Origin of the sequence: Bradyrhizobium sp. IC3195, assembly GCF_020193585.1 — a bacterium.
GTDB lineage: Bacteria > Pseudomonadota > Alphaproteobacteria > Rhizobiales > Xanthobacteraceae > Bradyrhizobium > Bradyrhizobium yuanmingense.
This window is the reverse complement of record NZ_JADYVG010000012.1, coordinates 111,665-222,238: the sequence shown is the minus strand read 5'-3', so window position 1 is coordinate 222,238 and position 110,574 is coordinate 111,665. Positions and strand designations below refer to the sequence as shown.

Genomic DNA, 110,574 nt, shown 5'->3' with positions numbered 1-110,574 from the left:
TGGACGCGGGGTCTTCTGATCCGCCGCAACATCGCCGACGGCAGCTTGGCCTTCTTCTCCACATGGTGCCCCAAAGGCACGTCCATGCAGAAGCTGGTGTCGGTGGAAGGCCATCGCTGGGCCATCGAGGACAGCTTCGAAACCGCCAAGAACGAGCTCGGCCTTGATCACAACGAAACCCGCTCCTGGCATGGCTGGCATCGCCATGTCGCACTCGTCATGCTTGCCTTCGCCATGATGGCCGTCATCCGTCATCGGGCCAACACCGGGTCGTTGCTTAAAAAAACACGACCGCGGCCTCGACCGAAGCATCGTTCTTGATCCGCTGGTCGATCCAGGAAATCCGGCGCCTCGCCATGAAGCTTGCCCAGCGGCGCATCCCGCACGCCCATATCCTCGCATGGTCGTCTTGGCGTAGGGCCCATCAGGCCAACGCGCGCAAAGCCCATCTCAGGAAAAAATTGCAACTGTAATGCTAGCGCAAAGGGTACAGTGAGCGACGAAAAGCCGTAGCCAATGGCTCCATTTACAAAGGCAGCAAAACACGTCGTTGCGGCCAGAAACCAGATAGCAGCATCAAACTCAGGCATTTCCTTAATTTTCCCACTCCAGAAGGTCGGGTCACACGTCGGGGGAGCCAGCGCGGCCATTGGTCATCGGGTTGCGGCAGATGCTGAACATTCCCTTAGCAGCTCCGCCCTTCTTCACAATGGCAGCGGCCGTTTTTGCGTTCAGCAGTTGCTCTTGTTCTCGACTTCGATCGTGCAACGTCAAGCTGTGCTGCACTTCCCGATACCCGGCAACGATCATTCAGCCAAAACGCGTCGGCTTGTTTCTCGGCTTGTCGATCAATGGTCCTGGTATCGAAAGCCGTAAGTGCGTCGGCCATGGATACGGGCCGTTCCCACGGAATTGAACGCGTGTCGACCCCTAAGCGGTTCAGCGCCATCATTTTTCGGCTAGCAACGCAACGCGGTTAGACGGAACCAAACAATTCTCCTTCAAGAGCCCTTGGATAAATAGCAACGCACCTTTTGTCAGCGAGGATCAATTCCCTTCTCCCCCGGCGATGTCGAGCTTGGGCATTCCGCTGCCTTGAAATGTACGGTGAAATTCACCTTAGCGGAGCAGCCGGGGATCACCGATGTGTTCTTCCGAGCCCGCGATAGCCGCCAAGCTCGGCACCACGGGCGTGAAGATCTCAATGCGTAACGGAGCGTGAAGCGATCGCAGGCTCCCTCGCTTGACACTGAGCGAACCTGGATTGAATTTATCGTCATTGCTTGGCCAGCTGGGGATCAGCAGCGCCGGTGAGGCCGAACTCGGCGGTGTTCTTCGCGCGGCCGGAGCTCGCGTCGGCGCGGTGGTCCGACGCGAACACGACATAGACCGCCGGCAGCACGAAAAGCGTGAACAGCGTGCCGACAGTCATGCCAGCGACGAGCACGAGCCCAATCGAGAAGCGGCTCGCGGCGCCAGCTCCCGTTGCAGTCAACAAGGGTATGAAGCCCGTGACCATTGCCGCCGTAGTCATCAAGATTGGACGCAGTCGGACGCGCGCCGCCATCTCTATAGCCGAGCGACGGTCAAGTCTCTCCTTGAGCTGCAGCTCATTGGCGAACCCAACCATCAGGATGCCGTGCTTGGAAATCAACCCCACCAGTGTCAACAGTCCGACCTGGGTGTAGATGTTCATAGTTGCCCAGCCAAAAAATGGCGGGATCAAGGCGCCCACGATTGCCATCGGTACGCTGATCATGATGATGAAGGGATCGCGCAGGCTTTCGAACTGCGCCGCAAGCACCAAAAAGATGATGATGATTGCAAAAGCAAAGGTAATCGCCAGTTGGTTACCCTCGTGCACATATTGGCGGGCGTCGGCGAGAAAGTCGTGGCTGAAGCCAGCCGGAAGTTTGTTTGCCTCGGCTTCTAGGAAGTCCACAGCCTGACCGATCGTGACGCCGGGCATCGGCACGGCCTGAAAGGTCGCGCAGTTGAGCTGATTGTAGTGGGTGAGCGCGTTCGGATCGGTCGCAGTCTCGATGGAGACCACAGTAGACAGCGGGAGCATCGCTCCCGTCGCAGTCTTCACATAATAGCTCCCGATTGCTTGCGGCGCCAGGCGTTCCCCACGTGGCACCTGCGGGATCACCTGGTAGGAGCGACCCTGCAAATTGAAGCGATTGACGTAGTTACCGCCAAGTAAGGTGGCGAGCGCGCTCCCGATGGTCTGCATGGTGATGCCAAGCTCGTTGGCCTTGGATCGATCAACCTTGATTCGTACCACCGGCTGGTTGAACTCGAGGTCGGAGTCGCTCACCATGAACAGACCGCTCTTGCGCGCGGCATCCTTCAGCTTCGACATCTGCTCGTAGACGGATTGGAAGCCAAGCGTCGAATTGATCACCATCTGCACTGGTAGGCCATCAGTGCCGCCGGGAAGTGGCGGCAAGCTAAAGGCAAACGCGTTAATCCCTTCGATTTTCGACAGCTCCGCTTGGAGAAGGGACTTTAGGACGGTCGATGATCGCTTGCGCTCGTCCCATGGCTTGAGCAACATGCCGGCCATGCCACTCTGCTGGCCGCTAACGCCATTGAGCACGAAACTCAAATCAGTTTCGGAAAATTTCCGTAACGCCTTCTCAAGCTTGGTACCATAGTAGTCGAGGTAGTCGATATTGGCGTATTTTGGCGCCTTGATTAGAGCGAATACTATACCTTGATCCTCCTCGGGTGCCAGTTCCTTGGAAATATTCATATAGAGAAAGCCGACGAGGCCCAACATGGTCAGCGCAAACAGCCCGGTAATCGGACGATAGTCGAGCGAGCGGTCGAGCTTGCGGCCGTACCATCGTGTCATGGCGCCGAACCCGCGGCTCACAAATCTTGCGACCCGCCCCTCCTCAGCGCGCTGCAGGAAGAGCGAGCACATCATCGGCGACAGCGTCAATGCGATCACGCCCGACACGATCACCGCTCCGGCTAGCGTAAACGCGAACTCGCGGAACAGGGCACCGGTGAGGCCGCCGAGAAATCCGATTGGGGCATATACCGCAGCCAAGGTAATCGTCATGGACACAACGGGGCCGACGATCTCTCGCGCGCCCCTCGTAGCCGCTTGGACAGGCGGCGCACCTTCTTCTAAATGGCGATGAATATTCTCCACCACCACGATCGCGTCGTCGACCACGAGACCGATCGCGAGAACCATGGCAAGAAGGGTCAGGAGATTCAATGAAAACCCGAGCGCCAGCATCATGCTGCAGACACCAACGAGCGACAAAGGAATGGTGACTACAGGAATGATGACCGACCGCAGAGAGGCCAGGAATAGGAAGATCACCGCCACCACGACAACGACGGCCTCAATGAGCGTCTTCTCTACTTCATCGATCGACGATTGAATGAATTTGGTGGAGTCGTAGGCCACTTTCATCTTCAGTGACGGCGGCAAGTTACGCTCCATGTCTGGAAACAGAGCCCGAACGCCTCGCACTATGTTTAGCGGATTGCCTTGCGGGCTGGCCCGAACGCCGATAAAGACCGCGTGCTCGCCGTTCATGGTGACGCTAATGTCTCTGGTCTGGGCGGCAAGCTCGACTACGGCAATGTCCTCCATGCGCACAAAGCCGCCGTCATTGGCTTTGACGATCATGCGCTTGAAGTCATCGACACTCCGCAGATCCGTGTTTGCAGTAACATCGGAGATAGTGAAATTGCCCTTGGTCTGGCCGGCCGCAGCCTGGAAGTTGTTAGCGGCGATTGCAGCCGAAACTTCAGCCGGCGAGACGCCGTGCCCTGCCATTTTCGCAGGATCGAGCCATAGCCGCATCGCAAAACTCTGACCGCCCAGGATGTCCGCCGCTGCGACGCCATCCACGGTTGCCATAACGGGTTGCACGACGCGCGAGAGGTAGTCGGAGATCGCGCTTGCCGTCAATTCCTCGCTGGAGAACGCGATATACATGACAGCGGTGGTTTGACCGGTCGATTTGGTGATGACCGGATCGTTTGATTCCTTTGGGATCAAATATTTGACTGAGTTGACCTTGGAGAGCACCTCGGTGAGCGCCTCGTTGGGATCAAAATTCAGCTTGATGTAGACTTGGATCGTCGAGGTACCGAGCACCGATGAGGAGCTGATGTAGTCGACGCCCTCGGCGGAAGCGACGGCCTGCTCGAGGGGAGTCGTGATGAACCCCTGGATCATGTCGGCGGAGGCGCCAGGATAGGAAGTAGTAATATTGACGACCGTATTAGATAGCTTGGGATATTGCCGGATCGGCAGTACGGTCGCCGCCCGAAAGCCGATCAGCAAGATCAGGAGGCTAACGACAATAGACAATACCGGACGTTTGATGAAGAGCTCGGTAAATGCCATCTCGACTCGCATTTCCAGAGGGGGATGCAAATACGCCAGCAAATTGCGGTACAGCAATGATCATTAATGCGGCGACTGCGCTAAAGCCCGTAATATGAGGGAAGCGTTATCGGCTACTCTAAGGAATCACACGTTGCTGAGCATAGCGTGCCCGATCCTCCGCTTCTTCATCTTCGTCGCTTGAATGAAGGTTGGTTGCGCTGTTCTGATCGCTCATCGCGATCTCGAATAGTGGGCACCTTCTTAAGGCACAGCCCCCCAAGTCTTTTTGCGTGCAACCGGCTAACGGTCAGACTCAAGATGTTCGTCCTCACACCTGATTGGAACGCAACGACTTCTAGCAAGGCGTCACTTCGGGCTTCGCGCCGCCCCGTCGATCGAATGATCCGGGTTCGAGATCTAAAGTACAAACGACCCGACGGGTGCTCAACTCTACAAAGGTAAGTGGGAAATATAGAATGGGCTGCAAAACACTATACCAAGGTTTGTCGAAACGCTCGCTGGTCGCAGCCCCGCGAAGTGTGACCTTGCCAGAGGCAAAATTCTCGGGCCTACAATATTCCGCAAGCCCCCCTCTCGCATCGCTAACTCGCTGAACAACTTTGCTCGGAGTTCGCCCTTGGCACCAATCGACACGTCTGTCGGAACAGTTGGCTTGAGCACTTCTTCCAGCTCAACATGCTGCGTAATGTTGGCTACGCAGTGCGCTATGGAGTTGGCAACGCCAGTATTACCTTGTCGGTCAGCCGAGTCGATCCAACGTAGGCTGCTGCACAAAGCGCCGCGGGGCGTCGCAGTGGACTGTCGGCGGCACCGTCCACAAGTTCCAGATACTGGAGTCGGTCAACTGTCTCTAAATGCCCCTTGGCGATCGCAATTGGCCTTTCTCCCGAGCGGAATTCATCGAGCGCGGCGGAGAGTCCACGATTGAACGCAAGGGCCCGCTGACGTTCTTCCTTGCCGAGATACTGGTTGCGACTGCTCATCGCGAGCCCATCCTGCTCGGCAGCGGTCGGTACGGTGACGATCTCGATTGGGAGATTGAGATCAACCGCGCCATGCGACGCACGACTGCGCATTGGCTGAAAATCCTTCTGGCCAAAAAAAACAGCACGTCGGGCTGCACCATGTTCAACAACTGACATACGACAGTAGCGACACCGCGAAAATGTCCACGCCTGAAGCCTCCGCACAGCTTTGGCGAGGTCGCCCGGTTCAATGTAAGGTCTCGAAATGACTCGGATAAACTTCCTGTGCATCCGGCGCAAAGTGGAAGGCAACACCGGCGTCGCGGCACAGTCCCTCATCCTGCAAGAAGTCGGGCGTGTAGGTGCTGAGATCCTCGTTCAGTCCGAACTGAGTGGGGTCGACGAAGATGCTGACGTTCGATCGCCGGGCTCAATCAAGCCAGCCCGGCGCCGGCCCGACTGAGCGCATAGCCGCGCGACAAAATGCGCGCGCTCATCATCCTCGTATGCCGGCGGGCCCGGAAGTCGAGGTCGCCCTCTTCTACTGAATGAAAGGGGTGGCCTCAGTTAGTGGCCTTACTTTGCCAAAACCAGGATCGCAGTCGAGCGCGGCCTCAACGTCAGAGGGCGACTCTTCGCTTAAACCATTTCCTTGGTAGGCCAATGTAGTAGCCACGCCTCCGAAGTTCCGGCTCGGACCTGTGGAGCGTTTCGCAAATGGATTCCACAGGCGCGCCTGCATCAACAAGCTCGCGCAACAGTTCATCTTCCCGTCTGGTCCAGCGAGGAGAGCGGAGAGCCGCCTTCAATTTAGCCTCTTAGCCCTGAATTCATGCGGTTCTAGAGAAGAACTGTCCGCCAGCCCCGGCGAGCCTGTTCCGTGCCGAGCGCATTGCCAAGCTTGGCCTGCGATCTCCGCGTTCGTGTTCTGGATTGCGCAGTACAGTCCCAATCAGGATGACAAAACTCATCTGAACAGATTTAAGTGTGATCAACTGTATGGCCTCCGATAGCGTCGCCTCGGCTCTCCCAATGATCGTGTCCTCCTCAACAATGCCGGTGGAGGAATTCCTTCGAAAGCTATACGTTGGCATAGCCGAGCTGGTCCTATGCCAACGAAATTTTGGAGCCACTAGGACTCACCCAGACCGTGACGGACAACCTGTGAGATGGGCGTGCGGCCCTGGAGTGAACCTGCGTGCGATAGCCTATCGCTAGGATCGCCCGCCACGGCCGGAACCGGCAGTACCAAACGCATGCAGTGGACCGGGCGCCTTGGTCGCAGCCAAGACCGGCTCGACCAGCATGGCGCGCGCATAACTGCGGCCGATCTTGCTGATGCGGCCGTGAGGGGCAGCTCCCAGTCCCGACAGCCGCACCCGCGTGTTGAGCCCGAAATCGCTCACCAGCTTCTGCGGGCTGTTGAACCGGCTGATCCTGCAGCGCAGTCCGCGTGATACAATGCGGCCTGCATGTGTCGTGTGTATCGGGCTGCCCGCACCGTGCTTCCGGTGCCTCGGCTTGGACTCCTAGCTGTCGATGCACGCATGTAGCTTCCGGAGCAGCGCGGACGTGCCTCGACGCCTCGAGTGAGTGAGAACCCCACGCTGTCCCTGCTACACGCGCTAGCTGAGGGCGCGGCATCGGCTTCAGCACAAACTCCGAAAAGGCGGCTCGCGCCTAAAAACTCTCGGTTCCAAATGACCCGACGAGAGCTGCGGGCGACACGACAACTACGCATTCGCACTCTTGGCGCAACCGGGCGAGTCGGAGGCGACCAGCCCTAAGTTCTCGGCTCATCGTGTCTGGCAGGAGGTGCGAATGCGACGGGTGATTGGCATTGATGTCCACCGAACCGGGGGAACTGGTGCTGGGTTCAAAACACGATCGACAGCGGAATTGGCTTGCAGCCTTGGAGCCAGTTTAAGGCCGTTTTCCCAATGCTGTTTGCGGATCGTGAGGATGCGTAGTCTAAGCAGGGCCAAATCGATATCTTTGGGCCCGGCGACCTCTCGAACTGATGAGGTCGCCCGTAGCGCCGGCCATGCGGCGTCATTTGCTGTCGCGATCCCGAGGAATGCGTCGGCAACCAGCGAGATATTTGGTGGCGGCGTGAAAGTAGCGTTGTCGCCCAGGTATCATCCATCATCACGAAGCACCCGACTGGTGCGCCAGCACACGAGCGAGCAGTTCCTAGCGCCTGATGGCCGACCATGGCATCGTTTGCAGCATGAGCCGTTCCGGGAAGTGTGGGACGATGCGGCCACGGAGAGCTTCTTCTCTTCTCAAGACCGAACGGACGGCAGGAAAGATCTACAGAACCAGAGACGAGGCACGCGCCGATGGGTTCAGCTAAACTGAAAGATTTTGCAACAATACCCTCAGGGACTCGACCACGCCTATGTCAGCCCGGTTGAGTTCGGACGCAAGACGGGTTTAGCTGAACCCCGTGTCCATTAAACCGGAAAGCTCAGGCGCTTGCTGGACGCGTAAGACCACCGATTTCTCGGGTTCGGAGCTTGCCGGAATGGTGGGCGGGTTGCGAATCGGCGATCGGCAGGCTTCGAGCACTAAGTCGACCGCTGCCCTATCCAGCCCCCAGGCCCCGGGCAGCGTAGGATGGCCGGCGGCGGATGACGTCCACCGGCCATCTGCTCGGACGAGTTGCCCAAGTTCTCTACGAGGAGATTTGTGGTTCATCGTAGCCATCAGAAGCGAAGATGAACCACAAGTCCAAACCGGGCGAAGCGACGGCAGAACAAGTATCGCCTGCGGGTGCGTGATCGCCTCGTAGTCCGACAACTGAACTTCTCCCGCACCGTGTCGATCACCTTGAATTGACCCTGAGATCTCTTCCAGAGTCGAGGTCACCCTTCGCTTATTGCATGGAGGCCCGGTCTTTGCGTGCACCGAAATGTTCCGTGACGAAGACGTGGAAGACGGGCACAAAGAACACAGCGAGGAGCGTTGCTGAAATCATGCCACCGAATACCCCGGTCCCGATGGCGCGCTGGGTTTCGGCGCTAGCGCCGCGGGCAAGCATCAATGGGACCACACCGAGTGGAAAGGCCAGTGAGGTCATTTGGATCGGACGCAATCGAAGCCTGGCTGCTCCGACGACGGCGTTCGTAAGCCCACGCCCTGACTGCGAAGGTTCTTGGCGAATTCGACGATCAGGATCGAGTTCTTGGCCGAAAAACCTATTATAGTAGTAAAGCCGATGGTGAAGAAGACGTCATTTTCGAGCCCGCGCAGATGGGCCGCGAGAACGGAACCGATTATTCCAAGCGACACGACAAGCGTCACCGAGAACGGAATTGACCAGCTCCCGTAAAGCGCAGCCAGCACCAGAAAGACGACCAACATGGAGAGCAAGCAGGATTGGCGCCTGCGAGGCAGATTGCTTTCGTGCAGAGACTGTCCAATCCACTCGACTGTGAAACCTGGGGACAGTTTGAGGCTAGTCTTTCCATTTCCATCATCGCGTCGCCGCTGGCTATCCCGGGTGCAGCCCTTGCCGGCAATGCGCATGGCCGGGTAGCCGTTGGAGCGCACGAACTGGAGGGGACTGGTTTCCATGACCGGTGTGACGAGTTCTGACAAGGACACCGTAGCGCCCGCATTGTTGCTGACGTAAAGCTTGAGCACGTCGTCAACCTGCATGCGGCTCGTCGCATCGCACACGCCGCGCCCCGTATCACCACGGTTGTAGTGCCGGCTTGTCTGCATCCTCGCCAGATATGCTCGGGGCCCGTTTCTACGTGGCTGAGGTGAGCGCCCGTAGTTGCCCAAGCTTGGCGCGGGCAATCGTGTATGTACATGTGCCCATCTCGTGCGGCCATTACCACACCGATAGTGCGCCTTTACGCCGTGGGCCAGCCACCAATCCTGGTAGGCGTCCCATGATCGCTCTTGGCGCTACAATTCCGCAGCCCGTGGGAGCTTGAGACACTCCCGCGAAGGCGAGGGTGGTTAGCGTTGTTATGGCAAGGTTGGCCACTGAAGTTAGTGGGCGTGGTAGGGACAGCGCTTTTTCGGACCAGCACAAGCGCCGAGTCACGTCGGGCTAACTTCACCGGCAGCGTGGGCGCGGCAGGGACAGCGTCGAGTTCTCTTGAGTGAAGGCGCCGAGTCGCACCTGCGTTGCCGTCAATATCAAAGGGGTTAACCCGGTAGTTAGCTATGAAATGGAGGTATGAAACATACGCCGGTCTAGCCGAGATCATTATCGTGCCGGGAGGATGCGCTCTCCTGTTTGATGGTCAGGTTTTAGGCCAGTATATCTCGCCAGTCATCGCAGCAGAAGAGTTAGCGAACGGGAGATGTCATTGGCCGTGGGCTGGAGATCCTACAAAGATGGGTATCCCGCGAGACTTATCTGAGTGGCAAAGCATCCCGTAGCACCACGTCGGCTATGAGCAGCAGTGGTGAAACGCGATCGAGCTCTCACCCAGATTAGCTCGCTACGCGATCTGACGCGATGGGTTCGGATGGACTGTGATCGGTGTTGTGACCGGGCAGGCCGCATGCCAGGGCAACGTCACCTTCACGAGGCTTTTGATGAAGGACGCTGCCGACTTGGCCGACGCGCTGTCTTGGATCTCTACTTTGACAAGCATCGTCGATCGCGCAAGTTATGGCAGGGGCAGACTGCGCCTGTCCTCCAGCCCGCCTTGATCCCCGAAATAGCTGTGGGACGATCTGAAGAGTATCTGTTCGTCGATAGGAACCCGCGCTCGAGTACCGCAACAGTTCACCGTATTCCTCCACGATAAGGCGTTAGGTCCGGGTTGATTCGAGTCGCAATGGACGAGGACGGCACAGTAGAGCTTCGAGCATGCGAATCCTCAACTCGACCAACGCTCGGCTCGTTAAACAGTGCCAACGTTCGCTCGATTAAGTCCGCATGGGGAAGCGCGTCGCAGTCCAGTCGAGTGGCACAAGCGTCGGCGAACCACATGGCGCTAAGACACTATGGCAGCCACTCCCAGAAGAGCGCGCCAATACCATTTTGTCGGATTGAGCAACGAAACGACGGTAAGGCGGAGCCCGATTCTGAAAGCGGCGTCTGCAAAACGAAATCGGCGTCAAGTACGGCGACAAAGGCCGTGGAAAGCCGCAAAGAGTCGTGAGGGCAGCAGCATCAGAGCCCGTAGCGCGTAAGAAACCGACGGAATTGTGCGATCGGGACGCCGGTGAAGATAACGCGTCCAGTACTCCCAATCGCGCAGCCGAGATCTGGCTCTCCTGCGAGAGCTGAAACAATCACGGTGACATTAAAGCGCTGGAGGTGCTGCGCACTTCGACCCAGCGAAGGAGCATCATTGTAGGGCTCCCGATGAAGACTCCGTCGCGGGCTCACGCAAGTTCGGCCTCGAGGTAATTAACTCGATCCGAGAACTCGATCAGCGGCTGGCCGAGCTTAATGTCGAGAGCGAGCAAGTGAAAGCGCGCATCGTCCACCTCGACCGGCAAATCGTGCCGAGCCTGTTCGTCTCTGATCTTCGCTACGCTCAACGCCGGCGTTGTTGGCATGCCTGGAATATACCGATGGCCAATACACGCGGCGTGGCTAGGATCTCGTCAAGATCGTCGACCGCAATACGCTGAGCGTCACCGCGGGCGTCGCCGAATCCGTGTATGATAGTCTTTCGGTCGGCGCCGCCGTCCAGTTTCGGCTGTTTGGGGACGATCGCATTTGTACGAGGTCCGTGCCAAAACGCTGCCGTCAGATGACGCCGTCGTTCTAAACTGGTTCAACATCTTCGATGCTTCATTGAACGATTTTGACCAGGTTTGCGCACGACATCCAGGTGGCACGTCACTACGCCAAAAGGAGTCTTGGAGTTGGCAAGATTCTTCAGAAGATCGACCGTAAATTTTAATGCGCCCTGCAAGGGAAGCGCTCCTGCATCGCCGTTCCGATATCAAATGATAAGCAACGCGTGCTTCAGAAAATACGGCATCTCAATTGATTAGTCTGACCTCGGCGGCTCTGTACTTTGAGCGGCGTTTGTTGAAGCGACGATCGAAAGACACGCGCGTCCCCGGCACCAGATCAGCCCCTGTGCAGTCGCAAAGGTCCGAAATGTGAACGAACAAATCCATGCCGTCGCAGCTGTCGGGTCTGATGAAGCCCCAGCCCTTCTCAACACTGTAGGAGACTGCTGTTCCAGTCTGCATCTCTGATCTAACGTGTGTTCGAGGCTATGGCATGGCCGCTTAGGCGCCGGAGTCGCAAGCCACAGCAAATCGGCGGGGCGGACCAGACGCTCGCGACGCCGAGCCCGCCCCTAACATCGCCGTATCTGGAGCAATACGTGATGGTACCCCTAACCAAGCAAGGGCCGTGCCGAATTGAGAATTGGAGGTTCAGCAGGGACTTCGTAGCGGGCTGCAGGGTCAAGTTGTCGACATTCGTTTGAGAGCTGACGTCCGTCGTCAGACAACTCCTTGAACCAACTGTAACACATCGAGGCAGCGATGCCTTATCGGTGGCAGTCCGAGGCAGCTCGCAATACTGAAGTCGCTTGAGAAGCCGCTTTCTTGAGAGTGAACCAAATCAATGTCCATCGTTCATGGCAGCCGCTCGTCTTGTTAGTTCTTGTGCATGGTGGAATCTGCGCGAAGTTGATGGATGCTAGCGAGGGCAACGATGCGCGTATTCGAGACAACGCAAATTGGCCGGCCCAGGGTATCCGAAGGGCCTGGGAGATTCCAGGCCGAAACGCGACGCATCGAAACGTGAAGGCGCCAGCTTTGAAGTGACAGGGCTTCGTAGGTGCGAGCTCAAATGTTTGAGTATTTTCCTGAAAGCGCAGGTATGATCATCATCATTGGCTGGGAATTTCTTGTTCGAAGCCGCCCTCCGTCTCAGCCAGCTTCCGGAACGTGCGGAGGTCGACACGTCCGCCTGAGGGAGTATCAATATAGTCTATGTCTACTCCCGATCTCTCAAGACACTCCGCCTTACACAGGGCTTCTCTTGCGCTCAAACTTTGAACCGAAAAATGCCTCCGGCTAAACCCCGTTCGATGACACCTAATACTGTAGGACACGGATCCCCCTGCGTTGAGAGCGACAGTATAACCAACTTCCCGCGACAGTGCGACCGGCCATTCTTGGTAGGTCCTTGCGGGCGCGTTTGCGCAATCACCGCGGCTCCTGAGCTTCAAACCGACTTTCTGAAGCAGAACTGTGAGATCCTCTCCAATCAAAGTGCCAGACGTCCGTCGAACTTCATCTGAAGTGAGTCAGAGCCAGTACGCTGGATGGCTACGGCTATCGTCTCAAAGTCCGTCGGACCGGCAGCCGAACGAGAAATGTTGCGATACAGTTGCGCTACGATCCAGGGAATGAGGCAGGAATATTCGCATCACTCCAGTTGACTTCAGCGATTCCCTGCCTGCCAAGGGACGTCGTAGTGAGGTGAAGAACATGGAAGTCCTGCCGCACTGAGCCGAACGCGGGAATGCTGTTCAAACTGCCACCTCATCCCTTTCGATCGGATCAAAGTGGCATAGCGCCCCGTCGGGCCAATCCCGAACCGCTGCACCTAAGGAAATAGCTATGTTGCCATCAGGCGATCCTTGTTGGCCTCCAGAGCGAATCTCAAAGGGGATTGATGCTGTGCGGCAAGGTCGGCGTGAAGGCGCTTACCGAAAGCGTGGCCCGCGCTTGTCATTTGCGCCCCCTCGCATTGCAAGCCCCAAGTGCGCCTCGCCCGCATAAAAGCGGCCCCAGCCAATCGGCGACAGCCGGGGCCGTTGTGCTCTGGCACGGCGGGGGCTATCGGCCAGGGCGCATCAACAATCCAATCCCTTCGCCACAAGTTCGTAAACGATAGCTGCGCCATGAGGCGGCGCTACTTTTGAAGCGCCTACGATCCATTGCCACCTTGATCTCGAAGGTCGCCGCGCAGACCGCTGTACCGCCAATTGCCGATACAGGATCATTTCGATCCATACGTGTACTAACACTGGACGAAGGCGGTTAATCCGGCCCCAGCCGTGAATCAGGACAGGCCGAGGCGGCCTTACTCTCGATGCTGGGGGTTGTGGTCGTGCCAATCCGCCATCTGTTTGTACTCGCGGGCCATCTGCTCGAGCTCGCGCTTCGCTTTCGGATTGCCGGTTAGGGCGGCCTGGTGCCGGCCGAGCAGTTCAAGCGAGCGGTGCGAATAATTCGGCGGGAGATCGGTCTGGCATTCGGCAGAATACCACGCCCTCTCGGGGGCGGTCAGCCGTGTTACAAAGCGAACACTTCTCAGAAGGCCGGGCGAGAAGACCGCAGTCGCGGCCTCAAGACAGCTCCTGGGGCCTGTGCCGCGACGTTCCGCACGATGGGCGCTGCGGCTTGACCTAGCACATCGCGCGCTAACCCGGTGAGGATCTTAGCCGATCGTTAGCAAGAATCTGCAGTTTGCTCTTGGGACGAGCCGTGAGGACATGCACGGCCTTGTGCTCAGGCTCGGGGTCGAGGGTCCGCCAGCCAGCCCCGGAGGGCCTTCCCTCACGCCCCTAACTTTCGATTCACATGTATGGAGTCGGAACCGGTGCACGCCGTAGCGTTGGTGAAACCGGGGCTGGCTGTATTTCACTTAAACCAGGGCTCTCCCTCGCGTCGCGCGCTTACTTCGTTGTCGCGCTGCCGGACCGGGGGGAAGCTTCCTGCATTGCGCAAGGAGCTAACGTCGGCTGGTGGACGCAGGCGCGGAGATCGGCACGCGGCAGATCCCCGGCGTGGACGGCCCCTATCGCTTTTTTGAAAGCAGCTCGCGAAGGGCGGCCGCGTCGAGCATCTGCTCGGCCAGAAGCTTCTTCAGCTTCGCGCTCTCCTCTCCCAGCGCCTCAGGCGCTTGGTCTCAGAGACATCCATGCCGCCGAATTTAGCCTTTCAATTGTAGATCGTCGCTTCGGAGATCCCATGCCTGCGAGCCAGGTCAGCCGTTTCGCCCAAGCCTCATCCTCCTTTAATACCGCGATAATCTGCTCTTCCTGAACCTTGCTCGCCTCATCTGTCCGTCCCTCTTCGGGCCGGACTCTAACTCCTTCGCCTTCTGGAACAAATACTTAGTGGCGGGTCACGTCCAGGACAAATCCGAAAACTTCACGTCAAAAGAGGAAGCGGAGCACCTCTACGGGAGCTACCGAAACTGGCGGTTTTCTAGCTTCTTGACTTGGGTTTTATCTGGACGACAGCCAACGGAGACCCTCTATGTACATACCATCCCACTTTCGAGATGACGACCTCAAGAGCATTCAAGCGACAATCCGCTGCGCCCGATTGGCCAACCTGATCACAGCGACATCAGATGGGCCACTTGCGACGCCTCTTCCGCTCTTCCTCGATGAGAGCGAAGGCAAACACGGCGCTTTACGGGCACCTGGCGAAGGGCAATCCGCAATGGCGCACGGCCCCGATTGGAGAAGCTCTGGCGATCTTTAGTGGCGCAGAGGCTTATGTGACACCATCCTGGTATCCAAGCAAGCGTCAAACTGAACACGTGGTGCCTGCATGGAATTACATCGCGGTCCACGCCCATGGACCGATTGAGTTCTTCGAGGATCCTAAACGCCTGCTTGAGATCGTGACGCGTCTGACGAATATCCATGAGACGTCACGTGCGACGCCCTGGGCCGTCAGCGATGCGCCCGCGGATTTCATTGCCGTCCAGTTGCGTGAAATCGTCGGCGTGCGCATCCCGATCACCATGGTCGAAGGCAAGCGCAAGATGAGCCAGAACCGCCCTGCGCCCGATCGCGTTGGTGTCGCCACCGGCCTAGCGGCGAGCAAACTGGCACAGGACCTGGAAGTTGCAGCTCTTATCCTGGCTCAGGACTGAGACGATAATGTGCATGACCGTGGCCAACAGCGCCGATGGACATTACATCTGCAGCTCTCACACGCTCCAGCGGCATTAGTAGAGATTAACCCGGGCATACAATTACCTCGCGACATTTATTAACCGAACAGTCAGCTCGGGCTTACCGCGCTGTAGACACTTGTCTGTATTCTGACAGAGGCACAATCTCGTGTCAGGTCCAGTACAGCGCGAATATCGAAAGTCCATTCGGCCTTGTGGCTTGCCAGCGCCGCCTGGGTTGGCGCCTCCTGCTGTCGGCTTCGGCTTTCACGGTTCGACATTAGAAGGGGGAGGTCGGTGATCGAGTTTTTTCGTCACTCGGTCCAACCATCGGCTCAGTTCGATGACTCGCGCCGAATACCACGATTCGTTCAGTGCCCATTGGCGGTACATGGTCGTCTTTCGCCTGGCACGATGCTTGCTGAAGATCATTCGCTCCGAGAGGCGAGAGAGAGAAACTGCAAGGGCTTACAAAAGCAACATGAGCACAACGGCTTTGATCGGTGGCGTCATTCCGAGCACCGATGTGGTGAAACGAGCAGCGCGCATCGGCGCCGAAATCAAAAATATCAAGCTATCAGGCGATTTACCGGATCACGCGATCGCTGCGATCAACAGCTTATTGCTCAAGCACAAGGTGATCTTCTTCCGTAATCAAGGACATCTCAATGACGCCGAGCAGGAGCGCTTTGCCGCTCGTCTCGGAAAGTTAGTGCCGCATCCGATGCTTGGTGCCACCAAGGGGATGGCGTCGCTCCTCGAACTGGACTCCACTCGCGGCGGCGGTCGCGCAGACGTTTGGCATACGGATGGGACCTTCGCCGACGCCTATCCCAAGATTTTGGTCCTGCGGGCCGTTGTAATGCCAAGGTTCGGAGGCGACACCGTGTGGTCGAACACAGCTGCCGCTTATCTTGATCTGCCGCCGCCTCTACAACGCCTTGCCGACGGCCTATGGGCCGTTCACAGTAACGTTTTCGATTACGCCGGGATCGCGCGTGTCCGCGAGGTCGACAAGAAGCACTTTGACGAGGTGTTCACCAGAACGGCTTTTGAGACCGAGCATCCCGCTGTACGCGTCCACCCCGAGACAGGCGAGCGGACGCTAGTGCTCGGCGCCTTGGTGAAGCACTTTGTTGGGGTCGGCAAATACGACGGACAAAAGTTGTTCGATCTGTTCCAATCTCACATCACCGCGCCCGAAAACACTGTGCGCTGGAACTGGCTAGAGGGCGATATTGCAATATGGGATAACCGCGCAACGCAGCATTACGCGGTCAACGATTACGGGGACCAGCATCGCGTCGTACGGCGGGCCACGGTCGAGGGTGACGTGCCTGTCAGCGTCGATGGCCGGAGCAGTGTAACGCGCTTCAAGGCGACCGAATAACTGCAGTTGGCCCAGCGCCTCGCGTCTGAAAACCGAGAAAACCTGATAATCGGAGTTGTATCCGGCGCGAACACACCTTTCCGACAAGATATCTCGGCTCTTGGCGCCAGCTCGGCAGCGCCTAGAATTAGCATCGACCAACAGTTTCGGAAACCTTGAGCATCACTGTCCTTCGCCAGCGGCCGGTACGTGGCCTTCACGTTTCAGTTTAGAAAATCCTCGATCCGTGGCCATAAAGCGCGCTAACATGGGAGCGATGAGCTTAGTCGGATCGACCACTTGGCCACCCTGACGCGTAAGCGCTTCCGCATATGCAATGAGATCACGATGCACGGCCGCAGGCAGCTCGGTACTCACTTTGACCGGCTTGTCGTCTGGAAGCTCTCCAATTTTGAGTTTTGGCATGTTGTCACCCTCTATAGGGCGTAAGTATGAGGTCACGATTGACAAGAACACGAACCGGGAAGCCAGGTCGTACAGCCAGAGTGGGCTGGATGTTGAGGCTGCGGCGAACGACCTGCTGTCCGGTCTGATTCAGTGAGTCTGAGGCGCCGTGCCGCAATGCCTGGATGATCGCGCTGTCGTTGCTGTTGGTGTCCGAGCCGGCCCCCAGTTCGGTCCCGACCGCCAGAAACGTCGATAGTGCCGCAGCCTTGAACAGCTCACCCCAGTGATTGTCGACCTGGTCTTCGAGGCCTGCATACCCGGCAGCGTCAGCGCCAGGCCGCCGCTCGAGAACGATGGAACGTCCGTTCGGCATAATCAGCCGGGTCCAGACGAGCAGGACACGGGACTGGCCGAAAGTGACCTGGCTATCGTAGATGCCGATCAGACGCGCTCCCTGAGGGACAAGCAGAGAGCGGCCGGTCGGCGTGTCATAGACATTCTCGGTCACCTGCGCCGTGATCTGGCCCGGCAGGTCCGACCGGATTCCGGTGATCAGGGCTCCCGGAATAACCGTCCCAGCCTGCACGATATACGGTGAAGCCGGCTTGGTGACGCGATCAGGGCTTACCGTGCGACGGTCCACAGAAGCGTTCACGAAGGCAAGCTTGCGGTCCTGACCGTTTTGCGCATTTCCGTCGTCGCCGGTGCTCGTCGCGCTCGCAGGCACGACGCGCTCGTTTCCAACCGCCGCAGCGGCGGGGGGACGCACTTCTCGTCCATTCGCCGAAGCGAATAGATGGCTGATGCGGGCTGCTTCGGTCTCTTGATCCCGGCGCTGCTGTTCTGGATCAGCGCCGATCGTCGGCAACTGGCCTTGGGCCGCAAGGATCGGCCGACCGAGGTCCCCGGGAAGGGGCGGACCCAGTTGCGGGATTGGCTGGCGCGGAATGCCAGTGTAGTCCTTCGGCAGCGCCGTAATACCGTCAGCGACATTGTGATGGTCGGTACTGTAAAGCTCATCGGCCGCCTGGTCTCGAGGGCGATTCTTCTGCAGCGACCACAGCACGGCTCCACCGATGACAAGCAGGGCGACCGCGCTCCCTCCCGCCAGTACTTTCCGTGACAACCGTGTCACGCGCGGGTGCTCCGCTCTCAAGCGGAAGCCCCTGGACTGATCCTCTTGTGTCTCAGGCGGAGCCGCTTGCTCCTGATCGTTCATATTCCGAGTGTTCATGACGACGGTTTCCCATCGGTCCTGACAATACGGACCTTCTGCTGGTGCTCGCCGCCAAGCCGCAGTTCGGCGGCAGCAAACAGCCGATCGACGATCAATACGTTGCCGTAAGCGCGATAATTGACGAGTTCAGTCTTGCCGTCTGGACCGATGACGAAAAGCGGAGGCATCTCGCCCTGCACGATCCCCGCCGGGAATTCGACATAGACCTTGCGGCCATCGTCATATGCGGCGAGCGGCCGCCAGGGAGGACTGTCCCCTTCGATGGCATAGCGGAAGGTGCGCTGCGCCGGGTCCGGAAGAACAGGCTGCGCGACCGAACGCGATCGTTCCCGTGCAGTTTCTGGATAGTACCAAGCAACAGACGGCATGTATGGCCGTTCGCGGGAGCGGAGCTCAATCAAGTAGGTGCGCCGGTCCGTATTGACCACCAAGTTGGTCTCAATCGAAGCTCGGGTCGGCTTGACCAGGATATGGACCCGCCGTGTGTCGCCGCTCCCGCTTTCGGTATCGCCCACGACCCAGCGTACGGTATCTCCGGCCGCGATCGGTCCTGATCCCGTCAACTGCTCTCCCTCCTCGAGCGCGATATCCGTGATCTGCCCCGGTGCGGCGTAAATCTGATAGAGCGCCCCGGGACTGTAGGCGTAGATTTGCGCTGCGTTGAAATAGCCCCGCTTGCGCGGTTCGACCCGGGCTGCGCTGTTTGCCGTCTCTACGCGGCTCACCGGCTCAGCGTCTTCTTTCGCGCCTGACTTGCCGCCGAGAGCAGGCTTCCAGAGAGGTGGAACGTGAAGCGGTCGCGATCTGTCGTCGAGAGCCACTGGCGCCGCCGGCAGCGGAGGAACATCAGCGTCATAGCTGATCTCCGGCGGAATGTAGGTCGCGCAGCCTCCGAGCGCGGACGAACAAAGCAGGAAAGCGGATAGAAATGCACGCTTCGAGCTCACGAACTCGGGCCAAGCCGAGCCGAGCCTGCTTTGCTGGAGGGAACGCTTCGAATGAACGTCAAATGGCATCTTGGTCACTGGCTCAACTCCTTTGACCAGTTGATGGCGCGGACGTAGACGCCAAGGGGGTTCTTGCGCAGGCGTTCGGCATCGCGGGGTGTCTCGATCACGATCGAGAGAATTGCGGTCCAACGCTCAGTCGCGCTCAACGAGCCGTTGTCGTAGATGCGCTGGGTCCAGGCGACTCGAAAGCTCTCCGAAGACGCGCGAATGACGCTTGAGACGTCCACTGAGATTTGTGCCTTGCCCAGCTTGGCAAAGGGGTCATTGTTGCGCGCATAGTCGTTCAGTGCAGCCGCGCCACGATCCGTCGTAAAATCATAGGCCCGGAGCCAATTCTGGCGCAGAACGATACTGTCTGCCGGCAAACCTCTGACGTCCTCGATGAAGCGCGCCAGATGGTAGGCTATCTGAGCGTCAGTAGGTTGATAGTCGATGTTGGCCGGCGCAACCCTTGCTTGACCGAGATGATCGACCTCAACTACCCAGGGCGTGATCGAGCCTTGGCTCGATTGCCAGACAAGGCTGCCAGCGAGACCGGCAGACAACATCAAACAGCCGAACGCCATCAGGCGCCAGTTCTTAGCTTGCACGCGCGCTGATCCAATGCGTTCGTCCCAAACCTGAGCGGCCTTTTGATAAGGCGTAATCGGCTCGGGCATGCGCCCGTAGTGAACTGTTGGTCGTTTGAACATCGATGGGTGCCCCTGATATCGAGTGATCGGTTTCAAGTGTGCGATAGAAGGATTTGAGGCGCTGCTGTGCGGCGGAGGTGTAGTGGTGCGTCTCAGCGTTCTCCTTCGGACAAATCGACGGAAGAGCCGCTGCCACCATGATCGCCCGAGCGGACGGCGTGGCCAGCAGCCGAGGCACCGTGCTGAATGATCTGAGCACGCTTCATGCGGCGAGCCCAATCAGGCTGCCCGTCGGCCGGAGCGCTCGCGCCCTGGTCGCCCGCTTGGCTACCTCCGAAGGTAGCCGCTGCCCGGCGCAATGGACTCCACGCAGCCGAAGCGCCAGCCTCCGCGACGCCGGCAAGGCCGCCGCTTCGATAGGCGGCTGTTGCTCCGCTTATGACAGCGCCGCCACCGCGCGCGGCGCCTGCAACCGCACCGCCAGCGAGACCGGCACCGCCAGCGGCAAGTCCCGCGCCAGCTGCAACAATGCCGCCAGCAGCAAGGCCTGTTCCAATCGCGGCGCCGGCGCCAAGTTGAGGTCCGCCCGACACTAGGCCGTTTGCGATACCCGGACCGAAGATGCCGAGGCCCAGCAAGGAAAGCGCCGCGAGCACCAGTGTCATCGCGTCTTCGATGGTCGGCTGTGCACCGCCGAAACCTGCGGTGAACTGCGAGAACAGGGTGGAGCCGATGCCGACGATGACGGCCAGGACCAGGATCTTGATGCCGGAAGATATGACGTTGCCCAGAACGCGCTCCGCCGCGAAGGCAGTCTTGCCAAACAAGCCAAAGGGAATGAGCACGAAGCCGGCCAGCGTCGTGAGCTTGAATTCGATCAGGGTGACAAAGAGCTGGATCGCCAGAATGAAGAAGGCGAGCAGCACCACAATCCAGGCGAATAGGAGAACGACGATCTGGACGAAATTCTCGAAGAAGCTGATGTAGCCCATCAGGTTGGAGATCGAATCAAGCAATGGTCGACCGGCATCGAGGCCGACTTGGGCGATCTTTCCCGGTCGCAGGAAATCTGCCGCGGAGAGGCTTGCGCCCGATGCTTTCAGTCCAAGACCGGCGAAACTCTCGAAGACGGTGCGCGCCAAGCTGTTCCAGTTGCCGATCAGGTAGGCAAAGACGCCTACGAAGAGCGTTTTCTTGACGAGGCGCGCGATGATGTCCTCGTCCGTTCCCCAACTCCAGAACAACGCTGCGAGCGTAATGTCAACCGCAGCAAGGGTCGTTGCGAGATATCCGACCTCGCTCCCCAGCAGCCCGAAGCCGTTATCGATATAACGCGTGAACGTTTCAAGGAACTGGTCAATGATCCCCGTACCAGTCATGGCTTGCTCGCCTCAGGCATCGCCGGTCCCGGATAACCTTGCGGCATCCGGCTCTGATCCTTTCGGGTGGACGCCAAGCCTGCGGTGGAATCGTCTTGGCCAGGATCTGCGGGAACGTTCTTCCTGCCCAAGAAGCGGCGCCGGTTTTCGGCCCAAATCTGCTGGCAATGCCGATAACCTGCTGTTTCCTCAGCAGTGACGCTGCGGCAGCGTGCGAGATCAGGGTTGGCTGCATCTGTCGTCCGCTCCGTCTTCGGCAGCGCGGGCGACTCGTCACTACCGCGAAGCTGAATCGTGCAGGCTGTGACCACCAAAACGCCGATTGTCGTCAGCAGCGACAACGCCTTGAATGCCCGAATGTCCGTCATCAGTGGAACATCTGCACGCTGGATGATTGATAACCCTGCCCTGGCGTAAGAAACCGTCGAAGCTGCTCGCGGCCCTGGTCCTGGGCCGAGGCGCGTTGCGCTGCTTCAAGGCTTTGCGCCCTGCCCTGCGCCGTCACGACAGCGGTGAGGTCGGCGAGCTGCTGCGCGTTAAGCGCGAGAATCTGGTTACCAGCTTGTGTTGCCTGCAGAGCGCCGCTTGCGCCCTGGCTAGACATGACGAGCGCGGAGGTCTGGACACGGTTGGTGTCGAGATTGCCAACGATGCCGGCCTGGACGCGAAGCGCGTCTTGCGTTGCGGCATAGGAATTCTGCCAACGCGATTGAGCATTGGAGATCAGTAACTGGTTCGATTGGCTGCTGGTCGCTGGCGCGTAGCTGGTCGAGAACGCGCGATCGATCTGATCGACGTCGTAGGCGATCCGCTGGGCCTGGGCCAGCAATTGCTGGGTCCGCTGGATCGAGGATTGCAGTTGGCGCAGGGATGAATACGGCAGGTTTGCCAGATTCTTTGCCTGATTGATCAGCATCTGCGCCTCGTTCTGCAACGAGGTGATCTGGTTGTTGATCTGCTGCAGCTCACGGGCGGCAGTCAGGACGCTCTGGACGTAGTTGTTGGGATCGAAGACGATCCACTGCGCCCGCGCGGGCACCCTGAGGTCGAGCATCAGCGCGACCATGCCAGCGGCCGCCAATAGGCCAAGACGCCTCATACCGATTTCTCCAGATTGACGAGATTGGGGATCAGGTCGAGGGCCCAGGCGACGCCACGGTGCTGTAGCCAGGCCGGCACGAAGCCGTCAGGTCCATGTTCGGCGAGGAGTTGCGAGATGGCTGCCTGGTCTGTCTTGGAAGAGGCTGCGGTAAAGGCCAGAGCGACCTCGCCAAGGCCAAGTTCGAACATCCGGTTGCCGCGGCGAGATTGGCAGTAGTAGTCGCGCTTGGGCGTAGCGCGGCTCAGAAGCTCGATCTGGCGGTCATTGAGGCCAAAGCGGCGATAGATCGCTGTGATTTGCGGCTCGATCGCCCGCTCGTTCGGCAGCAACAGCCGCGTTGGGCAGCTTTCGATGATCGCCGGCGCGATTGCGGACCCGTCAATATCCGAAAGCGATTGGGTCGCAAAGATAACGGACGCATTCTTCTTGCGAAGCGTCTTCAGCCATTCCCGGAGCTGGCCGGCAAAATCTTCGTCATCGAGGGCAAGCCAGCCTTCATCGACAATAAGTAGTGTAGGCCGACCGTCGAGGCGGTCCCCGATGCGATGGAAGAGATACGCCAGCACGGTCGGCGCAGCACTCGTTCCGATCAAGCCTTCGGTCTCAAACGCCTGGACCGACGCCTCGCCGAGATCTTCGAATTCGGCATCGAGCAAGCGCCCGGAAGGTCCGCCCAGGCAGTATGGTTGCAGGGCGCGCTTCAGGGAGTTCAATTGAAGAAGGACTGACAGGCCCGTGAGGGTGCGTTCCTCCCTCGGCGCCGAAGCGAGAGATGTTAGCGCCGACCACAGATGATCCTTGACCTCAGGGGTGATCTCGATCTTTTCCCGTGCCAGGATCGCGCCGATCCATTCCGTCGCCCACCCTCGCTCGGAAGGATCGTCGATCCAGGCCAAAGGTTGCAGCGCGACTGGGTTTTCGTCCCCGTCAGACAATGCACCGCCGAGATCATGCCAGTCGCCACCCATGGCGATCGCGGCCGCCCGGATCGAACCGCCGAAATCGAAGGCAAAGACCTGCGAATTCGGGTAACGACGGAACTGTAGCGCCATCAGGGCAAGCAGGACCGACTTGCCGGCTCCAGTCGGTCCCACTACTAGCGTATGGCCGACATCGCCGACGTGGAGCGAGAATCGGAAGGGCGTCGATCCCTCGGTCTTGCCGAACAGAAGCGGCGGACCCTTGAAGTGCAGATCCCTCGCCTCGCCGGCCCAAACAGCCGACATCGGAATCATATGGGCGAGGTTGAGGGTCGAAATCGGAGGCTGCCGCACATTGGCGTAGACGTGCCCGGGCAGACTGCCGAGCCAGGCTTCGACGGCGTTCACGGTCTCGATTATGCAGGTGAAATCGCGGCCCTGTATGACCTTCTCGACCAGCCTCAGCTTTTCATCGGCAGTGTTGGGATCGCGGTCCCAGACAGTGATGGTCGCCGTAACAAAGGCTTGTCCGATCTGATCCGACCCCAGTTCCTGCAACGCTGCGTCGGCATCAAGCGCCTTGTTGTGGGCGTCGGTATCGAGCAGCGTCGACGCCTCGTTCGTCATGACCTCCTTGAGAATGGCGCCAATCGACTTTCGTTTGGCAAACCACTGCCGCCGAATCTTGGTCAGCAGTTTGGTGGCGTCGGTCTTGTCGAGCATGATTGCGCGCGTCGACCAACGATACGAGAATGCCAGACGATTCAGATCGTCCAGGATACCCGGGGTCGTCGCACCCGGAAAGCCGACAATCGTCAAGACCCGAATATTGGCTGAGCCCAACATCGGCTCTAGCCCGCCGGTCAGCGGCTGGTCGGACAACAGCGCGTCGATGTACATCGGAATTTCAGGCACGCGAACGCGGTGACGCTTGGTCGAGATCGTCGAGTGCAGGTAGGTCAGCGTGTCCTGATCATCGAGCCACGCGCATTCCGGCATAAATCCTTCAACGAGCTGCAGCACACGGTTGGTTTGGTCGATAAATCCGCGGAGCACCTCGCGGGCGTCTGCTCCCACAGTCCGATCGCGTCCCTCATAGAGCAGGCGCTCTGCCCTGGCGGCTCCCTCTTCGGGTGGCAGATAGAGGAAGGTCAAGAAGTAGCTGGACTCGTAGTGGGCACTCGCCTCTTCGAACTGAGCCCTTCGTTCCGCATCGACCAGCGCTGACGCGATGTCGGGAAAGACGTTAGGCGGGTACGCCCCCGCAAAGTGACGCTGCGCCTCAACGAACACGGCGCAGCCCGATCCCAGGCGACGCACGGCGTTGTTCAGACGGCTGGCGACGGCTACAAGCTCAGCCGGCACCGCGCTGTCGAGGTCAGGCCCCCGGAACTTTGCTGTCCGTTGGAACGAGCCGTCCTTGTTCAGGATGATTCCCTCGTCGACGAGGGCTGCCCAGGGCAGGAAGTCGGCGAGGCGCGCGCTGGAATGACGATATTCGGCAAGGTTCAACATGACCGATAACTCAAAGATTGAGATGACTGGGAATGCGCAGATGTCGGCGCACCACATCGACGAATGCGGGGTCGCGCTTGGCGGCCCAGACGGCGGCCATGTGGCCGATGAACCAGAGGACAAGTCCCGCGATCCACAGCCGAAGTCCGAGCCCAAGGGCTGCCGCAAGCGTGCCGTTCACGATTGCAACTGATCGCGGCGCGCCGCCCATCAGGATTGGCTCAGTGAGCGCGCGGTGAACGGGCACGGCAAAGCCTGTGAGGGGTTCATCCATCAGATAACCACGCCGCCGCCGAAGGAGAAGAACGAAAGGAAGAAGCTCGAGGCGGCAAACGCGATCGACAGACCGAACACGATCTGAATCAACCTGCGGAAACCACCCGACGAGTCCCCAAACGCGAGCGTGAGACCGGTCACCACGATGATGATGACGGCGATGATCTTGGCGACCGGTCCCTCGACCGACTGCAAGATCTGGTTGAGTGGCTGCTCCCAGGGCATGTTCGAGCCAGCCGCCCATGCTGGCTGAACTGCCAAGACCACCGTGCCGAAGGCGGCCAACGATGCACCTCGAAGAAAGCGAAATTGCTGACGCATGTCAGTCTCCTGCTGATGAAAGGTCGTAGTCGCCGGCGGCCCCTAGCCCGGTGACGAGGGCAAGCTCGGCGAGGCGACGGCCGGCGCCGCGCCCTGCCAGCACGGCGATAACGTTGATGGTCTCGGCGATCAGGGCCCGCGGAACCGTGATGACGGCTTCCTGGATGAGCTGCTCGAGCCGCCGCAGTGCGCCGAGCGCGGTGCCCGCATGAATAGTGCCGATGCCACCGGGATGACCGGTGCCCCAGGCCTTGAGCAGATCGAGTGCTTCCGCACCGCGCACCTCGCCAACCGGAATACGATCAGGACGCAGTCGCAGCGAGGACCGAACGAGATCGGATAGCGTAGCCACGCCATCTTTGGTCCGCAGCGCCACGAGATTGGGCGCTTTGCATTGGAGTTCGCGCGTGTCTTCGATCAGAACGACCCGATCGGCGCTCTTTGCTACCTCGGCCAAGAGGGCATTCGTCAGCGTTGTCTTGCCGGTCGATGTCCCACCGGCGACGAGGATGTTCTTCCTTGCGTCGACCGCGCCTCTCAGGATCTTGGCCTGCTCCGAGGTCATGATCCCCCTGGCGACGTAGTCGTCAAGCGTAAACACGGCGGCGGCGGGCTTGCGGATAGCAAAGGCCGGTGCTGCAACGACCGGAGGCAAGAGACCTTCGAAGCGCTCGCCGGTCCCTGGCAATTCGGCCGAGACCCGTGGCGAACCGGCATGCACCTCGGCACCCACGTGATGCGCTACCAGGCGAACAATGCGTTCGCCATCCGCCGCGGACAGAGTTTCGCCTGTGTCGATCAGACCATCCGACAACCGATCGATCCACAGCCGCCCATCTGGGTTGAGCATCACCTCGACGATCGCTTCGTCTTCGAGGTAGCCGGCAATCGCGGAGCCAAGCGCGCTACGCAGCATTCGCGCACCGCGTGAGCTCGCTTCGGATTGAATGGAATGGATTGCCACTGTTCGCCCCCACCGAATGAGAGCGTCCTCAGACTCCCTCATATGGGGAGGATTAGAAAAGGCACCAATGGACTTGGCGCAACAAGCGCTTTCGGTGATCGTAGGCTGGCGTAGAAAAAGAAAGACTGAGAAACCGATATTTGACGGCTACTTAATCTTATCCGCTCGCCGCGAATTGCTGCTCACCACTCCGCATCATCATCCGCTGGCAGGAGGATGACCGAGTCCTCATAGAGCCGAACTGTCTCGACAGCGTAGGAAACATCGGTCGGCTCGAAGAAGACGATTGAACTTATCCATGAAGCGACGGATCGGCGCCAAGGCAGCGCGAACCAGACCAACGCTGCGATCTGCAGTGCTATGTAGAGACCGAACGCGACTTGATAAGCTTGGACGGGCCTACGGCCATCATTCGCAGACCATTGCTCCAGGATAAGACCTGTCGCGTATTGTGCCAGAAAGGCCCAACCAAAGTGCAAAACGTTCAAGGCGCCGTTCGCACGACCGGCAAGCTCCGGCGGAAAGTAATCCAGTATCACCGCGAAGCTCACCACGGTTGCCGTTCCGACAATTGCGACAACGGACCAGGGCAAGACGGATGGCAGAGGCGCTCGCAAGATCAAAGCAAACTCAGCTGCGATAAATAGCGCTGCAACCAGCGCCAATACTGTTTCCGCCCCAATTCCCCTTCGTTTGATGCAATGGACCGTCATACCGAATAACCAAGCGCCACCGCTAAGTACGATCGACATCATGAAAAGCTGTCTGACGAGACTTGCGCGATCAAGCCCCTCCACGTCGGCCAGCCATAGCGATGCCCACAATCCCTGCAGGGACCAGGCCGATCCAATGCAAGTCGCCGACAACGGGGCCATTCGCCAAAAGCGGCAATCGCCGAAAACGGAGCTAAGGGTCGCGGGGGTTGACGCCATAGACGAGACAATGCCTCGTTCGGGTACCACGACATAGATGAGAGCGGCCGTCACACCGGTAGCCGCCGCCAAGACCTCAAAGAGTTGCCGCCAGCCCATCCAAGCCAGCAGATGTTCGACGGGAGCCGTAGCGGTCACCGCTCCTAGCGAGCCCAGCATGACCATATAGCCGTTCAGCAAGGCAACGCGTTCCCTGGGGAACCAAAGGATCATGGATTTCAGTCCAGCCGTCAGCGCCGCCGCGAGGCCGAGCCCGATCATTGCACGTGCGATCAAAAGTGACAGGAAGCCGGTCGATACCGCAAACAGCCAAGCGCCCACTGCTGCGAGCAAGAGCAAAACACTCTGTACGCGGCGAGGACCAAAGCGGTCCAACGATATGCCGACGGGGATCTGGGCCGCCGCGAAAACAAGGAAATAGACCGACGTAAGCAACCCGAGGTCGGCAGTCCCAAGCCCGGTATCCGAGCTGAGACGACTGGCGATCAAAGCGTTGATCGTACGATACAGATACGAAAGATAGTATCCGACCGCAAACGGGAGAAATACGCGCGCGGTGAGGCGCCATGCCCCGGAAATCTGCATGCTGGCCCCTCTTGCTGTCAGCTGGTGCAAGCCGATAGCGTGACCAGCTTTTCGTTAGTTCAGCTAAATCACTGCGGGCGTAAGTTAGCGAACAAAAAGAAGGGAACGGCGAAACGGTCTTTCTCCATGATTCAATTAAGCTTCTTCGACCGGTTCCTGACGGCGAATATCTTCCGGAATCTCGCGCAGAAAGCTTTGCCCCTTTTGCAAACGGCGCCCTAGCGCCTCGACAAATCCTTCAAAGCGCTCCCTTCCCTTTACTTGCGCGGCCGCCTGCGCGTCGTTGGGCAACGGTGGCGTGATCGTCAGCCAGAAACGGATGAAGAGAGCCAAGGTCTCAGCCGCCAAACCAACGTCACGCTCGAGCCTCTGCATCTGACGCGACAACCGATCCAGGCGCCGGGTAAACGCCGCCTCCCGTCTGTCCGCGCCGTCCGGTGACAAAAATGAAGCGACAGCCGCTTCTACGATCGCGGACCGGGAAAGCTTCTTGCGATCGGCGAGTTCCGAGATCTGTTTCAGAAGCTCTGGCGGAAAATAGACGTTCATCCGGTCGCGCATACTGCTCAGAGCTCCATACCGTCATTAGGGTCCATGGCGACTTGACGGGCGACACCACGGAGCTGTTGGCGTATAACCCGGGACTGCCGGACCGTGTCCTCGTCATCATCAAGAACGGCGGCGAATTCCTCTGCCGGCGTTGGTTCGGTCGTCTCCTTGGCGATCGCGATGTGATCGGGGAGTTCGGGCTCACGACGGAGCCCGCTGTTTGCTGTGTCTTCCTCGGCCTCCGCAGCTTTGGCAGTTGGACCTCCAGTTGGTTTCAGCACTTGGAGCGCTGACCATCCGTCCGTTCGCGATGATCGGCCGGCTGTCCCAGGATCGGGCGGCGGCAGAACCCGCTCGGTGAATCGCCGATCCTCGTAGTAGCGGACCTTGTTCGCCCGGATCGGCGCCGTCCCTGCCACCATGACGATCTCGTCTGCCGGCGGAAGCTGCATGACTTCGCCTGGGGTCAGCAGCGGCCTCGCAGTTTCCTGCCGTGAGACCATCAGGTGCCCAAGCCATGGGTTCAACCTGTGCCCGGCGTAGTTCTTCATCGCGCGCATCTCGGTCGCCGTGCCTAGCGCGTCGGAGACCCGCTTGGCGGTCCGCTCATCATTAGTCGCGAAGCTGACCCGGACGTGGCAGTTATCGAGGATCGCGTTGTTAGGCCCGTAGGCCTTCTCAATTTGATTGAGCGACTGCGCAATCAAGAAACTCTTGATGCCGTATCCTGCCATGAAGGCGAGCGCGGACTCGAAAAAATCAAGCCGACCGAGTGCCGGGAACTCGTCGAGCATCATCAGGACTCGATGCCGGCGGTCGCGGGCGTGCAAATCTTCGGTCAGGCGCCGGCCGATCTGGTTCAGCACCAGGCGGATCAGCGGCTTGGTCCGCGAGATATCGGAGGGCGGCACCACGAGATAAAGCGTCGTGGGACGGCTATCTGCGATCAGATCGGCAATCCGCCAATCGCAGCGGCGGGTTGCTTGGGCCACGACAGGATCGCGGTACAGCCCGAGAAACGACATCGCGGTGGATAGGACGCCAGAACGTTCATTCTCCGACTTGTTGAGCAGCTCGCGCGCGGTCGAGGCGACCACTGGATGCGCACCCTGCTCGCCAAGGTGCGTCGTGGTCATCATGGCCTTCAACGTTGCCTCGATCGGCCGCTTCGGGTCGGACAGAAAGGAGGCGACGCCGGCTAGGGTCTTGTCCACCTCCGCGTAGAGAACATGGAGGATGGCGCCGACCAGGAGCGAATGGCTCGTCTTCTCCCAATGGTTCCGCTTGTCGAGCGATCCTTCGGGGTCGACGAGAACGTCGGCCACGTTCTGGACATCGCGAACTTCCCATTCGCCGCGCCGGACCTCGAGCAGCGGATTGTAGGCTGAGGACTTTGGGTTGGTGGGGTCGAACAGTAGGACGCGGCCATGTCGCGAGCGAAAGCCGGCCGTCAGTTGCCAGTTCTCACCTTTGATGTCGTGCACGATGGCCGAGCCCGGCCAGGCCAGCAACGAGGGAACGACTAGGCCAACACCCTTACCGGACCGAGTGGGCGCAAAACACAAGACGTGCTCCGGTCCGTCGTGGCGGAGGTAGTGCCGGTCGAGCTTGCCGAGCACCACACCATCCTGACCGAGAAGTCCGGCCGCTCGAACCTCCTCCAGACCAGCCCAGCGCGCCGAACCATAGGTCTCGACATTCTTGGCTTCACGCGCGCGCCACACCGACATGCCGATCGCCACCGCGATCGAAACAAAGGTTCCCGACGCCGCGATGAAGGCACCCTCGAGAAAGATTTGTGGCGCGTAGGCATCGTAAACGAACCACCACCAGAAGAACACTGGCGGGTAGTAAATCTTGAAGCCCCACAGTTCGAACCAGGGCCGCCCAAGCTCCGGTTGCCAGGCGAGCCGCCAGGCCGTCCACTCGGTTGCTCCCCAGATGGCCAGCAAGACGATCAGGCCGACAACGATCACCTGTCCCCAGAGGATTTTGGTTCCGGACATCCCGAACGCCCTTCCGCAACTGAATTGGAGAGACTGCTAGAGGCCAAGGTCGCGCTTCCGACCAAAACCCCATTCGATGCCACCGCCGTCCTTCACGACGCCGGTGACGTGTTGGCCGAGTTTCTTTTCGAGTTCGCGCGACCAAGGCACGAGCTGGAAGCCGAGCCCGTTATCGATCATGGCGAAGCGTCCTGAGCTGAGCGTCAGCCGCTGGCGATATGTGCCCGCCACATGCTCCCCGGGGTCACGCTTCATGTAAGGGAGGCGCGTGTCGGCCGAGACTTTTGCGGCCACCTCATCCAGTTCACGCCGGCGCAAAGTGTTCAAGAGGTCGCGCTGCAATATGATGCGTTGGCCCTGCCGCCGCGCCAGGCCTTCCTGGATCAGATGCTCGGTACGGGCTTCCATGGCGTCGCGTGTCTCGCGGCCGAAGCCGCCCATGGCGAGCGGCATGGCCTTGCGTTCGACGAGCCTGTGGTCGAGCCAAGTTGCCCCTCTTGCCTTGACCTGACCACCAAGATCGAGATCGGAACGGGTCGCGAGCACCACGGTGGGGTGCGGATCGCCGGGTGGACCGAAACTCCGGACTTCGACGATGCCGCCGACGGGCGGTGCATATTCGAACGCCTCGAGCCCTCGGAAGCGCACGTGGTGCGCGCGTCCATCTGTTCCGTCGATCAGGGCGAAGGCCTCGCCGGTCAGCTCGTCATGCAGTCCACGGTCGACCAGCCGTCCGACGATCTGGGATGTCGGCTCGCCGCCCTCGATGACGAAGTCGGCAATACCGCGCGCCTCCGCACGCTCGGCAAAGGCGCGGTGCATGGTCTTGATGATGTCACCGCGCATCCCGAGATCGCGCAAGCTACGTTCGGCTTCAAGGCCGACCATCCATTCGCCTGGTGCGGTGGGTGCGGCAAGGCCCATCTTCTCCAGGTGTTGAAGGCGACCGACCATCAGGCGCCTGATCTCGGGATCGGACTTGCCGGGATTCTCTGGGCGAAGATCAATGTACCCGGTCTCATCTGCTGCAAGCCGGATCTCCCGGTCGAGCCGCGTCCACCGTTCCGCCGTGACTTCCCTCTCCAGCGTATTGCGGATCTCGTGCTCGGGTTTTGGTCCCAGTTCGATGGCGACCAGTTCCTCGGCGCGTGAGCGCAGGCCCTGGCTGATGTAGTCGCGGGAGATCACGAGGTCCGCCCCTTCCTCATCTATTCCGCGAACGAGAAGATGGACGTGAGGGTTGTCGGTGTTCCAATGATCGACAGCCACCCAGTCGAGCCGCGTGGAGAGATCGGTCTCCATTTGCCTGGCGAGATCGCGGGCAAAGGCCTTCAGGTCGGTCATGTCGCCGGCATCCTCCGGCGAGACGATGAACCTGAAATGATGCCGGTCGTCCTTGCACCGTTCGGCGAAAGCCGCGCTATCGGCGCGGTCGCTGCTGGCATCGAACATCTCGGCCCGCTCACCACTCCGGGTCACGCCTTCGCGCTTCAGATATGAGAGGTGGGCGGTCAGTGGCGCGGAGCGGAAGGCTCGCCCTTTGTGACGAACCACGCGGGCCTTCACCACGACGCGCCGCGTCGGGCTAAACAATCTGGCGCGGCTAAAGGCGAGGCGCCCGCGGCCAAAGGTCGAGCGCCCATGGGCTGCAGAACGCCTGCCGACGACGGCGTGAGCCGAGGTGTGTCCTGCTTTCTTCGCCGCCCGCAGCACCTGGTTGATGAAGCTCTTCGGCTTAGGCGAGCGTGTGCTGCGGATGCGCCCCGGCCGAACACGCAGATCACTGTCGCCCACGCTCACGGCCGGGCCTCCAAACGATCAAAAGCACGCATAGTGCCGAAAACGCCTTTGATTGCATTCGCCAAAATGCAACGCGCGGCACGCGCGCCGACCGACCGGCACGCCAGAACCCAAGCCATGCCAATGGCTTGCGGTTCGACCGGCGAGCCCCTTTTATCTCGCCGTCCTGCCGTCGTGGTCTCCCGGTCGTCGGTTCCCGAAAGAGCCGCCGCGACTTGGCAGCCACCTCGCGAAGCACCCGCTGCTTCCGAGCGCTTGCGATAGCGATCGTTACCCGAAGGGCCGAGACACCCGAAGGGTGGCTCGGTGAGGAGCGAAGCGACGAGTAGAGCGCGGGCCGAAGGCATCGCCCACACGCCATCAGCTTGCGAACCCGCACACTTGGTCATTGCGATGCTCCCGAATCCGATCGAGGGACGAACACGCCAATAGGTCGGGGGACCATGCGCGAAACATCGGGCGCCGAAATTGCGGTCATGACACCGCTCGATGGCACAAGCGCCAGCAACCGATCGCGCGTCTTCATGAGATCGGGTCGAGTAACGAATAGCGTCGCAGCTGCTGATGACTGTGCGCTGGACGTCAACCCCGGCGGCAGTTCGATGGCAAGCAAATTTGCAAGCTTTGCGACGTATGCTCGCGTCTCCTCTGGCAGAGACCCGCCTGCGAGATGCTCTTCATAGCGAGATGGTCCCGCATTGTACGCGGCGAACACGCCAGGCGAGCCATACCGATCGAACAGTTCACGCAAGTACGCCGTGCCGGCCAGAATGTTGTCGTGCGGGTCGTAGGGGTCGTTCCCGAGATTGTAGCGCTCGCGAAGTTCCGCCCAAGTCGTCGGCATGATTTGCATCAGGCCCATTGCGCCTTTTGGCGATCTGGCGTGCACGTCACCAGCACTCTCGATGCTTTGGACTGATCGGATCCAGTTCGGCGCGATCGCAAAGCGTTGTGAGGCTTCATTGATGAAATCGGCAAATGAGTGAGCGGTCTGACTGATCGTCGGCTGGGCGGCTGATCCGCTCTGGGCCAAAGCAGCACTGTCACCCGCGGTCAGAAGAAGCATCAGGGGCACGACAGCGCAAACACGCGTGCCCAACCGACCAAAGGACGCGGTCGGGCTCGCGCCAGCCTTGCAGACATCGATCGAGACGACGGAATGATCCCACAATCGATCGAGCAAGGGAATGGCAAGGAGAACACCTCGAATACGCATGATTACTCCTCCACGTCCACACCGGCATCGCACGGCCGATCACGCTAGACGCCGGAAGAAATCCAAAATACCGGCCATCAAGAGAGTCGTCCGACTGCCAGTTCATCAGAAACAGCTCGCCGTCGCTAACGACGCGGCAGCCCTGCCATTTCGGCAGCGGCCTGCCCCGTCTGTCGTGATCCTTCGCCTCGCCCACCGCGACGTCGTCGACCGAAATCGCGAGGCCGGTTCTGCAAACACTTTGCCCCGGAAGGGCGAGCACGCGCTTCAGCATGGGGACGCCAATGGGTAAATAGCCGTTTAGGTCGAGGAAGGTCGCGAGCGGCTCCGGCGGCTGCACGGCGACTAATTCAGTAACTTGGAATTGGTCTGCCGGTCGGAGGCGGTAGAGACCGATTGGCACGCTTGCGGATGCGTTCCAGATGTAAAGCGGAAGCGGCTCCAGGACGATCGTCGCGATGAGCGCAGCAGCGACACCAAACGTGGTGGTCAGCGTCTTCATGCGGCCCGTCATCGCATGATCCTCTGACGGTGAAGCCAAGCCTGGTGGCGCGCTTTCGTATACGGGCGCGGGTTTTCGTTAACCGACAGGCGGTTATGAACGTGATGCCAATGATCGGGCGCGACATCAGCAGGATCGATGCCGAGTGCCTCAACGGCATCGATCATTTGCAGCACTCGTTCGACCTTCGGCCAGCCGGACAGACGCAGCAAAATCTCTCCGCCGGGCTTCACATACGGCACGGTCGAGCAGCGCTGTCCCGGAGCGACTGCGCGCAAGATGTCGATCCGCGAAATGATTGCCCCAAAGTCGTTGGAGGTCCATCGGGCGAAAGCAAAGATGCTGCCCGGCGCAAATGACAGGACGCGCCGATGGCGCTCAAGCTCCCTTTCCTTGACGACACGACCGAACCGAATCCGGTTTTCGATACGCTGGTCGAGCCACAGCACTTCTACTTCGGTAAGATCACTCATACCGCCGCTCCCCTACGCTCGACCTCGGAGCCGTTCGCTTCGACGGCCGGGAAGTGCGTGTACGGCTTGTGAAGGCCAGCAGGGCGAACGGGCCGGCTTTGCCGGCCACCTCCCAAGCGCTTTGCGGCCTGGTCCGTTAGAAGAAATCCGAAGGATTTCTGGTTAGTAAAGTTAGAGCGGCCGGAAAGCGCAGAGAAACAAGCCTTTAAGGTCGATTCCGGTCCCCGATAGCACGAGGATCGGGTCCCCGATAGCACGAGCATTGCGGTCCTCGATAGCACGAACTGATTCACAGGTTGTCCTCCGAATTTGGAATGAGACCGCGCCGGCGCAAGCGTGCCGTCAGGGGATCAACAGGCGTTGGCGCGAAGTTCAGCCGCTCGATGCCGTTCAGATCCCGTGTGAGCACGAGCTGATAACCGGGCAATGTCTGGCGCTGGACGATCTGACGTACGTCGTAAGCAAAGTGCTTGAGCGGCGAGAGGATGCCGGACTTGGCATGGAGGTGTGCAAGGTCAAAGCTCCAGCCATCGTCCTGCCGACCGCCGTGCTTGCGCACAAGACGATAAAGCCACCGCTCAAGTCCGCCGGTGAGCTCGAAATAGGCGCGGTCGATCGTCAGCACGAGCGCGTCGTCGATGACGCCGGCATAGAACCAATCCGGCAGGATCAGCTCGAGCCCGAATGGGCGGCCATTTGCATCCGCCGTCTCCTTCCACTCGTTTATCCAGGAGAAGCGATGCCGTCGTCGTTCCATCGGCTGGCGGATCGACGTCAGCACCGTCGTTGACTGAAGTCTGTCGAGGCCCGCCTTCAGACGGTGATAGTCGCGTGCGCTGGTGCCGCGGCCAACGAACGTTAGAATCTCGTATGGCGTTGCAGCCATCAGACGCGACGTCTTCAGGCCCGCATCCCGGGCTTCGACGATCTGAGACGCGGCCCAGATCAGAACGTCTGCATCCCAAATGGTCGCCATGCCGTGTTCCGGAACAGCTTCGACACGAATTGAGATCGCACCTGCGCGGAAATCGATCGGCACAATCCGCTTCGTTTTTGCGAGCGAGAAGAACGGATAGGCCATCAGATCCTGCGCATCTCGCGGCGCGAGATCGCCGGGCAGCGCCCGAAAGAGCTCAAGCTGGCCGCGCTCGGAATGGTGTTTGCGCCGCATGGTCACTGCTCTCACGCGGCTATCAGCGACGTTCCTGACCTGCATAGGGACGCAGGGCCGGATGCTTCTTGGCGGGCAGCACGGTCCCCTTGCCGGGATCGGATGTCGAGGTCTTGGCGCCGCGGTCGGCCCACGCTTTCAGGTCATCGACGGCGTAGACGACACGTCCGCCAATCTTCCGATATGTTGGTCCGGTGCCGTACGTGCGGTGCTTCTCCAGCGTGCGACCGGAGAGGCCGAGGTAACGCGCGGCCTCCGGGGTACGCAGGAAGCGCGGGGGTAGACCGGCCATCGGATCGGGCATTTGGGGATTCCAGGATGACAGCGCACCACGGATGGCGGCGCTAGCGTGTGTGCGGCCATCATGGAGGAGCAGGTTCTCGGAGGGGGATGCCGAATATGGAGGGAGCGGTTTTCGGCACGCCTTGGGAACGACGCTACCCATCCCTGCGCCCGGGCCGCAGAATTTTTTGCGGTGACCACCGCGCATCAACGCGAGGCCGGCTTGCACCAGGCGGATCGTTCGATTACGCAGATCGTGGGTCTTCTAAGCGCGATCGGGGACGCGGTTCTTGCCGGACAGGCGCCGAGTAAGAGTCGCCCTTGCTCAGTCACCCATTTGGCACGAGCAAGATGACTCTGATATGCGCGCCGCGCACGGTCCGGCTCTCGGTCGGACCACTTGAGCCACTTCGCCCCAGTCCGCCCCCTCACCGTCGGCCGTGCAGAAGGCGAACGTACGTGACGACATGCTGTTCGTTATAGGCCGTCAACGTCGGCTCGTTCGGCGCACTGTCAGCTACGTCTGGATCTGGGGCTCGCTCCTGCATCATACCCGCTTTTAGAACGCCTATAAGCTACGCCATGGTCTCCGATGCGCGTTGGAATCCAGGATAGCCCTTGGGTAGACACACGGCCGAGCTCGGTCGCGCACGTAGCGTCGTCACATCGATAGCATGTTCGGACACGAATAGAAACGATCGTTGCTAGAACGATCGTTCCGGTCAGTTTCCCATATCGCCATGGATCTCAAGAGATCATGGCTGTGACTCTGCGTCGGAAACGCCATGATCTACAAATGACGCAGGAGGAGCTGGCCGAGCGTGCGGGTCTAATCGCCGTTATGTCGGCGCCATCGGCGACGCATCAGCAAGCGATACCGTGCTCGGGCAGATTGCTGAAGCATTAGGGGGCGAGCCGGAAGACCCGCTCAAAAGGGCTGCGCGGCTTAGCAAATCGTAATCCGCACCTCAGCCCGGGCGCGAAGTGCCCCGTCCGGCGAACCGGGCGGGGCTTGATTGAGCGAGCTTACTCACCGTTCTTACGCGGCCGCGACCAGAGGAGCGTGTAGCCTTCGCCGCTTTCGTCCTCGAAGAGGTTCGCATAGATCGGAGCGTTGAACGAGGGGTCGTCGAGCTTGAGTGAGAGGTAGTCGCGGCCTTCCTCGGAACGCTTCGACCAGGCTGCGCCGATCTCCGCGCGCCCCACATAGATGCGGTGGCTGGGGGCGTTGTCGTTGGACCGGTTGGTCTCGGCGACGATGCGGACGCCCTTGGCTTGCAGGCTCAGGGTGACAATCTCGCCCTGGAAATCGTTGCCGACCTTCTTGAAAGAACCGATGTTAGCCATGTCACTTCTCCTGTTGTGTTTCGAGCCCGCGACCACCGCGGCCTCGATGGCGATCTAGGGGCGAAGACGATCGGCGACGCACCCGCCCGCGGGCCGGAGCGCAGCGGAGGACGCCGTTGTGGCGACTTTCTTGACTCGCGAGGAATGGGCGAAGCCCAGGGGAAGAAAGTCGCATCAACGGCGTTGCGGCTCAGACGATCGAGGCGAAGCCGGTCTTCGGCCAGATCAAGCCATCCATGAGGCCACGTGCGTCGGCGTGCTGAACCGCAATCTCAGGAGAAGACATGACTCATATCGGCTTTGCTGAACAAGAGGTCGGAACCATTCAGCGCAGAAAGAGAAACAATTTTCTGCAAAGGGCGGTATCGTCTCCCACGAATGGATCGGCGCAACACCGCTCCGCCGCGGCTGCGTGGGCCAGACCCGAACGCCGGCGGCTTGATCGAGAGCTCCGAGGCGGACTGCCTCTACCGCGCTCGATCGCTCCCGTTCAGCGCGCCGATCTATGCGAACCTGTTCGACGATGAAGGAGGTAAATGGTCATCTCTCAGGCCTTCCGGCCGTAAGAACTGGTTAGGACGGACTCTCCACCACCCTACCCGGCTCGAACGGGCGGGTCTCCGCCGGAACGATCAAGCGCGTCCATGACGTAACGCCAATGCAAACCGCGCCCAGGCAAGCGGAGACTTCACGCCAAACCAACGAAGGCACCCCAATCTGGGACAGGGCGAACACCACATGATAGCCGGCAACGGCGGCGGGAATAGCAAATGCTGTCGCGATCGCGATGCGCAAAGCCAAGGACCGGGTAATTGCGACGGCGACTTGGCCGAGGACGAGCGTCAGCGCACCGCCGGCCGTCGCGATAAGTACCGCACCAATGAGGCCGGCGCCGCTCCGAAACGTAGTCATTCCGATACTGAGAGCGACGAAAAACGGCAGTGCATACACAGCGAGCGCAAAGATCGCCCAGCAGAACAAGCCGATGCCGAGTGTGTTGATGGCAAGCCCAAGGGCAAGCATGGTGGTGGCTCCATGTGCATAGATGTACCAGTCGCGCCTTCCACCACCACCACGGCGCAACTCTGAACATGAGACCGAAAGGAGGCGGAGTTGCGGCGCATGCCCCCGCTCCAACTGTTTGGAGGCGAGAAGACGGCTTATGTGCCGCCGAACCTCCAGACCGGGATGCCGAGGCGCTTTGCTTTGTCCGCCAGGTTGTCCTGGATTCCTGTGCCCGGGAAGTGCATGACGCCAATCGGCAGGAGTTCGAGCATGGCGTCGTTGCGTTTGAATGGGGCTGCCTTGGCGTACTTGGTCCAGTCAGGCTTGAATGCGATCTGAGGCACCTTGTGATTAGTCGCCCATTTGGAGGCGATAAGCTCCGCACCTTTCGGCGAGCCGCCATGGAGCAGGACCATGTCGGGATGCTTGGCGTAAACCTTGTCGAGGCGGTCCCAGATGAGGTGGTAGTCATTAAAGTCTAGCCCGCCGGTGAGTGCGATCTTCGGTCCTTCCGGCAACAAGACCTCGGTTTCAGCGCGACGTTTTGCTGCGATGAAGTCGCGGGAGTCGATCATTGCTGCGGTCAGCGTGCGATGATTCACCAGTGATCCCGATCGAGGGCGCCAGGAGGATCCGGTGTGAGTCTCAAAGCGTTCGATGGCCTGATCGCGGAAGAGTTCCAGGCAGTTGCGGCGCTCGATCAAAGTGATGCCCTCAGCCGTCAAGCGCTCGAGTTCGACTGATCGGACCTCAGAGCCATTCTGCTCGCGCTGGCTCTTCTGCTGCGCCTGCTCGTTATCGTCTAGATGGCGTTCGATGCGGTCGACGGCTCGATGGAACAGGTTGACGGTCGACCACAGCAGATCGCCCAGGTCCGGCTCGAGCCGCGTGTCGCTCAACGTCGCGACCAGGGCGTCGAACACATCGGCGACGGCGCCAGCGATCATCTTGCCCTCGGGGAGCGGTCGTGGGTCAGGCTGGTCGTCGAAGGGACGGTAGCCGAAGAGCTGTAGTTCGGTCAGCACGTGGTCAGTTGGAGAAGAGGCGTGCGGCGGTTCGATATCGTCGTTGTCGGTCATTGGAGTGATCCTTTTCCGGATCGGCCGCGCCCATCGCGGCCTTCGTGGCGATCACTCAGACGGCGGGCGGAACGGGCCAGAACCCGCAAGGGCCGAAGCGGCAGCGGAGGATGGCGGAGGCCGGCTATTTTGCTTCGCGATGCAAAGCGCGCCGGTCTAATGGCTGATGTCTTCTCATCGCCAGCGCGCGGCGGAAAATAGCCGGGCGTAGCCATTGCCGGCCCGGTCCGCTTGCCGTCCGATCGCCCTCTAGAAGGCCGAGGTCGCGTCCTCTTCCGGCAATGGCCTTGGAACGACCGAGCTATCAACGTCGATCGAAGCACCGGCCTATTCTGCGGCTACTGTCGACGAATGCAGGAAGCGGACGACGTCCTCTGGTGCGAGTTGAAGCCGTAACTCTGCTCGGAGGGCCTCGAGACCGAAGATGTGCAGGTCTTCGTTGAAATCCCCCAGCCGGGGCGACAGGGTGATCGCTTCAACGCCGGCTTCTTGCGCGCGCTGGGTGAGAGCAGCCTGCACGGCATCTCCGGCGGCATCGGCGTCGCGGGCGATATAGAGCCGACGCAGGCCAGACGGCAGCAACATGGCTGACAGGTGACTGGCCGAGAGCGCCGCGGCCATAGGCATGGTCGGCAGCACGTAACGCAATGAAAGCATGGTCTCAATCCCCTCGCCCGCGGCGAGCACGTCGTCCACCACGCCGAAGCGGACGGCGTTGCCGAGCAGGTCGCCCATGGCCCGTCGTGGCGTGTCGATCGGAGCCTTGCCGAGACGAATGCGATCAAAGCCGTGTGGATCGAGCCAGGTTCGGTGCGCTCCCGTGATCCGCCCCTCAAGGTCCGTGACGCGGGCAATCATCGCCGGCCAGGTTTCGGTCGGCGAGTGCTCGTCCGGCCGATAGTAGCAACGAGCGTGGAAGCGAAGGCTGCCCCCATGGTAGATGCGGGCTATTCCACGACGCTGCAGATACGTCTCGACCACGGTACCTTCGATCGGGCTAGAGATCGCAAAGAGCCGGCGGGCGGCTTCCTGCGATCCGGCCGGTGCAAGCGAACGAACGGGTTTCGGAGCAGCTTGCTGCTCGAGACGCGGCAGCTTTAGGAAGCGCCTCGCCTCCTCGGCAACCTCGCGGAAGTCGCGCAAACCTCGGCATTCGCGGATGATGTCGAGGAGGTCGCCATGTTCGCCGGTTGCAGCGTCAGTCCATTTGCCGGCTGGGCCCTTCGGCGATTCCTGGAGCCGCACGAACATCGAGCGGCCCGGCGTGTTGTGGACATCACCGACCACCCAGTACCGCCCCGCCCGCTTGCCATTGGAGAGATAGTATCGGCACACTGCCTCGGCCTCGCGCGCGAGACGGCGTGCCAGTTCGCAAGGCGCGGGGGACATCACGCGGCTTCCCGCTCACTGACTCGCGCGACCGGATATGTGTCGAGCACCTTTGTCAGGATTTCTATGCCGCTTTCGTCCGTAGGCACGAACATCCGCAGCTTCCAGGAGATGATCTCTCCAAAGAGGCCGTAAGCACGGAGGCGATCGCGCATCGTGTCGTTGAATCCCGACAGCTCGATGCGGCAAGCGCCCATCACCGGGACGCGGCGAAGCTGGAGCCCCTCCGCGAGGTCGAGGACGGTACGTCCCTCCATCATCGCGGCAAACGCAGCATCCGGCGTCAGCGTGGGCGCGTCCGCCGCGAAGGCGTTTGCGACCCACGCCGCAGAAACCTTGCGGCCGATGATGCGCTCGCCCGCATCGGTCTGGAGCCGATAGACGCGGGTCGATTCGTTCGGCAAGCATTTCCAGATGGGCAACAGCAAGCCGGCCACTACGTGGATCGTGCTTTCCGTGAACTCAGGCACCTCGGCGAGCTCCGCCAGCCAGGCCGCGGCAAAACGTTCGCGATCCGCTTCGACCCAATGGCTCTCCGCCATCATGTTCAGTCGGACTTGGTGCTGCTCCATAGGGCGGATCAGGCGGACGCGGCGCTCGATGTCGCCGTCGTCGAGCATGATGCTCGCGGCCGGAACCTGCACGGCGGCCCTTCCTGAGCGCTCGTTGATCAGCAGGACGGCAGGATTGGAAAGACGAGTAAGGGCGTCATCCAAACCAACGGGATGGTTACGCTGGCGCTGGATGACGCTGAGCAGCCGCGTCTCGGCACCTGTGCGCGGATGGACATAGATCGTCCGCCGGCCGCTGACGACAAAGCTTTCGGCGCGGAGCGTTTCCAATCCGACATCGTACGTGCCCGATGCGACCGCGCCCTCGATCCGGGCGGTCAAGAGCTGCTCGAAAGCAGTGAACAGGACATTTTGCAGGTCGATGGTGAGCGCCAACAACCTGTTCAGGAACGTGATCGGCGGCAGGTCATCCCTGAGCCCATTGGCATCTGTCAGCTTCAGGCCGGTTGCATCCTCGAACTTCTCGAGCGAACAGCCGTCGACTTTGCCACGCACCAGCAGCATGTAGAGTTGACGCAAAGCATCGCGCCCGTACTGACTTTCGAGATTGTCCTCGGGCCGGAAGAGGCCCTGTCCTCCGGTCTGGCGCTGGCCGCGCGTAATGGCCCCCAATGTGTCGAGCCGGCGCGCGATGGTGCTGAGGAAGCGCTTTTCGGCCTTCACGTCGGTCGCGATGGGCCGAAACAGCGGGGGCTGCGCCTGATTGGTCCGGTTTGTGCGGCCGAGCCCCTGGATCGCAGCATCCGCCTTCCAGCCGGGCTCAAGCAAATAGTGGGCCCGCAAGCGGCGATTCCGGGCCGACAGCTCGGCGTGGTAGCTCCTCCCCGTGCCGCCCGCGTCGGAGAACACGAGGATTCGCTTGACGTCGTCCATGAAGGCCGATGTCTCAGCGAGATTGGCCGAACCGGCTCGGTTTTCGACCACTAACCGGTCGCCCTTACGAATGATACGGCGCGAGCGGCCGGTCACTTGGGCGACCATGTCGGTGCCGAAGCGCTGGACGATTTGATCCAACGCGCCGGGTACCGGGGGCAACGAGGCGAGTTTCTCGATGAGGCGGCCGCGTCGTGCGACGGCTTCCCGGCTCTCGACTGGCTGGCCATCGCGATAGACAGGCCGAGAGCAGAGATTGCCCTCCGAGCCGGTGAAGGGCTCGTAGAGCTGGACCGGGAAGGAATGGGCGAGATAGTCGAGCACATATTCGCGCGGAGTGATGTCGACCTGGACGTCGCCCCAGTCTTCGGTCGGGATCTCGGCGAGCCGGCGCTCCATTAGCGCTTCGCCTGTTGAAACAATCTGGATGACGGCGGCATGGCCGGCGTCGAGATCGCGATCGATCGACCGGATGAGCGACGGCGTTTTCATCGAGGTCAGCAGATGACCGAAGAAGCGCTGTTTGGCGCTCTCGAAGGCGGATCGAGCCGCGGATTTTGCCTGCCCGTTCAGCGTTCCGGTCTCGCCGGTGATGTTGGCGGCCCGCATCGCCGCATCGAGGTTGTTATGGATGATGCTGAACGCATCGGCATAGGCGTCGTAGATGCGAACCTGCTCCGGTGTAAGCTGGTGCTCGACGAGTTCGTACTCGACGCCCTCATAGGACAATGAGCGGGCGGCGTAGAGACCGAGCGCCTTGAGGTCGCGCGCCAGAACCTCCATCGCCGCGACCCCACCCTGCTCGATTGCCTCAACGAACTCGGCACGTGTGGCGAATGGGAAGTCGGCACCGCCCCAAAGGCCGAGGCGTTGGGCATAAGCGAGGTTGTGGACCGTGGTGGCGCCCGTCGCCGACACATAAACCACCCGAGCATTGGGCAAAGCGTGCTGGAGCCTCAGGCCTGCGCGCCCCTGCTGAGAGGCCGCCTGATCGCCGCGCTCGCCCTTGCCACCGGCCGCATTCTGCATGGCATGGCTCTCGTCGAAGACGATCACTCCGTCGAAGTCGGAGCCCAACGATTCAACGATCTGACTTACGCGCGAAAGCTTCTCGCCACGCTCGTCGGTGCGTAGCGTGGCGTAGGTGGCAAAAAGGATGCCTTCCGAAAGCCGGATCGGTGTGCCCTGGCGAAACCGGGACAGAGGCGTAACGAGCAGTCGCTCCATGCCGAGTGCGGACCAGTCGCGCTGCGCATCCTCGATCAGCTTGTCGGATTTGCTGATCCAGACCGCCCGGCGGCGGCCATTGAGCCAATTGTCGAGCAGGATGCCGGCGACCTGCCGCCCCTTGCCCGCGCCGGTGCCATCGCCCAAGAACCAGCCGCGGCGAAAGCGGACGGCATTCTCAGCGTCGTCGCGCGCGGCCGCCACAACATCAAAGGTCGCATCGACGGTCCAGGAGCCCGCAAGGAATTCGGAATGCGCCTCGCCAGCATAAATGATGCTCTCGACCTGGGCGTCCGATAGAACTCCATCTGCCACCAGACTTGAAGGCAGATGCGGACGGTAGGACGGCTTCGGCGGCGCAACGGACGCCATCGCCGCGGACTGCACGAGTTTCGTCGGATGTGAGCACGATCCGGGAATACGGATGGACTGTAATCCGTACTCCTCATATAGCGCATCGGTGAGGCGGGCGCCTTCCGGCGGCGACCATTCGACGGTCTCGTACGTGAACTCGACGCGATTTGGCGCTGCGCTTTCCGAAGTGGACGACAGACATGATACGGAAGCGCCCGCCGATCGGGGCATTGCAGGGCGGCTAACGATGTCGGCCACGACCGGCGCGGCGACGGGTAGCCTCGGAGGCACGTACTGGGTCACCCAATTGAGCAAGATGGCAACATCGCCGGCCATGCCCTGCGATGCAGGAAAAGCCTTCGGATCGGCAGCGGGCCACTTGTCGATTACGAGCAGCCTCGTGTCCGTCTGAGTGCCGTGCTTGGCATAGACGGCGCCGTCGATCGCGGCAGAGAACACGACCCGTCCGCGCTCCTGGAGGCGAACAAAGGCCTCTAGCCACGCCGGGTTATCCGGCGCAAGGCCTGCGCCAACGATGGCGACGAGGCGTCCACCATCGCAAAGGCGCGCGAGCGCCGAAGCGATATGCCGGAAAGCGGCGTCTGCCATCCGTCGATCGACATTCGCCACCGCGGAGAACGGCGGGTTCATCAGAACCACGCTCGGCACAACGTTCGCGTCGAGGTGATCATCGATCTGCGCGGCGTCGAACCGCGTGACCTCAACGTTGACAAACAAATGATCGAGCAGCGCCGCGCGACCTTCAGCCAATTCGTTCAACATCAGAGAGCCGCCGGCGAGCTCGGCGAAGATCGCGAGCAATCCGGTCCCCGCGGATGGCTCCAGAACGCGGTCGGCAGGCGTAATGCCGGCTGCGACGCATGCGGCCAGCCCAAGCGGGATCGGCGTCGAGAATTGCTGGAACGCCTGACTGTCTTCGGAACGCCGCGTATGGGTCGGCAGACAGCTCGCGATTCTCGCGAGCATTGGCAGCATGGCAGCCGTCGAGCCAGCCTTGGCGCGCATGGCCGGACCGAACTTGCGAAGAAATAGAACTGTTGCCGCCTCGCAGACGTCATAGGCGGTCTTCCAGCTCCAGACGCCGGCCGCGTCTGAGGCGCCGAAGGCTGCCTCCATGGCGCTACGCAGGACGGCGGCATCGATGCGACGGCCGCGTTCGAGCTCGGTCAGGAGCTGTCGCGCGGCCCTGATGGCGGCGGAGGTGAGATTTGCGGCGGCACGCATCGAGAGCGGCGCGGCGGCAGCGCCGCCGGCGAGAGATTCGGTCATGGCAGGATTTCTCGGGAGAGCAGGAACAGGTCGAACCGCGCGGCGCTCCCCTTAAGACCACGGCAATTCAAACCTTCCCGGCCCTGCTCTCCCTCTCAGCGCTCGCCCATAAAATGGGGACCGGCGTTACACACCGGCTCCAGGCAACTGCGGGATGGCCCGAGCCATCCCGCTCTGTGTCACTCAGCCGCGTCGAGCTGTTGCGGGTCATCGTCGCCGGCGTTCTCCCGATGCTCATCGTCGGCGAGAAATTCGGGTAGCGGGCCTGCTTCAACCTCCGGCTCCACTGACGCCGCATGAGGATCGACGAGACGCAGCGGTTCCGGCAACCAGCCCGAACCATCGAGAAGACGTTCGGCCTCTTTGGCCATGTCGGCCTTCTTCAAGTGGGCGATCAGCTGCGCGGAAGATTCTCCCCTTGCTTCTCGCACGGCTTCCAGAATGCGAGGCTTGATGACCCCGCCAAGATAGTTGTCGACGGTGGGTCGCCAGCCGGCCTGCACCATGTCCAGCCCGACCGCGCGCGCCAGCACATTGGCCTGGTCGAGACGCGCGCGAACACTATGGGCGGAGACACGGCCCTGATCGTAGTGGTTGGCTGGCTCGTAGAGAGCGTTGACCGCAAATGACGCACAGTGAGCGAACAGGGACGCCTGAGCGGCACCGTCGAGAGCTGTGAGCGCATCCCACAGGTCCTTCTCGCCTTTCGGCAACCGTGCTTTCCAGGACTCAGGCGGCGCCTCGACGGTCTTCGCGGACGCGCTCTCCCTCAGGCCGGGGGCTTGAGCGGGGAAGGTCGGCGTGCGAAGTCCGATCTCAAGGGGACTCCCCGTCGACGAGAACCCGTAGAAGGCAGTCAGCACGAAATTGTGCAGCACCGCCTGGAACGCGATCGCCGGATTTTCCGCCAGCGCATCGCGCAATGCCAGTGTACGATGTGCGGTCAACTCGGTGATCAGCCGATCCGGCAAAGGTTTGGCCGCGTCCTCATCATCTTCTTCAGTGTCAGCAGCGCTACTTGCGACCGCGATGACGTGCGCTGAATGGAGCTACCCTCCTTCCCCTCGACCGGCTGCGCATCGGTGCCCTGCCTGACGTCAGAATCGATCGCGGACATGTCGTCCTCCGACCGAACATAGCCCCGATCCACCGACAGGCGCCCTTCGGAATCGATGCTGACGAAGACGCCAGCGCGGACGATCTCGGCCGGCTCGTAGATCATCGATCGGTGTTCGAATGCGAGCAGTGCCGCTTCGATCTTGCCGAGCCGCTGGTCGACCTCATCGGGCTGTTCGTCGGCATCCTGATAATCCGATTCAAGCTTGGTATGCTCGCCGTTGGGTGCGTCGATGGTGGCCTGCTCCTCCGGGGTGAGATCCATAGGTTTGCCCTCGAGTTCGCGGAGGCCGTTGGTATGGCCGTAGGGGAAATCGACCGCCACTGAGATCCAGTTCCAACCCTCGGTTGCGATGCTTTCCGCCTCGAGCTTCAGCTTGTCGGTAACAAGACGGTCCAACAAGGCAAGGTCCTGCAAATATCCGCCATCGTCATGCTCGAACAGATCACGCAAAACGCCGCCGCCTGCCTGTTCGTAAGCCTCGAGGCCCACGAACCGAGGGCGGCGATCGGACGCACGGACCGTTAGTTCGGTCAGCAAGCGCCGGATCTGGTATGGCTCGTCGTAACCCGAACGACTGACCTGCTCCCAGACTTGCTCCTGGCGAACATGATCGGCTGTCACCGAGAACGCCATCAGTTGCTCGAGCGTCATACCGTCATGGGCATAGATCTCGTGCAGCTTGCTCGAAACCGAGGCCAGTCGAAGCCGCGGCTTCACGACGGCCGGCGTCACAAAATGCCACGCAGCGGTCTTCCTCGCTCATGCCACCTTGCTGGAGGCGCTGGAACGCGCGGAACTGATCGAGGGGGTGGAGGCCGACTCGCTCGTCATTCTCCGCAAGCGAGTCATCTTCCGCGATACCCTGGTCCCGAACAACGCACGGAACCGCTTGCGTCTCCGCCATGCGCTTTTGTTTCACAAGCAGTTCGAGGGCGCGATAGCGCCTGCCGCCTGCAGGCACTTCGAACATGCCCGTCTCGTTCCTTTCGGCATCAACGACGGCAAGGACGTTGAGGCTCTGCAGGAGCGTGCGCGCCGCGATGCTTTCGGCGAGTTGCTCGATCGAAATGCCCACCTTCACATGGCGAACATTGGATTGGCTCAGCACCAGCTTGTTGAACGGAATGTCGCGTGAGGGCGACAGGGTGATCTTCTGGACGGCCTTCGTGCTGTCGAGTCTCCACGACGGGCAGCCGCGAGCCTCTCTCTCGGCCTTCAACCCGTCGCGAAAACGACCCTGCCCTCTCACTCGCTTACCCGCGGTGGCCGAGGAGACCCTCACGCTGCCTCCTGTTCCGCTCTCTCCGTCGTCATGTCGCCAACCTCCTCCGGCAAGAACCCAAGGAGATAATCCGCAACCTTGCTGGCTTGCGAGGCAGCTCGCACAATAGCACGATTGTCCTCTCGCAGCACCTCAAGCCAGGAGCCGATATAATCGGCATGTCGCACCGTCGGCACGATGCCGAGCGAGGCGCATCCGAATGCGGATGATATCTCCGCGATCAATTCCTCAAAGGCATACTTCTTGCTTCCGTAGCTTCCCGACAAATCGCGATTCAGACGCGATGTATGGCCGCTAGCATGCGCCAGCTCGTGAAAGGCCGTCCGATGCCAGTTGATCGGCTCGAAATAGGCTTGTGGTGGCGGTACCTGCACATAATCTTCTGCCGGCATGTAGAAGGCGCGGTTGCCGCCAATGCGGAAGTCGATCCCGGTCGCCTTGATCAGGTATTCAATCTTTGGCTCGATCAGGCCAGGCGGCGGAGGTGGCGTCGTTGCGATCTCCGAAGGCAAGCCCTCGCACTGATCGATATTGAAGACCGTGAACCGCTTGAGGAACGGGATGGCCTGCGCTTCGTCACCTGTTTCGCTGGCGCGCCGCTTTTCGTCGGCCGGCACAAAGCGGTCGGCATAGACGACGCTCGTGCCGCGCTCGCCCTTGCGGACGTGACCGCCGAGCGAGAGCGCCTGACGGAAGGTGAGCCAGCTCTGACTGGTGAATGCGTGTTCGGTGGCAGCCCCCCAAAGGATTAGGACGTTGATGCCGCTGTATTGACGGCCAGTGGCGGCGCTTTTCGGCATGGCCAATGACGCCGCCGCCGCCGCCGAACCCCAAGGCTGCACCCACGGGACGCGGCCGGCTTCAAGCTCGCCGATAATTTTGTTGGTGATTTTGTCATAAAGGCTGGTTCGGTCCTCGCCGGCGCGTGCCCGAAGATAGTGTCTGGACATAACGGATCTCCGCGACGGGCGCCGCGAGCCTCTCTCGCAGCTTGTAACCCGTCACGGCAAAACCCGGCCGGCACTCTCACTTTAGCCTTCTTCAGGCGAAATCGAGGCCGCGCGATTCGCGAGAGCTCCTCACCCACACAAATGACAGAATGCGAAATCTGAGACGCGCTCCGTCTTTCGTTCCATTCTTCGGGATGGCCTCGAGGTGCTTTAGGGCCGCAGGCCCCACAGGCGTGCGCCAAGGGCGCATCGCCTTGACACAAAAGGCACCCGGAGAGCGTGAGCATAGCGACCCGAAGGGCACGCGGGTCCGAGTGCAGCGACGAGACCGGTTCAATAGCGGCACCCGGGAACGGGGCAGTGATAGCGATCGCCGTAGGCGAGCCGCTTTCCCGAGTGCCCCCGGCGAGGAACTCCCCAGGCCTTGCGCGAGGGATCGAAGCCGGATGGCCGAGACGCAAAGCGGCTCGGTTCACGAGAGCCCGGTGCGGCGGAAGCCGCACGCGCAAAGCGGAAAAATCCGCTAGCCTGAAGATCTAGATTTCCTCGCGCGCAGGCGTCTGCGCGTCATAGATCCTGATTTGAAGCATGGGAAAACGTTTCTTTAGTTCTTCTCCACCTGCCCTGGCGCCGTCTCTGGTTGCAAATTCGGCTTTGAGTCGGCCATCCACTTCGAGTGCGTAACCAGAGGCCGGCGGTTCACGGGTAGCTGCAACCATTTCATTCCCATTGCGTAGTGAGGGGCTTAAATGATGGGTAACGTGAGTCGCCAAACCGCGCTAGTTCCACTCCCCGAGCGCGGTGATCGGCGCACCATGTGGATTGACGCTTCGCCGTGCCCAATGGGCACTGGAGATCAAGGCGCGCTGAGCCCCGGCCGTCCTTGAATACGGCGACGGTGCGGGTATCGGTGGACGTACCCTCCCTACCGAAAGGGCGAGGGCATCCTTGTTGCGCCACATGCGTGGGTTGGAAAAGTAGCGGACAGGCGCGCACCGTGCACTCTCGCACTAGTCAGCTTCTCGAAAGCCAACCGTCCTAGAATTCGAAGCCGATCTTTAAGGGCCAACCGAAGAGGGTTTGTTCTCATAGGAGCAAGGGAGAGCATAATGGATTCCAATCGGATAAACGGTGCCGGCTTGCCAGAGTTCCCAACGGGGTACGCCCGCTCACAGGAGGATCATGAGCTTTTCAGACAAGCTGTAAACGACGTCGGGCGGCCGCTCGCCGCTGTACCGGCAAAGCCCCCGATTTGGAGTTCGAGCGCTCCATACGGGAACTTTGCACGCGATGGCTACTCCTGGAACAACGATGTGTGGGGCAGTGGTGCCGGGCCTCAGACCATTTCAGTGTATGGACCGAACCGGTGGAGCGTGTGGTCGAACCAGCCTCGAACTGGTGGCATCAAGAGCTATCCGCATGAGGCCGTCCATATCGGGAAGCCGCTCAGTGCAATCAACACCTTGAGCTCGACCTTCAATCAGGACGTTCCTAACAGCGGCGCTTGGGACACCGCCTATGATATTTGGGACAGTTCAAACCAGCATGAGATCATGATCTGGACAAACTACACCGGAAACTCGGACGGTAGCGGCAACGTTAAGCCGATTTCTTATCATTATCGGCAGGATCCCTCCGGGGCGGCGATCCCGGTCTACACTAACGTCGAGGTGGGAGGGACGACCTGGAACGTGTTTCAAGGGAACAATGGTCACAACGTCATCTCGCTGGTGCCCACTTCGAAGAGCAATAGCGGGACAGTGGACATCAAGGGCATCCTAGAGTGGATCAAGTCGAAAGGCTACTTCGGCGACATAAACGTCGGTAGCGTCCAATACGGCGTCGAGATCACCTCGTCCCCAGGCGGAATGGACTTCAAGTTCAATAACTGGACCGTGACGTCAAAGTGAAGATCCAGTTCTGTTCGCCTCGGTCCCGACGCCGCCGGGCCGACGATCGGGATTTAAATTCCATGCGCATGGGCTGCGGAGACTGAAGCAATGCCTAGCAATGCGCTTGACAAGCTGCCCCAGCTCCTAACTGCCGCGTTAAAAGACTTCTTCGTCGAACATCGAAGCCCGTAAATCGGGGCGCCCGGTAGCGGCACTCGGGAAAGGGGCTCGCCTCTCGGCGATCGCCATCACTGCCCCGTTCCGCCTTCGGCGCGCGCCACCCGTGGGGGGCCGGCGTTCCCCTCATCGCATAGAACGAGAGGATCCATCCTCCCTTCAGCGTGTCGCCGACGGTCACCTTTGCAGCAGGTGACGCCATGCGATCAATCCGCGGCGACGCCTGAGGCTTCGGCCTCCGGCTCCCATTGCGCAATGTCGGAGGCGATGACTTGACCTATTATCGTTTCGCAGAAATCGGGGCCGACTTATTACATTTGAGACGAACGCGTCAGAGCCGCCGATCCGAGTATGAGGCATGGAGCATTGCTAAACTGCGGTGAAGTTTTACCAGGAAGACCTGAACGCGCCGGCGCCGGGCGAACGGGATCGTATCTGTGAGGGACAAACGCCATGGCAAAGGGTAAGGGCGAGAATTGCACAAACTAAGCGCCTCAGTTCGCGCGCGACGGATAGCTCGCAATCTTGCAAGTGAGCTGCCAAGTTCGACCGTGTTGGTCTCGGCTAATTGCTGCGCTCGCTGCTTAGCCGCCTCCTCACCAGCGCAGCCTTACGCAGTGCACTATATTCCCGTCGGGCTGCGCTGCGTGCATGTCTTTGGTGGAGGTCGTCATCGGTCATGCTTATCTGATCGCGACCAGCGGCCGGCGTATTGCCTAGTTGCAACGTTCCTGCATGGACATCGCTCGGATCTTATTCCCCGCCAGTTGCGCTCGACGATAGCTATAATCAATTTTTCAGTGGCGATCAGAGCCAGCTCCATTTTTTCCTTAACAATAGTCGACGTATCTCGACCGATACTGTCGAGGTGGTTCAGGGCCATCGCTTTGAAATTCGTCACGTGCATAGTCTACAATAGTATCCAGGTGGGCGACGATTTCAGGCCGTTGCTCGGTCGGTTTTGGTCCGTCAAGCAACGTTAGCGCTCGAATAAAGGACTGCTCAATAGGGATCATATCAGGTTTCCTTTGGACTGTGGTTGGAAGCAGTGATTCCAGCTCGCACCGTTGGTGAAGATTCAGCGGAAAGGCGGGGACTTCAAGCGGCTTACCGCTCCGAAAAACGGCCAGCGCAGGGGTGATTCGGCGCTCGCGCCCCCGAAAGCACTGTCCCTACCACCAGCCGTCGCCCTCGGAGTTAGCAAGGCTGGCCACCTCGGCCCCCGAGAGGCTGAACTCCCAAAGGGTGCTGCCAATTATCGCGGAGAAGGACTGCAAGGCACCTACCAGGATTGGTCGGCCGATCTCGTGTGGTCCGCGATTAGCCGGCTGGTGGGGTATGGGTCGTGGCCATGTGTCCACTCGATTCTAAATTGGTGGTTCTCCCTTTGAACGAGAACCTAAGCGTCGTGCCCTGCCTTTCCGTTCGCTTGGACGGCATCGACCGCGGCGCGGATTGCCTCCTTCTGAGTAGCGTATGGGTCGGCTATCGTCGCTCGCATTCATTTTGGCCGCGCCGTGGAATCATACGTGGTGGCTGGCTCACGCAATCTTTGCTGGCGCTCTGCAGGCCGGTCGCCGACAGACGGCAGCCTCGCGAGCTGAGGAAGAAGGCCTGGCCTTTTTGGGAAAACACAGTATCGCCTTCAACCGCCAGACCGGGACACCGCATCAAGTACGTGAAGGTCGACGCCGACACCGACAACGAGGTACCGAACGAAGACATCGTCGGGGCTACGAGCTCGAGAAGGGTCAGTACATCTAGGTCTCGAAAGAGGAGCTCGAGGAGATCGCGCTCGAATCGACACGTACCATCGAGATCGACGAGTTCGTCGACCGGCCCGACATCGATCCCCGCTACCTGATCCGCCCCTACTGCCAGCGCCCGGACGGCAAGGTCGGCCACGACGCCTTGGCCGTGATCCGCGAGACCATTCGAGAGATGGACAAGGTCGCCATCGGCCGGGTGGTGCTGACCGACCGCGAGCATATCATTGCGCTCGAGCCGATGGACAAAGGCCTTGTCGGCACTCTGCTGCGCTACCCTATGGCGTGCGCAGCGAGCTGGAATGCTTCGACGAGATCCGTCAAGGACTTGCCCCTCTGCAGGGCGGCGGCCACGAATTCGGGCTCCCAGAGCGCTAGCACAACCGCTCATTAGGTTGGCGGCATGACCCAGCTTGAGCCGGATCCCATCGCTGCCATTTTCGCGCGGATCGAGGGCGACGCCTATGCCGAGTTCTTGTCCGACGTCAGCGAAAACGGCGTGCGCGAAGCAGTCGGCGTGTTCAAGAGAAATATCCTCGACGGCCGCAATCGCTATCGCGCCGCCGTCGAGACCGGCGCCGATTGCCCGACGCGCAACTATTACGGTGACGATCCGCTGGGATACGTCATCAGCCTGAATTTGAAGCGTCGACACCGACAACGATCCGAGATCGAGATGTTGCTCTCTCTCGGAGAGATTTAATCGCGTTAGGGCTTCTTCTCGAATTCGAGCGCGCCCACGTCCCGTTCGGCAGCCCAATTTTCAACCCTCTGGTCTACGTCATCCTCCGCATGAGCTGAATCTGCCACGTCATAGACTGTGAGCACTCCGTCCCACTGCGTCCGCCGAGAGCCAGCGCGCGATGTGTGCGGCGCGGGCAGCCGAACAGTTCAGGCAGCGACAGGGGACGGCCGCGCAGAGCAAGGCGGCGGTGGGACGGTGGGACGGCGAGGTGGAAATCAGACGCCTCCACGCGGATACGTCCCTGTCATATGATGGTCGTGCTGAAATGGTCGAGCAGCTTCGGGCAGGCGCAACGATCACCGCGTTTCCAACTCCTATGGTCGCCACCTGGCGATAGCTTCTTCGTCAGCTTACCGACAGGTAAGTGCTTCAGAGGTTACAACGTATCGGGTGGACTAAGTCTACACAGTCCTGGCAAGGGAGTATGGAATGGATCCTTTTGAGGCAGGACAGATTCTGCGCGCCGATGGGATCTCTTCAGACGAACAAAAGGGGGCAGGAGCGGAGATCCACCCTGATTCGCTCCAATATCTCGAGCTCAGCGACAATCAATTGACGAGTCTGCCGGAGGGCTTCCCCGCTATGCTCCATACTTTCGCCGTTAGGGGCAACCAGCTAACCAGCTTACCTGAGGCGCTCCCGCCCGGGCTCGTGCTCCTCCTCGCTAACCATAGCCAGCTAACCAGCCTACCCGAGAACCTACTGACGCATTTGAGCATGTCTGGAGATCCGCTGCCGGAGCAGGTGCTGACGAACCTGCATACAGGCTCGATTTCGTGACCACCGCGGGGTACCACCGATTCGGCCCGCAACGCGCGGCGAGCATCAGAACAGCGAGGCAGCCATGGTAAAACCGTTCCCGTCGAAGATCCATATCGGCAACCATATGCTGCATCCGGAAACCCTGATGCTGACCTATGGCTATGATCCGCAATTGTCGGAAGGCGCCATCAAGCCGCCGGTGTTCCTGACCTCGACCTTCGTATTCAAGACCGCCGAAGACGGCCAGGACTTCTTCGATTACGTCGCCGGCCGGCGTGAGCCGCCAGAAGGCATGGGCGCGGGCCTGGTCTATTCGCGCTTCAACCACCCCAACAGCGAGATCGTCGAGGACAGGCTCGCGGTCTACGAGCGCACCGAGAGCTGTGCGCTGTTCTCCTCGGGCATGGCGGCGATCGCGACCACGATCCTCGCCTTCGTCCGGCCCGGCGACGTCATCCTGCACTCCCAGCCGCTCTATGGCGGCACGGAAACGCTGCTGACGAACACGCTGGCGCGCCTGTCGATCGGCGCGGTCGGCTTTGCCGACGGCATCGATGAGGCCTCCGTCAGGCAGGCCGCGGAGGAGGCGACGGGGAGGGGGCGGGTTTCGATGATCCTGATCGAGACCCCGGCCAATCCGACCAACGGCCTCGTCGACATCGCGATGATCCGCCGCATCGCCGATTCCGTCGGCAAGGCCCAGGGACACACGCCGATCATCGCCTGCGACAACACGCTGCTCGGCCCGGTGTTTCAGCGGCCGATCGAGCACGGCGCGGACCTGTCGCTGTATTCGCTGACGAAGTATGTCGGCGGCCACTCCGACCTGATCGCGGGCGCCGCACTCGGATCGAAGGCGATCATGAAGGGCATCAAGGCGCTGCGCGGCGCCATCGGCACCCAGCTCGATCCGCATTCGTGCTGGATGATCAACCGCTCATTGGAGACGCTGAGCCTGCGCATGGAAAAGGCCGATGCGAATGCGCGCCTGGTCGCGAGCTATCTGCGCGACCACCCCAAGGTCGCCAGGGTTCATTATCTCGGCCATCACGAGCAGGCCTCGCCCTCGGGGCGGGTGTTCGCGAGACAATGCCTGGGCGCGGGATCGACCTTCTCGTTCGACATCGTCGGCGGGAAGGAGGCGGCGGTGAAATTCCTCAATGCGCTGCAAATCCTCAAGCTGGCGGTGAGCCTCGGCGGCACCGAGTCGCTCGCGAGCCTGCCCGCGACCATGACCCATTCCGGCGTTCCCGCCGACATCCGCCAAAAGATCGGCGTGCTCGATTCCACCATCCGGCTGTCGATCGGGATCGAGAACCCGTCGGATCTGATCGCGGACCTCGCCCAGGCGCTGAATGCGGCTTGAGCGGGGGGATCAAAGCGGATTGGACGCGCGCGGCATGCCGACATGATCGCCGCGGCAGCCTCGCTACTCTGCGCAATAGCCCTTGCTGGATGCGTTCAGCAGGGAATCGCCGGCAGGCCCGTCATCTCACTCGGCTTCGAGCCATTTGGAGACGGCGCGACCCGTGGGCCAACGACGAAACCAACTCCCAATTGCCGCCTGATCCCGTGCCCGACCGCGATCACCGTGCTCCTGCTTTGCATCTGGTTGGAGCAGTTCAGCCTCGACTCAGTTATGGTCCTCTGCTTCCTTGCAATCACGATGGTTTCGGCCGGCGTCGCCGCCCCCCTCAGCCTTCGCCGGCTCGAGCGCCATTGGAGCGTCTTCAGCCGCTTCGCGCACCGTGCGCCAGACGTTCTCCGCCGCCAGATCGTGCTTGTCGGCCTCTACAGGGGTTGATCGGGTTGGCACTAACTGATGATCTGACCGGCACCCGCGTCCGTCCTACGGAAGGCGGTTGCTGGAACCTATCGGAGATCGCCTTCGCGGTAGCGTGCAGTTGCAGGTCGAGATCAGGCGCGGCTACTACATTGGCTTACCGAGGAAATGGTTTAAGCGAACGGAAGCCGTATGACGCTGAAGCGGGCCTCGGCAACCGGCAGTTATGCACGAACATCGTGCAATCAGCGCAACAGCAATGATACGCTCAAACGGCACCCGCAGGATCACCATTCCTGCACGAAGCCGACGACTACGAATAGCGCAATAGGAGCGCTGCTCTGCTCGCTGCACACTCTTTCGACGCTTGGCAACCGTTATGACAGGCGAATAGGACAGGCGAACCGTCAAATTTTAGCCGGCTTCTTCATCGATCTCGCGGCCGCATTGGTCTGCGGTTGCACGCGTTTCCCAGTAGCCGTCCGGATTGTCAAGTGTCGGAACAGGGTGTTTTCCTGTAAGAACACCGGCTGAGGGATTTCATACTTAAACTGTCTTTTCACTAAATTCCGGTGGCGAGGCCGCGGGACTGCATCGTCTCGCGGCCCCATTGATTTCCGCTGTTGACGTCCGGGCGAGTTCCTCCACCGAATTCCGACTCTTTACTCCAGAAGGGATGAGCGCTTCGATCGCCCGTTGGCATTATCGGGCCGTCGGCAATTCCTCGCTGGACAGCATTCCGGAATATGTTGTCGTGGAGTGCACACGACTGGTGCCAACCTGATCGACAGCAGCGACAGCGATCGTACGAAAACGCGCTCCGCATCGAAACGAGCCGCAAGACCCGCGACTTGTTGCAGGCGCCCTGTTGCTGCACGGACGGGATACCTGCGTGACGCAGCGCGCGGATGTTCTCCGCGAGCTTGGCGAAGCCTTCCCCGAACATGAGGCGGCAGGCTGTCCGCCCATTCTATTCCACGACTAGGAGACAGACGCGGAAGGACCGCAAGTACGTATTAATGCACGTCATTCCGGCTGAAAATGCCCCGTCGGCTACGGCCGCCGCCTGTGCACGAGCGGAACCCAGTCCGGGCTTCGGCGGCCACAAAGCCGGCGAGAGGTGGACTTGCATTGCGCGAAAGGTCATCCCGTGTACTTGGTGCGCTTCCAGCGTGAGACAGAGCAGGACCAGCATCCCTCGTGTGTTACCCACGCGGAAGCGGCCATCGTTCGGAAAGTCATGCGCCGCCATCCGCACGCCCTCTCGCGGCCGTCATCGGCAGTCGCCAAAGTGGCTGGGCGGCCCCCCTACTCGCCCCGACAAATCTCGGCTGGCCTGAGAATCCGCTAGCGATGTGAAGGTTGAGTTCACATGATAGAGTAGAACAAGCAGGAGGATTGCAGCAATACACGAAGTCAAAGGCATTCCGTTGATGCGCCGCTTTACCACCGGGGCGACGAGCAGGGCAGCGCGTTTCTTAACTGCCAAGCCATAAATATCATGTTCAGCATCACAAGGGACGCGACTCGTCCACTGCCAGAGGAGCTAGGGCTCGGACTCAATTGATCCAATAGGCAACGATGGCGGCGAGATGGACGGCAGCCAAGAAGTTCCTGGCTAGTTTGTCGTAGCGAGTTGCGACACGCCTGAAATCCTTGAGGCGGCAGAAACAGCGCTCGATGACGTTGCGCCCCTTGTAGGCGCGTTTGCTGAAGCTGTGGAGAGTAACCCTGTTGGATTTGTTTGGAATGACGGGCTTGGCACCACGATCGACGATTTCGGCTCGAAAGCCGTCGCCGTCGTACCCTTTGTCGCCAATGAGGGCAGACATGGGTGGCGCGAGTTCCAAAAGGGCTGGCGCTGCGGCAATATCAGCGTCCTGGCCTGGAGTGAGATGAAATGCGCAAGGTCGGCAGTCAGGGTCGCTCAGCGCGTGGATTTTCGTGGTCCGCCCGCCGCGCGAGCGGCCGATCGCTTGTTCATGCTCCCCCCTTTTCCGCCGCTCGCCGAGCGATGCGCTTTGATCGTGGTGGAGTCGATGGACAAAGTCACGCCGTCTTTGCCGCAGCGGGCGAGCGCTTCAAAGATCGCCCGCCAATGTCCGCGCTTGGCCCAGCGATTGAAACGATTGTAGATCGTCGTGTACGGACCATAGTCGGGCGGGCAATCGCGCCAGCGTGTGCCGCACTGAAGCATGTGAATGATACCGCTGATGACGCGTCGATCGTCGTCGCGCACCGGTCCGGTCTGGTTCGTTGGCAGATGCGGCTCTATCAGAGTCCATTGCTTGTCGTTGAGCCAGAACAGTCCTTTGCGCATCGAAGTCCCCCGCGTGGAATCAACCCGCTGCGAGGGAATCAGAGTTCGCTAATTAGGTACAGACCTTAGTACCTGCAGCAAACCCGGCGATCGGTATTGTGGGCGTAGCGTGCTATGGCTTAAGCACAGTCGGACCGTACTTGGAGCACTACTCAGGAATCCAAGTTCGTGATCCTGGCGGGCAGACCGGCTACTACATACCATACATCTATGTGACAACGAATGATGCAGCGCTCGCTTCGGGGGTCCTTGGTGCTCCAAAACAAGCTGGCGCACATCAGGCGCGGCCATGCTTCAGCACCAGCCGGCCGGCGATCTGCTCCGGCGAATGTCCCGTCGCAAGGCTTTTGCCCACGCATTTGCGCAGGTCTGACTGGCGCGCCAGCTTGAAGCGACAAATCGCTCGGCCGAAGCTTGTGAGCCCCGTCGCGGCTAGATCCACCTGCGCCGGTGTGGTGATCGGCCATCGTCTTGTGGACTTCCGTCTGGCAGTGCCACCTCTTAAAGGACGGGCATTTGCATCGTCCGAATAGGCAGACGGGCTTCCGGCTGGCGCGGATGCATGCATGGGAGAGCCACGGCAAAATCTAGCTGCCTTGCGCAGCGCCTGGTCCGTGCGCTCAGCCTAGCGCTGAGCCGACGGGGAGTGGCTGGCCTTGACTTTAAGCCGCCTGGAAGTGCAATTGTGGAACGGCCGCAACCAGCTTCCTCGTATAGGATTGCCGAGGCCGTAAAAATACATCGTCTGCTCCGCCGACTTCGACGGCCACGCCATGATTCATGACAAGAACACGGTCGCTCAGGTGGTGCACCACGCCGAGATCATGCGAGATGAATAGATAGCTGACGCCCAAATGAGCCTTGAGATCGCCAAGCAGATCGAGAATTTGCGCCTGAATGGATACATCAAGTGCCGCGACCGGCTCGTCACACACGATGATCCTGGGGCGCGGAGCAATCGCGCGGGCGATCGCAACCCGCTGACGTTGACCGCCCGACAGTTCGAGTGGGCGCCTTGTCCTGAAGCTCGGTGACAGCCCCACAAGATCGAGCAACTCGCTGGCCTCGGATTGTCGACTGGCTCTGTCGAGGGGATCTCCGCGGCGTCTTGCCAAGGCATCATCAATGACGCGCTCGATGGTCCAGCGTGGATCGAATGAACTTAGTGGATCCTGGTAGATGACCGAGATATCCGATCGCCTTCGGCGCCGCTCTTTCTCAGTCGCAGAAGTCCACGGCGCACCTCCGAGTGTCACGTCGCCTTCATCAGGCATTTCGAGCGCGAGCGCCATTCGTGCCACGGTCGTCTTCCCAGACCCTGACTCTCCGACGATGCCAAGCGTCTCTCCATGGCCGAGGTGAAACGAGACGTCATTCACAACAGTACGCAGCTCGCCATCCGGCCCACGAAAGCGCTTGACGAGCCGTTCCGCCTCAAGCACGGGCCTACCAGGCTGTGCGATATCCGGTTTGGCCAGCGCTCTGACCTCTTCACCTTCAGCCGAGACGAAGCGCGGCGCCTTAGAGGACGAAAGACGGCTTCCGCGTGACCGGACGGATGGGATCGCCTTGAGAAGACCCCGCGTATATTCATGTCTCGGATCGCCAAAAATCTGTTCTAATGAGCCATGCTCGACGATTTCGCCGTGTCGCATGACAATAACTTCGTCGGCCATCTGCGATACGACGGCGAGATTGTGGCTGATGAGGATCATAGCCTTGCCGCGCTCGCGGGTTTCGCTGAGCAGATCCAGGATTTGAGCCTGGATCGTAACGTCCAGCGCCGTCGTGGGCTCATCTGCGATCAAAAGAGCTGGATCGAGAGCAATTGCCGTCGCAATCAAGGCTCGTTGCCGTTGTCCTCCTGACAGCTCATGTGGAAGCTGCCGCGCCTTGACGGCCGGCTCGGGCACGCCCACGAGCTTCAGAAGCTCAACCACCCGTTCGGTCAAGTCTGCGCGTGCCCTGATTGCACGGTGAACACTCAGCGCTTCACCGATCTCCTTGCCAACCGGTCTTAGCGGATCGAGCGACACAAGCGCGTCCTGTAAGACGAAACCGATGCGCTTGCCGCGCAAGGCTCTCCATTCCTTGTCACCTAGGCCATCGATATTCTTGTCCTGAAAAGCCAGGCGGTCAGCCTGGACATGAGAACGCGCCCCGGTAAGACCAACCAACGTCCGGGCCGTAACGCTCTTGCCTGACCCCGATTCACCGACGATCGCGACACACCGGCCTTCCTCAACCGCGAAAGAGACCCCCTTTACAACATCTCGTCGCGAATGCGCCGGCCCGAAGGAAACGTTGAGGTTTTGTACCCCGAGCAACGGGTTGCTAGCCGCGGGCGATGTGGCATTTTGCCGGAAGGAGGCTGCGGGATAGGTCACGTTCATAGAAGCTCAATCCTTCCTTCCAGGCGTTGCTGCACGTACTGGCCGACAACAGTAACTGAGAGTGCGAAGGCAGCGATGGCAATACCGGGCATGACCTCGAGCCACCAGGCATAGATCACGTAGTTACGCCCGGCATTGAGCAGCGCGCCCCATTCCGATGAGGGGGGCGCAACTCCCAAGCCTAGAAAGGAAAGGCCGGATGCCCAAATGATGGCTTGCCCGACACCGAGCGTGAACATTGTCGCAAGTGGGCTGATTGCGTTGGGGAGAATATGCTTGAACAGGATGCGTCTCGGCGAGTGGCCTAGCGCCTTTGCCGCCTCAACATAACCGGTCGCTTTAACGCTCAGAACCTGCACCCTCACCATCCGCGCATATCCGGGCGATGTTCCAAGGCCGACTGCGATGACCAGCGTCGGGACCGAGGTGCCCAACAACGAAACGAAGAGAAGCGCAAGAAACAGAGTGGGGAGAGCGAACAAGGCGTCGAACAGCCGGCTGAGCACATTGTCGATCCAGCCGCCAGACAGGCCCGCCGTCACGCCGAGTGCAAGCGCGAGGGCAAGGCTGAGCGCAGTCGCACCTAGCCCAATCGAGAGAGACTGACGTGTCCCCGCCACGATGCGGGAATAGAGATCCCGTCCGGACTGGTCCGTCCCCAGCCAATGCGTCAAGGAAGGGGCCTTGAGAGGTGACGTCAGGCTCAGCACTAAAGGATCATGCGTCTGAAGCAGTTTCGGCTCAATCGCCGCGATGAGGAAGAACGCCATAAAGAAAGCCGCGACATAGACCCGAACCGGAAACCTACGGGCGCCCGTCAGCACTCTTGCAGTTATGAACGCTTTTGCATGTCCGGCGGAGCTAGTGGCGAAACTCATGCCTCTTTCATCCTGGGATCGACGAGCTGCACCGTGAAATCCACGATCAAGCTGGTAGCGACAAACAGCGCTGCTGAAACCAGAACCACCCCCGAGACGACCGGGACATCCCGTGTGGACGTTGCTGCAACAAGGACGCCGCCCAGCCCCTGGCGGCCGAAGACCGCTTCGATCAATACCGCGCCGGAGAGCAGCTTCCCTATGATCCAGCCGGAAAGCGTGATCCCCGGCAAGGCAGCATGGCGCAGAGCGTGACGCAAACGGACACTGAAATCTCCCGTGCCGCGCATTCTCGATGATGTGATGAAAGGCTGATCAAGAACCCGCGTGAATTCACTCAGGACCGCTTGACCAAGGAAACCGTAGATTTCCAGGGCCAGGGCCATCGTCGGCAGAACGAGGCCCATGAGCGTGTTGCCGCCGACGACAGGAAAAAAGCGAAGCTGGATCGCGAAAACGACCAGCAGGATTGTCCCCAGCCAATAGGGCGGCAGTGTTGCGAGGAAGACCTGAAAGCCGCCTAGCGCCTTGGACCATATGTTGTCACGCCTGGCAAAAAGAACGGTTGTCGTGATGGTGATGATCCAAGCAGTCAACATCGCGGCAAAGGCGAGTGCAATCGTCGGTCCGATCTGGCGCGCAATCAGGTCCGTGACAGGTTGATATTGAACGTAAGACTGCCCAAGATCTCCGTGCATCACATCCCTTATATACTTTCCGTATTGCACGATGACGGGTTGATCGAAGCCATATCTGGCGTTGATGGCGAGCAGCTGGTCCCGAGGAATCTCTCCCACGTTTCCGGTATTTGCATTGAAGATGATCTGGGCGCGTTCTCCGGGCATCAGAAACTGCACAAAGAAGGTGAACGTTGCCGCAGCCCAGACCACAATCAGGCCGGACAAGAGCCGCCGCGCCAGCCAAAAGCTTCGATTGCCTATCGTCTTCACCGCATTCATTTCTTGCCGGTGAAATATGCGTCCGAGAAAACGGGCTCGCCCACCGACCCGCTGTCGAGCCAGATGTCCTTCACATTATCGGCCAAAGCGAGGGTGACATCCAAAACCGTGTAACTCAGGGACGGCGCGTTCTCGACGATCCGCCGTTCGGCCTGCTGATAAAGCGCGATGCGCTGCGCCTTGTCAGCGGCCTGTTCGGCCTTCTGGATGATGTCCCACAGCGGCAGATCCTGATAGCGGGATGGATTGAAGGGATTGCGCACACCATTCAGGTCGGGCTTGTACGAGATGCGATAGATCTCGGCGCCGGGCGCAACCCAATATAGGGGAACGATCTCGTAGTCATTTGGACCAAGATTCTTTCCTGCCCAGAAATCAGCCTGGTTGGTCGGCTGGAGCCGCACATCGAACCCTGCAGCCTTCGCTTGCTGCTGGATGATCTGCAGGACCTGATCGCCATCCGGAGGCGAAAAGGCGTTGGTGTAGGTGATGCGTATGATCAGCGGCTTGCCGTTCTTGCTGCGGATGCCGTTTGCATCGCGCTCCGTCCAGCCGGCCTCATCGAGCAGCTTGTTCGCCTTCTCGAGGTCATAGGAATAGGATTTTGAGAGGTCGCTGACATATTCCGGGGAACTTTGGCTCAAAGCGAAATTGCCCTCATAGGGCAGCGAGCCGAGAAACGCCGCTTGCACGGCAGCACGCCGGTCGGAGGCGTAAGCAAAAGCCTGCCTGACACGCACGTCGTCGAACGGCGGTCTCTCCGAGTACAATGCAAGCCGAAGCGGCGTTCCGCCCGTGAGGTGACGCACGACCTTGAACCGGGAATTGGCGTCCTGCCAATTGACGGCCGGGATATGATAGACAACGTCGGATTCGCCGGTCAGAAGCGAGCCGTAGCGTATCGTGGGGTCAGCAAGAAAACGCCACTCAATTCCTTCGACATAGGCCGGGCCTTGATGCTTGGCAGTGGCCGGCGCCGAACTATAGTTTGGGTTTCGACGGAATATGACGTTCTTGCCGCGGTTCCATTTCTCCACGATGAACGGACCCGAACCGACCGGGCTTTCGCAGTTCACGGCCTTGCCACGCTTCAGCCCCGTCGGCGATAGGATACCTTGCGAGGACTGCGCAAAGACATTCAGCAGCGGCTCGAATGGCGTCTTCAAGGTGATCTTGAGCGTCAGCGGCCCGGTCGCCGCCGCGGATTCGAAGACGCCCTTGAGATAAGGGCCGGCTGTGGGGTTCTCCAGCTCCGGATTGTCGCTCAGCCATCCATTGATGTTATCGACGACCGCCTGGGCGTCCAGAGACGTCCCGTCCGTGAACTTGACGTCGGGCTTGATCTGGAATGTGTAAGTTCTGCGGTCATCCGAAATGGTCCATGCGGTCGCAAGCCAAGGCAGGATCCTGCCGTCTTCAGCCCTGGCGACCAGATTGTCACTGAACTGACGCTGAAGGTACCATTGCTGCACCCAACCACCATAAAGGCATGGCGGCTCCTGGAAGTGTCCATACCGGATAATCCCGCCGGATCGCGGCTTGCCAGCCGACGCGTCTTCCGCCTGCACGGCATCCGCTTTCGAAAGGCCAGACATCGTGATGGCGATGATTGCGGCGCGAGACGTCAGACGACGGTTCAGAATTTTGAGAAGAAACGTCGAACGAACGGCAGCCGGCTTAGACATGATAAGCTCCGATTGTGATAAAGGAGAAGCACTCAGGCGGCGGAGACCTGGTCGGTGGGCTCGCCCTGCAGTGGAATGCCAAGATGCTCGCGCAGCGTTTCGCCGCGATAGTCCGAACGGAACAAGCCGCGCCGCTGCAGGACGGGAACAACATGGTCGACGAACGCAGGCGTGCCGTCGGACAGAACATCCGGTATGACGTTGAACCCGTCCACCGCGCCAGCCCGGAACCACTCTTCGAAGGAAGCGGCAATCTGCTCCGGCGATCCGACCAGCACCCGGTGACCGTAAGCAGGCGCCTCGACGATGATCTGGCGGACCGTTTTGCCGGAGCGCACGAGCGCTTCCACAGTGCGATACTGGCCGATGGAAAAAGCCGCGTCCGCATGTCGCGGCAGTAAGTTGGGGTCGATTGGTTCGTCGATCTTCAGCCTTTCGGCAGGAATACCGAAACGACCGGACAGCGCATCAAGGGCAACGTCAAAGTTGATAAGTTCGTCAAGCTCTGCCTTGCGCTTGATGGCTTCCTCTTCCGTTCCGCCAACGAACGTGACGACGCCCGGCAGGACAAGGGGCGCCCTTCGTCCATGTTGAGAAGCAAACGACCTGAGGCGATCGGCCTCGCGCAAGGCGATTTCCAAATTGCCTGTCGATGAGAACACGGCATCGGCGCTTCGCGCCGCAAACTGAAGCCCTTGATCCGATCCGCCGGCTTGGAAAATAACCGGCCGCCCCTGTCTTGAGCCCGGATGTGTCAGGGGCCCACTGATGTCGAAAAACTCGCCGGCATGCCTCGTCGTCCGCAGCCTGCTCGGATCACCAAACCGCCCGGACGCTTGGTCCAGAATAAGGGCGCCTTCTCCCCAGCTATGCCAAAGGGTTCGCACGGCCTCCACGAATTCTTCAGCGCGGCGATAACGGTCATCACGGGATTGCTCGTAGCCGCCGAAGCTCCTCGTCGTATAGACATTGGATGTCGTAACTGCGTTCCAGGCCGCGCGGCCGCCACTGACAACGTCAAGCGACTGGAATCGGCGCGCGAGGTTATAAGGCTCGTTGTACGTGGTGGATGCCGAGCCGATCAGACCGACGAATCTTGTTTCTCGTGCGATGCTGGCAAGCGTAATCGTCGGCTCGATGCCATTGAGGGGCGGGGTTTTGTCGATTGCCGGATTGAGCGCTGGCGTGTCGGCGAGGAAAACCGCGTCGAGCTTTCCACGCTCGGCGAGCTTTGCGGCTCGCACGTAATGCTCAATATCGTAGAATGCCCCAGGAGGATTTCCGGGCCACCGCCACGCTGCTGCATGTCCCCCAGCGCCATGCAGGTTCAGGCCAAGGTGAAGCTCACGTTCAAGCGGCGACGTCATCACGCGATATATCCGCCACGGGTAATGGTAAGCCGGAAGCTCAAAAACGTCATCGCACTCTTCTCAATCTTCGGTAGCCATGAGCGCGTCATGGCGCTTCAACATTGTTGAGGAGCCGACCAGCGTCAACCACGCAGGAAAAATAAGAATGCCTGTTTCGCTTCGTGCCGCCGGATAATTGATTTTTGTTGGGGATGCATCACCGCGCGGAATGATAAACTCCGTAACTGAGAAGTCCCATCTTTCTGGTTTGCAGTCGCATAGGTTGGAGCGACGCAGTCCAACCTGTGCCCCGTGCAAAACGATTGTATCTCAGGCGCATGCCTCCCGGAACTGAAGGGCGCGATCGTGTCGCAATCAAGCGTACGCGTTTTGATGTTCAGGACGGAAGCCGCTCAGAATTGCTGCTCGCCCTGGCCTGGCAAGATGATGGCGCCTCGTGCTGTGAAGTTTCTAGATCACCAAAAACCGAGCCATCATCGGGGCAAAGAGTTGCAAGAGATCACCGATCAGCTGTCCGTATCGATCGGTTCTGCTCGTTAACGTTTTGGGCGTGCGCCGGGGCGCATCGCCTTGAGAGAAGTGGCACCCGCAGGAGCGTGAGCATAGTGACGCTTACGCGGGACCAAGTGGAGCGACGAGACCGGTTAATAGGGCCCCAAGTGGCGATGGCTTGGGTCTTGATCCGGTCGCACTCCTTCTCCGAAAAAGAGGTCGCCGGCCCGCTGCGCCATGCGAACAAAGTGTGCTGTCGGCTCGCCTTCCATCAACCCATTGCGAGAGAACTGGCAGCCCCTATGGCGAAGTTGCCTGCTTGCATATTGCTGTACAATCGGCCGGTTCCATCGTCGGAGCCATCGTATCGACTGTAATACTGCTAAAACATAATCTGGTGATTGGGCTTTCTGAATGTCCGATCCGTCGAAATAGCCTGTTGGAAAAAATATAAAATCGATAGCGAGAGATCCGAAGACTTCCCAGCCCTCTTCGAATGCCTTTGAAGCCTAATCAGTTCTGGTCGTTTTCCGGGGGGGGGGCGTGGAAGGGACGCAATGAGCGGGTTAGGTTTTCAAAAGGCTGCTTGAAACGTAACTGGGGTCTTGGTACTCGAACAATTGGATCCTTCCGACCGAAGTAAGTTGCTGGCCGAGAAAGACCGAAAGTGCGAACGGCCCATAGAAGAACAGCCTGGTCGTGCGGAGCTGACGGACCTTCAGCAGCTTGCCAAGCTCTTCCCGGACGGCCATTGCCATAGCGACGGCGTCGCCATCGCCGCCGATGGACTGCGCTCCCTGGCTCGGCGGTGCCATGAATACGAACGCATTAGGCGTCTGACCGGTGGACTCAACGTACCGCATGACATCCATGCGGCCATCGCCACGAATGTTCAAGCCAAGAACGAGATCGGCACCACTTGGGTCGGCCTCGGTGATTTCCGTCTGCAGGACGTAACCGGGCGTCGGCGTCGCGTCCGAGCGCCAAAAATCCTTTGCGGGCGGCTGCGGGATTTCGAACGCCCAGCTGCCCACCGCCGGGAAGGTTGCGCCGAGAGCGATGCCGGTTGAGAGGGCACATTTTCCGCGGAACCGTATGGTACGCACGGCGCCCGCTGCCATAATCTGTTTCCTCAAGGCATCGAGTTGCGGGACAAGTTCATTTGTCCAGGCATTGGGCGAAGGCACTTTGCGCGACCCGCGGTCAAAGAGAGGCGTCCAATCCAACTCGTAGTCCGCTGGCGGTGTGAATGCTTCCTTCGTCCAGTTGTGGACCCAGAGCGTAACGCTGGCTTCTGCGGACAAGTCAGTGAGAACCGCAGAACGCAACAAAGTCTCGAGCGACGACTTGTCCAGGACGACGCCTTTGCTGGCGCCAATCTTGCGCAGCAAAGCATCGTAAGCGGGCAGAACCATCGCTCGAATCTTACTTGCGAATTCAGGGTGGTCGAGGATCCTGCCGATGAAGTGATCAAGCGCCTTCTCATCGTGCGCCAGATAGCCATAGCCGACGTCGATGTAAACTTTCGCGTGGATGAAGGCGATGTCCTCGTCGCTCAGACCCACGTTCCGCATGCGCTCGTCGACGCCGTGCTGAGTCTGCGCGAGTGCCGAAGGCTCGTCGTCATAGAAAGGCTTGGCGTTCCGGAGGCGAGAAAGTCCCGTTTCAACAGGCCGCATCTGCGGCGAAAGACTTGGGCACGCCAGCCGGAATTCCTGATAGACGCCCGGCATATCCGCCTCAAAACCACGAAACGTCGCGATGACCTCCTTGAATTCGGCGGGCGCGACGTCGTGGTCCTTGGTCTGAATGTGCTTTCGGCGCGACTTTCCGTTTTCAAGATAACGGATGTCGATGTCGCCCGTACCTTCCGTGAAGAGCTGGTGAAAGGTGCCATCCTGTAGCCACATCGGCAGGTGGCACACCGTATAGCGGGTCTGGAAATCAAAGCCCTTACCAGCATTAATCCCGCCCATCGCCTCGGGCGAGAGGAGCGATCCCTTATCATCCGGCGATCCAGAGGTGGTTTTGCCCATTCGCCACTCCGCCTATTACTTGTCGCCGCGCAATCTCGATACCATCGCATCAGCCATTATTAACTCCGAGCCGATTGTGCGTCATGCAATCTCACGAGATCGGGAACTTAGGACCAAACAATGCTCGCCAAGCCTTTAGCGAGTCGCCCTGGCGTCCTTTGCGACTCAGATCAATAGCAAATGCAGCATCCCGTTCGGCTGCACGCAGGAGCGTACGTGCGCGCTCCTTTCGGGCCTGGTCCATGCCGTCGCTAATCGGCGGCCCCAGCCCTGCCGGATCCGGCCATGTGTCGAAGATGCGGTCGGCGAGCGTCGCGAAGAAGCCTTGAATCTCGCGGTCGAAGCTCCCACCGAAACCGCCGTGAAGCACTTCGAGGGCCATCACCTCGATCAAGAAAGACGGCTTAACCGGCTTCTCCCCGTGCTTGGGGTTGTTGTTCCAATACTTTACCATGCGAACGAGGCCCTTCCACTCGCTGGAATAGGCTTGATGAGCCGCTGTGGCTTTTTCAGCATGGGTCTTTGGGTTGGTCTTGATCCACCTGCCGAGATCGTTATCCGGAATCTCGTAATCGCTACCGGCCTCAAAGGCGGGCACGGCGTCCACGCTCATAATCCGGTAGTCGGTGTTGTCCTCCGCGTCAACATGCACACCGAAGTCGATATTGATCGAACGGCCTTGCTTCTTTGCGGCTTTATCCCCGTATTTCGTGACAAGCGCGTCGTGGAAGTCGGCGAGCACGACTGAAGGCGACTTGGAACGATAGTCGTGCTTATTCGGGTTAAGCACAAAGAAAATGTCGACGTCCTTGAGCGGCTTAGTCTTGGTCCAGCGCGCGTAGGAACCCGTTAGGAAGTCGCTGCTGATGGAAAACTTCGTGTCCAGGTAGTTGCGGACTTCCTTTTCACGAGAGGACGCATTGTCCTGTTCGCGCTGGTTCAGCTCCAGCTTGCTCTTGAACTTGCGAAACGCTTCGTTGGTCGTGAGCATCAGGCCCTCCTCAAATACGACGTGCTGCCGCTAAGGCCGCTATGCTCGACGGTCGTCCCCACACTTTGGCGAATCATGCCTTCGGTAGACCGCACGGTCCCCTTGCCCCAGCCGGCGATGTCGTGCCGGCCCGGCTTGTTTTGTAGCCATAGCTCGTACTTCGCTTCGCTCGGAGCCAGCCCAGCTTTGCGAATTGCGTATTTGAGTGCTTCCGCGTCAGTCCAGAAGCTCCCATCGCCGCCGGTCCAGCTATAGGAAATCTCGATCTTCCATTGGAACAGGAGTTGGCCATTCTTGGGGTTATAGATGTCAAGCATCACGCTTTGAAGATCACCCGACTGCAGCCAGCCATTGACCCCGCGCATATACAAGTCCCAGTCCTCAACAAAGGCGGCCGGGTCGAGCCCGCTAAGGCGAATGATGTCTTTGAGGCTTTTGAGGATATTTTCGGCCACATAAGTGACCGAGTGCGTGTAGGAGTAAACGGATACGGCGACTGCGGTCATGATTCGAGCAATCCCTTGAGGTCAGGCACAAGCGAGACCTGTGCGGTCACCGCCGCCGGCTCGTCTTGGTCAGCGGCTACGCTGGCGTTGAGTTCACGCGCGGTGATACGCGAGCTATGCTTTTTGAGCGCGCGCTGCACCCAGTCGAGTTCGTCGGGATCGCACGGCAAGGAAACCGCCCAATCGCCCTTCAGGGCATCGTAGCCGAGCGCGGCTTCGTTCGCGTCCGAACCATCCACGGCATCATCATCGAAAAGGCAGTAAACGCGTGTGCGTGGCCCGTCGCAGGTCGCGACGATCGCGTGATCTTTCGGCGACCGATCCGAGATGATACTGGCAGCGATGCCCACAACATCCAGCAATTCCTTGCGTGCGGGGTGCGTGGCGCCAGGCGCCAACAGGTCGACGACCGCATGCCAGGTTTTGGTAGAATCGCGCGCCGGTGTGCTGACAAAGGTGCGGCGGGAAACGGTACTCATGGGTCAGCACTCCGCGGCCGCGCGGCTCGCCTTCGCGGCTTTGGCAGCCGCGAGGATTTGCGCGAGCGTCAGGTTCCCGGGCGCGGTAGCCGTTTCAAGGTTCGTGGCAATGGCGCTACCCACCATCTTGCGGATCGCCCGGCCATCCAGGCCGACGCATGCCGCTGCGCAGTCCGCAAATTCCGGCGCGTTCACCAGCTTGCCGATCGCGGGGTAAACGGCGCCGAGGCCGATGAGACAATCCTTCAGGATGTCGGCACAGGCTTCCTTGTTTGGCAGCGGGATTTCGAGGATCAAGTCGCAGCGGGAGGTAAACGCGCTATCTACCGCACGCGGGAAGTTGCTCGTTGCGACAAACAGGAGGTTCGGATAGCGCTCGGCAAGCGCATCGAGTTGAACTAGCACCGCATCGGTGGCACGGTGCACGTCGACGGGGTTGGCATCCATGCTCAACTTGGCGCGATCGGCGGCCAGGGTCTCGACTTCATCCAGGAGCACAACAACAGGCCCGCCGGCAGCAGCTTCGGCGATGGCTTGCGCGAACAACTCGGTCACGGCCCGCTGGCTCTTCCCCAGCGATGAGCTCGCGAGCTGGTGCGGCTCGACCTCCATCAGCCGGAATTTGTCGTCGGGGAACGCTTTGGCCACCCGATGCGCAAGGCCGCGCGCCAGCGAGGTCTTGCCCGTGCCGGGCGGCCCCACCAACAGAATCACCCCATGCAGCGGGAGCACGTTGCGGCTGACTTTGCTCCGCATCGAGAAATTCAGGACGGCCTGAGCCAACAGCTTCTGCTTGACCGCCGGATCAAGGATGATCGAGGTCCAAAGCGCGCCGAGGCCGTCGTCTGGGAGAGGAAGTATGCGCTGGATACCCTTGGGCAGCTCGATTTCAGCGGCGAGAATTTTCAACTGGGCCGTCACATTTGCCTCCGGTTGCGGTTGCGGGTTCTCGCAAGCGAGAGGGCCCAGTTGGGAGTCGCCAACCCGTCGAGGGTCAGCCCAAGGCTCGTATTGACGCATAATTCGAACAACCCGCTCCCAACAAATCTGCTGGGAACCATAAATCGCGAGTTCTCGATTCGCAAGGCTTGCCAACAGATTTGCTGGCATGTATTCTCCGTGCAGTGTGCACCGAACCGTGGGAGCGCATAAAATGCCCGCCAGTTCAGTCACTTAGATGCCATCGACGTACAGATTCAATCCCGGCTTCCAATCGGACGACGAGTCCGTTCAGAACTTCATTGTACGCAAGGCAGACCTCGCTCAAGTCCTCGGGCCGCTTCGGGAAGGCGCGACAATCCCGCCTCGCGTGATGATCGTGGCGCCGCGCGGCGCCGGCAAAACCACCCTGTGCCGCCGCGTGTTGGCAGAAGTAAATCGGGATCCGGCTCTTCGCGCGCGCTGGCATCCAGTCTTCTTTGGCGAAGAGAGCTACGCCATTACAACACCGGGCGAGTTCTTTCTCGAATGCCTTTTTCACCTTCAGGATCGATCGGATGATCGGACCATAAAGGATGCCTACGAGCAGGCTCTGTCTCCCCAAAGCGAGAAGGATCTGATCGATATTGCACTAAAGACATTGCGTGCTTTTTCTAAGCGCGTTGGAAAGCGCCTTTTGATCATCGTCGAAAACTTCCAAACTATCCTTGATGATCAAATTGGCTCCGGCGCGAAAGATTTGCTGAAACGTCTCTCCGACGCAGATTGTTTTGGTGTTCTCGCAACTTCGGTTTCCCAACTTGTTACGGAAGAAAACGTCGCCCTACCGAGAGATTTCCTGCGACTGGATTTGAAGCCTCTCTCGCGCGAAGAGTGCCGCGCGCTTTGGAATGCACTTACTCGGCAAGACATAAAAACAGAGCGCATTCGCCCGCTGGAAATCCTAACTGGCGGCAGCCCGCGCCTGCTTCACATTCTTGCGGATTTTATGCGATCGCCTTCGCTTCATAATTTGATGGAGAACTTAAATTTCCTTATCGACCAGAATACCGAATATTTCAAAAGCCAGCTTGATAGCCTCCCTCCAACCGAGCGAAAGATTTTTGCGGCGCTATTAGAAGCGTGGGACCCAGCCACTGCAAAACAAGTTTCTGATGCCGCTCGCGTGACGACGAATACGGCATCGGCGATGCTCTCACGTCTGACAGAGCGTGGCGCCGTCATTAAGAGCCCTGGATACGGCAAAACGGCGCTCTATTCAGCCTCCGAGCGTCTCTTCAACATCTATTACCTCATGCGGCGCCGAAGCCACCCCTCCAGCCGCGTGCGTGCGCTCGTGTCATTTATGACGGATTACTACGATCGAGATGAGCTCATCGACACGGCCACTACCCTCGCCCGCGAAGCTTGTTCGGTTGGTCCTGACAGCCGAATGGACTACCACGCTTTTTATGATGCCATCCTTGCACGCGCACCGGTTTTAGTCCGCACGAGTATTCTAGAGCGAACGCCTCCCGATTTTCTAACTTCTTTTACTGCACATCAAAAAGCGACGGCGGAAAGCGCCCGGGCGAATGCAGCGTTGCCCGCAACTGAATACAGGGGCGTCGACAACGCCCTGCAGGCACTCTTAGGCAGAGCTCAACAATCCACGGATGACGGCGACCTTGAGAGGGCCATTGAGCTTTACTCCGAAGCCACTCAACTCCGTCCAGAGGCTGTTGCGCCCTGGATGAAGCTTGCTGTTCTCTACATAAGCGAAGATCGAGCAGAGGAAGCGATTAAAGCATCTCAGGAAGTCATCCGGCTGCGCCCCAAGAATCCGTGGGGGCCCACGATCAAAGGCATGGCTCACGTTATCGCCGGCGAGACGGATTTGGCTGAAGCTTCTTTTGCGATGGCTCTCGATATTGAACCTGAGTATGGCATGGCCATTGCGGAGCTCGCCGCAATTAAAGAAAAAAAGGGCCAGCGCCAATTAGCGCTTCAACTTTATGAAAAGGCCGCCACGCTCGATGCGCTGACAGACACTACTCGCGCCGGTTATGCACGTGTCTTGCAGGAGGAGAATCGCGCCAGGGAAGCCGAAGAATTATTGCGCGCGGCTATCGACGAGGACGAGGAATTCGTAAGCCGACGGGCGCTCGTCGAACTGCTGAGCGATAGTGGCCGGCAGCAGGAAGGTTTCGACGTGCTTCGTCGCGTCGCCATGCGGTCGCAGGATTGGCGCCACTGGGCTGATCTCGGTTCCTTCCTCCTTGCGCGGGATAGCCGCGACGAGGATGCTGCCGAGGCGCTCGCGAAATCCATCGCGTTCGGTGCAGAAGATCCTATGGTCTTCGTTAGTTACGCTCGTGCACTGCAGCGGAGCGGCGAACCGCCCGCACGCATCATTGAGGTAGCCAAGGACCTTGTGGAGCGGCTCCACGACGATCGCGATGCGTGGACAAGTGCGGGCTTTCTTGCAAGCGCGGCTGGTGACAAGACGCTCGCGGAAGCCTACGCGCGTAAGGCAATCGATATTGTTGACGATGCTCACGGCTGGCTCACATTAGCCGTACTCCTCCAGGAACAGCCCAAGCGTTCCTCTGAAGCCGAAGAGGCCTTCCGCAGGGCCGTCGCGCTTGCTCAAAAAGATCGCTTCTGTTCGCCCGTACGTCTCCTTGCCGAATTTCTCGTCCACCGGGGCGAAGAAACTGCTGCCCAAGAGGAAATTTCGAAGTGGTTTGCTGGCGATACACGCTGCTACTGCTGTTCCGTGCTTGAGGGCGACATCGCGGCACGAAGTGGCAACTCGGACAGCGCGAGACGCGCCTATCGAAGCGCACTCGAACAGCGAGAGGATGGGATTCACGCGCTTACCGGTCTGTCGCGCTTCGTAGATCGGGAAGAGGGTGAAGACCTTATCGCTCGCGCGATGGCATCTGATCCGTCCGATCACCGTTGCTTGCTAGCGCGCGCGCGCCTACGGCAGGATGACCTAGAGAGTCAGATTGAAGACGCGTCGGAAGCAATACGTTTGTCATCGTCCTACGCAGAGGCTCACCTTTTTCTAGCCCGGACATTGCTCAGCCATAACGAGGCAAATCGAGCCCAGATGCACTTGGAACTTGCTTTGAAAGAGCTGCCTAAGCAGCGCGAGCTTACCCCCATGTTCGTAGACGCGGCCATGGCTGTGGCCGAGGCTGGTCACGGGGATCGCGTAAGAAGCATTCTTGAGAATGACGAGTTTGGGTCAACCATGGAACCTTTGATTGTCGCGTTGCGGATCAGGCGCGGTGATACTCCCATTGTGGCCAAGGAAGTGATGGAAGTCGCCATGGACATCGCGAACAATGCGCCAGCATCGAAACGTATAGCGGCCAAGCTCAATCCCAATTGAAACTCGTGACTGAGCACACAGCCGTGCCCAAAGCAATTCTATCGGGCACGCGCCGTTCGGGCGTCGAAATCGTGAAAACAGTTCCGACGACCGTTCGATCGCCCGACTGTCACTGCTCCCTTGTGCGCAGAGGATCGCCGTACACGCTCATGGCCATTCAATCACGAAGCTCCGAGCTGAACGCGTCCCGGACGCGAGCATTGGCATCGAACGCAGCATCGATCACCGGCGGGAAGGTTGGGAGCCAGTAGGACGGATTCGGGAATCGATCGGCCACGGTGAGGCGATGACGGTCGTGCACCCCTTGCCGAGGGCTTGCCGCGCGAGACCTAGCGTCGTGTTGGCCATGGGATGCGGATCGAGCCTGCCACCGCTGCATATGAATAGAACGGCAACACCGACGTTTTTCAACGCGGAGCCAAGGTCTGCCCCCGCCATCCTTAGCTCGGCATCGTCTCGGACCACTTGAAAATACCGGTTGCCGGGCACCAATCCGCCGTGGGCGGTGACAATGACCAATTCGGCTCCTTCAAGATTGGACGGCACGACCGAGGCCGTGTCGAGGCTTACGCCATGAGCGGCGAGCGGCTCGGACACACGATCCACGACGGTTTGAAGTGTCTGTCCACCTTCATCAGAAGCCTCCTTCGGCCCGCCGATCGGTCGATTTACGATGTCTCGCCGCACTCAGCCAGGCAAGCGAGGGAGCTGCGGCTAGCTTGCACGTTTGGCCCGCAAACCCGCCCCCGAGACGTATGAGGTTTGGCGGCCAATGCTGAATGTTCGCGGCCGTCACCAGGATCGCGCGCGGGGGTAGCGCTTCGACACCGAGGCCTTCGGTGCTGGTGTGAAACAGGTTGAGCGCATCTTCGTCAACGCCATACCGAAAAGGAAACTCCCTCGACCAGCGCCTGAGGCGCTCCTCCGAGAACACCTCAGCGCTTTCCTTCAAAGTTGGACCGAGCTTTCCGTTCTCGGCGACACAGCGAACGAGGTGTCCTTCGGCATCGACCCCCATCAATACGACAGGCAGTCGCATCGATCGCGACAATTCGACGGCACGTTCGCCGGAGGACTCGATGGTCGGAGGTATCCAGCCCTGATCGGGCGCCACGCCAAGCGATGGGATCGCGTGGTCCGCCAGGATGTCGATGGCGAAAGCGGCAATATCTAAATTCGTTTGCGCTTCCGCGCTACCGAGCAACTGCCGCGCGAGCACGGAGATTTGCCGGACATCGTAGCCGACGTCGTTCGCATCTCTCGCTTGTTCTATCTGCTTCAGGACTTCGAGGACCTGTGCCGCGGTTGGGTGTGGCAGCCGGCTGGCCGCGATGATCCCTCGCAGAGGCGCATGTGCTTCGTCGAGAAGACGTTCGAAGGCTTCGATCGCCTCGGGAGGCGGCGTGACGCCCGCAAGTTCGGCTGCCCGGAGAGCTTCCGCCATGCTCGCGGCGGCAGGAGCAGGCTCATCTCCCTGCGTCAGTACCGTGGGGGCGTTCTGGATGAAGTCGGGGATCAGCGCTTCCAGCCGTTCGCGCGCGTGCGCGGGATCCTGGCGGGCCTGGATAAACCGGGCCTGCAATTCAAGTGTCTGAATCCGGTGAACGTATTGATCACGTGCACCGAAGCTTTGAAGAGCCTTCCGCGCCGCATCAAGAAATGACAGTCCGGCATCAATCATGCGAAGATCGCGCATGAGCCGATAGAGCAACACGCTTTCGTAGAAGACCTGATCCGGCATAGCGCTGTTGTCCGCTGCGAGGCAGCAAAGGGCGCCGACCATGCCGTCGATTGTATTGCCGGTCCGCTGGTAGACGTCGCCATAACAGAGCCAGGCGAGACGCGAACGCGCTTTGGACTCGCCTGCGACCTGAAGCGCATGTTCCGCGTAATCCCGGGCCGCCTGGAAACGGCTCGCCAAGGCCAATCGTACCGCCAGCACGCGCACCAGCGACAAATCCGCATCCGGCACTGAACCATGTCGAGCGACTGCCATGCCTATCGCAAGGATGTTTCTGACGTTCTCGATATCGGCGGGCGTGTCGAGCGGTTCGTAATGCTCCAACAGCTTCCGTATGCCAGCGACGAGCTTGTCCGCGTCTTGCGTCAAAAGCTCCTTGGGGATGTCGATCCGGCCGACAAACACGGGGCTCGCGGACTGAAGCCAAGGCAACGCCACCAGCAAAAAGGCAGCGAGTCGTCCGCAGGCGGCGCCGTCGTCCATGCATCGAGCGCTTCGATCTCGCGCAGGGCAAGGGGCGCGCTGGCGAGCTTCAAGGCCGTATCGACCAGGAGAGCTATCCCGAACAATCCCATCGACTCGGCTGATAGCGCATCGACCAGACGCACACGCACCCGGGCGTCCGCAGGATGGCTTGTGAGGTATCGAAGGCCAAGCAAGACAGCGGCTTGCAAAAGCTGAGGCTCGATGTCGGCTGCCTTGTCACCTCCAAGAACAGCTCCCTCCAGTGCCGTGAGCATGGCAGTGACCATGCTCGCCGTCACATCGGTCTCCGCATCCTCCGTTATGACCGAAAGCGCGTCAGCATAGCGTTGCGCACGAATGGCCTCCCTCGCAATGAATACCCTGGCACGGACCGTCTGCCGCGGATGAGCAGCGATCACCGCTCTTGTCAGGACCTGATAGTCCAATTCGGAAGAGGCGAGGCCTGCGGCCAACGTTTCGTAGAAGCCCGCCATCCGGCGGTCGTCCTCAACTGGCGAAGTTGCCAGGAGCCGGGCCAGCTGAATGAATTCGCCGGCCTCGAGCATCGCGTCGCCACGATGGTGCATGAGCGCCAGGGAGGTCGGGTGTCTCTCCTGAAGAATTTCCTCGCATTTTTGGATCGTCCTCGGCTCGCCAATGCGTTTAGAGAGCGTCAGCGCAGCTTCGATGGACTCCAGCGGCAATCGATCGAAGGCGATCTTCTGCACCAAGTTGCGGGCGATGTCCGTCGCACCGGCTTCCGCGGCCATTTCGGCCACCTGCAGGGCAGGCACGGGCGCAAGATTTTCGATCAATCCCAGTTCGGCTCGAAGCGCTTGCTCCACCATGGGCTGCAGGCCCGCCTTGTGCATCATCTGCACTTTGAGAAGGGGTTTTATTCCGTCCAGCGAGCTTGGAAGCGTATCGATCTCGGCGAGGATCGGTCCCATGACGCCGCGCGCGATCGCTGTGGACCATTTTGCCAGATGCTGCGCGAGGATTGCATCCGGGGCGTCCGGATCGCCACCGGCGAGCACAGCCATTCCGTCAATCGCAAGAAGCCGCTCCTGGTTCGCCTCCTTGAGCGGCCAGTCCTTGTTCGCATCAACGGCAACGTAGCTCGTCGAGGCTCTTGCAGCCAAGACGGCCCCCTCGCACAACGCCGCAAAATGCGGGACCTAGGAATCTTCGACCATTCCAAGAACGGGCCGGGCTCCATAAGGGCCAGGCTCCACGCCGCGATAAAGAGCTCCCTGATCTACAACGACAGCGGCATGCTGCTTGGCAGCTTCAACGATCGAACAAACGGACGCTACCTGAAGGTCTGGCGAGACGGCGATGTTGATGCGGCGCGACAGGACGTCGAGTTCTGAGGTCTCCAGCGCCGTGCCCCGGGATCGAACCACCGCCTCGCCAAGATGGTGAAACAAGGCACTCTTCCGCTCGTCAGGGCCGGCGCTTCCAGGCGGCTGAACGACGATGATCTCGGAAAAGACAGGCTGGCCGTCCTCAGTGTACGAAGATGCGAGGATGGCCAAAATCTCCGCGATGCGAGTGGACGGATTCCCGCCGGCCACCACGAACATGTCGCCGGCTCCCCGGGCGAGCCCATTTTTCCCATACCATTCATGGAAATCGACACCCGAAGATGCGTCGATCGATGATTTCATCTCACTCAAGCCGTTCACCCTTTCCGTCGTCCTGAACATCACTCTTGTCGGCAGTCAGGTGGTGATGCAACCTGACTCAAGCGACGCGCCGCCCATATCTAGCAGAATGGCAGCGATGTCCATCGAGGCCAGCGACAGGCCGGCCTCTTGGCCGGCTTAAAAAAGAAGGCACCCGCAGGAGGGGCAGCATAGCGCCGCCGGGACGGCGTGACCCGGGACCGAGTGCAGTCACGAGACCGATTAACAAGGCACCCGCGCTATGGGCAGTGATAGCGACGCTGGAATGGAATGACGGCGGGCCCCTCGCGCGAGTGCCTCCGGCGAGCGACACCTTATTGTTCGCATTTCCAAGGCGAAGGCAGCAGCGCTAACTCATGCGATAAACGTCGTCTCGCCGTCGTTTATGGTCTCTCAAGCCGCCTCCTGACGGAGCCGTTTCATGTTGGTGCCGATGAGGCGATCGAGCGAGTCAAGCGCCGGGCTCACCTTTTGGCCAAGGAGCACGAAAAAGGAAATGGTGTTTCGCATGAGGGGGCCAAGGAGCCGTCAAACTCGTTTCACCCAGCCCGCCGCCGTGCGTATTTTCGCCCGGGAAGCGTATCGATATCCACCTTCCCGCGTCTTTTCCCACCGAGCTTCACCCACGTTTTCTTCCGCTTCTTCACGGCCAGCAGGGAAATCCGCATCAGATGCGCAACGGCCATCTCGGACTTTCCAAGATCAAAGAGCCGATAGCAGATTTCAGCGCCGCGCTTGGCGAGGCGTTTCGTCGTCTTGATGGTTGCGGGGATGACCGGGAGCATATTCGTCTTCAAGGCCGGTCCCCGTTAGAGACATCTCCGCATTGATCTTCTTCATGGCGGCGTTCCGCTTCCTGAGCTGCCGCTTAATCTTGCCGTCGAGCCGCTTGATCTCCGTGAGAAATGTCTTTTCGGCCGCACGGAACAGCATGGAGTTGAAATTCACTGTCATGATGTAGTGGTGCGTCCGGTACATCTCATCGAAGAGCTTGTGATAATGCTGCAGCCGCTTGACGGCCTCATAGTTATATTTCGGAGCGTTTGACCCGAACAGGGCGAGGTCGCGCGTATATCGTGTCGGACTGAGGTCGCCCAGCATGTTGTGCATTTGATGCGCGACCATGTTGCGGTAATCGATGAGTTCAACGATTTCTTTCTTCTCGCTAGGCTTGATTTCGCCATCGGCAATAAGGGCGTTCGGCGCCTTGTCGACCGGGTTCTTGATGCCTTTCGGGACACGCTCGGCCTGTCCCTTCACCAGCCATCCGTCGGTGGCCTGGATGCGGTCTAGAATTTCCCGCTTCAACTCCTCGGCATAGAACATGACGAGCAGCATCTGTATGGCCCGGTATTTCAGGATGTTTTGTTCAAGGGCTGGGAGGGCTGAACCAAGAGGATCGGTGAAGCGCGGCTTGTGCATGAGCTCGATTGCCCGAGTTGAGGGAGTAGCCGGATGCAAGCATAGGTGATTGCAATAGCTGGCGAAATGCGGTCGGAGGCGCGGCTCTTTCGGGGAAAAATCCGACATTGCCTGCTTGTGGTTGGAACATATCGCTCGGCGCAAGCGAGGTGTGGCTGCTTTATAGTGAGGGCCTGGGAACGGGCGAGGGATTAGTTGAGACAATGCGCTTTGCAACACTGATCGTCGAACAGCTTGATCGCGCAGTGACGGAGATTGCGGTCGATCATCCGCTGAACGCACGTATTGCGCTCATTCTCATTGATAACGCAGCTGAGCTAATCATCCATCGGCGATGCGAGCATCTCGTGCGGGCAGATCAGAGACGTGGCGCTCCAACATTGAGTGCCGCAAAGCGCCGATCCATCCTTGGGCATTATTTTGCGGAGAAGATCAAGTTTCTCGAAAAAGCCTCTGACCTGTCGGCTGAGGAGCGGCATTTCATTGGCGAACTGCACAACCATCGCAACACGCTGTATCATGTGGGCTTGGAGAATGATGATATCATACGCGCCTTGGCTACGGCCTATTTCCAGTTAACCTGCGACTTGTTGGTCCGGCTTGACAACAGGACCCTCGGTTGGCCCAAAAACTTGGTCATCGCCGCTTCACTTCATCAGTATTTCCCCGAGGCGGCCAAGGGGCTCCGCTTCCCCGGCTTCGATACGGGGCATGTTGCGAAAGAGCTTATCGACCATGTCCCAACGGATGCACCGGCGCTTCCGGCGGCGCTCAGCCAACACAGCATGGCCGCTGTCGATCGATTGGAAGCCATGTTTGAAAGCATCAAGCTCGGTCTCGATCGAAAGAACGATCCGGATGATACGTTCCGGCAGCTTCAACACGACATGGACTTCCAGGTCATCGTGCGTGAGCGGATGCGCCAGGCTAACAGGGAGGATGATTTTGTTCCGTTCGGCCATCCCGCGTTGCGGGAGCTTGCCGCAAAGCTCATGCCGGACTGGAAGCCCCGTTATCGTTCGCGGCCCTTCGCCAAATGGCGGACCAAGGCCAAGGCCATCGCAAGCTGTGCTGATGCGCTCTCGGCCGTCGGTAAGTTCACAGATTTGCGTGGCGAGATGTCATATCTGACCGAGGCGGTAGACGACGCTCATGAGACCTTCTGTGGCTGGGTTCAGCAGCAGGAAGACGCGGCCCAGGACGCGCGGGGGCGCTAGTCCGCCAATGGGCGCAGAGGAGCGGAGCCATTTCTGCGGTCGGGAATACTGCCAACGGTCCATTTGAAAGATGCCGGCGACTCAGCAATAGTGGATGCAGCGAGGGTTCGGGCCAGCGTATCGCCGCTGGAGTACGACCGGGCGTCCTGCCGACGAACCACGCGTTAAAGCGGATTTTCGATTTCAATTGGCGTTCTGACCGCGAGATCGACTGGCGTGTAGATGTCGAGATCGACATTGGCCGTCTTGAGCGTGACGACCAGCCCATACCTCGTCATACGGTTACATATGGTCCGGTTTGACCGCTTGCGGCACCAGCCGTTCACGGGCTTGATGCAAAGCCATTCGCGCTGGAGCAAATCCACAGCCCGTCCAGTCCACACATCACAATGTAAGGACCCTGCTGAAATGCTATCGTCTCCCAAGATCCATCTTGGGTCCGAACCTTCATGCCTCAATTTTCCGCCCCCTTTGGGACGCTCCGCTGCATTAACTCGCAATTTGAACCGGCCAAATGACTCGTTGCGCCGTTGCAGGTCGAACCGCAAACCGTGCGACTGATAGCGCTGCGGGTCCACATTGGCAGACAATCCGGGGTTCGGATCGATGAAATATGACAACGTAACCTTCAGCTCGACCGGTTCGTTGTCCAGTTCTTCAAGCATCGCAGCCGGTATCGGCAGACGATAATAGTGGCACTGGTTGAACTCCCGACCACCTTCGAACTGATACGGCTGAATTTCCGCCTGAGCGACCATCGCCAAGTGATTTCGAGCGCAGGCCGTCGCGCGGTCATAGCTGGCGACGCCATAGCCAAAACGGCGGACCAACGCATAGCGATCGCGCTTTGCTGGCGTGCGGTCGATAAGCTCCCGCATCGGGGCGGTCCATTCAGCGCTGTGGACCATCAAGGCGCGAATGGTTTCCGGCCAGCAGTCCGGATGATCAGCTATAAGCTGCGCGGCCAAGCGTCCCGCTTGGGCCGTGGCGGCACTCGTCGCGTCAAAGGCTACGAGAGGCGCGTTGCCGACATCCTTACCGGTTGTCAGGAGAGACAACGAGTCGACTGTCAAAATCTCTGTACGCGCCGGGTTGACCGCGCGATTACCGCCTTCCATCAAGATTTCTGGCTTGATTGGCGCGATCCCGTGTTGCCAACGCGTGCTGTTGCGGGAGTGCGGGCTGAGTTCTCCTGCCTGCACCGCAGGCGACCAGTCAGTGTAGCCGTCATCGGTGATGTTAACGAGATCAGTGTACCCGCCGACTGTGAGCGCGTTCCAAGCCTGTGCCGGATCCTCAATCGGGTATTCGTCTTGCGAACGGAGCGCTAGGAAGTCGGTATCGGCGGGAACATTTCCCGCTGATACGATGACAAGGCGCTTGGGACGCTGGGCATCATCTTCCGCATTGTCATCGTCGGCAATCATCCGCCCAACGGCGGCTTGGTCGATGGCCGCGCTCCACAGGGACGCGAACGCACCGGAGATGTTGTCGTTCGTCACCGCCATGCAATAGACGCGCTGGCGTTCCGGAACCTCGATTTCCGGGAGCACAATGGCGGCTTGCGTAAATACGCCGTAGCTTTGCGGTTCGTTGGGGTCGAATCCATCCGGTGGCAGAACCTTTACTGACTCTAGCCGGTGGGTCAGAACCTTCTCAGACCTGTCTGACAGCGCCGCCGTTAAATCGCCGTGTAATGCCAATCCTGCCATAGCCGTGCCGTGACCATCATCATCGTGATCGTCCACGCCCCATTCGTCAGGCTTCAGCGCATGCATATCCTGCGGCGTGAGTGCAGGCTCGATAAGCGAATGACCGCGATTGATACCCGCATCGAGTATGCATACCGCCGGAGCTTCAGCTCCCGGCCATGTAATACGCTCGGCAAGCCCATCCACCCAGTCGTGCTCTTCGCCTTCGATATCGTCGATGAAGAACGTTGGGGTATCATTGGCCAAACGCAGCTCGGCAACGCCTTCGCTTGCGAACATCATCAGCTCGATGGTCACGCGGTTCGCGAGCACCGGTACTACGGTGACTTCCGGAAATTTCATGCGCCGTTCTTCATCCGCGACGCGCACATTCAACCGGGCACAAAGATCTAGAACGCTGTCGACGCTGTCGGCATGACACCACAACGCCCACCACATCATGGCCTGGGTATCCGCCGGGATCGGTTTGGGATCAGTCCATCGTGTGCCGATATGAGCGACGCGGATGGATTCAATCGCCTCGACCTTTGTCTTGTTTTTCGGCTTCTGGCCTATGGGCGTCAGTTCGCCATTCAAATACTCATCGAGTATTTGCTCGAACGCAGGCCGAGCATGGTCAGGGACATAGAGTGAGATGGTACGACGGTTGGCGGCATCGACCTTGGAAGCGCCCATCCGCACCCCTTGGGTGGATGAGTCGAGAATATCCGGCTTCTTCCCCCGATCCAGTTCGACTTCCAGATACAGCCCGGTGGCCTGAGGCAAGCGCGGGTCCTGCGGCCGCAGGCGCTCCGCCGCCTGGAGCGCCACCCGCAATTCATTCTGTACGCGCCTGCCGTGCTCTATGCGGTCGCGCGGGGTGCCCTGAATATTGGATGAATCCCCTTTGTACCGTTGCGAGGTGGAACGCGCAGTGATGTCAATGTGAGGGAGCGTAAACCGTCCAGGCATTCATCAGGAGCTTTCCGCATGAAGAAATGCCGTCCGCATCGCATGCCGCTCTTGCAGACGCTCAATTATATCTTTGCTAGTCAATTGTCTGCGCTCATCGAGAATTGCTGTTTTCACGGCATCATCCGCGGCTCGCACAATCTCGGATTGGCTCAGCCCCTCCGCGACATGCACAATCTCGGACCATGCCGGGCGAACAATCTTCATCGGCCCGACATTGGCGTTGATAAGCCGTTTGACTTGATCCGCTGACGGTGTGTCGAATTCCAGCACCTGATCGTAGCGGCGCAACAGCGCGCTATCGAGCAGCTTCGGATGATTGGTGGAGCAGATAATCACACTGTCGGTCGAATTGGGTTCTTCCATGAATTGAAGAAAGGAATTCAGCACCCGTCGCATCTCTGCAACGTCATTGGTCGCCGTGCGGTGGCCGCCAACGGCATCGAACTCATCGAACAGGTAGACGCCACGGCGCTTCGCCGTTTCGTCAAAGATCAAACGCAGCTTCGCCGCTGTCTCACCCATATACCGGGTGATCATGGCTTCGAGCTTGATGATGAACAGCGGCAAATGAAGCTCCCCCGCCACTGCTTCCGCTGACATTGTCTTTCCGGAGCCCGGAGGCCCAATAAAGAGAATGCGCCTGTTGGGAATCTTTCCGTGCTCTCGCAACCAGTCGCGCTTACGCTGCTGGCGTAGTATGTCCTCGAAACGCGCGAGCAGCCGTGGATCGAGCACTACATCCTTAAGCTTGTAGCGCGCCTCGCGCATCTCAAGGAGACCTTCGAGACTACCGCGCGGCGCTGAGAAGGCGATTGGTACGGATGCGCCACGCGAAAAACGTGCTCGGGCCTTGTTTATTTCGTCACGCATTTCCTGCGCTGTGTCCCGGCGACCTTGGCGCGCTTCCGCAGCCGCCACCTGAAGGGCGATTGAGAAGAAAGCGTCTTCATCACCCTCGGCGCGGCTTCTGAGCATTGCCAGAATTTGTTTAGCGTTGGACACAGCAGGCCTTTCCGTACGTCAAAATCTTACACCGGCGCCGGTTGCAGACGAACGGGTTTATGGAACCCGCACGGATCTGTCCCCGCATATCTCTAAGACAACGCTCGTTACAGGCAGGTTGACGCGGCGCACAAACCAAACGGCGGCTCGGCCCGCCAGCCTCTCGGGATTTCCCCAGAAAGATCAGGCTTTACAACAACGGGCCAAGCGTCGAATATTTGTAACAGAAATTCGGTGGTGACGCTATGAAAAATCAATGCAGAGGACCGGGAAGACCAGCAGGTGAACCGACCGTCGTGGTTCGCCTGCCGGTACCCATTGCCGAGTTGGCAAAGCGCTTCGCGCGCCGTCCCGTTCGCGCTGGCGACATCAACGAATTTCTCGATGTACAGGTCCGCGTGGCGCGCAGCGTCCCCCTCGTGGGCGCGAAAGTCCCGGCAGGCTTTCCATCGCCGGCCGACGACTACTTGGACCGCGCCCTCGATTTTAACGAGTTGTTCATCCAGAACCCGGCAGCGACATTCGCCGTTCGCATCGCGGGCGACAGCATGATCGGCGCTGGAATTTTCCCCGACGACATCGCCATCGTGGACCGCTCACGCTCGCCTGTAGACCGCAACATCATTCTTGCGCTGGTGGACGGTGAGTTCACACTTAAGCGCTATCGCCGCCGCAGTGGGCGGGTTTGGCTTCAAGCAGAAAATCCAGCTTACAAGGACATCCAGGTTACCGAGAAGATGACATTTGAGATCTGGGGTGTCGTTTCAAAATCAATCCGTATGCTCTAGACCACATGCCTGCGCCCGTCGCCCTTGTCGATTGCAATAACTTCTACGCGTCGTGTGAGAGCGTATTCCAGCCGCAGCTTCGTGGCGACTGCGAGCTTGCGAACGTGCTGAGCAACGCCGCGCTTGGGCGACGCCCAGTCGAAGGCTGGAGCGCGAACGCCTATGAACAGTTCACCCTATCGCTCGCCGACCTTCGTCGGAAGTTATTCGGGCTTGCATTGGCGAATGACGCGCAATCGCGACTGGGGGAAGCATGCCTGGTTGAGATCGAGGAACTGCGGGATGAGCATGGCCGGATCGATGACGAACCGCGGCACCCCGATATCTCTTCGGTACAATCTTGGCTGATCGTCCGGTAGGGCTTACGATGCAGCCACCGCACCAGTTTCGCACCAGAAACAACCTGAACGAACCACCACAAACGCGATCGAAATCAAACGGAAACGCAGCAAAATCAACCAAGGCAACCAATATTCGGCCGCTCATAACGGTCTGGTTGCAGGTTCGAGTCCTGCCGGGCCCACCACGCTTCGCCCTTCGGGCTACGCGTGGCGCAGCCAAGCGGAGAACGAGGGGCAAGCGCGGTGTCGTAGCCGGAGCGCAGCGGAAGCAAAGACGGACTGGCGCGGCAAGCTTCGGCTCGGCAAGCCAACGCCACACATCAAAGTAAGCATGCGAAGGTATTTCTCGCGTCCGTTCACTCGACGGTGCACTCTCGATCTTTCGCAAGCAGCCGAAGGCGCTCCCCGCTCGTTCAAGGTGAAACCAGCCGCTTGCGGACAGCATACCGAACCAGCTCGGCGGTGGAGGACATCCTGAGCTTGCGCATGGCCGAGGCGCGGTGGGTCTCGACCGTCTTGACGCTCAGATTCAGGATCGCGCTTATCGACCTGTTGGTGTGCCCCTCTGCGATCAGCTGGACCACGCTCTCCTCGCGCGAGGTCAGCAGCATGTCGGCCCGGTTCTGCTTGTTCGCCTGGTAGTCGCGGAGCAGCTTCTCCAGCAGAACACTCGTGAAGTAGGGTCTGCCGTCGAGCAGCGCTTCGACCGCGGAAATGAGATGGTTGCGAGCGTCGGACTTGAACAGGAAGCCGCGGATTCCGGCCAGAATGGCCTCTGTCAGCAACTCCTCGCTTTCATGCATCGTGAGGATAAGCACCTCGGTTTGAACGTGAAGCGCTCTGAGGCGGCGGCTGACCTCCAGGCCGTTGATGATCGGCATGGAATAATCGACGATCACGATGTCTGGCCTGGTTTCCAGCGCAAGCGTGACCGCCTGCTCACCATTGGTCGCCTCGCCGCTCACGATCCAGTTGGACCGCGTTTCAACAATCGCACGAAGTCCGGAACGCACGATTTCATGGTCGTCCGCAATCAAGATGCGTTTCACGGGTCGTTCCCGTTTGCCTACCCTCGGCCAAGCCAGGTGGACTAGAGCGGTCATCGGCCGTCAGGTCGAACGATCATACGGCGTCCCACAAGAACGATTATCCAGCAAAACCCTGAGAGATGCAGGCGAAGGTACTGACAGCCACGGATCGCCACGGCTTGCGATCAGGCCTCGACGAGTCCGCTCCGCACCGCGTATCGCACGAGGCCCGCCGTCGAGTTTACCTCCAGCTTGCGCATCGCCGCTGCACGATGTGCCTCCGTCGTCTTAACGCTCAGGTCGAGGATCGCGCTAATTCCCTTGTTGCTGTAGCCCTCGGCAACCAGCTTGACGACGAGCTGCTCGCGCGCGGTCAGCCCATGGTGGTGTCGTTCGCCGTGGGGGCCCGGCTCGCCGTCGTATTCGACAATGCTATTCGTACAGAAGAACGGCCTATGCATCAGCAGCGACTCGACAGCCGCCAGCAGCAGCTTGTTCGCATCAGACTTCACCAAGAAAGCGCGGGCGCCGGCCTCGAACGCCTGCTGCGCTATCAGACCCGAATTGTGCACGGTGAAGATCAGGATCTCGGTTTGCAGCCGATAGTCCCTCATACGCCGCGCCACCTCCACGCCGGTCATCCTCGGCATCGAGAAATCCAGGATGGCGACGTGGGGCTGGCTCTGGATCGCCGCGGCGACCGCCTTGCCTCCGTCAGTGGCCTCGGCCACCACTTCCCAGTCCGCCCGCTGTTCGAGGACCGCCCGCAAACCCGATCGCACCGCTTCGTGATCGTCGGCTATGAGGATACGTTTCATGCAGCACACTCCCTATTCTTGACGGCGGTTCGGCTCACACTTTCGACCCGCCGCCGCTGGCTAGTGTTCTTTCGCTGATTGTGTGCCGGTATCGGCCCTCGTATTGGTCGTGGTCCTTCGTCGATTGCGCCGATTCACTGCAAGGACGTGCGGGAAGACCGCGGACAGAACGGTACCGGAATGCGGCGCCATCCCGCTGGACTGGATGGCGAGCGTACCTCCGATCCCGTGCAGTCTTGCTCGCATCGCGGGAATTCCGACGCCGCTCGATAGCGTCCCGGCACCCGGCCTGCCAGGGTGGGGAAGACCGCGTCCATTGTCGCTGATCATCAATTGGAAACGACTGTCGACAACATCGATGACGATTGCCACCTCCGTCGCTTTTGCGTGACGGAAGACGTTCGTCAGAGCCTCCTGAACAACGCGCAGCAGCGAGCGTTGGGCCTCATAAGGTAACCCATCGACCTCCGGCACGATGTTCACCCTCACATGCAACGAGGTGCGCGCCGCGAACCCTTCCGCGTAGCCTTCGATCGTGGCCTTCAATCCGTCACCCGTCAGATCCCGCGGATGCAGCAGATAGGCAAAAGCCCGGAGCTCCCGGAGCGCTTCATCAATCGACGCGTCGATTTCGTCGCAGATCCGTTCGGCGGCTTGTGTGCCGTCAAGCTGGCCGCGGATCCGCATCAAGCCGAGACTCGCGGCAATCAGATGTTGACAGGTCGAATCGTGGAGATCGGAAGCGATCCGCTGCTGAATGCTCTCCTGAAGCGACAGCAGGCCAGCTTCGACATCCAGCCCGTTCCCCCATGTGGTGGGGTCCTCGAAGCGAACGTCGCGCGCCTCGCGATGGCAGCCGATCAACCGGACGACACCGCGGGTCGCGGGATCCAGGATCGGCGTGACCGTCGTTTCCCTCGTGCGGGATGAACCACCAAACGCCAGCCGCTGCCGGATCCTGATCTCAGCCTTCTCCGCGAGGCTCGCCCGAAGTGCTTCGCAGACAGATCTCGCGTCATCCGCGCTCAGGCAATCGGATACATCCATGTCGAGCACGTCTCGCGACGATACGCCGAGCCGGGACTCGAATGCCGGATTGATGCTCTCGTAGACGAAATGTCCGCAAAAGGAGGGGCGCGCGACGAAGAGGAGATCTGCAGAAGAGTTCCAGTAAAGCTCCTCGGTCGATGGTTGCAAACCTACGCGCAGCCAGCGCTTGGGACTGGTTTGCCTCGACTCTCTGGCGGGGGAGCCATGTGGCTTCACTGTACTACTCACTCTATTCCGGCGACTCCCGATATTGGCCACGACGACAATAGCGGGGTCTCTCCCCACCCTGCCGGCGAGAAATCCTCCACCTAATTCGGAATAGCGCACCTGCGGGGTCAATCAACTATACACCCAGCGAACCGCTCATTCAACATGAGGTAGTATTCGTGAGGGATTGAAATCTTGGCCTTCGTCAAGGGCCGCCGAATCTCAAATCCGATGCAATAGAGAGTAAAAATGGCGATGCGCGGCGAACGAGCCCGAATGGCATCGTCGCGCCGCCATTCCGTGGTCGCCGGGCGTCCTCCACCGTTCCCCCGCCTAATGCGCTGACAGGTTCGCCAGGGCTATCGGCTACTGCTCGTGTCCGACTTCTTCTTTCTGGTCGCCTTCGCGGGCGGTGCCGCCGGGGCCGGCGCAATTGCGAGCGGGTGAGATGGTTGCTCCAGACGGCGCGTCGCGGCATCATCCCGAAGTGCATCGGTATCGAGTCGATGGCTACGATCGACCGCATCGCGAGGATCGGCCAGCACGACCGTCGTCATCATGCTTGAGATGATGAGGCAGGTCAGCATTAGAAGGCGTCTTGCCGGCATCTCTCGAGCACCTCTAAAAGGCAAAGTCCAGGCGAGGCCCGATCCGAACGTCCCTGTATCGCCGCAGCGGGACGTTCGAGGTTCGTGCCTCGTAGAGCACGGTCGTCGTGAGCGACACGTTGTTGGCAACGTTGTACTTCAGGCCGAGGTCAACCGAATAGAGCTGATCCTGGCGACCGGTATTGAGTCCATCGGTGAACCAATAGGCTTCGAACAGGGGCGTACTGACGATCGACCATCTGGGATCAAGCTTGACCTCGATTCCGAGCACGGCGTCAAAGCGCCAGCGGCGCGCCTCGGCCAGATCGGAGAAACGGTAGGTCAAAAGCACCAGTGGCGAGAACGTCGCGTTGCCAACCCGGAAATCGCGCGCGACTGAGCCCATCACGTCGTGGGACGTGAAGGCGAGATCGCGGTAGATGCCATCGAAATCATATCGATTTTCGTAAATGCCAGACAAGCGCCAGCCGTCCCAGTTCTCGGTCAGACGCGCGCCCATACGCGCGACGGCGAAATTGCCGTCCTTTTCCCGCGAAAAGGCTTCGTATTGAGCCCGCGCATAGAGCCGGTATGACAGATCGTTGGTGAGGTTCCCGTCGAGCCTGACGCTCACGTCTGGCGCGTAATAGACGTCCGACCTGCGGTTATCGCGGGTGAAGAGCGCGTTGTCGGTGAAAGTCGGCGAGATGGAACCAACGACGCTCCAGGACGGGGCTTGGTAATAAGGAACCGCGTAGGAGGATGTAGCGGCTCCGCTCGATTTGAAGTCGGTGAGATCGAGGTCCGCCGCCCAAGCCGTACTACTGCCGAGCAGTGCGGCAACCGGCAGAAAAAATCCAGACGGTCGCATAGGTCCCCTCCGATGCTGCAGCCGGACACCGGGATTCGTGTCACACTGCGCGCCGATTGTGGCGTGTTAATGTTCAGATGATAAATCACAGGTTGATCCGGGTCGATTCCTCCGCCGGCTAGTAGTCGACCGGATCCCTGGTAATCGGGCAGGTCATGCAGTGACCACCGCCGCGGCCGCGGCCGAGCTCCGCGCCGACGATGGTAATCACTTCGATTCCCTCCTTGCGCAGCAGCGTATTGGTGTAGGTGTTGCGATCGTAGGCGAAGACGACGCCTGGAGAGGCGCAGACCAGATTGGCACCGCTGTCCCACTGGGTTCGTTCGCGCAGATAGGCATTGCCACCGGTCTCCACGACGCGGAGCTTCTTCAGGCCGAGCGCCCCAGTCACGACGTCGACGAAAGGCTTCTCGTCCTTGCGCAGCTCGATTCCGGCAGAGTTGTCCGCCGGCCGGTAGGAGTACGCCGTGATGTTATTGACGATATCGGGGTAAAGCAGCACGCAATCCCGATCGGCGAACGTGAAGACCGTGTCGAGATGCATCGCCGCACGCAGCTTGGGCATGGCCGCCACGATGACGCGCTCAGCGGCCTTTTTCCTGAAAAGAGCGGCGGCAAGCTGGCTGATCGCCTGTCTCGATGTCCGTTCGCTCAATCCGATCAGGACGTTTCCCTTCCCGATCGGCATCACATCGCCACCTTCCAGAGTGGCAAGGCCGTGATCCTGAGTCGGATCGCCCCACCAGACGTGGACCTTGCCGGCGAAATCCGGATGGAACTTGTAAATGGCGGCGGCGAGGATCGGCTCCTCGTGACGCGCCGGCCAGAACAGCGAATTCAACGTTACGCCGCCATAGATCCAGCAGGTGGTATCGCGCGTGTACAGCGTGTTCGGAAGTGGCGGCAGCAGATACTCGGTCATGCCGGCCGCCTCCCGGATCAACCGGAGCATTTCACCGCCATGTGCGTCGGGGAAATCGTGGGTCGACAATCCGCCGATCAGGGTTTCCGCCAGCGCGCGGGGGGCGAGGCTTTCCAGATAGCCGCGGAGCTCGTCAATCAGGCCGAGACCGACCTGGTTTGGGACCACCTGATTGTCGAGGATCCATCGCCTCGCCTCCGGGATGGCGACGGTGTCCGCGAGCAGATTGTGCATCTCGACGACCTCGATGCCGCGGTCGCGCATCTTCTGCACGAAGTCGAAATGGTCGCGCTTGGCATTGTCGACCCACAGGACGTCATCGAACAGCAGCGTGTCGCAATTGGTCGGAGTGAGACGCTGGTGAGCGCGGCCCGGCGAGCAGACCATTACCTTGCGCAACTGACCGACTTCCGAATGAACGCCAAAAGGAAGCGCTCCGTTTGATGTCTGTTGTGTCATGAGCGCAACCTCCGCAATCGATCCGCCTAGATCGTGATGTAGCCGGTGGCGAGGCCGTGAATGCCGACGGCCGCGCCGATCGCAGCCACGATGAAGATGCCCCACTCCACCGGTGCAAAAATCCGCGCCTTCTGTTGGACCCGCGCCCAGACATACAGCGCCGTGCCGGGCACGTAGAGCAGCGCGGATAGCAGCAGGTATTTCATTCCGGCCGCGTAGATCAGGAAGAGTGTGTAGATGACGGCGATGCCGGTGAAGATCAGGTCTCGTCTGTGCTCGCCCGCGCTCTTCTCGTACGTCTCGCCGCGCTTCACCAGCAGCAATCCGTAGGCGGCGACCAGGAAGAACGGAATGAGGTTCATGACGCTCGTGAGATTGAGCATCAGCGAGAAGGCATCACGGGACCAGTAGGTGCTGATGACGAAGAGCTGCACCACGATATTGGTCAGCCAGAGCGCGGCAGCCGGCACCTTGTTGGCGTTTTCGGTACCGAACACGCGCGGCATGTCCCGGGTCCGACCGGCCGCGGAGAGCACTTCGGCGCAGATCAGCGACCAGGCGAGATAGGCGCCGAGCACCGAGACCAGGAGCCCGATGCTGACGAAGACGGCACCCCAATGTCCGACCACTGCCTCCAGCACCGTGGCCATTGACGGTTGCCGCATGTCTGCAATCTCCGCACGCGGCAGCACGGCATAAGGCAGCATGGTGACGAGCACCATCAGGCTCGTGACGACCAGGAAGCCCATGATCGTCGCCGCGCCGACGTCGGACCGCTCTTTGGCGTAGCGGGAATAGACGCTGGCCCCCTCGATCCCGAGAAAGACGAACACCGTGACCAGCATGGTCGCGCGGATCTGCTCGAAGAGTCCCGTGTCCGGCATGCCCTCGCCGCCCCAGAAATTGGCACGGAACAGGTCGGCCTTGAAGGCAAGGATCAGGATGACGATGAAGATCAGGATCGGCACGATCTTGGCGATGGTGACGATCGTATTGATCGCGGCGGCCTGCTGCACCCCGCGCAGGATCATGAAGTGGAACAGCCAGATCCCGATCGAGGCTACGACGATCGCGATGACCGTATTGCCGTCGCCGAACACGGGAAAGAACGCGCCCAGGGTCGATTTGATGAGGACCCAGTAGGACACGTTGCCGATGCAACTTCCCATCCAGTAACCGAGCGCCGACAGGAAGCCGGGATAGTCGCCAAAGCCCTCTTTCGCATAGGCATAAACACCGGCATCCAGACCAGGCTTTCGCTCGGCCAGAGACTGGAACACGCGCGCCATGGTGTACATGCCACCGCCTGCGATGCACCAGGCGAGGATGGCGCCGAAGGGACCGGTTGCGGTGCCGAAGGTTCTGGGCAGCGAGAAGATGCCGGAGCCGACCATGGAGCCGACGACCATTCCCGTCAGTGCGAACAATGAGAGCTTCTGGGCCGATGTCGTCGCAGTCATTGAATGGCCTCGAAGAGCGAGCGAAGACCGACGCCGTCATCGATGTCTCGAACGATGCGTTGCCGACCTCCTCATTTCGAGATCGAACCATGCGCCGTGGCCTCGGCCCGGCCCATCAGGTGATTACCTAGTCGCTGCCCGGGATTACCCTCGCGCCGGGCTGGAAGCATCGGAAGCTGGCGCCATTTCTTTCCCGCCGAACCAGGCGACATACAAGGTCGGCAGCAGCACCAGAGTTAGAACGGTTGCGACGAGCAGGCCGCCCATGATCGCAAAGGCCATCGGCCCCCAGAAGACGGTCGGCGCTATCGGGATCATGCCGAGTACGGTTGAGACGGCCGTCAGCATGATCGGACGAAAGCGGGAGCTGCTTGCATCCACTGCCGCCTGCCAGGGCCCCTTCCCTTGCAAGCGCTCCGCCTCGATTTGCCCGATCAGGATCACCGCGTTCTTGCTAATCATGCCAAGCAGCGCCAACACGCCGAGGATGGCGACGAAGCCCAGCGGCCGCCCGGACACGAGCAGCGCCGCGACGACGCCGATCAGGCCGAGCGGCGCGACGCTAACGACCATCAATAATCGCGGGAAGCTCTGCAGCTGCACCATCAGCACCGTAAACATGACGAACAACATCATCGGTACGACTGCCATCACGGACGACCTCGAAGCTCGGCTCTCCTCCACCGTGCCGCCGGCCACGACATCGTAGGAACGCGGCAGAGTGGCCTTCAGCTTGGCGATAGCGGGAGCCAGCCGATTGACCACCGTCTCCGGCGGCATCTCGTCGGGAACGGCGGCCCGCACCGTCAGGGTCGGCATGCGATCGCGCCGCCAGATCAGCGGAAACTCCTGACCGTATTCAAAGGTGGCAAACTGGCTCAGCGGAACGGTCTGCCCTCCCGGGATCGGCACCTGCAGCGTCCGCAAGCTCGGCAGCGAGACGCGCTGCTCGTCCGTTGCGCGGGCCAGCACATCGACAAGGTAGATATCGTCCCGCACCTGGGTCACGGGCAGGCCGGAGATCACGGTGTTCAGAACGATTGAGATCGCCTGCGAGCTCAGGCCGAGACGGCGCGCCTCATCCTGGTTGACGCGAACGCGGATCTGGCGATCCGGCTCCATCCAGTCGAAATTGAGGCTCTTGGCCCTCGGATCGGAGCCGACGATCCGCGCGACTTCGACCGCGATGTCACGCACGAGCTCCACGTCGGGACCGCTGACGCGATACTGCAGCGGCCATCCCACGGGGGGACCGAGCCCAAGCGGCGAAACCGAGGAGATCGCGTTCGGGAATTCTTCCACAAGGAACCGTTCCAGCTTGGCATGAAGGCGCTCGCGTGCCCCGACGTCTTTGGCCACAACGACCGCCTGGGTGAAGAAGTCATTCGGCAGCTCGACGCTGAGCGGCAGATAGAAGCGGATCGCACCGCGCCCGACATTGGTACTCCAATGACCAACGTCGGGATCACCGGTCAGTACTTGATCGAGGCGCTTGGCCGCCGCCTCGCTGGCGTAAATCGATGCATTCTGCGGCAGGCCGATGTCCACGAGAAGTTCCGGCCGGTCGGACAATGGAAAGAACTGCTGCGGAACCAGCGGAAGCGCGAGCACGGAAGCGAGAAAAAGCGCAACCGTCGCGCCGATCGTCAGCCATTTGGCGCGGATCGCCAGGACCAGAAAGCGCCGGTACAAGCGAAAGGCCATTCCCGGCGCATCGGCTGTGGTCTTGGGCGGCGCGAGGATAGCGACGCCGAGCAGCGGCGTGAAGATGACGGCGACGAACCACGACGCCAGGAGAGCGATCGTAACCACCACAAACAGCGAGAACGTGTATTCGCCGGCCGCGCTGGCTGCAAAGCCCACCGGAATGAACCCGGCGATCGTTACGAGTGTGCCCGTGAGCATGGCGACTGCATGCGTGCGAAAGGCGTAGGCCGCGGCCGCGATCTTGCCGTCGCCCAGCGCCAACCGATTAAGCGTGGCGTCCGTCGTCGTCATGGCGTCGTCGACCAGCAGCGCGAGCGCGATGATGAGAGCGCCGAGGGAAATTCGCTGCATATCGATGCGAAGAAACTCCATCGTCGGGAACACGATCGCAAGCGTGAGCGGAATAGCCAGTGCGATGATGAGGCCCGGCCGAACGCCGAGGCTGATGAAGCTCACGACGAGGATGATCGCGATCGCCTGCACCAGCGAGGTCATGAACTCGCGGATCGCTTTGTCCACCACGACGGCCTGGTCGGCCACGAGGCTCGGTTCGATTCCGATCGGCAGATCGGCCGTGATCTCTGCCATCGCCGCCTTGATGTTCCTGCCGAGAACGAGAATATCGCCGCCCTCGCGCATCGCGATCGCGAGCCCGATCGCTGGACGACCGCCGACCCGGAACAGCGGTTGCGGCGGATCGGCATAGCCTCGCCGTACCGTCGCGAGATCGCTCAGACGTAGCGTGCGACCGCCCGCGCTGAAGTTGATGTCGGCAATGTCCTGCTCCGACTGGAACGCCCCGGACACCCGAAACGAAATTCGCTCGGTCCCGGTCTGGATGGTGCCGGCCGGGCTCACGATATTCTGTGCCTGCAGGGCGGCGATCAGAGCCGTGCGATCGACCCCGAGACTTGCGAGTTGCCGTTTCGAGAACTCGACGAAGATCACTTCGTCCTGCGCACCCAGCAGTTCGATCTTCGCGACATCGGGCACGTCTAGAAGACGCGAGCGGACCGCCTCGACCCGATCACGCAGCTCGCGCTGGGTAAATCCATCACTGGTGAATCCATAGATGATCCCGAACGTGTCGCCGAAATCGTCATTGAACGCTGGCCCCACGATGCCCACCGGCAGCGTGTGACGGATGTCCCCGATGGATTTCCTCACCTGGTACCAGGTATCGGAGACGTCCCTTGCGTTGGCGCTCCCCTTCAAGTTCACGAAAATAGTGGTGAGACCGGCCCGAGTGAAGCTGCGCAGGAAGTCCAGATGTGGCGTCTCTTGCAACCGCCGCTCGAGCCGTTCGGTCACCTGCTTCATCGTCTCTTCGGCCGTCGCTCCAGGCCAGGCCGCTTGAACAACCATAGTCCTGATGGTGAATGCAGGATCTTCGTTCCGGCCCAGCCGCAGATAGGACAGCACGCCGGCGATGACGGCGGCAATCATCAGATAAATGACGAGCGAGCGGCGCCCGAGCGCCCATTCCGAGAGGTTGAGCCCGGTCATGGCTCCGACCCAAGGACGCGCACCCGCTGACCCGGATGAAGTGCCTGGACGCCCGCGGTCACCACGACCTCGCCTATGTCCAAACCTTGCGAGATGATCACCTGCGCCTGATCGAACCTCAAGACGTCGACATTGCGGATGGCGACCGTCTTCGTCGCGGGATCCAGGATCCAGACCGCCGGCTGGCGATTCATCCTGGTCAGCGCCGTTGCCGGAATGTCGATCATTGGTCCGGCGCTCATCTCGACGCGCCCCGTGACAGTCGCCCCCAGCCGCATCGCGGCAGGGGGATCACGAAGTCCTATCTTGATCTCAAAGGTTCGCGTGACCGGATTGGCCTGCGCGGCAACCTGCCGGATACGCCCTTCCGCAGTCACCGCTGGATCGTCGGTCAGACTGACGCTCACCAGCAGATTGGCCGGTGCCGCGCGGACGAATTGAGCCGGCATGTCGAAGACCGCGTCTCGGCCATCCTGCCGCGCGATCCGCGCAATCGTCTGTCCGGCCTGGACGACCTCTCCGGCGGCGGGCCCCGTTTCGGTGATCTTGCCCGGTGCATCGGCCCGCAGCTCGGTGAAGCTGACCTGGTCGTGGGCGGAATTCAACTGAGCTTCGGCCATTTCAACATTCGATTGCGCAGTCTGTTGCGCCTGCGTCGCGGCCTCGAAGTTGGCGCGCGTGGTCCATCCCTGCGCCAACAGAGTCTGCTGGCGTTCGAAATGATTGCGTGCCTGAGTGAGCTGGCCCTGAGCTGCGGCAAGGGCGGCCTGCGCCTGCCGCAACGCGCTGAGTTGGTCCTGCGATTCAAGCTGCGCCAACAGCTGGCCGGCCTCGACGCGCTCACCGAGCCGGATGTCGCTCGAGTGCAGCCGACCGGAAATTCGAAATGCCAGATTCACTTCGTCTTCGGCTTCGATGCGGCCGGAAAATGTGAGGGGCGTGAGTTGATCCCGCTTCTCGACTGTCATGGTGCGGACGGGACGCGCCGGCGCCGGAAGGGAGTCCGTCGCCGCCTCCCTCTCACAGGCGACCAGCAACAGCGCAGAAACTCCTGCAACAAGCGTCGTACTCATTGACCGCAGCTGCATGAATTGACCCATCCGTGCCGCTGAGGATTTTGCGGAGAATTCATCCCGCTTGTATCGGTAAATCTACTGAGCATCCGCGGGTGCAATCGTGAACGAACATCCGGCGGAGCCGAAAGATTCCGGCAGCGAAGTCAGGCGATCACCCGACAGCCCAAGCGCGCAGACGGTGCATAAGCCTGCAGCTGCCGCCGTTGCGGCGCATGCGATCCCTTCGTCAAAGCCGCGGCGGGTTTGACGAGCCTGCGATCCGCGGCTCGACGTGATTGCTCAACGACAAGGAGAAACCAAGATGACAAAGCTGGCTTTGCTCTCCGCTGCCGTCTTCATTGCGCTCAGTGCCATGGGCTCGTGGACGCCAGGACAAGCGCAGGATCTGGCATGGTGCAGAAAGTTCAGGGGAACGCTGACCTGTATGTATGACACTCGCGCCCAATGCCGCGCGTCGGTGAGCGGGCCGTCCGGCACCTGCGTCCCGAATCCGCGCCGCTAGATGCCGCAATTGATCGCCGAGGTAGCATCGATCGGGCGGCGCCAGCAATTTCACTTTGCGCCGCCCCTTCGGGACGCAGTCTACAGCGTCCAATCTCATTCGGAACATTCCCCACCGGGACCGAGGGTTTTCTCCGATCCCCTGAGGCAGCTCTCGCGCGGTAGCTTCCTCGGGTCCGCTTGCATGCTCCAACGGGAGGTCTTCATGTCAGATCTGGTCGCCATCGTATATCCGTCCGAGGCGAAGGCCGAGGAAGTGCGTCAGCAATTGCTCAGGCTGCAGAAGGAATATCTGATCACGATCAGTGACGCCGTGATCGCCGTAAAGACGGACCAGGGCAGCATCAAGCTCAACCAACTCGTCAACACGACCGCCATGGGCGCGGTGACGGGAAGCTTCTGGGGCCTTTTAATCGGTGTCCTCTTTCTCAATCCGATCCTCGGAGTTGCCGTAGGCGCAGCGTCGGGTGCGCTCGGCGGCGCTCTTTCGGACGTCGGCATCGACGATGCCTTCATGAAGAGTCTCTCCGCCAGCCTTCAGCCCGGCAACGCCGCCCTGTTCGTCCTGATCAAGCACATGACCGCCGACAAGGTGATCAAGGAGATCAAGGACGCGGGCGGCGTCGTACTCAAGACCTCCCTCGACGAGACGAAGGAAAAGGCGTTGCGCGATGCCCTCGCCAGCACGGTGGAGCGGCCGGCGGCCTGAGCCGCCGCCCTTCCCTTCTCAACGGCGGCCGCCCGCAAGACGCAGCAGCATCAGGAACAGGTTGAGGAAATTGAGATAGAGCGACAGCGCGGCAAGGACCGACTTTCGCCCCGAAGCGGTTTGGTCATCCGCGCTGTCGTACATCGTCTTGATCCGCTGCGTGTCATAGGCCGTCAAGCCGGCAAACACGCCGACTCCTACGATCGAGATCAGCCAGTCGAGCGCAGTCGACCACAGGAACAGGTTGACGACGCTCGCGAAGATGATCCCAATCAGCCCCATGAACAGGAAGGTACCCAGTCCCGAAAGGTCGCGCCGGGTCGTGTAGCCGAAGATGCTGAGCCCGCCGAACATTGCAGCAGCGATCACGAAGACGCGGGTTATCGACGAACTGGTGTAGATGTGTAGTAGGATCGAGAGCGAGATACCGACCAGGGCAGCATAGAGGAAGAACAGCAGGCGCGCGGTTGGCACTGACAATGTCTCGATGCGCGAGCTGAGGAAGAACACCAACCCAAGCGGCGCCAGGATGAAAACCCACATCAGCGGGCTCTGCAGCAGCGCGGGGCCGGTGACCTGATAGGTCAGGCCGGCGGCGACGGCGGTCAGGGCGACACCCGCGGCCATATAGCCATAGATCCGCAACATGTACTGGCGCAGTCCGGCATCCACGGTGATCCGGCCGCCGACGACGTCTGTCGCCGCCAAGTTCTGATCGAGATTCGACATCGCATCCTCCTGTGCAGCCCCCTAAAGCGCGACCACGCTAGGCTCTGCTTCGACGGAACAACATCGGACAATCACCCGAAGACATCAGGTGAAAACCACTCTTGCCTGAATGGGGACGGCATGGCGCTGATTGCCGATCCGTAAGACTGGAACCTGCTTCGGGGTCGTAAGACTTTTGACTGAGGCACCTTGCGCTTTTGTCACTGGAGACCGGAGGCGCGATGACCTAACCGGAGGCATGCGCTTCTTCTTCCATATCACCGATCGCTACGGCGTCTCGCCCGACACGATCGGATGCGATCTTAGCGAGCAGGATGCGGCCGTCCTACATGCCAGGCGCCTGGCCGCCGAACTCGCCAAGTCCGGCGAGTTCTTCCGTGGCAGCGTCGTGCTGGTCGCGCGGGATACGTTGCCGACGTCCTGGCACAAGGGCGGGGACGACACCACCGCTTCCCGTGGCGATATCTGAATCGGCGGCCACCGATTTCCTGCCTCTCTTCCTACAGACAATCCCTGATGTGCGCATGCGGGAGGCGGCTCTAAGGTTCCGGGAGGGAGGCCGCGAATGCAGCCGCCTCGGATCGGAAGGCATCCATCATGGCTGCTTCGACAAGCGAGGCCGATCAGAAGCTTTCGCGCAATGCGCTGATCGCCCTGGTGATCGGGTCGATGGTCGGCTCCGGCATCTTCGCATTGCCGGCTCAGTTCGGGCGCACCACCGGCGCTTTGGGAGCGATCATTGCCTGGATGATTGCTGGCACCGGCATGCTGACTCTGGCCTTCGTGTTCCAATCGCTATCCCGGCGCAAGCCGGAGCTCGATGCGGGCATCTACGCCTATGCCAAAGCCGGTTTCGGTGACTACATCGGCTTTGCGTCCGCCGCCGGCTACTGGATCGGCTGTTGTCTAGCCGACGTCGCCTGCCTCATCCTGATCAAGGCCACGCTCGGCCAATTCTTCCCCGTGTTCGGCGACGGCACCACGCCGGTAGCCATCGCTTCGGCCTCCGTGCTGCTTTGGAGCGTCCATATTCTGGTGCTGCGCGGCATCAAGGGGGCTGCCGCGCTCAACACGGTCACAACTTTCGCGAAGATCATCCCCATCGTGCTGTTCATCGTGGTGGCTGCGGTCGCCCTGAACCGCGGGCTTTTCTCCGACAATTTCTGGGGAACGACCGAGCCCGACGCCGGGCAGGTGTTGAGCCAGGTCCGCAGCACGATGCTGCTCACGGTGTTCGTCTTCGTCGGCATCGAGGGCGCGAGCGTGTATTCGCGTTACGCACGAAGGCGCGACGACATCGGTATCGCGACGGTCACCGGCTTTCTCACCGTTCTCTGCCTTCTCGTGCTCGTGACACTCCTGTCCTACGGCATCCTGCCGCGGAGCGGGCTCGCGGACCTGCCGACACCATCGATGGCAGGCGTGATGGAGGCCATGGTCGGCCGCTGGGGCGGTGTGTTCATCAGTATCGCATTGCTGATCTCGATCCTCGGCAATTACCTGTCATGGTCCCTCCTTGCGGCCGAGATCCTGCACTCAGCGGCCATTCAGCGCACGATGCCGGCCTTTCTGGCGCGCGAGAACGTTCACAGGGTCCCTGTCGGCGCGCTCTGGCTCACCAACTGCGTGATCCAGGCGTTGCTTCTTGTGAGTTGGTTCGCCGAATATGCCTTCACGCTCGCCCTCAAGATGACGAGCGCAATGACACTGGTCCCGTATTTCCTCGTGGCGGCTTACGGCCTGAAGCTCGCATGGACTGGTGAGGCTTATGCTTCCGGCGAGCGCGCCCGCACCAGCGAGGGGATCTTCGCGGCCGTCGCGACGCTCTACGCGGCGGGAATGATCTACGCCGGCGGGGCGAAATTTCTCCTGCTGTCCGCGATCCTCTACGCGCCGGGAACGCTGCTGTTCCTGATCGCCAAGCGCGAACGCAAGGAGCGGCTTTTCAAGCCGGTCGAGTCCGTCCTGTTCGGCGCGGTGGCCATCGCCGCGGGGATCGGAATCTACGGCCTGGCTGTCGGAGCCATCGCGATCTGACCGATTGTCGCTGACCGCATGGAGGCGAGGATGAAGATGTGGATCAACTATCGTACCCTGTTCCTCACCGCAGTCCTAGCCGCCACTCTGCCGTCAAGCATTTCCCCGGCTCAGCCGAAGGACGATACCGTGGCCGCGCCGAAGCAAACCGGCACGGCCGCCCCGGGCGATGCGAGGCCCAACATCAACACCAACACGAATCCATTCAAGCATCGCTATTGGCGTCATCGCGGCGGCAAGCATCCGCATTTTGGCAGCCGCCGCGTTCGCTCGTGAGGCGTGACCACATGACGGCGGACCGATCGATGAGCGACGCCAGGGTCGGATCCGAGCGGGTCCGCGGCCTCGTTCGGAATGAGAGCCCGATCGACGAGTCGGTCCAACCCGGACGACCGAGCCTGCTTGCGATCGGCCTCACCGTGCTCGTCGTGGCCGCGGCCCTCTTCCTGGTCTGGCAAACGGTGTCGAGTCTCTTGATCGTGTTCGCAGGCGTGCTTTTCGCAGCCTTTCTCGATGCCGCAGCCCGGGCTCTGGCGCCGGTTCTTCCTCTCAGCCGCGTCTGGCGTCTGACGCTCGTTCTCCTGCTGCTGTCGGCGCTGGCAGGCTTCGGGCTGGCCTGGGGGACCGGTAAGCTGCCGGAGCAGACGCGTGTGCTGCTGAAAGTCATGGATGCCCAGGTCGACATCCTGCAAGAGCATTTGTTGTCTTATGGCGTGGATCTGCTCGGCCCGGAATGGGGGCGTGACTTCGCGCAGTGGCTGTTCGCCGACCAGGGTCGGTTCCTCAGCCATGCGCAATTCCTGCTCGGCGGCGCCTCGAGCCTTTTGACCGCCGTGCTCGTGATCTTGTTCCTCGGCATTCTCTTCGCCTTCGATCCCATCAGCTACCGCGACAGCGTGGTCGTGCTGGTCAGGCAATCTTACCGGGCCCGCGCGCGCGAGGTGATGGACGAGATGGGCACCGTGATGCGGCTGTGGTTCGTCGGCCAGTTGATCCGCATCATCCTGATGACGCTCTTCGTCTGGCTTGCCCTTTATCTCATCGGCCTGCCTGGCCCATTCGTTCTCGGATTGCAGGCAGGATTGTCGAACTTCATCCCCTATCTTGGGCCAATCGTCGCCGCGATCCCGATCGCGCTCGTTGCGATGCCGCTCGGAGCCTCGCCGCTGATCTGGGCGGTCGCGGTCTACACCATCATCCAGTCGATCGAAGGTTACGTCATCGGCCCGCTGATTCAGCGGCATGCGGTCGAGACCCCGCCAGCCTGGACCCTGGTCGCCATCGTCCTGCTGGGCGCCTTGTTCGGCGTCATGGGCATTGCGCTCGCGATGCCGCTCGTCGCGGTCGGACGGGTGGCGATCATCAGGTTGTATGTCGAGGATTATCTCGGAGACAGGATCGAACCGGCAACGACCGATCCCCCAATCCTGGGTGAGCAGCCATGAGCGAAACGGATGCACAGCAGCGTGAAGACCACGTGCCTCAACAGGCTCGCTCGGGAATGGGGCGTCTTGTCTGGCAGCAGCTTCCGTACGCCGTCGCGCTGCTGCTCGCCATCGCAGGAGTTGCCTATACCAACGTCTCGCACCAGCCGCTGATCGGCTATTGGGAATTCCTGGCGCTGGCGATCGGGGTGGTCTGCGTCATCACCAAATGGCCGGAGATCGGAGGCAGGGAGGGCCAGATTCGTCTGATCTGGACCCAGGCGCTGCACTGGATCGCCGTCCTGATCACGATGAACATCATCCTGGTCTCCGGCGTTCAGCAACTGCTCCCGACGCCGGCAACCGGTCTCGTCCTGCTGACGCTGCTCGCGCTCGGCACATTCCTCGCAGGCATCAGCCTGTTGTCATTGCAGATCGCTTTTCTCGGCCTTGCAATGGGCGCAGCCGTCCCGGCGATCTCGTGGCTGAAGCAATCCATCTTCTTCTTCCTGCTCGGCGCCGTGCTGCTGATCGGTCTGGCCATTTCGTTCTGGCTGCGCCGGGACGGCGGCCCGCCGCGGGCGCCGACCGAAACAAAGCACCAGGCGGAGGCTTGAATGCGACAATTGCCATATCTCGCGGCCGTCGGCGCAGTGGCGGTGCTGTTGACGATTCCCTCGCCCGCAGGAGCCGAGAGATTTAGAATAGGCAGGCTGCTATGCTTCTCGGAGCCACGCGTTGGACTGGTGCTCGGATCGACGCAGTCGCTGCGCTGCGTGTTCGATGGGGTGCGCCCTGCCCGCCGCTACATCTACGAGGGACGGATCAGACGCCTCGGCCTTGATCTCGGCGTGACCAGCGCCGGCACGCTGTCCTGGGCCGTGTTCGCCAGGACTTCGCGGATTGGTGCCGGCACTTTGCGCGGCAGCTATGTGGGCGCGAGTGGCAATTTCGCTCTAGGCCCCGGCCTCGGCGCCAACGTCCTGATTGGCGGCTCGCGCAGGAGCATCATGCTCCAGCCGATCTCGATCGAACGCTCGATCGGGCTCAATCTCGCGGCCGGCGTGACCCATCTGACACTGGGCCCGCGCGGACCGCGATGAGCCGTGTCCGCTCAGGAAAGGTCGCAACAAGTTGGAATGAGAATATTCCCGCCCCTCAACTCCGGGTTTCGTCCGATGTTGGACCTGCTGGTTCAAGTCTAGGATCGAAGGCGTGTCGATCGGAGCGTGAGCACCCAGGAGGTTCGCATGACCGTCTACGACAGCCGCGACGATCTCAACACGCTGGGTGCCCCACCGCTATGGGCTTGCGCTCTCCTCGGAATTGTCCTGATCGCCGCCGGCCTCCTCGCCCTCGGCGATCTCGCCTTCGCCACGATCATCAGTGTCAAGTTCATTGGGCTCACCGCAATCGCTGCCGGCGCCTTCGAGATCGCGCATGCGTTCTGGACAAAGGGTTGGGGCAGTTTCCTGTGGCGGATCATTCTCGGTGCGCTCTACCTCGCATTCGGCCTGATCCTTCTCACCCAGCCGGTGTCGGGTGCACTGATCCTGACCTATTTCCTCGGCGCGCTGCTATTCGCATCCGGCGTCGTTCGATGCGTGCTGAGTTTCGCCTATTGGCGACAGAACGGCTGGATGATGCTGATCTCTGGCGTCTTCGCCATGGCCGCCGGCGTGCTCATCCTGTTTGGCTTCCCGGATATTAGCGTCTGGGCGCTCGGCTTCCTGCTCGGCGTCGACCTGATCTCACATGGCCTCGCATGGCTGCTCTACGCCCTGCAATCGCTGCGATCGACTACGTGACAGAGGAGGACGACACATGGTTGGTTCCAGCCGCCGAGCCTTCCTAGGCTTTGCAACGAGCGCCCTTGCCGCTGCCGCGCTCGGCGCCACCGGCGTTCGCTTGATCGACGTTGCCGAAGCGCTGCCGATCGATCCAGATCCGCGACGCGCCACCACGTCATCAGAACTGATCAAGACGCAGTGGGGACCGCCTCCGCGACCCGGCTGGGGCCCTCCACCGCGCCGTCGCCGCCACCGGCGCTGGGTTTGCTGGTGGCATCGCGGCCGGCGCCGCTGTGGATGGCGTTGGGTCTAGGCGGGTCTCCGAAGCCTTGCGAAGCTGATGGAGGTAACGATGCGCGACAGGAACCAATGGGCGATCGCCGCCTTGCTGGCCGGTCTGCTGGTCGGGGCGAGCTGGTTTTGCGTGTCGGTCTGGCGATCGACGCCGATGCCCCTCTATGGAAACGTCATCCTGACCGGAGCCGTGATTCTCATCCTGATCCTAGGCTGCGGCCTGATCGCGCTGATGTTCTACAGCCATCGCAAAGGTTACGACGAACCAGCCCGCAGCAACAGGACGCAGCGCGAGTAATGCAGTCCGCCAGACGCCGAACGAAGTGACGTCGGCGTTCGGAGCTCTGGAACACGGAGCGGACCATGAACCTTGCTGACGTCGCGACCAGATTACTGGCGGCAGGATTGGTTACGGTCTCGATCGGCGGGACTGTCCGGACCCAGCCGACGCCTTCCACGCCTGCCGTCGGCGTTGTGGAGGCAACGCGCCGGCTGATCACCGAAAGCAACGAGTTCCTCGGCCGAGTTGAGGCGGTCAACCGGGTCAACGTGACGGCCCGTGTCACCGCCGCTCTGGAGCAGCGGCTGTTCAACGAGGGTGCCGAGATCAAAAAGGGCGACCAGCTCTATCGGCTGGAGCGCGGCCCATTCGAGGCCGATCTCGCAGCCAAGCAGGCGCAGGTGGCGCAACTCGAGGCGATGCTGGAAAACGCCAGGCTGACGACGGAGCGCGCGCACACCCTTCTCGGCGGGCCGGCCGGGCAGCAATCGACCTATGACGCCGCGCTCGCCACCCAGCGCAGCTTACAGGCTCAGGTCCAGGCTGCCCAGGCGCAGGTCCAGGCCTCGCAAATCAATCTCGACTACACCGTCATCAATGCTCCGATCGAAGGCAAGATCGGTCGCACGGCGGTAACCGAAGGCAACATCGTCGGGCCCTCCTCCGGCGTGCTGACCACGATCGTCAGCCAGGACCCGATGCACGTCACGTTCCCGGTGCCGCTGCGAGAGGGGCTCGAGCTGCGCGAGCGGTACCTCCCACAAGGCGGCCTCGAGGCGGTGACGATCCGATTGCGGCTGCCCGATGGCCGTATGTACGGTCAGTCCGGCAAACTGAACTTCGTCGACAACAGCATCGCCCAGAACACCGACACGATCACGGTCCGCGGCGAGATTGCCAACCCGATCTTGCGCGCCCCGTCTGCCGCAGGCGTGACCGCGCACGAGCTGACCGACGGCGAGTTCGTCACCGTTCTGCTCGAAGGCGTCCAGCCGATCGAAGTACTTGCGATCCCACGCGCGGCGGTGTTGTCCGACCAGCGCGGCGACTATGTTCTCGTCGTCGGCAAGGACAATAAGGCAGAGCAGCGGCGCGTTCAGCTCGGACAATCGACCGCAACAATTGCCGCCGTCATCGGCGGGCTTGCTGCCGGCGACAAGGTGATCGCCGAAGGGTTGCAGCGGGTTCGCGCGGGTCAGACCGTCGCTCCGGATACAGCAAGCGCACTCCTGCGGTCGAGCATGGACGGCGTAGCGAGCGAGGCGCCACCGCGGAGCGGCCGCGGCACTCCGATCCGGCCCCACGCCGCGGACCGCACTCCATGATATCGGGCGTCTTCGTCGATCGGCCGCGCCTTGCGATAGTGATCGCACTTCTCATCACCATTGCCGGCGCGTTGGCACTCACGCAAATTCCCGTGGCGCAATTTCCGGATATCGTGCCGCCGCAGGTGACCGTCTCCGCGACCTTCCCAGGCGCGTCCGCCGAGGTCGTGGAAAGCAGCGTCGCCCAGCCTCTCGAAGCACAGGTGATCGGCGTCGACCGCGCGCTCTACATGAAATCGACAAGCGGCAATGACGGCAGCTACACGCTCACCATTTCGTTCGCGCATGGCACCAATGCCGACATCAACACGGTCAACGTCAATAATCGCGTGCAGAGCGCCCTGTCGCAGTTGCCGACGGAGGTGCAGCAGCAAGGCGTGAGGGTGCAGAAGCGATCCTCGTCGATCCTGCAGTTCCTCGTGCTCTACAGCGCCGACGGCCAGCAGGATCCCCTCTTCATCACCAACTACGCCATCATCAACGCGCTGGACGCGATCGCGAGCACGCCGGGTGTCGGCCAAGCGAACCTGTTCGCAAAGATGAACTATTCGATGCGAATCTGGTTCGATTCGCAGCGGCTCACCAGCCTCAGCTTGACCCCGTCGGACGTGATTGCCGCGATCCGCGCGCAGAGCGTCCAAGCTGCCGTCGGCCGCATCGGCGCGCGGCCGATCAGCGACGATCAGCAGTTCCAATTCAACGTGCAGACCCTCGGCCGACTCGCCAGCGCCGATCAATTCGCCAACATCGTGCTACGCGCCAATCCCGACGGATCCTCGCTGCTGGTGAAAGACGTCGCGCGCGTCGAGATCGGTGCGCAAAACGTCGACAGCGAGGCGCGGATCGACGGGCGCGCCGCCGTTCCAATCGCAGTCTACCTTGCGCCGGGAGCGAACGCGGTGACCACGGCGCGAGCGGTGGCCGAGACGATGCAACGGCTGTCAACGCGATTTCCGCCTGGACTGAGCTATCTCGTCCAATACGATTCCACGAGCTTCGTTCGGGACACGATCGCGGAGGTCTTGCGGACACTGGCCGAAGCCTTCGTTCTCGTGATGCTGGTCGTCTATATCTTCCTCGGTAGTCTCCGTGCGACGGTGATCCCGGCCATCGCAGTACCGGTGAGCCTGATCGGCACGTTCGCAGTTCTGCTCGCGTTCGGCTATTCGGCCAATACGGTATCGCTGCTCGCGATGGTCCTCGCCATCGGCATCGTCGTCGACGATGCCATCGTCGTCGTGGAGAATGTCGAGCGCGTCATGGCGGCGGAACCAAGCCTGGCTCCAGCCGAAGCCACCAAGAAAGCCATGACCCAGATCACCGCGCCGATCATCGCGATCACTCTGGTGCTGCTCTCCGTGTTCGTGCCGATCGCGTTCATTCCCGGCATTTCGGGCACGTTGTTCCGTCAGTTCGCCGTGACGATCAGCGCCGCAATGTTGATTTCGGCGCTGAACGCCCTGACGCTATCCCCTGCACTGTGCGCGCTGCTGATGCGCCACGGCAGACGGCCCCGCGGCATCATCGGACGTGTACTCGGCGGCATCGACTGGTTGCGCGAGCGCTACGGCAACGGCGTCCGCTACCTCGTGCGCCGGGCCGCGCTCTCGCTGCTGCTGGTTGCCGTCTTCGCCGCCGGCGTCTTCGGTGTCTCGATCATTACTCCGACGGGATTCCTGCCGGAGGAGGACCAGGGCGCCTTCTTCACCTCGGTGCAGCTCCCGGACGGCGCGTCGGTCGCACGCACCAGCCAGGTTACCCGCCAGATCGAAGACGTCCTGAAACAGATGCCGGCCGTCGATCACGTGCTCGCGGTGATCGGCTTTTCACTGCTCGATGGCGTCTCCCAATCGAACAGCGCACTGGTGGTGGCGCGGCTCAAGCCATTTTCCAACCGGACAGCGGCCGCAGACTCGGCGCAGGCGCTAATCTCCAGGACATTCGCAGCCGGTGCCCAGGTACGACAAGCCAATGTGCTGCCGTTCAACCTGCCGCCGATCATCGGCCTCTCCACCGGCGGCGGATTCGAGTACCAGCTTCAAGCTCTGGAAGGACAGGGCCCAGCCGCGATTTCGAGCGTGACAAACGCCCTGATCGGCGCCGCCAACGCCGATTCGCGGCTCACGCGGGTGTTCTCGACCTTCACCGCGACCAATCCGTCGCTCTATCTCGACGTCGACCGGCGAAAGGCCCAAGCGCTAGGCGTCGCGGTCAATGACATCTTCATTGCGCTGCAGGCGACGCTCGGCGGCGTCTACGTCAACAACTTCAACCTGTTCGGACGCACCTGGCAGGTCAACATTCAGGGCGACGCATCCGATCGCGCCCACGTCTCGGATATCTGGCGGATCTACGTGCGCAACAACAAAGGCGAGATGGTGCCGATGCGGGCGCTGGCCGACGTCATGGTCGTAACCGGGCCGCAGGTCATCACTCGCTACAACAATCATCGTTCCGTGACGGTGAACGGCAGCCCTGCGCCGGGGACCTCTTCGGGCACCGCGCTATCCGCGATGGCGCAGATCTCCGACGCCGTTCTGCCGTCCGGCTACGACTTCGCCTGGACCGGCACCGCCTTTCAGGAGCAGGGAGCGGCAGGTCAGACCGGAATCGTGCTCGCGCTGGCCGTGATGTTCGCCTATCTGTTCCTGGTCGCACTTTACGAGAGCACGGTGATCCCGATCCCGGTGCTGCTGTCGGTGGTCGTCGGTGTGCTCGGATCTTATTTCGGCATCATGATTGCGCGCCTCAATCTCGACCTCTATGGCCAGATCGGCCTCGTTGTGCTGATCGCTCTTGCCGCCAAGAACGGCATCCTGATCGTCGAGTTTGCGAGGGAACAGCGGGAGGCGGGTATCCCGATCTGTGAGGCCGCGGTTCAGGGTGCCCATATGCGTTTTCGTGCGGTCATGATGACGTCACTTGCGTTCATCCTCGGCCTTCTGCCGCTGGTCATTGCGACCGGAGCTGCCGCGCTGAGCCGCAGAGCAGTGGGCACCGCTGTCTTCGCTGGTATGCTCGCAGCAAGCTCGATCGGGATCTTCCTGGTGCCGATGCTCTACGTCACCTTCCAGCGCATACGGGAGCGCGCGAAAGGCACAATCAAAAGCGGCTAAGAATGCCCGATCCTAACAAAAACATAGAACGTAACGAAAGAATGTCGTCTGGCTTAGATGAGCTACTTCGATGATTGAGGAGTACGCTGCCGGATTACGAGAGATTATTAGTAAGCTGCGCAGAAAATTGAACCAAGTTTACCCGGGTAGAGCTTTCATAGAGCGCTATTTCCACAGTTGGCACCCCGATTCCTGCTCCGCCGGTGTACAGAGAATCCCTAATGTACGGGACAGACGGCGTCTCTAAGCTGGCGGACTGGAAGGCTCGGGGATCCCGTTCAATCCGCGGAACGTACTTCTACGCGGGTCCTTTGGTGCAACGGAGCTCACATCAAGCGGAAGCTGGCGCAAGTCGAATGTAACAGCATAGGGACCCGACCTTGCCACGAATATTCTGATGAATGGCTCTCGCCAAATGGTCACGGTCCGATGGTCGTCGGTCGAGCGAATCGGAACGAACTCGTGTGCGGCGTGACAACTCCCGCCGGGCTCCGCGCCGCTGGCGAGAGAATACGACATGCTAGGAAGGAACACTGCAAATGCGGATAGCCGAGTGTGCCACGATCATTGTTGCGACGTGCACCTTTCTCACGCCGGCAGAGCCGCAAGAGCGGATTGCAGTCACCGTCTTCGAGAACGTGCGCATCTTTGACGGGAAGAGCCAGACGCTTTCCGTCCCATCGAATGTCGTCATCCGCGGAAACATCATCGAGCGGATCGTGACCGCTCCCATTCCAACCGATCGTCGCGTGGACGCCCGCGTCATACAAGGCGGTGGACGCGTGCTGATGCCCGGGCTCAGCGACATGCACTGGCACGCGATGATGGTCCGTCCGACACCCGCGCAGATGCTGTCGAGCGACCTCGGATATACGACCCTGCTGGCCAGCGCGGAAGCGACAGCGACACTGATGCGCGGATTCACGACAGTCAGGGACATGGGCGGCCCCACCTTCTCACTCAAACGCGCGATCGATGAAGGTCTCGTCCCGGGTCCTCGCATCTATCCATCGGGAGCCGTCATCACGGTCACCGGCGGCCATGGAGACTTCCGCGAGCTTTGGGAGCTGCCGCAAAGTCAGGGCGGAACAAGCCGCGTCGAACAGCTCGGCGGAAGCATCATCGCGGATGATCCCGACGAGGTCCGCAAGCGCGTGCGCGAACAGCTCATGCAGGGCGCGTCCCAGGTCAAGCTGACGGCAGGGGGAGGCGTCGCCTCGCCTTTCAGCCCACTTGATGTGACCACATTCAGCGAAGCGGACTTGCGCGCGGCCGTCGAAACCGCCACCGATTGGGGGACGTATGTTGCAACACACGCATATACACCGAGCGCAATTCGACGTTCCATCGCCGCGGGCGTCAAAGTGATCGAACATGGTCATCTCATGGATGAACCGACTGCACGCCTCATCGCCGAAAAGCAAATCTGGCTGAGCACTCAG

At 60.5% G+C, this 110,574-nt stretch carries 78 protein-coding genes and 12 pseudogenes (1 of these 90 running past the window's edge); 28 read left to right on the top strand and 62 right to left on the bottom strand.

Going from position 1 to position 110,574, the window contains the following annotated elements:
* Positions 1–321: transposase (locus I6F09_RS23180; protein WP_225140926.1), on the top strand; the 321-nt coding region annotated here is incomplete at its 5' end.
* A gap of 300 nt (positions 322–621) precedes the next feature.
* On the opposite strand, the gene I6F09_RS23175 is transcribed toward I6F09_RS23180, so the two are convergent.
* The 4 genes and pseudogenes from I6F09_RS23175 to I6F09_RS23160 all read right to left on the bottom strand — a co-directional run.
* The gene (locus I6F09_RS23175) at positions 622–810 is read right to left on the bottom strand and encodes a hypothetical protein (RefSeq protein WP_225145753.1); all 189 of its coding nucleotides are present in this window, start codon (positions 808–810) and stop codon (positions 622–624) included.
* Positions 811–1,276: 466 nt separating this feature from the next.
* Positions 1,277–4,381, bottom strand: coding sequence for an efflux RND transporter permease subunit (locus tag I6F09_RS23170; RefSeq protein WP_225145752.1), 3,105 nt, complete (start codon positions 4,379–4,381; stop codon positions 1,277–1,279).
* Between the two features lie 707 nt (positions 4,382–5,088).
* Positions 5,089–5,764, bottom strand: a pseudogene (locus tag I6F09_RS23165) (pantoate--beta-alanine ligase); the annotation flags it as partial.
* Between the two features lie 835 nt (positions 5,765–6,599).
* Positions 6,600–6,785: pseudogene (locus tag I6F09_RS23160) on the bottom strand (transposase); the annotation flags it as partial.
* Positions 6,786–7,546: 761 nt separating this feature from the next.
* Here I6F09_RS23160 and I6F09_RS23155 point away from each other — a divergent pair.
* Positions 7,547–7,809: pseudogene (locus I6F09_RS23155) on the top strand (IS3 family transposase); the annotation flags it as partial.
* A gap of 618 nt (positions 7,810–8,427) precedes the next feature.
* On the opposite strand, the gene I6F09_RS23150 reads toward I6F09_RS23155, so the two are convergent.
* From I6F09_RS23150 to I6F09_RS23135, 3 genes and pseudogenes are all read right to left on the bottom strand, one after another.
* Entirely contained in the window at positions 8,428–9,012 is a 585-nt protein-coding gene (locus I6F09_RS23150) for an efflux RND transporter permease subunit (RefSeq protein ID WP_249789138.1), read from the bottom strand.
* Positions 9,013–10,707: 1,695 nt separating this feature from the next.
* Positions 10,708–10,884 carry a hypothetical protein gene (locus I6F09_RS23145; RefSeq protein WP_225145677.1) on the bottom strand — a complete coding sequence of 59 codons (177 nt, stop codon included), beginning with the start codon at positions 10,882–10,884 and terminating at the stop codon, positions 10,708–10,710.
* Between the two features lie 3,220 nt (positions 10,885–14,104).
* A pseudogene (locus I6F09_RS23135) lies at positions 14,105–14,336 on the bottom strand (transposase); the annotation flags it as partial.
* 229 nt (positions 14,337–14,565) lie between these two features.
* On the opposite strand from I6F09_RS23135, the pseudogene I6F09_RS23130 reads away from it, so the two are divergent.
* A pseudogene (locus I6F09_RS23130) lies at positions 14,566–15,193 on the top strand (FMN-binding negative transcriptional regulator).
* 502 nt (positions 15,194–15,695) lie between these two features.
* Positions 15,696–16,604 carry a TauD/TfdA family dioxygenase gene (locus I6F09_RS23125; protein ID WP_225128602.1) on the top strand — a complete coding sequence of 303 codons (909 nt, stop codon included), beginning with the start codon at positions 15,696–15,698 and terminating at the stop codon, positions 16,602–16,604.
* A 162-nt stretch (positions 16,605–16,766) separates the two neighbouring features.
* Here the strand turns inward: I6F09_RS23125 and I6F09_RS23120 are convergent, their stop codons facing one another.
* From I6F09_RS23120 to I6F09_RS23020, 21 genes and pseudogenes are all read right to left on the bottom strand, one after another.
* Positions 16,767–17,009: a DUF2274 domain-containing protein gene (locus tag I6F09_RS23120; protein ID WP_128931751.1), complete on the bottom strand. Its 243-nt coding sequence runs from the start codon at positions 17,007–17,009 to the stop codon at positions 16,767–16,769.
* Between the two features lie 4 nt (positions 17,010–17,013).
* Positions 17,014–18,225, bottom strand: a complete 1,212-nt coding sequence (locus tag I6F09_RS23115; protein WP_225145679.1) for a TrbI/VirB10 family protein — start codon at positions 18,223–18,225, stop codon at positions 17,014–17,016.
* Complete coding sequence (gene trbG, locus I6F09_RS23110) at positions 18,222–19,253, bottom strand: P-type conjugative transfer protein TrbG (RefSeq protein WP_225189110.1); 1,032 nt, start codon at positions 19,251–19,253, stop codon at positions 18,222–18,224. The genes I6F09_RS23115 and trbG overlap by 4 nt, the downstream gene beginning before the upstream one ends.
* Positions 19,250–19,930, bottom strand: a complete 681-nt coding sequence (trbF, locus tag I6F09_RS23105) for a conjugal transfer protein TrbF (RefSeq protein WP_225145681.1) — start codon at positions 19,928–19,930, stop codon at positions 19,250–19,252. Before trbF ends, trbG begins: the two co-directional genes overlap by 4 nt.
* A 92-nt stretch (positions 19,931–20,022) precedes the next feature.
* Positions 20,023–21,249: a P-type conjugative transfer protein TrbL gene (gene trbL / locus I6F09_RS23100; RefSeq protein WP_225145682.1), complete on the bottom strand. Its 1,227-nt coding sequence runs from the start codon at positions 21,247–21,249 to the stop codon at positions 20,023–20,025.
* The gene (trbK-alt, locus tag I6F09_RS23095) at positions 21,246–21,617 is read right to left on the bottom strand and encodes a putative entry exclusion protein TrbK-alt (RefSeq protein ID WP_225145683.1); all 372 of its coding nucleotides are present in this window, start codon (positions 21,615–21,617) and stop codon (positions 21,246–21,248) included. Before trbK-alt ends, trbL begins: the two co-directional genes overlap by 4 nt.
* Positions 21,617–22,348, bottom strand: a complete 732-nt coding sequence (gene trbJ / locus I6F09_RS23090; protein ID WP_225128611.1) for a P-type conjugative transfer protein TrbJ — start codon at positions 22,346–22,348, stop codon at positions 21,617–21,619. The genes trbK-alt and trbJ overlap by 1 nt, the downstream gene beginning before the upstream one ends.
* Positions 22,345–24,786, bottom strand: coding sequence for a conjugal transfer protein TrbE (gene trbE, locus I6F09_RS23085; protein ID WP_225145684.1), 2,442 nt, complete (start codon positions 24,784–24,786; stop codon positions 22,345–22,347). Before trbE ends, trbJ begins: the two co-directional genes overlap by 4 nt.
* 10 nt (positions 24,787–24,796) lie before the next feature.
* Positions 24,797–25,060, bottom strand: coding sequence for a VirB3 family type IV secretion system protein (locus tag I6F09_RS23080; RefSeq protein WP_225128614.1), 264 nt, complete (start codon positions 25,058–25,060; stop codon positions 24,797–24,799).
* On the bottom strand, positions 25,060–25,383 hold the full coding sequence (locus I6F09_RS23075; protein ID WP_225128615.1) for a TrbC/VirB2 family protein: 324 nt from the start codon (positions 25,381–25,383) through the stop codon (positions 25,060–25,062). The genes I6F09_RS23080 and I6F09_RS23075 overlap by 1 nt, the downstream gene beginning before the upstream one ends.
* A 1-nt stretch (position 25,384) precedes the next feature.
* Positions 25,385–26,299: a P-type conjugative transfer ATPase TrbB gene (gene trbB, locus I6F09_RS23070; protein ID WP_225145694.1), complete on the bottom strand. Its 915-nt coding sequence runs from the start codon at positions 26,297–26,299 to the stop codon at positions 25,385–25,387.
* Between the two features lie 230 nt (positions 26,300–26,529).
* On the bottom strand, positions 26,530–27,864 hold the full coding sequence (locus I6F09_RS23065) for an MFS transporter (RefSeq protein WP_225128616.1): 1,335 nt from the start codon (positions 27,862–27,864) through the stop codon (positions 26,530–26,532).
* Positions 27,865–27,999: 135 nt separating this feature from the next.
* On the bottom strand, positions 28,000–28,425 hold the full coding sequence (locus I6F09_RS23060; RefSeq protein WP_225128617.1) for a CopG family transcriptional regulator: 426 nt from the start codon (positions 28,423–28,425) through the stop codon (positions 28,000–28,002).
* A 5-nt stretch (positions 28,426–28,430) separates the two neighbouring features.
* A complete protein-coding gene (locus I6F09_RS23055) occupies positions 28,431–30,419 on the bottom strand; it encodes a conjugal transfer protein TraG (protein ID WP_225145685.1) in 1,989 nt (662 codons plus the stop codon).
* A gap of 36 nt (positions 30,420–30,455) precedes the next feature.
* The gene (locus tag I6F09_RS23050; protein ID WP_225145686.1) at positions 30,456–32,219 is read right to left on the bottom strand and encodes a DUF3363 domain-containing protein; all 1,764 of its coding nucleotides are present in this window, start codon (positions 32,217–32,219) and stop codon (positions 30,456–30,458) included.
* A gap of 385 nt (positions 32,220–32,604) precedes the next feature.
* Positions 32,605–33,285, bottom strand: a complete 681-nt coding sequence (locus I6F09_RS23045; RefSeq protein WP_346730127.1) for a lytic transglycosylase domain-containing protein — start codon at positions 33,283–33,285, stop codon at positions 32,605–32,607.
* A gap of 160 nt (positions 33,286–33,445) precedes the next feature.
* Positions 33,446–33,949, bottom strand: a pseudogene (locus I6F09_RS23040) (S26 family signal peptidase); the annotation flags it as partial.
* Positions 33,946–34,410 carry a DUF2840 domain-containing protein gene (locus I6F09_RS23035; RefSeq protein WP_225145688.1) on the bottom strand — a complete coding sequence of 155 codons (465 nt, stop codon included), beginning with the start codon at positions 34,408–34,410 and terminating at the stop codon, positions 33,946–33,948. The gene I6F09_RS23035 and the pseudogene I6F09_RS23040, both read right to left, overlap by 4 nt.
* 289 nt (positions 34,411–34,699) lie before the next feature.
* Complete coding sequence (locus I6F09_RS23030; RefSeq protein ID WP_225128623.1) at positions 34,700–35,581, bottom strand: replication initiator protein A; 882 nt, start codon at positions 35,579–35,581, stop codon at positions 34,700–34,702.
* Between the two features lie 22 nt (positions 35,582–35,603).
* Positions 35,604–35,885: a helix-turn-helix domain-containing protein gene (locus I6F09_RS23025; RefSeq protein ID WP_008561544.1), complete on the bottom strand. Its 282-nt coding sequence runs from the start codon at positions 35,883–35,885 to the stop codon at positions 35,604–35,606.
* A 296-nt stretch (positions 35,886–36,181) separates the two neighbouring features.
* Positions 36,182–36,411: pseudogene (locus I6F09_RS23020) on the bottom strand (DUF2285 domain-containing protein); the annotation flags it as partial.
* 209 nt (positions 36,412–36,620) lie between these two features.
* Here I6F09_RS23020 and I6F09_RS23015 point away from each other — a divergent pair.
* Positions 36,621–36,823 (top strand): annotated as a pseudogene (locus I6F09_RS23015) (helix-turn-helix transcriptional regulator).
* A gap of 66 nt (positions 36,824–36,889) precedes the next feature.
* On the opposite strand, the gene I6F09_RS23010 reads toward I6F09_RS23015, so the two are convergent.
* The 7 genes and pseudogenes from I6F09_RS23010 to I6F09_RS22980 all read right to left on the bottom strand — a co-directional run bounded on the left by I6F09_RS23010 (position 36,890) and on the right by I6F09_RS22980 (position 48,351).
* Positions 36,890–37,210: a DUF736 domain-containing protein gene (locus I6F09_RS23010; RefSeq protein WP_128948358.1), complete on the bottom strand. Its 321-nt coding sequence runs from the start codon at positions 37,208–37,210 to the stop codon at positions 36,890–36,892.
* A 573-nt stretch (positions 37,211–37,783) separates the two neighbouring features.
* A complete protein-coding gene (locus I6F09_RS23005) occupies positions 37,784–38,233 on the bottom strand; it encodes a hypothetical protein (RefSeq protein WP_225145689.1) in 450 nt (149 codons plus the stop codon).
* A 137-nt stretch (positions 38,234–38,370) separates the two neighbouring features.
* Positions 38,371–39,294 (bottom strand): DUF2493 domain-containing protein, encoded by a 924-nt coding sequence (locus I6F09_RS23000; protein WP_225128627.1) that lies wholly within the window; start codon positions 39,292–39,294, stop codon positions 38,371–38,373.
* 327 nt (positions 39,295–39,621) lie between these two features.
* The gene (locus I6F09_RS22995; RefSeq protein WP_225145691.1) at positions 39,622–40,683 is read right to left on the bottom strand and encodes a toprim domain-containing protein; all 1,062 of its coding nucleotides are present in this window, start codon (positions 40,681–40,683) and stop codon (positions 39,622–39,624) included.
* Positions 40,683–44,999 carry a strawberry notch-like NTP hydrolase domain-containing protein gene (locus I6F09_RS22990; RefSeq protein ID WP_225189108.1) on the bottom strand — a complete coding sequence of 1,439 codons (4,317 nt, stop codon included), beginning with the start codon at positions 44,997–44,999 and terminating at the stop codon, positions 40,683–40,685. The genes I6F09_RS22995 and I6F09_RS22990 overlap by 1 nt, the downstream gene beginning before the upstream one ends.
* 179 nt (positions 45,000–45,178) lie before the next feature.
* Positions 45,179–47,338: pseudogene (locus I6F09_RS22985) on the bottom strand (ParB/RepB/Spo0J family partition protein).
* A 59-nt stretch (positions 47,339–47,397) separates the two neighbouring features.
* Positions 47,398–48,351: a zincin-like metallopeptidase domain-containing protein gene (locus tag I6F09_RS22980; RefSeq protein ID WP_225145748.1), complete on the bottom strand. Its 954-nt coding sequence runs from the start codon at positions 48,349–48,351 to the stop codon at positions 47,398–47,400.
* A gap of 1,109 nt (positions 48,352–49,460) precedes the next feature.
* On the opposite strand from I6F09_RS22980, the gene I6F09_RS22975 reads away from it, so the two are divergent.
* The 6 genes and pseudogenes from I6F09_RS22975 to I6F09_RS22950 form a co-directional block, all read left to right on the top strand.
* Positions 49,461–50,261, top strand: a complete 801-nt coding sequence (locus I6F09_RS22975; protein ID WP_225128634.1) for a glycosyl hydrolase — start codon at positions 49,461–49,463, stop codon at positions 50,259–50,261.
* Positions 50,262–52,080: 1,819 nt separating this feature from the next.
* A pseudogene (locus tag I6F09_RS22970) lies at positions 52,081–52,507 on the top strand (Ku protein); the annotation flags it as partial.
* A gap of 82 nt (positions 52,508–52,589) precedes the next feature.
* Complete coding sequence (locus I6F09_RS22965) at positions 52,590–52,889, top strand: hypothetical protein (protein WP_225145746.1); 300 nt, start codon at positions 52,590–52,592, stop codon at positions 52,887–52,889.
* A gap of 471 nt (positions 52,890–53,360) precedes the next feature.
* Complete coding sequence (locus I6F09_RS22960) at positions 53,361–53,711, top strand: hypothetical protein (protein ID WP_225145749.1); 351 nt, start codon at positions 53,361–53,363, stop codon at positions 53,709–53,711.
* Positions 53,712–53,775: 64 nt separating this feature from the next.
* Entirely contained in the window at positions 53,776–55,059 is a 1,284-nt protein-coding gene (locus I6F09_RS22955; protein ID WP_225145745.1) for a cystathionine gamma-synthase family protein, read from the top strand.
* A 198-nt stretch (positions 55,060–55,257) separates the two neighbouring features.
* Positions 55,258–55,497: pseudogene (locus tag I6F09_RS22950) on the top strand (nickel/cobalt efflux protein RcnA); the annotation flags it as partial.
* 1,538 nt (positions 55,498–57,035) lie between these two features.
* Here I6F09_RS22950 and I6F09_RS22940 read toward each other — a convergent pair.
* Positions 57,036–57,796 (bottom strand): annotated as a pseudogene (locus I6F09_RS22940) (IS5 family transposase).
* A 98-nt stretch (positions 57,797–57,894) separates the two neighbouring features.
* Here I6F09_RS22940 and I6F09_RS22935 point away from each other — a divergent pair.
* Positions 57,895–58,329 (top strand): acetoacetate decarboxylase family protein, encoded by a 435-nt coding sequence (locus tag I6F09_RS22935; protein WP_346730126.1) that lies wholly within the window; start codon positions 57,895–57,897, stop codon positions 58,327–58,329.
* 129 nt (positions 58,330–58,458) lie between these two features.
* Here the strand turns inward: I6F09_RS22935 and I6F09_RS22930 are convergent, their stop codons facing one another.
* From I6F09_RS22930 to I6F09_RS22885, 10 genes are all read right to left on the bottom strand, one after another.
* Positions 58,459–60,189, bottom strand: a complete 1,731-nt coding sequence (locus tag I6F09_RS22930) for an ABC transporter ATP-binding protein (RefSeq protein ID WP_225144784.1) — start codon at positions 60,187–60,189, stop codon at positions 58,459–58,461.
* Positions 60,186–61,067: an ABC transporter permease gene (locus tag I6F09_RS22925; RefSeq protein WP_225144783.1), complete on the bottom strand. Its 882-nt coding sequence runs from the start codon at positions 61,065–61,067 to the stop codon at positions 60,186–60,188. The genes I6F09_RS22930 and I6F09_RS22925 overlap by 4 nt, the downstream gene beginning before the upstream one ends.
* A complete protein-coding gene (locus I6F09_RS22920; protein ID WP_225144782.1) occupies positions 61,064–62,026 on the bottom strand; it encodes an ABC transporter permease in 963 nt (320 codons plus the stop codon). The genes I6F09_RS22925 and I6F09_RS22920 overlap by 4 nt, the downstream gene beginning before the upstream one ends.
* Positions 62,023–63,711 (bottom strand): ABC transporter substrate-binding protein, encoded by a 1,689-nt coding sequence (locus I6F09_RS22915; RefSeq protein WP_225189107.1) that lies wholly within the window; start codon positions 63,709–63,711, stop codon positions 62,023–62,025. Before I6F09_RS22915 ends, I6F09_RS22920 begins: the two co-directional genes overlap by 4 nt.
* 32 nt (positions 63,712–63,743) lie before the next feature.
* Positions 63,744–65,078, bottom strand: a complete 1,335-nt coding sequence (locus I6F09_RS22910; RefSeq protein WP_225144780.1) for an NtaA/DmoA family FMN-dependent monooxygenase — start codon at positions 65,076–65,078, stop codon at positions 63,744–63,746.
* Between the two features lie 1,061 nt (positions 65,079–66,139).
* Positions 66,140–67,609 (bottom strand): dsDNA nuclease domain-containing protein, encoded by a 1,470-nt coding sequence (locus tag I6F09_RS22905; RefSeq protein ID WP_225189106.1) that lies wholly within the window; start codon positions 67,607–67,609, stop codon positions 66,140–66,142.
* A 91-nt stretch (positions 67,610–67,700) separates the two neighbouring features.
* Complete coding sequence (locus tag I6F09_RS22900; protein ID WP_225144778.1) at positions 67,701–68,600, bottom strand: CBASS oligonucleotide cyclase; 900 nt, start codon at positions 68,598–68,600, stop codon at positions 67,701–67,703.
* Complete coding sequence (locus I6F09_RS22895) at positions 68,600–69,106, bottom strand: HORMA domain containing protein (RefSeq protein WP_225144777.1); 507 nt, start codon at positions 69,104–69,106, stop codon at positions 68,600–68,602. Before I6F09_RS22895 ends, I6F09_RS22900 begins: the two co-directional genes overlap by 1 nt.
* Positions 69,103–69,585 (bottom strand): hypothetical protein, encoded by a 483-nt coding sequence (locus I6F09_RS22890; RefSeq protein ID WP_080134656.1) that lies wholly within the window; start codon positions 69,583–69,585, stop codon positions 69,103–69,105. The genes I6F09_RS22895 and I6F09_RS22890 overlap by 4 nt, the downstream gene beginning before the upstream one ends.
* Positions 69,586–69,588: 3 nt before the next feature.
* Positions 69,589–70,506, bottom strand: a complete 918-nt coding sequence (locus I6F09_RS22885) for an AAA family ATPase (protein ID WP_225172673.1) — start codon at positions 70,504–70,506, stop codon at positions 69,589–69,591.
* Positions 70,507–70,762: 256 nt separating this feature from the next.
* Here I6F09_RS22885 and I6F09_RS22880 point away from each other — a divergent pair, with 256 nt between their 5' ends.
* Positions 70,763–73,906: a tetratricopeptide repeat protein gene (locus I6F09_RS22880; protein ID WP_225189105.1), complete on the top strand. Its 3,144-nt coding sequence runs from the start codon at positions 70,763–70,765 to the stop codon at positions 73,904–73,906.
* Between the two features lie 634 nt (positions 73,907–74,540).
* Here the strand turns inward: I6F09_RS22880 and I6F09_RS22875 are convergent.
* The 4 genes from I6F09_RS22875 to I6F09_RS22860 form a co-directional block, all read right to left on the bottom strand.
* A complete protein-coding gene (locus tag I6F09_RS22875) occupies positions 74,541–76,130 on the bottom strand; it encodes a hypothetical protein (RefSeq protein WP_225144774.1) in 1,590 nt (529 codons plus the stop codon).
* Positions 76,013–77,254, bottom strand: coding sequence for a hypothetical protein (locus I6F09_RS22870; protein ID WP_225189104.1), 1,242 nt, complete (start codon positions 77,252–77,254; stop codon positions 76,013–76,015). Before I6F09_RS22870 ends, I6F09_RS22875 begins: the two co-directional genes overlap by 118 nt.
* A 36-nt stretch (positions 77,255–77,290) precedes the next feature.
* Positions 77,291–77,791 carry a hypothetical protein gene (locus I6F09_RS22865; RefSeq protein ID WP_225189103.1) on the bottom strand — a complete coding sequence of 167 codons (501 nt, stop codon included), beginning with the start codon at positions 77,789–77,791 and terminating at the stop codon, positions 77,291–77,293.
* A 732-nt stretch (positions 77,792–78,523) separates the two neighbouring features.
* The gene (locus I6F09_RS22860) at positions 78,524–79,222 is read right to left on the bottom strand and encodes a hypothetical protein (protein WP_225144771.1); all 699 of its coding nucleotides are present in this window, start codon (positions 79,220–79,222) and stop codon (positions 78,524–78,526) included.
* Positions 79,223–79,425: 203 nt separating this feature from the next.
* Between I6F09_RS22860 and I6F09_RS22855 the strand changes: the two genes are divergently transcribed.
* Positions 79,426–80,439 carry a hypothetical protein gene (locus I6F09_RS22855; protein ID WP_225172675.1) on the top strand — a complete coding sequence of 338 codons (1,014 nt, stop codon included), beginning with the start codon at positions 79,426–79,428 and terminating at the stop codon, positions 80,437–80,439.
* Between the two features lie 164 nt (positions 80,440–80,603).
* Here the strand turns inward: I6F09_RS22855 and I6F09_RS22850 are convergent, their stop codons facing one another.
* Complete coding sequence (locus I6F09_RS22850; protein ID WP_225144769.1) at positions 80,604–83,102, bottom strand: S8 family peptidase; 2,499 nt, start codon at positions 83,100–83,102, stop codon at positions 80,604–80,606.
* Between the two features lie 3 nt (positions 83,103–83,105).
* The gene (locus tag I6F09_RS37410) at positions 83,106–84,107 is read right to left on the bottom strand and encodes an ATP-binding protein (RefSeq protein WP_225144768.1); all 1,002 of its coding nucleotides are present in this window, start codon (positions 84,105–84,107) and stop codon (positions 83,106–83,108) included.
* 296 nt (positions 84,108–84,403) lie between these two features.
* Between I6F09_RS37410 and umuD the strand changes: the two genes are divergently transcribed.
* Both umuD and I6F09_RS22835 read left to right on the top strand, forming a co-directional pair.
* Entirely contained in the window at positions 84,404–84,895 is a 492-nt protein-coding gene (umuD, locus tag I6F09_RS22840) for a translesion error-prone DNA polymerase V autoproteolytic subunit (RefSeq protein ID WP_225144767.1), read from the top strand.
* Between the two features lie 5 nt (positions 84,896–84,900).
* Entirely contained in the window at positions 84,901–85,254 is a 354-nt protein-coding gene (locus I6F09_RS22835) for a hypothetical protein (RefSeq protein WP_225144766.1), read from the top strand.
* 395 nt (positions 85,255–85,649) lie between these two features.
* Here I6F09_RS22835 and I6F09_RS22830 read toward each other — a convergent pair whose 3' ends face one another.
* The 9 genes from I6F09_RS22830 to I6F09_RS22790 form a co-directional block, all read right to left on the bottom strand.
* The gene (locus I6F09_RS22830; protein WP_036035698.1) at positions 85,650–86,285 is read right to left on the bottom strand and encodes a response regulator transcription factor; all 636 of its coding nucleotides are present in this window, start codon (positions 86,283–86,285) and stop codon (positions 85,650–85,652) included.
* 164 nt (positions 86,286–86,449) lie between these two features.
* Positions 86,450–87,082 (bottom strand): response regulator transcription factor, encoded by a 633-nt coding sequence (locus I6F09_RS22825; protein WP_057026149.1) that lies wholly within the window; start codon positions 87,080–87,082, stop codon positions 86,450–86,452.
* A gap of 60 nt (positions 87,083–87,142) precedes the next feature.
* Complete coding sequence (locus I6F09_RS22820) at positions 87,143–88,279, bottom strand: ATP-binding protein (protein WP_225189102.1); 1,137 nt, start codon at positions 88,277–88,279, stop codon at positions 87,143–87,145.
* Between the two features lie 419 nt (positions 88,280–88,698).
* Positions 88,699–88,926 carry a hypothetical protein gene (locus I6F09_RS22815; RefSeq protein ID WP_141697668.1) on the bottom strand — a complete coding sequence of 76 codons (228 nt, stop codon included), beginning with the start codon at positions 88,924–88,926 and terminating at the stop codon, positions 88,699–88,701.
* Between the two features lie 34 nt (positions 88,927–88,960).
* On the bottom strand, positions 88,961–89,797 hold the full coding sequence (locus tag I6F09_RS22810; protein ID WP_036011475.1) for an outer membrane beta-barrel protein: 837 nt from the start codon (positions 89,795–89,797) through the stop codon (positions 88,961–88,963).
* A 118-nt stretch (positions 89,798–89,915) separates the two neighbouring features.
* Entirely contained in the window at positions 89,916–91,178 is a 1,263-nt protein-coding gene (gene arcA / locus I6F09_RS22805) for an arginine deiminase (RefSeq protein ID WP_225189101.1), read from the bottom strand.
* A gap of 26 nt (positions 91,179–91,204) precedes the next feature.
* On the bottom strand, positions 91,205–92,638 hold the full coding sequence (locus I6F09_RS22800) for a basic amino acid/polyamine antiporter (protein ID WP_036011479.1): 1,434 nt from the start codon (positions 92,636–92,638) through the stop codon (positions 91,205–91,207).
* Between the two features lie 144 nt (positions 92,639–92,782).
* Entirely contained in the window at positions 92,783–95,851 is a 3,069-nt protein-coding gene (locus I6F09_RS22795; RefSeq protein ID WP_225189100.1) for an efflux RND transporter permease subunit, read from the bottom strand.
* A complete protein-coding gene (locus I6F09_RS22790; protein ID WP_225189099.1) occupies positions 95,848–96,939 on the bottom strand; it encodes an efflux RND transporter periplasmic adaptor subunit in 1,092 nt (363 codons plus the stop codon). The genes I6F09_RS22795 and I6F09_RS22790 overlap by 4 nt, the downstream gene beginning before the upstream one ends.
* Positions 96,940–97,633: 694 nt before the next feature.
* On the opposite strand from I6F09_RS22790, the gene I6F09_RS22780 reads away from it, so the two are divergent.
* The gene (locus I6F09_RS22780) at positions 97,634–98,137 is read left to right on the top strand and encodes a DUF1269 domain-containing protein (protein WP_057026468.1); all 504 of its coding nucleotides are present in this window, start codon (positions 97,634–97,636) and stop codon (positions 98,135–98,137) included.
* A gap of 18 nt (positions 98,138–98,155) precedes the next feature.
* On the opposite strand, the gene I6F09_RS22775 is transcribed toward I6F09_RS22780, so the two are convergent.
* Positions 98,156–98,866, bottom strand: a complete 711-nt coding sequence (locus I6F09_RS22775) for a Bax inhibitor-1/YccA family protein (protein ID WP_225189097.1) — start codon at positions 98,864–98,866, stop codon at positions 98,156–98,158.
* A gap of 238 nt (positions 98,867–99,104) precedes the next feature.
* Between I6F09_RS22775 and I6F09_RS22770 the strand changes: the two genes are divergently transcribed.
* The 11 genes from I6F09_RS22770 to I6F09_RS22715 all read left to right on the top strand — a co-directional run.
* Positions 99,105–99,335 (top strand): hypothetical protein, encoded by a 231-nt coding sequence (locus I6F09_RS22770; RefSeq protein ID WP_225112296.1) that lies wholly within the window; start codon positions 99,105–99,107, stop codon positions 99,333–99,335.
* 128 nt (positions 99,336–99,463) lie between these two features.
* Positions 99,464–100,903, top strand: coding sequence for a basic amino acid/polyamine antiporter (locus tag I6F09_RS22765; RefSeq protein ID WP_225189096.1), 1,440 nt, complete (start codon positions 99,464–99,466; stop codon positions 100,901–100,903).
* A 30-nt stretch (positions 100,904–100,933) separates the two neighbouring features.
* Positions 100,934–101,179, top strand: coding sequence for a hypothetical protein (locus I6F09_RS22760; protein ID WP_225189095.1), 246 nt, complete (start codon positions 100,934–100,936; stop codon positions 101,177–101,179).
* 29 nt (positions 101,180–101,208) lie between these two features.
* The gene (locus I6F09_RS22755) at positions 101,209–102,348 is read left to right on the top strand and encodes an AI-2E family transporter (protein WP_198399839.1); all 1,140 of its coding nucleotides are present in this window, start codon (positions 101,209–101,211) and stop codon (positions 102,346–102,348) included.
* Entirely contained in the window at positions 102,345–102,944 is a 600-nt protein-coding gene (locus I6F09_RS22750) for a hypothetical protein (RefSeq protein ID WP_225189094.1), read from the top strand. Before I6F09_RS22755 ends, I6F09_RS22750 begins: the two co-directional genes overlap by 4 nt.
* Positions 102,945–103,430, top strand: a complete 486-nt coding sequence (locus tag I6F09_RS22745; RefSeq protein WP_128262852.1) for a DUF992 domain-containing protein — start codon at positions 102,945–102,947, stop codon at positions 103,428–103,430.
* 147 nt (positions 103,431–103,577) lie between these two features.
* Positions 103,578–104,135, top strand: a complete 558-nt coding sequence (locus tag I6F09_RS22740; protein ID WP_225189093.1) for an HdeD family acid-resistance protein — start codon at positions 103,578–103,580, stop codon at positions 104,133–104,135.
* 334 nt (positions 104,136–104,469) lie between these two features.
* Complete coding sequence (locus I6F09_RS22730; RefSeq protein WP_063822473.1) at positions 104,470–104,709, top strand: hypothetical protein; 240 nt, start codon at positions 104,470–104,472, stop codon at positions 104,707–104,709.
* Positions 104,710–104,774: 65 nt separating this feature from the next.
* Positions 104,775–106,016: an efflux RND transporter periplasmic adaptor subunit gene (locus I6F09_RS22725; protein ID WP_225189092.1), complete on the top strand. Its 1,242-nt coding sequence runs from the start codon at positions 104,775–104,777 to the stop codon at positions 106,014–106,016.
* Positions 106,013–109,132 carry a multidrug efflux RND transporter permease subunit gene (locus tag I6F09_RS22720; RefSeq protein ID WP_225189091.1) on the top strand — a complete coding sequence of 1,040 codons (3,120 nt, stop codon included), beginning with the start codon at positions 106,013–106,015 and terminating at the stop codon, positions 109,130–109,132. The genes I6F09_RS22725 and I6F09_RS22720 overlap by 4 nt, the downstream gene beginning before the upstream one ends.
* Before the next feature lie 539 nt (positions 109,133–109,671).
* Positions 109,672–110,574 carry the 5' portion of an amidohydrolase family protein gene (locus I6F09_RS22715; RefSeq protein WP_225189090.1) on the top strand. It continues 438 nt past the right edge of the window, so the window shows 903 of its 1,341 coding nt (coding positions 1–903); its start codon is at positions 109,672–109,674; the stop codon falls past the right edge of the window.

Excerpts from the sequence above, each read along its gene's own strand:
- I6F09_RS23175 (WP_225145753.1), bottom strand. The coding sequence starts at position 810 with ATGATCGTTGCCGGGTATCGGGAAGTGCAGCACAGCTTGACGTTGCAC.
- I6F09_RS23170 (WP_225145752.1), bottom strand. The coding sequence starts at position 4,381 with ATGGCATTTACCGAGCTCTTCATCAAACGTCCGGTATTGTCTATTGTC.
- I6F09_RS23150 (WP_249789138.1), bottom strand. The coding sequence starts at position 9,012 with ATGCAGGTTGACGACGTGCTCAAGCTTTACGTCAGCAACAATGCGGGC.
- I6F09_RS23145 (WP_225145677.1), bottom strand. The coding sequence starts at position 10,884 with ATGCCAACAACGCCGGCGTTGAGCGTAGCGAAGATCAGAGACGAACAG.
- I6F09_RS23125 (WP_225128602.1), top strand. The coding sequence starts at position 15,696 with ATGAGCACAACGGCTTTGATCGGTGGCGTCATTCCGAGCACCGATGTG.
- I6F09_RS23120 (WP_128931751.1), bottom strand. The coding sequence starts at position 17,009 with ATGCCAAAACTCAAAATTGGAGAGCTTCCAGACGACAAGCCGGTCAAA.
- I6F09_RS23115 (WP_225145679.1), bottom strand. The coding sequence starts at position 18,225 with ATGAACACTCGGAATATGAACGATCAGGAGCAAGCGGCTCCGCCTGAG.
- trbF (WP_225145681.1), bottom strand. The coding sequence starts at position 19,930 with ATGTTCAAACGACCAACAGTTCACTACGGGCGCATGCCCGAGCCGATT.
- trbL (WP_225145682.1), bottom strand. The coding sequence starts at position 21,249 with ATGACTGGTACGGGGATCATTGACCAGTTCCTTGAAACGTTCACGCGT.
- trbK-alt (WP_225145683.1), bottom strand. The coding sequence starts at position 21,617 with ATGACGGACATTCGGGCATTCAAGGCGTTGTCGCTGCTGACGACAATC.
- trbJ (WP_225128611.1), bottom strand. The coding sequence starts at position 22,348 with ATGAGGCGTCTTGGCCTATTGGCGGCCGCTGGCATGGTCGCGCTGATG.
- trbE (WP_225145684.1), bottom strand. The coding sequence starts at position 24,786 with ATGTTGAACCTTGCCGAATATCGTCATTCCAGCGCGCGCCTCGCCGAC.
- I6F09_RS23080 (WP_225128614.1), bottom strand. The coding sequence starts at position 25,060 with ATGGATGAACCCCTCACAGGCTTTGCCGTGCCCGTTCACCGCGCGCTC.
- I6F09_RS23075 (WP_225128615.1), bottom strand. The coding sequence starts at position 25,383 with ATGCGTCAGCAATTTCGCTTTCTTCGAGGTGCATCGTTGGCCGCCTTC.
- trbB (WP_225145694.1), bottom strand. The coding sequence starts at position 26,299 with ATGCTGCGTAGCGCGCTTGGCTCCGCGATTGCCGGCTACCTCGAAGAC.
- I6F09_RS23065 (WP_225128616.1), bottom strand. The coding sequence starts at position 27,864 with ATGCAGATTTCCGGGGCATGGCGCCTCACCGCGCGCGTATTTCTCCCG.
- I6F09_RS23060 (WP_225128617.1), bottom strand. The coding sequence starts at position 28,425 with ATGCGCGACCGGATGAACGTCTATTTTCCGCCAGAGCTTCTGAAACAG.
- I6F09_RS23055 (WP_225145685.1), bottom strand. The coding sequence starts at position 30,419 with ATGTCCGGAACCAAAATCCTCTGGGGACAGGTGATCGTTGTCGGCCTG.
- I6F09_RS23045 (WP_346730127.1), bottom strand. The coding sequence starts at position 33,285 with ATGCTTCTTCTGACCGCGGGTGACAGTGCTGCTTTGGCCCAGAGCGGA.
- I6F09_RS23035 (WP_225145688.1), bottom strand. The coding sequence starts at position 34,410 with ATGAGTGATCTTACCGAAGTAGAAGTGCTGTGGCTCGACCAGCGTATC.
- I6F09_RS23030 (WP_225128623.1), bottom strand. The coding sequence starts at position 35,581 with ATGCGGCGCAAACACCATTCCGAGCGCGGCCAGCTTGAGCTCTTTCGG.
- I6F09_RS23025 (WP_008561544.1), bottom strand. The coding sequence starts at position 35,885 with ATGCCCGATCCGATGGCCGGTCTACCCCCGCGCTTCCTGCGTACCCCG.
- I6F09_RS23010 (WP_128948358.1), bottom strand. The coding sequence starts at position 37,210 with ATGGCTAACATCGGTTCTTTCAAGAAGGTCGGCAACGATTTCCAGGGC.
- I6F09_RS23005 (WP_225145689.1), bottom strand. The coding sequence starts at position 38,233 with ATGCTTGCCCTTGGGCTTGCCATCAACACACTCGGCATCGGCTTGTTC.
- I6F09_RS23000 (WP_225128627.1), bottom strand. The coding sequence starts at position 39,294 with ATGACCGACAACGACGATATCGAACCGCCGCACGCCTCTTCTCCAACT.
- I6F09_RS22995 (WP_225145691.1), bottom strand. The coding sequence starts at position 40,683 with ATGTCCCCCGCGCCTTGCGAACTGGCACGCCGTCTCGCGCGCGAGGCC.
- I6F09_RS22990 (WP_225189108.1), bottom strand. The coding sequence starts at position 44,999 with ATGACCGAATCTCTCGCCGGCGGCGCTGCCGCCGCGCCGCTCTCGATG.
- I6F09_RS22980 (WP_225145748.1), bottom strand. The coding sequence starts at position 48,351 with ATGTCCAGACACTATCTTCGGGCACGCGCCGGCGAGGACCGAACCAGC.
- I6F09_RS22975 (WP_225128634.1), top strand. The coding sequence starts at position 49,461 with ATGGATTCCAATCGGATAAACGGTGCCGGCTTGCCAGAGTTCCCAACG.
- I6F09_RS22965 (WP_225145746.1), top strand. The coding sequence starts at position 52,590 with ATGACCCAGCTTGAGCCGGATCCCATCGCTGCCATTTTCGCGCGGATC.
- I6F09_RS22960 (WP_225145749.1), top strand. The coding sequence starts at position 53,361 with ATGGATCCTTTTGAGGCAGGACAGATTCTGCGCGCCGATGGGATCTCT.
- I6F09_RS22955 (WP_225145745.1), top strand. The coding sequence starts at position 53,776 with ATGGTAAAACCGTTCCCGTCGAAGATCCATATCGGCAACCATATGCTG.
- I6F09_RS22930 (WP_225144784.1), bottom strand. The coding sequence starts at position 60,189 with ATGAACGTGACCTATCCCGCAGCCTCCTTCCGGCAAAATGCCACATCG.
- I6F09_RS22925 (WP_225144783.1), bottom strand. The coding sequence starts at position 61,067 with ATGAGTTTCGCCACTAGCTCCGCCGGACATGCAAAAGCGTTCATAACT.
- I6F09_RS22920 (WP_225144782.1), bottom strand. The coding sequence starts at position 62,026 with ATGAATGCGGTGAAGACGATAGGCAATCGAAGCTTTTGGCTGGCGCGG.
- I6F09_RS22915 (WP_225189107.1), bottom strand. The coding sequence starts at position 63,711 with ATGTCTAAGCCGGCTGCCGTTCGTTCGACGTTTCTTCTCAAAATTCTG.
- I6F09_RS22910 (WP_225144780.1), bottom strand. The coding sequence starts at position 65,078 with ATGACGTCGCCGCTTGAACGTGAGCTTCACCTTGGCCTGAACCTGCAT.
- I6F09_RS22905 (WP_225189106.1), bottom strand. The coding sequence starts at position 67,609 with ATGGGCAAAACCACCTCTGGATCGCCGGATGATAAGGGATCGCTCCTC.
- I6F09_RS22900 (WP_225144778.1), bottom strand. The coding sequence starts at position 68,600 with ATGCTCACGACCAACGAAGCGTTTCGCAAGTTCAAGAGCAAGCTGGAG.
- I6F09_RS22895 (WP_225144777.1), bottom strand. The coding sequence starts at position 69,106 with ATGACCGCAGTCGCCGTATCCGTTTACTCCTACACGCACTCGGTCACT.
- I6F09_RS22890 (WP_080134656.1), bottom strand. The coding sequence starts at position 69,585 with ATGAGTACCGTTTCCCGCCGCACCTTTGTCAGCACACCGGCGCGCGAT.
- I6F09_RS22880 (WP_225189105.1), top strand. The coding sequence starts at position 70,763 with ATGCCATCGACGTACAGATTCAATCCCGGCTTCCAATCGGACGACGAG.
- I6F09_RS22875 (WP_225144774.1), bottom strand. The coding sequence starts at position 76,130 with ATGGACGACGGCGCCGCCTGCGGACGACTCGCTGCCTTTTTGCTGGTG.
- I6F09_RS22860 (WP_225144771.1), bottom strand. The coding sequence starts at position 79,222 with ATGCACAAGCCGCGCTTCACCGATCCTCTTGGTTCAGCCCTCCCAGCC.
- I6F09_RS22855 (WP_225172675.1), top strand. The coding sequence starts at position 79,426 with ATGCGCTTTGCAACACTGATCGTCGAACAGCTTGATCGCGCAGTGACG.
- I6F09_RS22850 (WP_225144769.1), bottom strand. The coding sequence starts at position 83,102 with ATGCCTGGACGGTTTACGCTCCCTCACATTGACATCACTGCGCGTTCC.
- I6F09_RS22835 (WP_225144766.1), top strand. The coding sequence starts at position 84,901 with ATGCCTGCGCCCGTCGCCCTTGTCGATTGCAATAACTTCTACGCGTCG.
- I6F09_RS22825 (WP_057026149.1), bottom strand. The coding sequence starts at position 87,082 with ATGAAACGTATCCTCATAGCCGACGATCACGAAGCGGTGCGATCGGGT.
- I6F09_RS22815 (WP_141697668.1), bottom strand. The coding sequence starts at position 88,926 with ATGCTGACCTGCCTCATCATCTCAAGCATGATGACGACGGTCGTGCTG.
- I6F09_RS22810 (WP_036011475.1), bottom strand. The coding sequence starts at position 89,797 with ATGCGACCGTCTGGATTTTTTCTGCCGGTTGCCGCACTGCTCGGCAGT.
- arcA (WP_225189101.1), bottom strand. The coding sequence starts at position 91,178 with ATGACACAACAGACATCAAACGGAGCGCTTCCTTTTGGCGTTCATTCG.
- I6F09_RS22800 (WP_036011479.1), bottom strand. The coding sequence starts at position 92,638 with ATGACTGCGACGACATCGGCCCAGAAGCTCTCATTGTTCGCACTGACG.
- I6F09_RS22795 (WP_225189100.1), bottom strand. The coding sequence starts at position 95,851 with ATGACCGGGCTCAACCTCTCGGAATGGGCGCTCGGGCGCCGCTCGCTC.
- I6F09_RS22790 (WP_225189099.1), bottom strand. The coding sequence starts at position 96,939 with ATGCAGCTGCGGTCAATGAGTACGACGCTTGTTGCAGGAGTTTCTGCG.
- I6F09_RS22780 (WP_057026468.1), top strand. The coding sequence starts at position 97,634 with ATGTCAGATCTGGTCGCCATCGTATATCCGTCCGAGGCGAAGGCCGAG.
- I6F09_RS22775 (WP_225189097.1), bottom strand. The coding sequence starts at position 98,866 with ATGTCGAATCTCGATCAGAACTTGGCGGCGACAGACGTCGTCGGCGGC.
- I6F09_RS22770 (WP_225112296.1), top strand. The coding sequence starts at position 99,105 with ATGCGCTTCTTCTTCCATATCACCGATCGCTACGGCGTCTCGCCCGAC.
- I6F09_RS22765 (WP_225189096.1), top strand. The coding sequence starts at position 99,464 with ATGGCTGCTTCGACAAGCGAGGCCGATCAGAAGCTTTCGCGCAATGCG.
- I6F09_RS22760 (WP_225189095.1), top strand. The coding sequence starts at position 100,934 with ATGAAGATGTGGATCAACTATCGTACCCTGTTCCTCACCGCAGTCCTA.
- I6F09_RS22755 (WP_198399839.1), top strand. The coding sequence starts at position 101,209 with ATGAGCGACGCCAGGGTCGGATCCGAGCGGGTCCGCGGCCTCGTTCGG.
- I6F09_RS22750 (WP_225189094.1), top strand. The coding sequence starts at position 102,345 with ATGAGCGAAACGGATGCACAGCAGCGTGAAGACCACGTGCCTCAACAG.
- I6F09_RS22745 (WP_128262852.1), top strand. The coding sequence starts at position 102,945 with ATGCGACAATTGCCATATCTCGCGGCCGTCGGCGCAGTGGCGGTGCTG.
- I6F09_RS22740 (WP_225189093.1), top strand. The coding sequence starts at position 103,578 with ATGACCGTCTACGACAGCCGCGACGATCTCAACACGCTGGGTGCCCCA.
- I6F09_RS22730 (WP_063822473.1), top strand. The coding sequence starts at position 104,470 with ATGCGCGACAGGAACCAATGGGCGATCGCCGCCTTGCTGGCCGGTCTG.
- I6F09_RS22725 (WP_225189092.1), top strand. The coding sequence starts at position 104,775 with ATGAACCTTGCTGACGTCGCGACCAGATTACTGGCGGCAGGATTGGTT.
- I6F09_RS22720 (WP_225189091.1), top strand. The coding sequence starts at position 106,013 with ATGATATCGGGCGTCTTCGTCGATCGGCCGCGCCTTGCGATAGTGATC.